This window comes from Caballeronia cordobensis (genome assembly GCF_001544575.2).
GTDB classification, from domain to species: domain Bacteria; phylum Pseudomonadota; class Gammaproteobacteria; order Burkholderiales; family Burkholderiaceae; genus Caballeronia; species Caballeronia cordobensis.
On record NZ_FCNY02000009.1, the window covers coordinates 113492 to 227864 of the forward strand.

Annotated in this window: 104 protein-coding genes (2 of these 104 cut by a window edge); 57 read left to right on the plus strand and 47 right to left on the minus strand. The window is 64.1% G+C overall.

The features are described from left to right. From bcsB to AWB70_RS18760, 6 genes are all read right to left on the minus strand, one after another. Positions 1-1578, minus strand: partial view of a cellulose biosynthesis cyclic di-GMP-binding regulatory protein BcsB gene (bcsB, locus tag AWB70_RS18735; RefSeq protein ID WP_143281658.1) — the 5' portion only. It extends 918 nt beyond the left edge of the window; 1578 of the gene's 2496 nt are visible here — the first part of the coding sequence; it begins with the start codon at positions 1576-1578; the stop codon falls past the left edge of the window. Next, positions 1578-3794, minus strand: a complete 2217-nt coding sequence (gene bcsA / locus AWB70_RS18740) for a UDP-forming cellulose synthase catalytic subunit (protein ID WP_014251079.1) — start codon at positions 3792-3794, stop codon at positions 1578-1580. The genes bcsB and bcsA overlap by 1 nt, the downstream gene beginning before the upstream one ends. Continuing rightward, entirely contained in the window at positions 3791-4576 is a 786-nt protein-coding gene (bcsQ, locus tag AWB70_RS18745; RefSeq protein WP_053569573.1) for a cellulose biosynthesis protein BcsQ, read from the minus strand. The genes bcsA and bcsQ overlap by 4 nt, the downstream gene beginning before the upstream one ends. After that, positions 4573-5343: a cellulose biosynthesis protein BcsP gene (gene bcsP, locus AWB70_RS18750; RefSeq protein ID WP_053569572.1), complete on the minus strand. Its 771-nt coding sequence runs from the start codon at positions 5341-5343 to the stop codon at positions 4573-4575. Before bcsP ends, bcsQ begins: the two co-directional genes overlap by 4 nt. Positions 5344-5463: 120 nt before the next feature. Then, on the minus strand, positions 5464-5919 hold the full coding sequence (gene bcsD, locus AWB70_RS18755) for a cellulose biosynthesis protein BcsD (protein ID WP_053569571.1): 456 nt from the start codon (positions 5917-5919) through the stop codon (positions 5464-5466). A 491-nt stretch (positions 5920-6410) separates the two neighbouring features. Further along, positions 6411-6608 (minus strand): hypothetical protein, encoded by a 198-nt coding sequence (locus tag AWB70_RS18760; protein ID WP_041731774.1) that lies wholly within the window; start codon positions 6606-6608, stop codon positions 6411-6413. Between the two features lie 441 nt (positions 6609-7049). On the opposite strand from AWB70_RS18760, the gene AWB70_RS18765 reads away from it, so the two are divergent. Then, positions 7050-7664, plus strand: a complete 615-nt coding sequence (locus tag AWB70_RS18765; protein ID WP_053569570.1) for an NAD(P)-dependent oxidoreductase — start codon at positions 7050-7052, stop codon at positions 7662-7664. A 28-nt stretch (positions 7665-7692) separates the two neighbouring features. On the opposite strand, the gene AWB70_RS18770 is transcribed toward AWB70_RS18765, so the two are convergent. The 5 genes from AWB70_RS18770 to AWB70_RS18790 all read right to left on the minus strand — a co-directional run bounded on the left by AWB70_RS18770 (position 7693) and on the right by AWB70_RS18790 (position 12897). Beyond that, positions 7693-8160, minus strand: coding sequence for a DUF3331 domain-containing protein (locus AWB70_RS18770; RefSeq protein WP_014251074.1), 468 nt, complete (start codon positions 8158-8160; stop codon positions 7693-7695). Between the two features lie 349 nt (positions 8161-8509). Beyond that, positions 8510-9349 (minus strand): ABC transporter permease, encoded by an 840-nt coding sequence (locus tag AWB70_RS18775; RefSeq protein ID WP_014251073.1) that lies wholly within the window; start codon positions 9347-9349, stop codon positions 8510-8512. Positions 9350-9355: 6 nt separating this feature from the next. Beyond that, a complete protein-coding gene (locus tag AWB70_RS18780) occupies positions 9356-10627 on the minus strand; it encodes an ABC transporter permease (RefSeq protein WP_060854121.1) in 1272 nt (423 codons plus the stop codon). Positions 10628-10691: 64 nt separating this feature from the next. Further along, a complete protein-coding gene (locus AWB70_RS18785; RefSeq protein ID WP_045454648.1) occupies positions 10692-11726 on the minus strand; it encodes an ABC transporter substrate-binding protein in 1035 nt (344 codons plus the stop codon). Positions 11727-11796: 70 nt separating this feature from the next. Further along, positions 11797-12897, minus strand: a complete 1101-nt coding sequence (locus tag AWB70_RS18790) for an ABC transporter ATP-binding protein (protein ID WP_014251070.1) — start codon at positions 12895-12897, stop codon at positions 11797-11799. A gap of 174 nt (positions 12898-13071) precedes the next feature. Between AWB70_RS18790 and pdxR the strand changes: the two genes are divergently transcribed. The 12 genes from pdxR to AWB70_RS18840 all read left to right on the plus strand — a co-directional run bounded on the left by pdxR (position 13072) and on the right by AWB70_RS18840 (position 28004). Beyond that, positions 13072-14586 carry a MocR-like pyridoxine biosynthesis transcription factor PdxR gene (pdxR, locus tag AWB70_RS18795; RefSeq protein WP_045454642.1) on the plus strand — a complete coding sequence of 505 codons (1515 nt, stop codon included), beginning with the start codon at positions 13072-13074 and terminating at the stop codon, positions 14584-14586. A gap of 373 nt (positions 14587-14959) precedes the next feature. Beyond that, complete coding sequence (locus tag AWB70_RS18800) at positions 14960-15502, plus strand: fimbrial protein (RefSeq protein WP_053569568.1); 543 nt, start codon at positions 14960-14962, stop codon at positions 15500-15502. A gap of 25 nt (positions 15503-15527) precedes the next feature. Further along, complete coding sequence (locus AWB70_RS18805; RefSeq protein ID WP_235024287.1) at positions 15528-16361, plus strand: fimbria/pilus periplasmic chaperone; 834 nt, start codon at positions 15528-15530, stop codon at positions 16359-16361. A gap of 205 nt (positions 16362-16566) precedes the next feature. Beyond that, complete coding sequence (locus tag AWB70_RS18810; protein ID WP_235024288.1) at positions 16567-19071, plus strand: fimbria/pilus outer membrane usher protein; 2505 nt, start codon at positions 16567-16569, stop codon at positions 19069-19071. Between the two features lie 24 nt (positions 19072-19095). Beyond that, the gene (locus AWB70_RS18815; RefSeq protein WP_053569566.1) at positions 19096-20181 is read left to right on the plus strand and encodes a fimbrial protein; all 1086 of its coding nucleotides are present in this window, start codon (positions 19096-19098) and stop codon (positions 20179-20181) included. Between the two features lie 62 nt (positions 20182-20243). Continuing rightward, positions 20244-20762, plus strand: coding sequence for a fimbrial protein (locus tag AWB70_RS18820; protein WP_053569565.1), 519 nt, complete (start codon positions 20244-20246; stop codon positions 20760-20762). 83 nt (positions 20763-20845) lie between these two features. Further along, positions 20846-21004, plus strand: a complete 159-nt coding sequence (locus AWB70_RS38770; RefSeq protein ID WP_159680259.1) for a hypothetical protein — start codon at positions 20846-20848, stop codon at positions 21002-21004. Positions 21005-21799: 795 nt separating this feature from the next. Continuing rightward, a complete protein-coding gene (locus tag AWB70_RS39545) occupies positions 21800-21922 on the plus strand; it encodes a hypothetical protein (protein ID WP_268760579.1) in 123 nt (40 codons plus the stop codon). Between the two features lie 516 nt (positions 21923-22438). Then, positions 22439-23284, plus strand: coding sequence for a lysophospholipid acyltransferase family protein (locus AWB70_RS18825; protein WP_235024289.1), 846 nt, complete (start codon positions 22439-22441; stop codon positions 23282-23284). A 97-nt stretch (positions 23285-23381) separates the two neighbouring features. Beyond that, positions 23382-24569, plus strand: a complete 1188-nt coding sequence (locus AWB70_RS18830) for a beta-barrel domain-containing protein (RefSeq protein WP_053569563.1) — start codon at positions 23382-23384, stop codon at positions 24567-24569. Between the two features lie 2 nt (positions 24570-24571). Then, on the plus strand, positions 24572-26689 hold the full coding sequence (locus AWB70_RS18835) for a peptidase domain-containing ABC transporter (RefSeq protein WP_053569861.1): 2118 nt from the start codon (positions 24572-24574) through the stop codon (positions 26687-26689). Further along, positions 26682-28004: a TolC family outer membrane protein gene (locus tag AWB70_RS18840; RefSeq protein ID WP_053569562.1), complete on the plus strand. Its 1323-nt coding sequence runs from the start codon at positions 26682-26684 to the stop codon at positions 28002-28004. Before AWB70_RS18835 ends, AWB70_RS18840 begins: the two co-directional genes overlap by 8 nt. A 2-nt stretch (positions 28005-28006) precedes the next feature. Here AWB70_RS18840 and AWB70_RS18845 read toward each other — a convergent pair whose 3' ends face one another. Beyond that, complete coding sequence (locus AWB70_RS18845; protein WP_053569561.1) at positions 28007-28585, minus strand: TetR/AcrR family transcriptional regulator; 579 nt, start codon at positions 28583-28585, stop codon at positions 28007-28009. 94 nt (positions 28586-28679) lie between these two features. On the opposite strand from AWB70_RS18845, the gene AWB70_RS18850 reads away from it, so the two are divergent. After that, positions 28680-29147: a nuclear transport factor 2 family protein gene (locus AWB70_RS18850; protein WP_014251060.1), complete on the plus strand. Its 468-nt coding sequence runs from the start codon at positions 28680-28682 to the stop codon at positions 29145-29147. 52 nt (positions 29148-29199) lie between these two features. On the opposite strand, the gene AWB70_RS18855 is transcribed toward AWB70_RS18850, so the two are convergent. Next, positions 29200-30222 carry a transporter gene (locus AWB70_RS18855; protein WP_045454623.1) on the minus strand — a complete coding sequence of 341 codons (1023 nt, stop codon included), beginning with the start codon at positions 30220-30222 and terminating at the stop codon, positions 29200-29202. Between the two features lie 270 nt (positions 30223-30492). Between AWB70_RS18855 and AWB70_RS18860 the strand changes: the two genes are divergently transcribed. The 3 genes from AWB70_RS18860 (at position 30493) to AWB70_RS18870 (ending at position 31925) form a co-directional block, all read left to right on the plus strand. Then, a complete protein-coding gene (locus tag AWB70_RS18860) occupies positions 30493-30846 on the plus strand; it encodes a hypothetical protein (protein ID WP_014251058.1) in 354 nt (117 codons plus the stop codon). A gap of 63 nt (positions 30847-30909) precedes the next feature. Continuing rightward, positions 30910-31341: a response regulator gene (locus tag AWB70_RS18865; RefSeq protein WP_053569560.1), complete on the plus strand. Its 432-nt coding sequence runs from the start codon at positions 30910-30912 to the stop codon at positions 31339-31341. A 308-nt stretch (positions 31342-31649) separates the two neighbouring features. After that, the gene (locus tag AWB70_RS18870; RefSeq protein ID WP_053569559.1) at positions 31650-31925 is read left to right on the plus strand and encodes a hypothetical protein; all 276 of its coding nucleotides are present in this window, start codon (positions 31650-31652) and stop codon (positions 31923-31925) included. A 107-nt stretch (positions 31926-32032) separates the two neighbouring features. Here the strand turns inward: AWB70_RS18870 and AWB70_RS18875 are convergent, their stop codons facing one another. Then, complete coding sequence (locus AWB70_RS18875) at positions 32033-32986, minus strand: chemotaxis protein (RefSeq protein WP_014251055.1); 954 nt, start codon at positions 32984-32986, stop codon at positions 32033-32035. Positions 32987-33291: 305 nt separating this feature from the next. On the opposite strand from AWB70_RS18875, the gene AWB70_RS18880 reads away from it, so the two are divergent. The 3 genes from AWB70_RS18880 to AWB70_RS18890 all read left to right on the plus strand — a co-directional run bounded on the left by AWB70_RS18880 (position 33292) and on the right by AWB70_RS18890 (position 35738). Next, a complete protein-coding gene (locus AWB70_RS18880) occupies positions 33292-33732 on the plus strand; it encodes a CBS domain-containing protein (protein WP_014251054.1) in 441 nt (146 codons plus the stop codon). 150 nt (positions 33733-33882) lie between these two features. Then, positions 33883-34896 carry a diacylglycerol/lipid kinase family protein gene (locus AWB70_RS18885; RefSeq protein WP_082378105.1) on the plus strand — a complete coding sequence of 338 codons (1014 nt, stop codon included), beginning with the start codon at positions 33883-33885 and terminating at the stop codon, positions 34894-34896. Continuing rightward, positions 34893-35738, plus strand: coding sequence for a metallophosphoesterase family protein (locus tag AWB70_RS18890; protein ID WP_053569558.1), 846 nt, complete (start codon positions 34893-34895; stop codon positions 35736-35738). The genes AWB70_RS18885 and AWB70_RS18890 overlap by 4 nt, the downstream gene beginning before the upstream one ends. Here AWB70_RS18890 and AWB70_RS18895 read toward each other — a convergent pair. Continuing rightward, entirely contained in the window at positions 35722-36117 is a 396-nt protein-coding gene (locus AWB70_RS18895) for a PPC domain-containing DNA-binding protein (protein WP_053569557.1), read from the minus strand. The two genes, AWB70_RS18890 and AWB70_RS18895, sit on opposite strands and share 17 nt — an antisense overlap. Before the next feature lie 101 nt (positions 36118-36218). On the opposite strand from AWB70_RS18895, the gene AWB70_RS18900 reads away from it, so the two are divergent. Both AWB70_RS18900 and AWB70_RS18905 read left to right on the plus strand, forming a co-directional pair. Further along, positions 36219-36608 carry an MAPEG family protein gene (locus AWB70_RS18900; protein ID WP_014251050.1) on the plus strand — a complete coding sequence of 130 codons (390 nt, stop codon included), beginning with the start codon at positions 36219-36221 and terminating at the stop codon, positions 36606-36608. Positions 36609-36624: 16 nt separating this feature from the next. Next, a complete protein-coding gene (locus AWB70_RS18905; RefSeq protein WP_014251049.1) occupies positions 36625-37299 on the plus strand; it encodes an alpha/beta hydrolase in 675 nt (224 codons plus the stop codon). Here AWB70_RS18905 and AWB70_RS18910 read toward each other — a convergent pair. From AWB70_RS18910 to cobA, 10 genes are all read right to left on the minus strand, one after another. Further along, positions 37288-38253 carry a nucleoside hydrolase gene (locus tag AWB70_RS18910; RefSeq protein ID WP_053569556.1) on the minus strand — a complete coding sequence of 322 codons (966 nt, stop codon included), beginning with the start codon at positions 38251-38253 and terminating at the stop codon, positions 37288-37290. The two genes, AWB70_RS18905 and AWB70_RS18910, sit on opposite strands and share 12 nt — an antisense overlap. Then, positions 38250-40268 carry a hybrid sensor histidine kinase/response regulator gene (locus tag AWB70_RS18915; RefSeq protein ID WP_233408728.1) on the minus strand — a complete coding sequence of 673 codons (2019 nt, stop codon included), beginning with the start codon at positions 40266-40268 and terminating at the stop codon, positions 38250-38252. Before AWB70_RS18915 ends, AWB70_RS18910 begins: the two co-directional genes overlap by 4 nt. Before the next feature lie 274 nt (positions 40269-40542). After that, on the minus strand, positions 40543-40701 hold the full coding sequence (locus AWB70_RS38775) for a hypothetical protein (RefSeq protein WP_156903134.1): 159 nt from the start codon (positions 40699-40701) through the stop codon (positions 40543-40545). Between the two features lie 136 nt (positions 40702-40837). Further along, positions 40838-43636, minus strand: coding sequence for an Hsp70 family protein (locus AWB70_RS18920; RefSeq protein WP_053569555.1), 2799 nt, complete (start codon positions 43634-43636; stop codon positions 40838-40840). After that, on the minus strand, positions 43637-45529 hold the full coding sequence (locus AWB70_RS18925; protein ID WP_200826427.1) for an Hsp70 family protein: 1893 nt from the start codon (positions 45527-45529) through the stop codon (positions 43637-43639). Then, on the minus strand, positions 45526-46137 hold the full coding sequence (locus AWB70_RS18930) for a DUF2760 domain-containing protein (RefSeq protein WP_053569554.1): 612 nt from the start codon (positions 46135-46137) through the stop codon (positions 45526-45528). Before AWB70_RS18930 ends, AWB70_RS18925 begins: the two co-directional genes overlap by 4 nt. Before the next feature lie 297 nt (positions 46138-46434). Next, on the minus strand, positions 46435-46920 hold the full coding sequence (locus tag AWB70_RS18935; protein ID WP_014251043.1) for an adenosine-specific kinase: 486 nt from the start codon (positions 46918-46920) through the stop codon (positions 46435-46437). A 45-nt stretch (positions 46921-46965) separates the two neighbouring features. Next, positions 46966-48087, minus strand: a complete 1122-nt coding sequence (locus tag AWB70_RS18940) for a CmpA/NrtA family ABC transporter substrate-binding protein (protein WP_053569553.1) — start codon at positions 48085-48087, stop codon at positions 46966-46968. A gap of 15 nt (positions 48088-48102) precedes the next feature. Continuing rightward, positions 48103-48675 (minus strand): ANTAR domain-containing response regulator, encoded by a 573-nt coding sequence (locus AWB70_RS18945; protein WP_014251040.1) that lies wholly within the window; start codon positions 48673-48675, stop codon positions 48103-48105. Between the two features lie 10 nt (positions 48676-48685). Beyond that, entirely contained in the window at positions 48686-49453 is a 768-nt protein-coding gene (gene cobA, locus AWB70_RS18950; RefSeq protein ID WP_053569857.1) for a uroporphyrinogen-III C-methyltransferase, read from the minus strand. 574 nt (positions 49454-50027) lie between these two features. Between cobA and AWB70_RS18960 the strand changes: the two genes are divergently transcribed. From AWB70_RS18960 to AWB70_RS19000, 10 genes are all read left to right on the plus strand, one after another. Then, positions 50028-51353, plus strand: a complete 1326-nt coding sequence (locus AWB70_RS18960; protein ID WP_053569551.1) for an MFS transporter — start codon at positions 50028-50030, stop codon at positions 51351-51353. 12 nt (positions 51354-51365) lie between these two features. Next, on the plus strand, positions 51366-53888 hold the full coding sequence (nirB, locus tag AWB70_RS18965; protein ID WP_053569550.1) for a nitrite reductase large subunit NirB: 2523 nt from the start codon (positions 51366-51368) through the stop codon (positions 53886-53888). A 19-nt stretch (positions 53889-53907) separates the two neighbouring features. Next, positions 53908-54252: a nitrite reductase small subunit NirD gene (gene nirD, locus AWB70_RS18970; RefSeq protein WP_053569549.1), complete on the plus strand. Its 345-nt coding sequence runs from the start codon at positions 53908-53910 to the stop codon at positions 54250-54252. Continuing rightward, on the plus strand, positions 54249-55523 hold the full coding sequence (locus AWB70_RS18975) for an NAD(P)/FAD-dependent oxidoreductase (RefSeq protein ID WP_053569548.1): 1275 nt from the start codon (positions 54249-54251) through the stop codon (positions 55521-55523). The genes nirD and AWB70_RS18975 overlap by 4 nt, the downstream gene beginning before the upstream one ends. Beyond that, positions 55514-58240 carry a nitrate reductase gene (locus AWB70_RS18980; RefSeq protein WP_053569547.1) on the plus strand — a complete coding sequence of 909 codons (2727 nt, stop codon included), beginning with the start codon at positions 55514-55516 and terminating at the stop codon, positions 58238-58240. Before AWB70_RS18975 ends, AWB70_RS18980 begins: the two co-directional genes overlap by 10 nt. 306 nt (positions 58241-58546) lie before the next feature. Next, positions 58547-58723 (plus strand): hypothetical protein, encoded by a 177-nt coding sequence (locus AWB70_RS38780; RefSeq protein WP_159680262.1) that lies wholly within the window; start codon positions 58547-58549, stop codon positions 58721-58723. 190 nt (positions 58724-58913) lie between these two features. Then, on the plus strand, positions 58914-59264 hold the full coding sequence (locus AWB70_RS18985; protein WP_014251033.1) for a hypothetical protein: 351 nt from the start codon (positions 58914-58916) through the stop codon (positions 59262-59264). 122 nt (positions 59265-59386) lie between these two features. Then, a complete protein-coding gene (locus AWB70_RS18990; protein ID WP_041732215.1) occupies positions 59387-59734 on the plus strand; it encodes a hypothetical protein in 348 nt (115 codons plus the stop codon). A gap of 144 nt (positions 59735-59878) precedes the next feature. Then, a complete protein-coding gene (locus AWB70_RS18995) occupies positions 59879-60883 on the plus strand; it encodes a hypothetical protein (protein WP_041731751.1) in 1005 nt (334 codons plus the stop codon). 153 nt (positions 60884-61036) lie between these two features. Next, the gene (locus tag AWB70_RS19000) at positions 61037-61663 is read left to right on the plus strand and encodes a hypothetical protein (protein ID WP_053569856.1); all 627 of its coding nucleotides are present in this window, start codon (positions 61037-61039) and stop codon (positions 61661-61663) included. A gap of 16 nt (positions 61664-61679) precedes the next feature. On the opposite strand, the gene AWB70_RS19005 is transcribed toward AWB70_RS19000, so the two are convergent. The 6 genes from AWB70_RS19005 to AWB70_RS19030 form a co-directional block, all read right to left on the minus strand. Then, a complete protein-coding gene (locus tag AWB70_RS19005) occupies positions 61680-63173 on the minus strand; it encodes a heavy metal sensor histidine kinase (protein WP_075644271.1) in 1494 nt (497 codons plus the stop codon). Continuing rightward, a complete protein-coding gene (locus tag AWB70_RS19010) occupies positions 63170-63883 on the minus strand; it encodes a heavy metal response regulator transcription factor (protein WP_014251028.1) in 714 nt (237 codons plus the stop codon). The genes AWB70_RS19005 and AWB70_RS19010 overlap by 4 nt, the downstream gene beginning before the upstream one ends. A gap of 96 nt (positions 63884-63979) precedes the next feature. Beyond that, complete coding sequence (locus AWB70_RS19015) at positions 63980-65428, minus strand: efflux transporter outer membrane subunit (RefSeq protein ID WP_053569546.1); 1449 nt, start codon at positions 65426-65428, stop codon at positions 63980-63982. Then, positions 65425-66648 (minus strand): efflux RND transporter periplasmic adaptor subunit, encoded by a 1224-nt coding sequence (locus AWB70_RS19020; RefSeq protein WP_053569545.1) that lies wholly within the window; start codon positions 66646-66648, stop codon positions 65425-65427. The genes AWB70_RS19015 and AWB70_RS19020 overlap by 4 nt, the downstream gene beginning before the upstream one ends. A gap of 21 nt (positions 66649-66669) precedes the next feature. Beyond that, positions 66670-69855 carry an efflux RND transporter permease subunit gene (locus tag AWB70_RS19025; RefSeq protein WP_014251025.1) on the minus strand — a complete coding sequence of 1062 codons (3186 nt, stop codon included), beginning with the start codon at positions 69853-69855 and terminating at the stop codon, positions 66670-66672. A gap of 250 nt (positions 69856-70105) precedes the next feature. Further along, entirely contained in the window at positions 70106-70375 is a 270-nt protein-coding gene (locus AWB70_RS19030) for a DUF4148 domain-containing protein (RefSeq protein WP_053569854.1), read from the minus strand. 283 nt (positions 70376-70658) lie between these two features. Here AWB70_RS19030 and AWB70_RS19035 point away from each other — a divergent pair, with 283 nt between their 5' ends. After that, entirely contained in the window at positions 70659-71990 is a 1332-nt protein-coding gene (locus tag AWB70_RS19035; protein WP_053569544.1) for an Nramp family divalent metal transporter, read from the plus strand. A 61-nt stretch (positions 71991-72051) separates the two neighbouring features. Here the strand turns inward: AWB70_RS19035 and motB are convergent, their stop codons facing one another. Both motB and motA read right to left on the minus strand, forming a co-directional pair. After that, entirely contained in the window at positions 72052-73029 is a 978-nt protein-coding gene (gene motB, locus AWB70_RS19040; protein WP_053569543.1) for a flagellar motor protein MotB, read from the minus strand. A 28-nt stretch (positions 73030-73057) separates the two neighbouring features. After that, entirely contained in the window at positions 73058-73930 is an 873-nt protein-coding gene (motA, locus tag AWB70_RS19045) for a flagellar motor stator protein MotA (RefSeq protein ID WP_014251021.1), read from the minus strand. A gap of 235 nt (positions 73931-74165) precedes the next feature. On the opposite strand from motA, the gene AWB70_RS19050 reads away from it, so the two are divergent. Both AWB70_RS19050 and AWB70_RS19055 read left to right on the plus strand, forming a co-directional pair. Then, positions 74166-74984 (plus strand): helix-turn-helix domain-containing protein, encoded by an 819-nt coding sequence (locus tag AWB70_RS19050; RefSeq protein ID WP_053569542.1) that lies wholly within the window; start codon positions 74166-74168, stop codon positions 74982-74984. A gap of 128 nt (positions 74985-75112) precedes the next feature. Next, a complete protein-coding gene (locus AWB70_RS19055) occupies positions 75113-75385 on the plus strand; it encodes a hypothetical protein (protein ID WP_041731748.1) in 273 nt (90 codons plus the stop codon). Positions 75386-75473: 88 nt separating this feature from the next. Here the strand turns inward: AWB70_RS19055 and AWB70_RS38785 are convergent, their stop codons facing one another. The 3 genes from AWB70_RS38785 to AWB70_RS19065 all read right to left on the minus strand — a co-directional run bounded on the left by AWB70_RS38785 (position 75474) and on the right by AWB70_RS19065 (position 78605). After that, the gene (locus tag AWB70_RS38785; RefSeq protein WP_156903131.1) at positions 75474-75641 is read right to left on the minus strand and encodes a hypothetical protein; all 168 of its coding nucleotides are present in this window, start codon (positions 75639-75641) and stop codon (positions 75474-75476) included. 100 nt (positions 75642-75741) lie between these two features. After that, a complete protein-coding gene (locus AWB70_RS19060) occupies positions 75742-77208 on the minus strand; it encodes an MFS transporter (protein ID WP_053569541.1) in 1467 nt (488 codons plus the stop codon). A 104-nt stretch (positions 77209-77312) separates the two neighbouring features. Next, positions 77313-78605, minus strand: coding sequence for an MFS transporter (locus AWB70_RS19065; RefSeq protein ID WP_053569540.1), 1293 nt, complete (start codon positions 78603-78605; stop codon positions 77313-77315). Between the two features lie 493 nt (positions 78606-79098). Here AWB70_RS19065 and AWB70_RS19070 point away from each other — a divergent pair, with 493 nt between their 5' ends. Then, complete coding sequence (locus AWB70_RS19070; RefSeq protein WP_041731746.1) at positions 79099-79842, plus strand: response regulator transcription factor; 744 nt, start codon at positions 79099-79101, stop codon at positions 79840-79842. A gap of 67 nt (positions 79843-79909) precedes the next feature. Here the strand turns inward: AWB70_RS19070 and AWB70_RS19075 are convergent, their stop codons facing one another. Continuing rightward, positions 79910-80815, minus strand: coding sequence for a dihydrodipicolinate synthase family protein (locus AWB70_RS19075; RefSeq protein ID WP_053569539.1), 906 nt, complete (start codon positions 80813-80815; stop codon positions 79910-79912). 206 nt (positions 80816-81021) lie between these two features. On the opposite strand from AWB70_RS19075, the gene AWB70_RS19080 reads away from it, so the two are divergent. The 5 genes from AWB70_RS19080 (at position 81022) to AWB70_RS19100 (ending at position 85520) form a co-directional block, all read left to right on the plus strand. Continuing rightward, positions 81022-81963, plus strand: coding sequence for a 4-hydroxyproline epimerase (locus AWB70_RS19080; RefSeq protein ID WP_053569853.1), 942 nt, complete (start codon positions 81022-81024; stop codon positions 81961-81963). After that, entirely contained in the window at positions 81960-83099 is a 1140-nt protein-coding gene (locus AWB70_RS19085; protein ID WP_053569538.1) for an NAD(P)/FAD-dependent oxidoreductase, read from the plus strand. The genes AWB70_RS19080 and AWB70_RS19085 overlap by 4 nt, the downstream gene beginning before the upstream one ends. Next, a complete protein-coding gene (locus tag AWB70_RS19090; RefSeq protein ID WP_045454567.1) occupies positions 83092-83340 on the plus strand; it encodes a (2Fe-2S)-binding protein in 249 nt (82 codons plus the stop codon). Before AWB70_RS19085 ends, AWB70_RS19090 begins: the two co-directional genes overlap by 8 nt. Next, entirely contained in the window at positions 83337-84617 is a 1281-nt protein-coding gene (locus AWB70_RS19095) for an FAD-dependent oxidoreductase (protein WP_053569537.1), read from the plus strand. The genes AWB70_RS19090 and AWB70_RS19095 overlap by 4 nt, the downstream gene beginning before the upstream one ends. An 87-nt stretch (positions 84618-84704) precedes the next feature. Next, a complete protein-coding gene (locus AWB70_RS19100; protein WP_233387679.1) occupies positions 84705-85520 on the plus strand; it encodes an AraC family transcriptional regulator in 816 nt (271 codons plus the stop codon). Between the two features lie 7 nt (positions 85521-85527). On the opposite strand, the gene AWB70_RS19105 is transcribed toward AWB70_RS19100, so the two are convergent. Next, positions 85528-85872, minus strand: a complete 345-nt coding sequence (locus AWB70_RS19105; RefSeq protein ID WP_053569536.1) for a hypothetical protein — start codon at positions 85870-85872, stop codon at positions 85528-85530. Between AWB70_RS19105 and AWB70_RS19110 the strand changes: the two genes are divergently transcribed. Beyond that, positions 85871-86281 (plus strand): response regulator, encoded by a 411-nt coding sequence (locus tag AWB70_RS19110; protein WP_045454560.1) that lies wholly within the window; start codon positions 85871-85873, stop codon positions 86279-86281. The genes AWB70_RS19105 and AWB70_RS19110 overlap by 2 nt on opposite strands. 48 nt (positions 86282-86329) lie before the next feature. On the opposite strand, the gene AWB70_RS39050 is transcribed toward AWB70_RS19110, so the two are convergent. From AWB70_RS39050 to AWB70_RS19125, 4 genes are all read right to left on the minus strand, one after another. Then, positions 86330-86500 (minus strand): hypothetical protein, encoded by a 171-nt coding sequence (locus tag AWB70_RS39050; RefSeq protein ID WP_008353559.1) that lies wholly within the window; start codon positions 86498-86500, stop codon positions 86330-86332. 245 nt (positions 86501-86745) lie between these two features. Then, positions 86746-88815, minus strand: coding sequence for a glycosyltransferase (locus AWB70_RS19115; RefSeq protein WP_053569535.1), 2070 nt, complete (start codon positions 88813-88815; stop codon positions 86746-86748). After that, positions 88805-90232, minus strand: coding sequence for a class I SAM-dependent methyltransferase (locus AWB70_RS19120; protein WP_053569534.1), 1428 nt, complete (start codon positions 90230-90232; stop codon positions 88805-88807). Before AWB70_RS19120 ends, AWB70_RS19115 begins: the two co-directional genes overlap by 11 nt. A 57-nt stretch (positions 90233-90289) precedes the next feature. Continuing rightward, on the minus strand, positions 90290-92017 hold the full coding sequence (locus AWB70_RS19125) for an acyltransferase family protein (protein ID WP_053569533.1): 1728 nt from the start codon (positions 92015-92017) through the stop codon (positions 90290-90292). A gap of 629 nt (positions 92018-92646) precedes the next feature. Here AWB70_RS19125 and AWB70_RS19130 point away from each other — a divergent pair. From AWB70_RS19130 to AWB70_RS19140, 3 genes are all read left to right on the plus strand, one after another. Beyond that, complete coding sequence (locus AWB70_RS19130) at positions 92647-93318, plus strand: glutathione S-transferase family protein (protein ID WP_053569532.1); 672 nt, start codon at positions 92647-92649, stop codon at positions 93316-93318. Positions 93319-93381: 63 nt separating this feature from the next. Next, the gene (locus tag AWB70_RS19135) at positions 93382-95019 is read left to right on the plus strand and encodes an ATP-binding domain-containing protein (protein ID WP_014251007.1); all 1638 of its coding nucleotides are present in this window, start codon (positions 93382-93384) and stop codon (positions 95017-95019) included. Positions 95020-95022: 3 nt separating this feature from the next. Then, positions 95023-96867, plus strand: coding sequence for an ATP-binding response regulator (locus tag AWB70_RS19140; protein ID WP_053569531.1), 1845 nt, complete (start codon positions 95023-95025; stop codon positions 96865-96867). Positions 96868-96882: 15 nt separating this feature from the next. Here AWB70_RS19140 and AWB70_RS19145 read toward each other — a convergent pair whose 3' ends face one another. Both AWB70_RS19145 and AWB70_RS19150 read right to left on the minus strand, forming a co-directional pair. Beyond that, positions 96883-97737, minus strand: a complete 855-nt coding sequence (locus AWB70_RS19145) for a helix-turn-helix domain-containing protein (RefSeq protein WP_014251005.1) — start codon at positions 97735-97737, stop codon at positions 96883-96885. Between the two features lie 214 nt (positions 97738-97951). Beyond that, on the minus strand, positions 97952-98620 hold the full coding sequence (locus AWB70_RS19150) for a TetR/AcrR family transcriptional regulator (protein ID WP_063786704.1): 669 nt from the start codon (positions 98618-98620) through the stop codon (positions 97952-97954). A gap of 183 nt (positions 98621-98803) precedes the next feature. Between AWB70_RS19150 and AWB70_RS19155 the strand changes: the two genes are divergently transcribed. Further along, on the plus strand, positions 98804-99322 hold the full coding sequence (locus AWB70_RS19155; protein WP_053569529.1) for a DUF6622 family protein: 519 nt from the start codon (positions 98804-98806) through the stop codon (positions 99320-99322). A 25-nt stretch (positions 99323-99347) separates the two neighbouring features. Here the strand turns inward: AWB70_RS19155 and AWB70_RS19160 are convergent, their stop codons facing one another. Beyond that, on the minus strand, positions 99348-99593 hold the full coding sequence (locus tag AWB70_RS19160; RefSeq protein ID WP_014251002.1) for a hypothetical protein: 246 nt from the start codon (positions 99591-99593) through the stop codon (positions 99348-99350). A 446-nt stretch (positions 99594-100039) separates the two neighbouring features. Between AWB70_RS19160 and AWB70_RS19165 the strand changes: the two genes are divergently transcribed. The 5 genes from AWB70_RS19165 (at position 100040) to lra1 (ending at position 106831) form a co-directional block, all read left to right on the plus strand. Then, positions 100040-100801: an SDR family oxidoreductase gene (locus AWB70_RS19165; protein ID WP_053569528.1), complete on the plus strand. Its 762-nt coding sequence runs from the start codon at positions 100040-100042 to the stop codon at positions 100799-100801. Between the two features lie 22 nt (positions 100802-100823). Then, entirely contained in the window at positions 100824-102143 is a 1320-nt protein-coding gene (locus AWB70_RS19170) for an MFS transporter (RefSeq protein ID WP_053569527.1), read from the plus strand. Between the two features lie 17 nt (positions 102144-102160). Next, positions 102161-103339, plus strand: coding sequence for an L-rhamnonate dehydratase (rhmD, locus tag AWB70_RS19175; protein ID WP_014250999.1), 1179 nt, complete (start codon positions 102161-102163; stop codon positions 103337-103339). A gap of 136 nt (positions 103340-103475) precedes the next feature. After that, positions 103476-105986, plus strand: coding sequence for a YXWGXW repeat-containing protein (locus tag AWB70_RS19180; RefSeq protein WP_053569526.1), 2511 nt, complete (start codon positions 103476-103478; stop codon positions 105984-105986). Positions 105987-106048: 62 nt separating this feature from the next. Next, positions 106049-106831 carry an L-rhamnose 1-dehydrogenase Lra1 gene (gene lra1, locus AWB70_RS19185; RefSeq protein ID WP_053569525.1) on the plus strand — a complete coding sequence of 261 codons (783 nt, stop codon included), beginning with the start codon at positions 106049-106051 and terminating at the stop codon, positions 106829-106831. Here lra1 and AWB70_RS19190 read toward each other — a convergent pair. Then, positions 106818-107786, minus strand: coding sequence for a LysR family transcriptional regulator (locus AWB70_RS19190; protein WP_255724427.1), 969 nt, complete (start codon positions 107784-107786; stop codon positions 106818-106820). The two genes, lra1 and AWB70_RS19190, sit on opposite strands and share 14 nt — an antisense overlap. A 162-nt stretch (positions 107787-107948) precedes the next feature. On the opposite strand from AWB70_RS19190, the gene rhaM reads away from it, so the two are divergent. Genes rhaM through rhaS form a run of 6 tightly spaced genes read left to right on the plus strand, consistent with a single transcriptional unit; the run spans position 107949 to position 113815 of the window. Then, a complete protein-coding gene (rhaM, locus tag AWB70_RS19195; protein ID WP_053569524.1) occupies positions 107949-108263 on the plus strand; it encodes an L-rhamnose mutarotase in 315 nt (104 codons plus the stop codon). Between the two features lie 30 nt (positions 108264-108293). Further along, a complete protein-coding gene (locus tag AWB70_RS19200) occupies positions 108294-109178 on the plus strand; it encodes an amidohydrolase family protein (RefSeq protein WP_053569523.1) in 885 nt (294 codons plus the stop codon). 11 nt (positions 109179-109189) lie between these two features. Beyond that, a complete protein-coding gene (locus AWB70_RS19205; RefSeq protein WP_053569522.1) occupies positions 109190-110701 on the plus strand; it encodes a sugar ABC transporter ATP-binding protein in 1512 nt (503 codons plus the stop codon). Then, positions 110701-111741: an ABC transporter permease gene (locus AWB70_RS19210; RefSeq protein WP_041732209.1), complete on the plus strand. Its 1041-nt coding sequence runs from the start codon at positions 110701-110703 to the stop codon at positions 111739-111741. Before AWB70_RS19205 ends, AWB70_RS19210 begins: the two co-directional genes overlap by 1 nt. Beyond that, on the plus strand, positions 111734-112741 hold the full coding sequence (locus AWB70_RS19215) for an ABC transporter permease (RefSeq protein ID WP_053569521.1): 1008 nt from the start codon (positions 111734-111736) through the stop codon (positions 112739-112741). The genes AWB70_RS19210 and AWB70_RS19215 overlap by 8 nt, the downstream gene beginning before the upstream one ends. A gap of 60 nt (positions 112742-112801) precedes the next feature. Further along, positions 112802-113815 carry a rhamnose ABC transporter substrate-binding protein gene (gene rhaS, locus AWB70_RS19220; RefSeq protein ID WP_053569520.1) on the plus strand — a complete coding sequence of 338 codons (1014 nt, stop codon included), beginning with the start codon at positions 112802-112804 and terminating at the stop codon, positions 113813-113815. A gap of 49 nt (positions 113816-113864) precedes the next feature. Here the strand turns inward: rhaS and AWB70_RS19225 are convergent, their stop codons facing one another. Beyond that, on the minus strand, positions 113865-114373 hold the 3' portion of the coding sequence (locus tag AWB70_RS19225) for a copper-binding protein (RefSeq protein WP_053569519.1). 97 nt of this gene lie beyond the right edge of the window; 509 of the gene's 606 nt are visible here — the last part of the coding sequence; its start codon lies beyond the right edge, outside the window — the gene reads right to left on this strand; it ends in the stop codon at positions 113865-113867.

The following is a 114373-nucleotide window of genomic DNA, read 5'->3' on the forward strand; positions in this document are numbered from 1 at the left end:
CGGCGGCAGATACACCTCGCGGCGCGCGGCGACGGTCTTGTCCGGCAGCACGCGGCTGAAGTACGTGCCGAGATCGAAGGTCGAGGTCGATACCGCCGGAATGCGCAGCGACTGCACGAAGCCGTTGTTGACGCTGATATTGAGCGACGAGCGGTCCGGCGCGGGCCGCACGGTGTAGCGATAGCCGAGATCGACCGGCACGCCTTTGGTCTGCCACATGAAGAGGTCGGGCGGCACGCGCAGGTTCACGCGCACGGCGTCGGAATCGTAGCCGTGGGCGGTCAGATCGCGCGCTTCCGCCAGTTCGCCGAAGCGCACGGGGCGGTCGGTCGGCAGCCAGTTCGGCGCGTCGTAGGGGCGGCGCGGCTGAAGGTCGTTGAACTGCGTGATCGTCGCGCTCGTGCCCGACAGCGTGTTCTGGCCGACGCCGAGCGCCTTGGCGGCGGTCTTCAGTTCGTTCTCGTCGCGGCCGAGCACGAGCAGGAGACGCCCGCGCGCGTTGGCGTCGCGCTCGACGACGGCGATGGTCGGCCCGGACACCGGCGGAATCTCGACGCCCGCGACCTTCGCATCGCCGACGGCGAACACGACGGCGTTGCCCGAGAGCGGCACGTTGTCGGTTTGCGCGGGGAACACCGCGCCACGATAGCCGGCGAGCGAGCCGAAGTAAGACGCGACCATCCCGGCCGCTTCCAGCGCGGGCAGGCTCGGCTTGCCCGCGAACACGAAGGGCAGTTCGAGGCGGCGCACGTCGCGGCGGTCGAAGAACGGCTGCGGCAGCGCGGCGAGATCGGGCTTGTTCGCAATCGACGCGTACGTCAGGTCGAGCGAGCTTGCATTGCTGACGGTCGCCCACAACGTGGAGTTCGACGGGTCTTCGCACTGCTGCGTGTAATGGCCGATCAACTGCACGTTGAGGTGATTGAACTCGGTGATGAAGCGCGGATCGATGGCCACGTCGCGCGCAACCAGCACGCCGGCCTGATCGCGCGGCACGGGCAGCGTCGCGGCCACTTCGCCGTTGATCAGCACCTTGAGCTGCGAGATCGACGGCAACAGCGACGGCGAATAGCTGTAGATCAGATGCAGGATCGCGCCGGTCACGACTTCGTCGCCGCGCACCGAGAACGCGATGCCGTTCTGGCCGTCGGTGCCGCGCAATTGCAACGGATCGAGCGCGCCGTAATCGGCGAAAGTGAGCGTCTGACGGCGGCCGCCCGGCACCAGCGTGCCGGGATCGGCGGTGGTCGGAATGCGCGACGTGAGCGGCTTGTCGGGCTTGCCCGAGAACGCGGGCACGGGCACGGCGAGCGCGGGCTGCGCGAGCGTCGCCGGGTTATAGACCACGGCCGGACTCGGCGCGGGCACGGCGCCGACGCCGGTCGCCTGCTGCGCGCCGCCCGCTGCCGCATTGGCTTCCGCCGTGGCCGCGGCCGCAACGGAAGCGAACGGCGCCGCGAAGGCGGTCTGCAACGCCATGAAGACGGCCAGCGCACGCGCAAAAGGTCTTTCGCAAAAACGCGGCGCGCGCTCGCCCGTTTCGTTTTCAACGCGCAACTTCGACATACCCATGCCCATTATTGGTCTTTGGTTTTCAGCTTCTTCACATCGACTGGGCGCTTGTTCATCCAGGTTCGAAGGTCGCTGTACAGATGCTCGAACAAACCGGCGATGCCGCGCGTGCCCACCAGCAGCACATGCGACAGGCCGCGCAACGGCGTATCGGGACGGCGTCCCTCGGACCAGCCGGTCCAGGCGTCCGCGCGCGCGAACGTGGTCTTCACGAAGTCGTATTCCTGCTCGCGCGTGAGCGTCGAGAAACGCAGCCCGACGCGGCCCGGTTCCGTATAGCCGACGGTCGCCGGGAACGCGTATTCCTCGTCGCCGCGGAACAGCGAGACGGTGACGCGCTCGTGCATCGGCACTTCGATCTTGCTCGGCAGCGCGACGCCCACGCCGCCTTCCGAGTAGTCGATCGTTTCGCAGGCGAGCGTGCGGCCGGTCGAGAACTTGAGCATCACGGGCATCTTCATCGTGACGCGATGCGTGGCGCGCACCTGCCGCCGCTCGCTCGCCGCCGCCACCGACGCGCCCAGGATCAGCATGTTGTAGACCGTCCAGCAGAGGTTGAGGATGGTCGTGTTCACTTCGCTGCGCACGTGCCAGTAGATGACGATATGCACGATGCCGGCGACGAAGCCGAGCAGGTTCAGGAGCAGCAGGAAGAGGTAAGGGCGCGAGATGTACCAGTCGAAGTAATCCTTCGCGATCTGGCCGCCCTTGGCCGTCACGTTGAACTTGCCGAGCTTCGGATTGATGACGGCAAGCAGCGTCGGCGCGGTGATGTACGACGCGAGCACCGATTCATACACTTCGGCCCAGAACGAGTGACGGAAGCTGCGCTGCATGCGCGAATTGGTGATGCTCGCGTGCATCATGTGCGGCAGCGCGAAAATCGCGATGGTGCTCGCCGCCGCTTCGATCACGTGCGCGCCGAAGAACAGGTACGAGAGCGGCGCGGTCAGGAACACGAGACGCGGCACGCCGTAGAAGAAGTGCAGCATGCCGTTGAGATAGCAGAGCCGCTGGCCGATCTTGAGGCCCTTGCCGGTGAGCGGATTGTCGATGCGGAAAATCTGCGTCATGCCGCGCGCCCAGCGGATGCGCTGCCCGATGTGGCCCGAGAGACTTTCCGTCGCCAGACCGGCCGCTTGCGGAATCGCGAGATAGGCGGTCGTGTAGCCGAGCCGATGCAGCTTGAGCGCCGTATGCGCATCTTCGGTCACGGTTTCGACCGCGATGCCGCCGATCTCCTCCACCATCGAGCGGCGCAGCACCGCGCACGAGCCGCAGAAGAAGGTCGCGTTCCAGAGATCGTTGCCGTCCTGCACGAGGCCGTAGAACAGCTCGCCTTCGTTCGGCACCTTGCGGAACGTGCCGAGATTGCGCTCGAACGGATCGGGCGAAAAGAAATGGTGCGGCGTCTGCAGCATCGACAGCAGCTTGTCGCGCAGGAACCAGCCGAGGCAGATCTGCAGGAAGGAGCGCGTCGGAATGTGGTCGCAGTCGAAGATCGCGAGGAATTCGCCCTGGGTGATCTTCAGCGCCTCGTTGATGTTGCCCGCCTTCGCGTGGCGGTTATGCGTGCGGATCGTCCAGTTGACGCCCACTTCCTCGCAGAACGCCTTGAACTCGGGACGGCGGCCGTCGTCGAGCACGTGGATGGCGAGCTTGTCCTGCGGATAGTCGAGCGCGAGCGCCGCGTAGATCGTCGGCTTCACGACCGAAAGCGGCTCGTTGTAGGTCGGGATGAAGACATCGACGGTCGGCCACTGGCTGCGGTCGGCGGGCAGCGGCAGCGGCTTGCGCTTGAGCGGCCACGCGGTCTGAAAATAGCCGAGCAGCAGCACGAGCGCCGCGTAGACTTCGGCCGCGACGAGCAACAGGCCCCAGGCGGCGTCGAGCGGACGTTCCCAGTACGTGGTTTCGGTCAGACGCCAGAACATATAGCGGCCCGACGCGACCACCGACAGCACGATCATCACGAGCGTCGCGTACTGGCCTTGCAGACGGCGAAAGCCGAGCGCGCAAGCGAAGCAGATCGTCGCGAACGCGAGTTGCTGGCCGAAGGCGAGCGGCACCGTGACGACGAAATACAGCGCGAACGCGGCGAACACCGTGAGCAGGACCACGACGATCCGGCTGCCCCAGATGCCCGCATCGACGAAACGTTCGAGCCGCGAGGTCGCGACGCTCACCTCGGTTTCCGGCGACGGAATCTTGGGCGAACTCATGCGAGCTTCCTCGAAACGGCTATCGCGTCGACGGCGGACAGGAGCCAGTCGCCGCATGCGCGCAGATCCGCGGCGGCTTGCGAAAGCGGATCGTAATGAATGAGCGTCGTGTCGCAGGCGAGCGATTCGGAAACGCCCTCGTCCTGATGGATCACGCCCGGAAACAGTTTCGTGCCGAGCATGTTGCGCAGCACCTTCAGCACGTCCTTGGTCAACTGGCGCGACTGATCGACCTGATTGACGACATAGCCCTGTCCCGCGAAATTCTGACGCGGCGCGGCGTACGCATCGACCATGCGCTCCATGCCGGGGATCGCGGCGTAGGAGGCGGCGTCCGCGAGCACCACGTTGAGCGCGAAGTTGGCCGCGGTGAGCGCGGTGCGCGTGTAGACGGAGGAGCCCGGCGGCGTATCGACGATCACGATGTCGTTGGCGTCGAGCGCGAGCGATTCGAGCGCATGCGCGAGCCACGCGGGATCGCTGTCGACGAGCGCCTCGAAGCGGCGGCGATCGTCCTCGGTCACGGCGCCGTAGGGCAGCACCGTGACGCCGTCGACGCCGTCGAACATCACCGTTTGCCACGGGTCGCGGCTGAGCGTCGCGCGCGAAATGCCGTCGATGCTGTCGAGCGGAATGCCGAAGTGCAGGCGCAGCGCGTTCTGCGGATCGAGGTCGAGCACGATCACGCGGCGGTTGCGCGCGGCGAGCACCGAGGCGAGATTGGCGGCGAGCGTCGTCTTGCCGACCCCGCCTTTCGCGGAAACTACCGTGATGACTTTCATGAGCGTGGGAGGCGGCCCGCGCGCGGGGCGTGGCCTGCGCTTGCCTGCGTGTTCGAGGGTTCGGTGGCGGGGCGCTCGGCGCGGCGCAGGCGCTCGAACATGGCGTCGAGCGAAGCGGCGGGCGCGTGCGTCGCGTGCTGTGCTTGCGGCTTGAAGAGCTTGCCGAGGATCGATTGCGGCGCGGCGGATTCCGCTGCACGCGGCGCGGGCGCGGCCGGCGGTACCTGAACGGGCGCGCGGCGCGCGAGGAAATTCGCGCCGAGCGTGGCTGACGGTCGCGTCGTATCCGGTTTGCTGGCGGCCGCTTCGTTCGCCACCGGCGTTTGAACGGCCGGCACGCTGGCCGCGGGCGCGACTGCGGAATCCGGAATCGTTCCGGTTTCGTTCGACGCCGACTCGCCCATCACCGAGAAGCGCAATGCGCTCAGCGATTCCGCCGCGGGCGGATTGACGGGCGGAATCGTGCGGCGATGCGGACGCGTGAAAAGCTGCTGCTTGCCGCGATGAATCGGCGTCGGCGTCGGGGTCGAATGCGCGTCGGCAGCCTCGCCCGATGCTTCGTTCGCACGCGGGCGCGCGGCATTCGGCTGCGCCTCGCGGGGCGGCGCGATCTCGGGAATCGCGGGCTGCGCGAAGTCGAGCGTCGCAAGCAGCGGCCAGCGGGTGCGGGCCGACCTGGCCTCGTTCTCCCGGCCGATTTCCTGATAATCGCCTGCATTGCCGCCGAAATGATCGAACAGCTTCTCGATATCGCGCGAAGTATTCATGATGCCGCTTCCTCGTCGTGCTTTTTTTTGATGCCTGGCCGGTGCCGCTCGTTTTCGATCCGCCCGTCTGGCGGTCGATGCCGCCGCATCGAGGCGGCGGTCGGGGGTGCTGAAAAGCGTTTAAGCCGCGACGCGCGCGAGCCTGAATTCGATGGCCGCGTCGTCGCCGAACTCGCTCGCCTGCCGGATCGCGAGACCTTGCGCGCCGAGCGCGGCAAGCCACGCCTGGTAAGCGCCTTCAAGAAACGCGGGCGTCCACGCGAGCGCGCTTTCGCCGAATGCGGGCAGCGGCGCGCAGTAATGCACGATGCTCAAATAGTCGCGCTCGTCCGAGAGTTCGACGAAGCCCCAGTCGGTGTCGCGCCAGAGCGCGTTGAGCGCGTCGGCGAGCGCCGCGGTCGAATCGCACGGTGGCAAGGGACGGGCCTCGGCGAAGCGGCTGCCCACGCGATGCATCAACTGGCGCAGTTCGTTGCGCCCGATCTGCGCTTCGAACTCGTCCGCGAGCGCGCCCAGCACGCCGCGCCATTGCTTGGAGATCTGACTGTCCAACAGGTAATCGAAAATAGCGGCCATGTTTTTCGTTCGGCAGGGCGTGAGCCACAGCGCGTGGTTGATCGGTCTTGTTTACGTCCTCGCCGGGAATCCCTTTAATCCGCGAGCATCGATCCGGACGTTTGTCCAGGCGCTATTACACGTCTGAACTTACTTCAATGCAGTTCTTTTCGCCAGTGGAAAGACTAGCAGTGAATTTTTTGTCGGATCGGGCAAACAGGAGATCGCAGACGGCTCTTTTCGAGCGTTCGGCGCACGCGGGCATGGACGAAATATCGACACGCTTAGTGTCAGCCCGAATGGCCGGGCGGACCGGCACTCCTCGTCGGCGGCGGCAGTGTACCATCTCGTTAATCTGCTCGGCCGGGGGGCATCCGCTCTGATTCGTACGAATTGACTTTTGGCGGAATTGCTTACTTGCTTCGAATCGCGCGTATTTGTCGTACCTGAAAACGTGCGGCGCGAAAAAAAAAGCGCTCCGAATGGAGCGCTTTGCATGGGATCTTGAACGCTTACGGATTCGCGCGAACGGCGTCGCGAACGGCGTCCATCACGATGCCGTAATCGAGCGGGATGTCCAACGAATCGGAATAGCCGGGTTCATCGGCCGATTCCTTGGGGACAGCGCGAACCGGGATCGGTTCGTAGGCGGTTTCGCCTGCCGGATTTTCGCGTCCTTCGATGGCACCCTGCAATTGCGGATTCTTCACGGTTAACTCCTTCCGGTAATGGAGCGGCGAGAAACTGCAATATAAACCAATGTCATGACATTTTGGCGACTTCGATTTGGAAACTCGCTTCGACACTGCTGCGGGCGGCGCGCCGGTAATCGCCGCTGCCGCGCGTTTCGAAAGAGTGCGGGGCCTCTAGTTTAATGGCGCCGCGCGTTTTAGAAAGCCGATTTCGGTTATGACAATGGTGTGCCGATATACCGCAGCGCACGCGCAACCGGCCCGGAAATTGCATGACCATAGACTTGCTACGTATGCTTTTAATCGTGACCGCGCGCCGGTCGATTCTCCGATTCCGTATTCATCGGAAATAAACTCGATCCGAATGGGCGATTGTGCGCGGTTTATTTCCCTTTATCATGGACCGGCCGGTCGGGCTATGCCGGCGAGAATGCCGTTAAGAAAAAGGAGCAACAAACAATGAGCAGAATCGCGATCATCGGCGCGACGGGCAATGTCGGCAGCCGTCTGTTGGCAGAAGCGTTGCGGCGCGGACACACGGTGACGGCCATCGCGCGCGATGCGTCCGCACTCGCGGAGCATGAGGGCGTCACCACGCGGAACGTCGATGTGCTCGACGCGGACGCGCTCGCCGCCGCCGTCGCCGGACACGACGCGGTATTCAGCGCGACGCGCTTCGCCGCGGTGTCCGAGCCTGCGATCGTCGAACCGGTGAAGCGCGCGGGCGTGCGGCGGCTGATGGTCGTCGGCGGCGCGGGCAGCCTTTATGTCGCGCCGGGGCTGCGCGTGCTCGATGTGCCCGATTTTCCCGAGGCGTACCGGCCCGAAGCCACGGCGGGCGCCGCGTTTCTGGATGCGCTGCGCCGCGAACGCGAACTCGACTGGACTTTCATTTCGCCTTCGGCCGAATTCGTGCCGGGCGCGCGCACGCAAAAATTCCGCCTCGGCGTGGACGAATTGCTCGTCGATAGCAGCGGCCGAAGCTGGATCTCGTTCGAAGACTACGCGATCGCCTTCCTCGACGAGTTCGCGCGCGAAGCGCACATCCGGCAGCGGATCACGGTCGGATACTGAGCGGGGGCTCAGTATCCGCGACGTGCCGTCAGCCGTGCACGTCGGCTTCCACTTCCTCGCTGTTTTGCGGCATCGCGGCGGCGAGGATCATCGCGGCGGCGTTCTGCGGCTTCGGATCGCGCTGCGACGGACGGTAGACCTGATCGCCCCGGTGAATCGGCATCCCCGAGAGCGAACACACGCCCTCGGCGGTCGCCGTGGTCGCGCGCCAGCCTTGATAGCCGTAATGGCACGTACCGGGATCGGACCAGTACACGAGCGCCGTCGCGCTGCTCGGGCGCTCGATCACGCGCACGACGGCCTGAGGAAACGGCACGCGATCATCGGCATGATGCGGATGCGTGCGATTCCAGTCGCGCGTCAGGCGTTCAACGAACGCGCTTTCGGCGCGCGCGGTTTTTTGAGAAGGGGCTACGCGGGCGATATCCTTGGGCATCGCTTCGAGCAGGTGAACCGTCTGTGACCACGGGTCCGCTCTTTTCGAAAAAGCTGTCATGGCATTGTTCCAGGCTTTGACTCGACCTAGAACGTACGTCATTAAGCATATTCCGATAAATACTGCATCAGTGAATACACTATCCCGTTGTTACGAATAATCGGTCGGTGCGTGCCGGTGTTTCGCTGCGTGGGCCCATGCACTGCCTTTGCCGGCGGGCATTTGCGGAGGTCCGGGAGGTTGACCCCGGACCGGACAATGAGCCCCGTTTCGCGCAGATCATGACATGGACGCGCGAAATCGGCCTGAATGCACACGGTTTAACGCACGCTTTGCGGCTGCCATCGAGCCTCAGGCCCCACGCGGAACCCCGCCACATAGGCGTTCCGCCCGGTCCGAATGTCGTCCCTCAGCCCGCCACCGCGCGCGCCGCCGCGCGGCCTCGCAGCCATTCCAGCGCCAGCAGCAGGCTCGTCGAAAACACGATGAGGATCGTCGCGAGCGCGGCGATCGTCGGACTGATGTTTTCGCGGATGCCGGTAAACATCTGCCGCGGCAAGGTCGTCTGATCCGCGCCCGCGAGAAAGAGCGTGACCACGACTTCATCGAACGAGGTCGCGAAGGCGAACAGCGCGCCCGAAATCACGCCCGGCGCGATGACCGGCAGCGTCACGCGAAAGAAAGTCGTAAGCGGGCTCGCGCCGAGCGACTGACTTGCGCGCACAAGATTCGTATTGAAGTTCTGCAGCGTCGCGCCCACGGTCGTCACGACGAACGGCACGCCGAGCGCCGCATGCGCGAGAATCAGCCCGAAATACGTATTGGCGATGCCGAGCGGCGCAAAAAACAGATACATGCCGACGCCGACGACGATCACCGGCACGATCATCGGCGAAATGAGAACGGCCATCAGGGCGCTTTTGCCGATGAAATTCGCCTTCGTGAGCCCGACCGCCGCGAGCGTGCCGAGGATCGTCGCGACGAGCGTGGCGGAAGGCGCAACAATGAAGCTGTTCTTTGCGGCCATGCGCCATTCCTGCGACATGACGAGGTTGTGATACCAGCGCATCGACCAGCCCGGAATCGGGTAGACGAGGAAGGTGCTCGACGAGAACGAGAGCGGCACGATGGCGAGCACCGGCAGGATCAGATACAGCAGCGTCAGCACGCAGATGATGCGCAACGCGAAATACCAGATGCGCTCGATGCCCGACGTATGCGGCGCGAAAAGCGGTTTGGCGAGTTTCATGTTCCTTTACCCCAGGCTCACGTTCGAGCGCGTAAAGCGCCCGTAGACCACGTACAGCAGCAGCGTGGCGACCAGCAGCAGTGCGCCGAGCGCGCAAGCCATGCCCCAGTTGATCGTCACGTTCGTGAAGTAGGCGATGTAATAACTGACCATCTGATCGTTGGGCCCGCCGAGCAGCGCCGGCGTGATGTAGTAACCGATCGCGAGGATGAACACGAGCAGCACGCCTGCGCCGATGCCCGGGTACGTCTGCGGCACGTACACGCGCCAGAATGCGGCGAACGGATGACTGCCGAGCGACACCGCCGCGCGCTGGTACGTGGGCGGGACGGATTTCATCACGCTGTAGAGCGGCAGGATCATGAACGGCAGCAGGATATGCGTCATCGAGATATAGACGCCCACGCGGTTGAACAGCAGCGCGAGCGGCGAACCGATCAGTCCGGCCCCGAGCAGCGCCGTGTTCACCAGCCCTTCGCTCTGCAGCAGCACGATCCAGGCGGCGACCCGCACCAGCACGGACGTCCAGAACGGAATCAGCACGAGCACCATCACGAGATTGGCGCGGCGCGAGGGGAGCGTCGAGATCCAGTAGGCGAGCGGATAGCCGAGCAGCAGCGCGAACAGCGTCACGCCCCCGCCGATCACGAAGGTGCGGGCGAAGACATTCAGATAGATGGACTGATCCGGCCCGGCATGAACGATATCGCCGAAGCCGTCCTGCTTGTGATCGAGCGACGCGAGGATGTAGAAGGGCGAGTAGCGGCCCGCGTTTTTCGCGATCGCCTGCCAGTAGGCGGGATCGTTCCAGCGCTCGTCGATTTCCAGAATCTTCGCCTTGATCTGTGCGGCGGGCAGCGGCTTGCCGTCGTCGCCGGTCATGGGCATCGCGCGGGCGGTTTTCGCGACGAGCGAACGGTAGCCCGGAATTTCCGTGTTCAGGCGGCGGGCGAGCGCGCCCATCGATTCGCCTTCCGAGATCGCGGTGAGGTCTTGCGCGAGCGCAGCATAGGCTTCATCGGATGGCGGCGTCTTGCGGTCCCATTTCGCGAGCGCGGCGCCGGTGTGCGGCAGCGCAGTCGCCACTTCGGGATTTTCGATGGCGCGCGTGAGCAGAGCGCCGATCGGCACCACGAAAATCAGAAACAGAAAAATGGCGAGCGGCGCGATGAGCGCAAGCGCCATGGCGCGTTTTTTCGCGTCGGCGAGTTTCAGTTCGCGCTTGAGCCGCGCGCTCGATTCGCCCGACTCGTCCGCCGGGATCGTCATGGTGTTCACGCTTGTGTCTCCGTCTTTGCGGTCGCGCTTGCGGCGAAGCGCGACCGTCGTCCCAGCCAGGTCCTTACTTCGACGCCCACGCGGTGAAGCGCTGCTCCAGCTCGTCGCCGTGATCGGTCCAGAACGCCATGTCCTGCAGCACCGCGTTTTTCGCGTTTTCCGGCGAGTTCGGCATGTCGGCCTTGGTCTTCGCATCGAGTGCGGAAATCGCGGCCTTGTTCACCGGGCCGTAAGCGATGTGCTGCGCATAGACTTCCTGCGGCTTCTGCGACACCGAATACGCGATGAACTGCGTCGCCACGTCCTTGTTCGGCGAGCCCTTCGGAATGGCCCAGTAGTCGAGGTCGTAGATGCTGCCGTTCCACACGACCTTGAGGTTCTTGCCTTCCTTGCGCGCGGCGTCGATGCGCCCGTTATAGGCGGTGGACATCACGACATCGCCCGCGACGAGGAATTGCGGCGGCTGAGCGCCGGCTTCCCACCACTGGATAGACGGCTTCAGTTCGTCGAGCTTCTTGAACGCGCGGTCCGCGCCGGCCTTCGTGCCCAGCACCTTGTAGACGTCTTTCGGCGCGACGCCGTCGGCCATCAGCGCGAATTCGAGGTTGTAGCGCGCGCCCTTGCGCATGCCGCGCTTGCCGGGGAATTTCTTCGTATCCCAGAAATCGACCCAGCCTGCCGGCGCGCCCTTGAGCTTGTCGGCGTTATAGGCGAGGGCGGTCGACCACACGAAGAAGCCGACGCCGCACGTCGCCGGCGATTCGGGCACGAGATCCGACTTCTTCGCGATCTTCGACCAGTCGAGCTTCTCGTAGAGACCTTCGTCGCAGCCGCGGCCGAGATCGCCCGATTCGACTTCGACCACGTCCCAGTTGACGTGCTTCGCTTCGACCATCGCCTTGACCTTGGCCTGTTCGCCGTTGTATTCGACGGCCGTGACCTTGTTCTTGGTCGATTGCTCGAAGGGCTGATTGAACGCGACTTTCTGCGCGTCGCCGTTCGCGCCGCCGAAGTTGACGACGGTGATCTCCGCCGCCATCGACGCCGCCGATGCGCATGCGAGCGCGGCCGCCACGGAACACAGTGCGAGCTTCTTCATGATGGTTTCCTCTCTTCTTTGACTTGGTTTTGTCAGTGGAACTGCTGCCGATAAAGACGAACGCGCGTTTTCAGGCGAACACGCGCAGATGCTCGGGTGCGAATTCGAGCGCGACGGGCGCGCCGGGCGTGAAGCCGTCGAGCGCCGCCGTGCCGAGCGGCACCTTCACGAAACACTCGTCCTGCTCACGCACGCCGCAACGCATGCGCACGTGATCGCCGAAATAGATGAGGCTCTTCGCTTCGCCGGTGAGCGCGTTGGCGCCGTTGCCGTTGGCGTGGCCGTTGCCTTGCGTGAGCTTCATGCGTTCCGGGCGGATACACGCGATGGCCGACGCGCCAGGTTTCGCATTCGCGACATTGAGACCGGACAGGCGCGTGCCATCCGCGAGGCGGATCGCGCAGTAATCGCCCTGTGCATCTTCGATGGTGCCGCGCAGCCGGTTGCTGTCCCCGATGAAGTTGGCGACGAACTCGTTGCAAGGCGCTTCGTAGAGGTGATCGACGGTGTCGAGCTGCTGCACGATGCCCTTGTCGAACACCGCGACGCGGTCGGACATGGTGAGGGCCTCGCCCTGATCGTGCGTCACATAGACGAAGGTGACGCCGAGCTTCTCGTGCAGCGCCTTGAGCTCGATCTGCATGTGCTCGCGCAATTGCTTGTCGAGCGCGCCGAGCGGCTCGTCCATCAGCACGAGCTTGGGCTGGAACACGAGCGCGCGGGCGAGCGCGATGCGCTGCTGCTGGCCGCCCGAAAGCTGCGCCGGATAACGCTTCGCGAAGCTTTCCATGCGCACCATCTTGAGCGCGTCGTTGACGCGGTGCGCGCGTTCTTCGGCGGACATCCTGCGCACCGTCAACGGATATTCGACGTTTTGCTGTACCGACAAATGCGGAAAGAGCGCGTAGTTCTGAAACACCATGCCGATGTCGCGCTTATGCGGCGGCACTTTGTTGAGCAGCTTGCCGTCGAGCCAGATCTCGCCGCCGGTCGGAAACTCGAAGCCCGCGAGCATCATGAGACAGGTCGTCTTGCCGGACCCGGACGGCCCGAGCAGCGTGAGGAACTCGCCCTGATAGATGTCGAGATCGAGCGACTTGACGACGAGCGTTTCACCGTCGTACGTCTTTCGCACGCCGCGAAAGCTGACGATCACCTGTTCGGATTTCATCTTCCGTGTCTCCTTCGGAAATTCTTGATACCACCGGGAGTTTCATAGGACTCTCGGCAATTTTTTCCACCGCGTGAGCTAACTATATCCCTAGAAGGTTCTAGAATGGGGAACCATTTCATAAATCAGAATGGAGCCATTTCATGAGAGTGGCTCCGTGGCCGGGAGCGCCTCGTGGACACGATCATCCTTGCGGACTGGCTGAGCGCGCGGCTCGACCGTACGGCCGCCGAGCCGGTGTACCGGCAGATGCTGGAACTGATGCAGCAGGCCATTCTGACGAGCCAGCTCGCGCCGGGCACGAAGCTGCCGAGTTCGCGCACGCTCGCGATCGATCTGGGGATTGCGCGCAACACCGTGCTGCATGTCTACGACCAGCTCACGGCCGAAGGCTACGTCGTTTCGACGACCGGCAGCGGCACCTACGTTGCCGACACCGCGCCCCGCGATCGCGCCGCCGAGCGCGCGAAGTCCGGGGAGACCAAGACGCCGTGCACGATCTCGCGCCGCGGCGAGCGCCTGATCGCGCAGGCGGGCGTGTCGCCGAAGCAGTGGGGCGCGTTCATGCCCGGCGTGCCGGACGTCGCCGAGTTTCCGGCGCGGACCTGGAGCCGCTTGCAGGCCCGGCTCTGGAAGCGCGCGAGCCCCGACCTGCTCACCTATGCGCCCGGCAGCGGTTATCGGCCGCTGCGCCGCGCGCTGTCGGACTACCTGCGCGTCGCGCGCTCGGTGAAGTGCCAGCCTGACCAGATCATCATCACGACGGGCATTCATCAGTCAATCGACCTGACCGTGCGCCTGCTCACCGATTTCGGCGACCGCGCGTGGGTCGAGGAACCGTGCTACTGGGGCGTGCGCAGCGTGCTGCAATCGTCGGGGCTGACGCTCGTGCCGGTGCCGGTCGACGAGGAAGGGCTCAACCCGGCCGCGCGCGACATGGCCGAGCCGCCGCGCATCGCGCTGGTCACACCTTCGCATCAATATCCGCTCGGCATGGTGATGAGCCTGGCGCGGCGTCGCGCGTTGCTGGAATTCGCGCGTCAGCACAAGGTCTGGATCATCGAAGACGATTACGACAGCGAATTCCGCTATGGCAGCCGGCCGCTGTCATCGCTGCAGGGGCTCGACGACGCCGGGCAGGTGATCTACGTGGGCAGTCTCGGCAAGATGCTGTATCCCGGCTTGCGCATGGGCTACATGGTGGTGCCGGAGCATCTCGTCGAGACGTTTCGCATCGGCGTGGCGGAGCTCTATCGCGAAGGGCAACTGATGCAGCAGGCGGTGTTGACCGAGTTCATTCTCGATGGGCATCTCACGTCACACGTGCGCCGCATGCGCGGGCTGTACGGCGAACGCCGGGAGTTGCTGATCAATGCGATCCGCGCGCACTTCGGCGATGCGCTCGCCGTGCGCGGCGACGAAGCGGGCTTGCACTTCGTTCTGGAGTTGCCACAGGGCACCGACGACCGCGCTATTTCGGCCGATGCGTTGAGTGCCGGTGTGGTTACGCGGCCGCTCGTCAACTATTACATGAACCAGAACGAGGCGGTGCGTGGCCTCATGCTCGGCTATGCGTGCGTGCCCAATGAGCAGATCGCGCCGAACTTTGGAAAGCTTGCTGCGGTGATCGAGCGGGGCGTGATGGCGAGTGAAGGGATTGGAATGGGGGAAGGTGCCGTATGGCGTTGATGAGCTGTTTAAGGTAGGCAATATTCCAAATTAGCAGAAAAAAGTCTCTTAATTTGCAAAATGATTTGCTGTCTGGCATTCATTTATGGCTCTCGCAACATTTGAGGCATCAATAAATAAGAATAATCAAATGATGATAATGATTAAGGAATACGTAAGATGCTGACTACGCATTTCCTTCATCAAAGGGGCGTGAGGCGCTAGCCGAATCCTATAGTCGGATGACCTCATGAGGCCGACACGGGCTCGGATGCGGTTCTCCCGTGAGGCGTATAGCTAAGATTCATTAGAGTTCTTGCTTTGGGCAGACCTCTTTGCAAACTTAACTTTTACAATACATGGGACTACTAATTTTATAATTGGAGTTGATCGAATGAATAAGTTGGTTTATGCGGCGCTGGCATCCGGTGCAATGATCTTGGCTAGCGGCAGTGCATTTGCTTCGGACGGTACCATCACGTTCAACGGAGCACTGACCGCGCAGACTTGTACGGTCAACGGAGAGGGCCAAGGCAAAGACTTCACGGTGACGCTGCCGACTGTGTCCACGGCGAAACTGGCTGCATTGGGTCAGACGGCGGGTGCGACTAAATACAGTGTTGTGCTATCGGCATGCTCGCCTGTGACCTCCAGTAGCAAGGCATCGGTCTTCTATGAGGCTGGCGCTACTGTCGACCCGAGCGACGGTCGCCTGATCGTCGCAAGCGGTGGCGCTGCCAACGTCAAGCTGCAACTGAACAACTGGGACGGCTCGCAAATCAAGGCGGGCTATTCCGCCACTATGCAGAACTCGCAGCCGGCGGACATTTCGACCGGTACCGCAACCCTCAATTACCAAGTTCAATACTACGCCACGGGCGCGACTACTGCTGGCGCTGCTAATTCGTCGATCGTTTATAGCATCAACTATCAATAAGGCGAAACTTCGATCGATCAGCTAATTGTTCGATCGACTCACCGATATGGGTGGGCGCCAGCCCACCCGTTCTTCCTCTTCCAATCTGGTCGATCAGGTCGTCATGTGCCGTATGAAGCTGGCCGAAAAAATCCTCTCTGTCGTGGCGCTGATTTGCGCAGTTTCCGTGTTTTCCCCGGAAACAAATGCATCTGTCGTGGTTTCTGGTACGCGTGTCGTTTATAACCAGTCCGAATCCGAAGTCACGGTGAAGCTCACCAACAACGGTAAGCTCCCTGGCTTGACGAAGGTTTGGCTCGACAAGGGCGACCCGGACGCAAAACCCGACACGATCGATGTTCCGTTTTCCATCTCGCCGCCGATCATGCGTATCGATTCGGGGAAGTCGCAAACCTTGCGAATCATGTTCACGGGCGAGCCCTTGCCCGCTGACAAGGAAACGGTCTTCTACTTGAATGTGCTGGAAATTCCGCCCAAGGCGACAGGGGACGAGGCGAGTGCGAATCAGTTGCAGCTCGCGTTCCGGACACGCATCAAATTCTTTTATAGGCCAAATGGACTGACGCCCGCTGAACCGGCCGAAGCGCCTGGTCAGATTGTCTGGCACTTGAAGCAGGACGCCAAGGGCGCTTCCATCGAGGCGACGAATCCGACGCCCTACCACGTCAGCTTTGACCGAATCCAGGTGGGCGAGGGCGCTAATGCGCCTGCATTCGAGCAAGGCGGAATGGTCAACCCCGGAGAGACGAAAGCATTCCCGCTGAAGGGCGCAGTATCCGGCAGCGATATGAAAGTCGTCTACACCGCTATCAACGATTATGGCGGTCCGCAGAAAGGCGATGCCAAACTTGCGCCGTGACGTCAATGTGGATCATGACACATTTCGCGTGTCAACTAACGATGGGTGGCTGATGCCAATGCACTGAGGTTCCAGCTGTGGGATCGGTGCTGGCATCAAATAAGCTTCCTTAGGATAACTAGGTAATATGCAATACCGTTCCATTCACGCATCTGGGCCTCGCCTTCGACCCATAAGTTTCGTCACGCTCCATGCGATTGCGGCCATGGGTGCCAGCGCGCATGCATGGGCTGATGCACCTCAGCAATATGCCGCTGTGGAATTCAACGAACAGTTCCTCGGTTCCGGCGGTGAAAAGGTCGATATTTCCCGCTTCAATAAGGGGCAGGTTCTTCTCCCCGGCACCTTTCGGGCTGATACATACGTTAATCAGAACTGGAAGGGAAAGCTCAATATCGAGTTGCGGGAAGAGCCCGCGGGCTCTGGAGTCGTGCGCCCTTGTTTCACTGCGGACCTGTTGGAACGCATGGGCGTGGATTTACGTAAGCTGTCGCCCGAGTCGGCCGCTAAGCTTGCTGACGGCAATGTCGTATGCGCATCTCTGTCGGAGCTCATTCCGGACGCGACCGCCACATTCGACAGCGGCGAACAGCGCCTGGACCTCAGCGTTCCGCAGTTCTCGATGCTCAGCTCCGCGCGCGGTTATGTCGACCCGAAGTATTGGGATGACGGCGTTCCCGCCGCCACGCTGCAATACAACGCCAATGTCTACCATAGTACATCGGGGGGCATCGACACGAATTCCCAGTACCTTGGCCTCATCGGCGGTATCAATGCGGGACCGTGGCGGTTCAGGTACCAGGGCAATCTGACGAACAACAACAGGGGCGGTCAGCATTATCAAAGCGTGCAGACATACGTACAGCGCGCATTCAAGGACATCAAGAGCCAGTTGACGGGCGGTGACACCTTCACCGACGGCTCGCTATTCGATAGCTTCGGTGTGCGCGGCGTCACGCTCGGCACCGACGACCGCATGTATCCCGAATCGCAGCGCGGCTACGCGCCGGTCGTGCATGGCATTGCAAATAGCAATGCGAAAGTGCAGATTCGTCAGAATGGCAACATCATCTATGAAACGACGGTTGCGCCTGGCCCGTTCGAGATCAACGATCTCTATCCCACGGGTTATGGCGGCAATCTCGACGTTATCGTGACGGAAGCGGATGGCACGCAGCATGTTTCGAGCGTGCCGTATGCGCCGGCCGTCAATGCGCTGCGTCCGGGTCATACGCGGTATTTCGCCACCGTGGGCGAATATCGTGATCCGAACATCGGAATTCATCCGTTCGTGTCGCAGTTCACGGTCCAGCATGGCGTGAGCAACCTCGTCACGCTGTATGGCGGCGTGATTGCGGCCGACATGTATTTCTCGGGTGTTGTCGGGGCGGCGCTCAATACCAAACTGGGCGCTTTTGGTCTCGATGCGACTCAGTCGAGCGCCAGCTTCAAGGGCATCGGCACGCACAACGGCATGAGCTTCCGGTTGAGCTACTCCCGCCTGATCGAGCCAACGAATACCAACCTCGCGGTCGCCGCTTATCGTTACTCGACCAACGGCTTCCTGACGTTGGCGGATGCTGTCGGCATACGCCAGACCGGTGACGATAGCAAATCGAATCCATTGGTCGAAAGGGCCAAGAATCGTATCCAGTTCGTCATCAATCAAACACTCGGGGAAGGCGGAAAGTACGGTTCGCTGTATGCCATGGGCTCGCTCACGAGCTATTGGAATCGCGGTAACCACGACACGCAATATCAGATCGGCTACAACAACAGCTGGAAGCAGATCACCTACGGCGCATCGATGGTGCGGCAGTTCGTGCTGAACACCGGCCGGTGGGATAACCGGTTCATGGTGAACGTGTCGATTCCGCTGGGCTTCGGCTCTCATGCTCCGCGATCGACGACGTACTACCAGCACGATACGGCCAATGGCAGCAACTCGGTTCAGCAGTCCATCACGGGCACGCTCGGACAGGACAACGCCTTCTCATATGGCGTGAACGGCAATTTCAACGATGGCGGGCACAACGGCAACAGCGTGGCGAGCGGAGGCGGCAACCTGAGCTACATGTCGCCGGTCGCATTGCTGACGGTGAACGGAAGCGCCGGACGGAACTTCTCGCAGGTTGGCGCCGGGGTATCGGGCGGCGTCGTTGCGTGGCGCGGCGGGGTGGCGTTCACGCCGAGCATGAGCGAAACCGTCGTGGTCGTGGATGCAAAGGACGCCGCGGGCGCCCGTGTGACGAACGGCTCAGGGTTGCGCGTCGACCCGTGGGGACATGCCGTGGTCGCCGGTTTGCAGCCGTATTCGAACAACGAGATCGAAATCAATCCCAAGGGTCTCCCTATCAACATCGCGCTCAAGTCGACTGTGCAGCGTACTGCTCCCACAGCGGGCGCCGTCGTCGAGATGAAGTTCGAAACGGAGAATACGGGCCGACCGGCCGTGATGCGAGTGACGCAGGCCGATGGCAACCCCATTCCTTTCGGCGCACAGGTGGTCGACAGCTCGGACAACGTCGTGGGCGTCATTGCGCAGGGCAGCCGAATCATCGCTACCGGTCTCAAGGCAGACTCGGGAGCACTCAGCGTCAAATGGGGTGAGGCTGTGAATCAAAAGTGCTCGGTGCGCTATCAGTTGCCGGAACTCACGAAGGGCGGCAAGCCGAATTCCATCTCGATTGCGGACGGCGTCTGCCAATAAGGTATTTGCGTATCAAGGAAAGTCATGAACCTATTGAAATACGTGTTCTCATCGACGGTGCGACGCCTTGCGTGCTGTCTGGCGGTACTGTCGTTGTTGCCAGCCAGCGCGTGGGCGGCGTGGTCGTGCAATGCGACGGGCTCACCGGTCACATTGCAGCTTCCGGCATCGGTCGCGGTGGCAAGAGATCTCCCGGTCGGTACCATGCTGACCAACTGGGTGTCTTCAATTAATAACCAGAACATATTCACCTGCACTTCCAGTTCGACCTACGTAGGGATTTCTTTTTGGTACGCGGGGATGATCACCGTAGCTCCAATCGGGATGACGGTTAAGTACAACGGTATAGACTTCCCTGTGTACTCTACTAACGTCCCTGGAGTTGGTATCGCCATGGGCGGATATGCGAAGGCGAATGGCAAGGGTAATGCGAATCCCGCTCCGTATTCCTTCTGGTCGGTGAACAACGCGAGTGGCACCAACTATGGGTTAGGGGGGCAGCTGATCGTCGCGTTGGTCAAGACGGGCGACATCACACCCGGCACAGTGTCCGGCGGAGTTGTCTCCTCGGCTCGCGTTTTCACGGGAGTTTCAACTTTTTCGTCAGGCTCACTTGTTTCAGATCCGCCGGGGGTCGATTACAGCATCACGCCAGTTGTAATAACGGTGCTGACGTGTCAAACGCCAGACGTCGAAATTCCCATGGGGATCCACGGCCCTGATCTTCCATCTGTCGGCTCGCTTTCGAACAACCCGGCCGCGTTCAACATCGGTTTGAAGAACTGTCCGGGTGGGACCGCGGTGCCCGGTACTCAGGTGGGGCTGATAAACAGCATTCAGTACAAGATAGATCCATCGAATGGGACCGTTCCCGGATTCAGCAACGTAGCCGCATTGAGCGGGAATCCGTCTGCCGGCGGCGTCGGCATTCAACTGTTCGATAGTACCGGCGCTGTATTTCCCTTGGGTGTGAATCAGACCCTCAGCGGTTTCAACAGTACTGCTGGCGGCAATTACACAATACCGCTCACGGCGCGCTACTACCGCACGGGCACCTTAACGACTGGGCCCGCCAATACGACTATGACCGTCACGATGACCTATCTTTGAAACATAGTCACTGCTATCGAGACTTGAAAACGATGTGCCAACCAATCAAGGAGAAAACAAGAATGAAACCGTCGCATGTCATTCTCGCCACATGCCTGTGCCTAGGCGTGACTTCCGCGTATGCCGCCGACGCGACACTCACGTTCACCGGGACGATCACGCTTCCGACATGTACCATCGATCCGAACTCCGTTACTAAATCCATCGATCTCAAAACGGCGAGAACGACGGATTTCACTGCGGTCGGTTCAACGTTGAACGCAACCGCCTTCAACCTCGATCTGATCAATTGTGCGAGCAATACGAACGTGGGTATGACGGTGAGCGGGACGTCGGACACCGTGACGAGTGTGCTTAAGAATACAGGCAGCGCCGCGCAGGTAGGTGTGCAGGTTCTTCACGCAGCGAAAGCTGGCGACACAACGGGAACGCCGATCGCATTGGGTTCTGCGTTGAGTTTGGGTGTAGTCGATGCATCTGGCAGTATGACTATTCCGATGGTCGCGCAATTTTACCGTCTAGGTACGATGACCGCCGGCTCAGTAACGGCATCTGCGACAGTTAACTTCACCTACAACTAATAGCGATCTATTCATAGAGCGTCACTTTGATTAAAATCTTGTGGCGATGACACGAAGTCGCTAATTTAACTAATAGGAGTACTATGAAAATCATCGATCGTGCCGAGTTGGCTCAAGCACAGGTTTCGGGTGGCCAGGCGAAGGGTTCTAGCAGCTATTCGTCTGCATCCAACACCGTCAACATCACCATCAAGAGCAGCAACAACGATCACGACGGAGGCGTCATACCGTCGCAACATTGATTGGGCTCTGACTAATGTCTCTGCGGCTGGCCAATCACAGGCCAGCCGTCGCCAAGAGTGCTGCGTTTCAGTTGACGTTAGCTTCATTTCACGGGCCATCTGTTCCGACACCCTCGCTGAGCAGTCCAGCAGGTACCACTGCTGCGTTTCTTCCGAAGAGCGCTCTGTTCTGAAGGAAACCGTTCCCTTTGCCATGCTCCCTCGTCAGGGGCCCAAGCCAATCATCTTATTGGCCCGCTGCATTCGGCTTCGGCTTGGCACTGACCTGTTTTGATCGCCGAAGAAAGACTCAATTCGCTACGCGAAATATGGCGCGAACGGCCGCGCATCGCGCTCCAGATCTTATCGGTCGGACCTCATTGCTGCATTAAAGCAATAATAAATGCGAATCCCAGATTCTAGTTGAATCTAATCGATGGATCTAGTCATCGATTTAGGAAATTTCGCGTACGATAAAAAGGGTTTGGATCGTAATATGTCCCTACTTGGATGCGCATACCAAGTAAGGCCGAGGGTCGATGAGAATTAGTCGACCGCGTCGAACGAAGTCAGGTGTGCTGACGATTATAAAATCAGACTGCGGCTCGTTCGGGCGCCAGGCCGGGTCCTCTCGGAGACACTCCGGGAGAACATTTACTTTAATCAAACCTGGAAAGAATCATGCAAAAAATCGAACGCGCTGCTCTTGTGCAAGCTAATCTCGCGGGTGGCACGAAGGGCGGCTCTTATTCGTCGTCTACTGCGACGAATACCGTGAATATCACGATCGGTAGCTAATCAGTCTAAAGGGACATCATGCAAAAAATCGAACGCGCTGAACTTGTGCAGGCCAATCTCGCCGGTGGCTGCAAGGCCAATGCTGCGAGGGCTACTGCCACGAATACGGTGGTCATCTATGTCAACAAGCCGAACCCCTAAGCTTTGAGACTCCCTTGGGCCCTACGGATTTCCCGTTATACGGTCCGCCTCGGTGCCCCGGTCGGGGTGCCGGGGATGCTTAACGCTCTTCTTTTCTCCAAAGTTAAGGTGATTATATGATCAAGATTGATCGCGCCGTTTTGGCGCAAGCGAAGGTTGCAGGTGGTACCAAGACAAGTTCCAGTTCGACGTCGAATGCCACGAATAGCGTAACTGTGACGATTTCTGGCGGCTAGTTCAACTTCAGACGCCGCCGTAACGCGTCAGTGTCTGTTTCGCCTCGATGCCCCGATGCGGGGCCATTGAGGCGTTTGACTCTTATATGAGTTCGCAAACCGCAGCGACCCAGCGTATTTCAAGGTGTATGCGTCTCGCGGCGTTTCCAACTCCTAAGCAACAGCTCTTTTCCTAAATCTCACTCCCCAAATGGCAGCAGTGTCTTCCCTGCTCAGGCGATGGCTCGCGCGGCAGCGCTTCCGCGTACGGCGCGCTGTAATCGGCCGCATTCCGGCTCGCATGCTGGAGCCCATCTCCGAAGTCAATTGGATCATCGGTGGGGTTTTCAATATCCGATCGCGCGCCAACGGGGTCACTCGCGCGGAAATCGGTCGCGACGTGCTTGGTTTGCCGCGCGCCCAAGTTCTCCGCTCCAGACGTGCACAGCAACTCGAAAAACTGATCGACCAGCGAATCTATTTCGGACGAGCAATAAGAGGCGGCGAATCCTGGCCAGACCTGGAAGCAATCGCACGAACCCTCGCCGCGCGAATCACGAATCTGCGGCGCGAGTACCCCGGCCGCCCGGTCTTCCTGTCGCCGTTTCACTTCGTATCGCAGTACGCGAACATCTATGTCGTCGAACGCGTCGGCGCGCTGCTCGGCATCGCGTCACTGGCAGTCGTATCGGGCGTGCCTCGCAATCAGTATGGCGATGACCACGCCTTGATACCGGGCATCAACGTGCTTTACACCTACGGGGATGCGAACCGGCACGGTCTGGGTGTGCGTGTAGCCCGGTCGCTCAAGCGCGATGGCGTTGCGGTCCTGTTCTCGGACGTTCCGCCGGCCAGCATGCATCGTTATCCGATGGAAACCGTCGACGTATCCATGTTCGGGAAGAACGCGCGCATCCACAACGGCGTGTTTCGCACGGGCGCCAAGTTCGACGCGTTGCTGCTACCGTTCTTTCTGCGTTTCGCTGACGGTCGCTTCGAGGCGAAGATATTGGATTGCCTTGCGCTCGGCGCTGAAGGCGCGCCGCAGCAATTGGCAGGCTACATCCAGTCCGCGCTCATCGACAACTATGAGCAATGGCTTCCCGCCGGACATCCCGCGATGTACGCGTTTGCTCCCGCGCGCTGAGGGCATCGCCCGCTTCGCAGGCATACGCAGCAATTCATGAGGCAATACTGCCGGCAGCGCAACGTGTTCCGGGGCGCTACCGGCCAAGGTCAATTTGATGGAACCGGTTGATTTTCCAGAATTTAAAGATGTACGTTGGCGATGGATCATGTACACGACATCGGCAATCGTGGTCGCGGCGATCGCATTCGGTTTCATGCATGAGATCGAGCTGAAGCAGGACGTCCCGTGCGAAATCGTCTCGCCGTCGGAAGTGAAGATCCGAGGCCTGACAGGGCTGGTATCGGCGATCTACGTGCATCCGTCGCAGCGCGTGGAAGCCGGCAGCCCGCTGTTCCGGCTTGAGCGCGACCTGTCCTTATCGGCCGATGGACGCCGTCGCGACGAATTTGATGAGCAGATGCGCGATGCCCAGATTCGCGCGATCGACGCGCAGTACGGCGAACGCCGCATCCAGCTCAACGCGCAGCGCCAGGGCGCACTCGTGACCGCCGCGAGCCGCCGCGCGGAACTGGGCGCGCTCGATGAGCAGATCGCGCAGAACCGCCTGATCACAGGAGAGAGTGAAAAGCGCTTGTCGCGGCTCGAATCGGTAACGGATTACGTTACCGCCGACAAGATCGAGCAGGCGAGGGCGGAGGTACTCCAGAGCAAGGTAAGCAGTGCGCAGGGCGTGGCGCGGCGTCAGCAACTCGAAGGCGAAGTCGGCACATCGCAAAGCACGCAGGCGGCGATCGACGCCCAGTTGCGCGAACTCGACGCGCAGCACGCGCGCGACGTGCAGGACGTGCGCACGCGCTTCGAGCAGGCGCGGCAGGCGGCAACCGTTTCAGCGCCGCAGGCGGGCGTGGTTACATTCTCGAGTCTCGTCGCGGGACGCGTATTGGACAAGAGCGAAGTGCCTCTCGTGATCGCAACCGACGACAAAGGGCCGCTGCGCGCCGCGCTGCTGATTCCATCGCGACGCAGGGGCTTCGTGCGCGAGGGCCAGACTGTGCGGCTCAAGTTCGATGCTTTCCCTTACGTGAAATTCGGCACGTACGAGGCGCGCATCGACGCGATCTCCGGCACCACAGTCAGTTCGATGAATAGCGACGACAAGGACAAGACAACCACCGACGGCGACTACATGGCCTGGGCGACGCTGCGCGGCAAAACCTTCGACTTCGAAGGCCAGCACTTCGCCATTCTGCCCGGCATGCGCGCGACGGCGAGCGTCGTCGTCGAGCGCAGAACGATCGCCCAATGGGTGCTTGCTCCCTTGTTCCGCGTGTTGAGAGGCTGATGATGCGGGTGATCTATCAAAACGAAGTCGCGGAATGCGGCTATGCATGTCTCGCGATGGTGCTGAGTCACTTCGGTCGCGCTACGGAAGTCCGTGAACTGTCCGCCTACAAGCCGATTTCGGCGAACGGGTTGTCGCTGATGGACCTGTACGACGTCGCCATCGATTTCGGCTTGTCCGTGCAGGCTTATCGTTTCGACGTTTCCGAGCTGTCGAACGTCAAGAAGGGCTCTTTGCTGCATTTCGGCGGCGCGCATTTCGTGCTCTTCGAAAAGGTGTCGCGCGGCTATGTGCGCATCATCGATCCGGCGACGGGGCGGCGGCGCGTGTCGATGGACACGTTCATGCAGGCGATTTCCGGCTTCCTGCTCGAATTCGCGCCGACGCCGGACATGCCGCGCGTCAAGGCGAAATCGCGCGTGCCGGCGGCGCTCGCGCGCGTGCGGGCGCTCAATCCGCGACTGAAGGCGCAGATCGCGAAGGTGCTGTTCGTGTCGCTCGGTTGCGAGTTCGCGATTCTCGCCATGCCGTACTTCGGCAATCTCGTGCTCGACTACGTGGTCGCGGCGGACAATCGCAATCTGCTCAACGTGCTCGTGATGACGTTCGGCAGCATTTTTCTCGTCGGCGCGACGAGTCAGTATGTGCAAACCTACCTGACGGAACTGATCTACGGCCTCGCGCAAATCAATTCGACGGAAGGGTTGATCGGTCATCTGCTGCGCAATCCGATGTCGTGGTTCGAAAAGCGCCATGTCGGCGACGTGTTTGCGCGGGTCAAGGCGCAGGACGAAGTCAGCACCTTTGCGACGCGCAGCACGATTTCGCTGTGCATCGACGTGGTCGTCGGCGCGCTCGCGCTTGTGCTGATGCTGATCCAGAGCCGCCCGCTCACGGGCGTCGCGCTACTCGTGTTCGTCGTCTATGTCGCGTTCTCGCTCAGCATGTTCGCCGCGATGCGCGACACGCATGCGCTCGTCATGGAGACATCGGCGCGCTGCGACGATGCGCTCATCGAAACGATCCGCGCGGCCTCGCTGCTCAAGCTCGCGCAGGGCGAAGTGCGGCGCACGGCCATCTACATGACGAAGTTCAAGGTCTACATGGCGGCGCTTCTGCAAAACCGCCGCCTCGGCTTCGTGCGCGATGCGATCCTCAAGCTCGTCCAGTATGGCGACACGCTTCTGATCACCTGGCTCGCGGCGCGGCTCATGCTGGGGGGCAAGATATCGGTCGGCGTCTTCTATTCATTCCTGATCTACAAGTCGCTGATGTCGGACCGCTTCGCGCGGTCGATCAATGCGATGTTCCAGTATTTCATGTTGAGCGTGCCGGTTGGGCGCCTGGACGATATTGTCGCGACTGAAAACGAGCGCTATACGCCGCTCGCCGATAGTCAACGCGCAACCGAAGTGCGCAACTTCGAGCACATCCAGGTGCGCAACGTGTCGTTCAGCTATGGCATTTCCGATCAGCCCGTTCTCCGAAACGCGAGCCTCGATATCCGCAAGGGCGACAAGATCGTCATCACGGGACCGTCCGGGAGCGGCAAGTCGACGCTTTTCAAACTGCTGTCCGCGGCCGAGCCGCTTCAGGAAGGGCATATCGCGCTGAATGGCATCGCGTGGCCGAATCTTTCCGTCGACGAGATCCGCCGTCACGCCGCGCACATGCGCCAGGGCGACATCATTCTGCACGGCTCGATTGCGGACAACGTGACCATGTTCGCCGGCCATGTCGACGAAGACCGCGTGCACCGCCTGCTTGAGCAGGTCGGCCTGCTCGACGACGTCATGCGCCTGCCCATGCGCACGCGCACCGTCATCAGCGACACGATCGCCAACATCTCCGCCGGACAGCGCCAGCGGCTGCTGCTCGCGCGCGCGCTCTATCAGCAGCGCGAAGTGCTGATGCTGGACGAGCCGACGTCGAACCTGGACCCGGCGTCGGTGCAGCATATCGCACGCCTGCTGCAGAAGATCGACCGTACGGTCGTGGTCATCTCGCACGACATGTCACTCGCATCGACATTCGATGTCCGCTATCGGCTCATCGACGGCGCGTTCGTGCGCGACGCGGAAAACGAAGCGCTCGAAACACGGGACTACGTCGATGCGTAACCGTTCTCTCACAGCATGGAGCATGGCCGGCTGCCTGCTGATCGCGACCTGCGCGCGCGCCGAAGATCTCGCGGCGGTCGTCGAGCAGACGCTCGAATACGACTCGCAAATCGCGCAGGCGCGCGCGAACTACGAGGCGTCGAAACAGGCCGTGCCGATCGCCCGGGCCGCGCTTTTGCCGCAGATTTCGGGCGGATGGGGGCGCGCCTATAACCGGATCGATGTCGAGGAATTCCCGCGGCAGACGTATTGGCAAAGCGGCTGGATGGTGAACATTTCGCAGCCCATCTTCGACTGGACCAAATGGACCGCGTACCAGCAGGCCGATTTTGTCGTGGCGCAAGGCGCCGTCGGGCTTGCTGACGCACGGCAGGCCGCGATGCTGCGCGCGATCGTCGCGTATTTCGAGGCCTTGTCCGCCGAAGACGAACTCAAGCGCACGAACGACTATCTTGCCGCCATCGACGCTCAGCTCGACGTGATCCGCCGCAAGCGCGCAGCAGGCGAGACGACCGTGATCGACGTACAGGAAGCCGGCGTCGCGCGCGAACAGGCGCAATTACAGCGGCTGAATGCCGAGCAGGATCTTGCGGCGAAGCGGCGCGCGGTGGAGCAGGTCAGCGGACGCCCTTTCTCACGGCTCGCCGCGCTGCCGCCGACTGCCCCGCTGCCCCCGCTTGCGGGCGAGGGTGTCGATGTCTGGGCGGATCAGGCGAGAAGCAGCGGTTTCACGGTGCAGGCGAAACAACTGGAGTGGGAAATCGCCAAGATGGAGTCGAAGAAGGTGCGCGCGGCGCACTATCCGGTCGTCAACGTCACGGGATCGTACACGCCGGCGGGCGCGGCATCCGGTTATGCGCGGCCCACGACCACCACCACGGGCATGCTGTCCGTCATGATTCCGCTCTTTTCGGGCGGCGAGATTCAGGCGCGCCTCAGGCAAACGCTCGCGCTCGAAGACAAGGCGCAAGAGGGCATGACGACAGCCATGCGAGACGCGGAGGCCGCCGCCCGCGACGATCACGCGCGTTATGCCCGCGAGCGCGCACGGAGCGAATCGCTCGGGCGGCTTATTCGTTCGTCGCGCGATACGCTTTCCGCGACGGAGATCGGCTACAAGGTGGGCAGCCGCACGAGTCTCGACGTGCTGCGCGCGCTCGACACGCTGTACTCGACGCAGCGCGACTTCATGCGCTCGCGCTACGACGCGATCGTCGCGCTGCTCAAGCTGAAAGCGGATGCCGCGACGCTCGGTTCCGGCGATATCGCGCAAGTGAGTTCGATGCTGTCGCAGGGCGCCGACGTTGCACGCTGATTTCAGGCTTCGGACGCGCGCTTGATGGCCCGCACCACCCGCGCGAGCGCCTTCAGCGCCTCCGCGGGCGACTCCGCGAATTGCGCCGCGACGATCGCGCCGTCCACGGCCAGCGCGAGTGCCTGCGCATCCGGCTTCGCGCTGCGCGACGCCGGCATGAGCGCGCGGATGGCCGCCGTCATGTCGCGTTTGTGACGCCGCGAGATATCGACCGCCTGCGGCAGCGTCGCGCCGACTTCCACGACCGAATTGATGAACGCGCAGCCGCGATAGTTTTCGTCGCCGAACCATTCCGCGAGCGCCGGCACGAGCGCGTTGAGCGTGCCGCCGTGGCGCTTCAGCGCCGCGCGGAACCACGTCATCCAGTTGTCGTGGCGGAAGTCGAGAAATGCGACGATCAGATCGTCCTTGCTCGGAAAATATCGATAGAACGTTTTCTTCGCGACGCCCGATTCGGCGATGACGCGATCTACGCCTGTGGCGCGAATGCCATCGCGATAAAAAAGATCGTGAGCGGTAAGGAGGATACGCGCGTCCGGCGCGAGGCCGGCGGCATCGGGAAGTGCAGTGGGTTGGATCATGCAGCCGATTGTAGACAGGTTCGTCTACCTGCGCTAGAGTGCATCGGGTAGACGGACCTGTCTACCACTCTCCTTGCTCAAAAAGAGGCCACTCATGGAATCCAAGCCGCCGTTCCCGCCATTCGATGAAGAATCCGCCAAGCTGAAAGTCCGTCTCGCCGAAGACGCCTGGAACACGCGCGAGCCCGAACGCGTCTCGCTCGCCTACAGTGTGGACACGCGCTGGCGCAATCGCGCGGAATTCGCGAACGGGCGTGAGGAAGTCGTCGCGTTCCTGCGGCGCAAGTGGGCGCGCGAACTCGACTATCGGCTCATCAAGGAGTTGTGGGCGTACGAGGGCAACCGCATCGCGGTGCGCTTCGCCTACGAATGGCACGACGATGCGAACAACTGGTATCGCAGCTTCGGCAACGAAAACTGGGAATTCAACGAAGCAGGGCTGATGACGCATCGCCACGCGTCGATCAACGATCTGCCGATCAAGGAAGCGGACCGCAAGTATCACTGGCCGCTCGGCCGCCGGCCCGACGATCATGCGAGCCTGAGCGATCTGGGGTTCTGACGCAAGGGCCTCGAACGCGGCGGGCGGCCAGGCGTGGCCGCCGCGCCCGTGCCTAGATGTCGCGACGGCGGCGGAACGCCCACCATCCGGCGAGCGCGGTGAACGTGGCGACGATCACGACGAGCAGCCAGAAACCGTGATGATTCTCCGCGAACGGAATGCCGCCCACGTTCATGCCGAAAAAGCCCGCGACAATGTTGATCGGCAGCGCGAGCACGGTCACGAGCGTCAGCGTGAACAGCGTGCGGTTGCTTTGCTCGCCGAGCCGCGTCGACACCTCTTCCTGCAGCAGCTTGATGCGTTCGACGAGTCCCGCGAGATCGTTGAGCACGAGCGAAAACTCTTCGGTCGCGTCGCGCAGATCCTGAATGTCCTGCGAATGCAGCCAGCGCGGCGGCCGCGCGAGCAGCCGGAACACCGAGCCCGGTTCGGGCGCGAGCAGACGCTGAAGCCGCACGAGCACGCGCCGCAGGCCGCCGAGGTCGGTGCGCATCGTCGCGCCGCGCATCGAAAGGAACCGGTCCTCGATGCCATCGACCTCGACGCTCGTGCGCCGCACGATATGCACGAGCAGGTCCGCCTGGTCGCGCAGCAGGTGCGCGAGCAATTCGGCGGGGGAGCGGAACACTTCGCCGCGCTTGACCGACTCGCGCAGCGAATCGACGGAACGCAGCGGCTTGAGGCGCGCCGTCACGATCAGCTTCTGATGCGTGTACACCCAGAGCGTCGCGATCTCCGAAGGCGTCAGCTCGAAGTTGAACATCACGTCGTTGATGACAGCGAAAAGCGCGCCTTCCTGATGCTCGATACGCGTCGAGTGCGAGCCTTCGTTGAGGGTGTCGAAGAACGCGTCGGGCAGACCGAGACGCCCGCGCATCCAGCGCTCGCACGAACTGTTCGCGAGATCGAAATGCAGCCACACGAATTCCTTGCTCGTGTCGTCGCGCGCGAGCCATTGACTCGCGGCTTCGGCGTCGATCGGCTCGCCGGGATGATCGACATGAAATCGATAGCCGCAGACGAGGCCGGAAAAATCAGAGCCGTAAGGCGGTCTTTGCAAGGTAGCGGGATTCATGCGGGCGTTCTGTTGGCATTCTGGTAGATCGGCATTTCTGCGCGCGGCGCAAAGGCCGATACTTCGGACATTCGCGCTGCCACGCGCTAGTGTGCCACCGGTCGCGCCCCGAATCGCGATCGTAACGCGTGTACGGGATCGAAACGATGAACCCGAACGCGCCGGCGCACGCAAATATGACTGTCATATTGTCGGCGTATCATCGCGCCACGCAAACCGGGCGCTTTCGCTGCGCTCGCAGTGCGCGGGTGCCAACATGGGGAGAAGGCAGTGGAAGACCGAGACGATCTGGACGGGGCGACGCAAACCACGGCGGGAGGCCTCATCCGGCTCGCGTCGGTGATCGCCGGGCTTGCGCGCGAGGGCGCCATCGATACGCGCTTCGGCGCCAAGCTTTTCAAGCGGCTCGACAAGGAAGCGCGGCGCGTGTCCGGCGGCGCGGTCCCGCTCGACGAGACGGAGCAGGCAGCGCTCGTGGGCGCGCTCGGCGAACTCGATCTCGCGTTGCGCCAGCGCGACGCGGCCTCGCTCGTCGAAGCGAACGCGCGTCTGCGAGAAAGTGAAAGCGAAAGCGAAGCGGCGGCGCCCAAGCGTCGCAAGAGCAAGAAAGACAGCGACGCCTGAACGGGCCGGGAAGGCAGGCGCGAAACGTGCTGCGGCGCGAGCGTGTGCTTTCGTCCCCTGCCCATGCCCGTCACTCTGCATTCCCCTCACTGCGCGCTGTGGACGAACCGTAGCGTCGACGTCAACCACGAACAGTGGCGCATGCTCGTCGTCGATGACAACGCCTCCAGCGCCGAAGCGCTTTCGGCTGCGCTCGCCTCCGACGGCTGCGACACGCGCTTCGCCCTGTCCGGCGTCGATGCGCTGCGCGCGATCGACGTCTGGGTGCCGCACGTCGTCATTCTCGACATCACCATGCCCGAGCACGATGGCTACGCGACCGCGCGCGTGCTGCGCCGGATCGGCCGCACGCGCGACGCGGTGATCATCGCGTTTACCGCGCTCGGCGAGGAAATCGTGCGCGTGGAGGGGCTGCATTCGGGATTCGACGGCTACTGCCAGAAAGGCAATCCGCCGACCGCGCTCGTCGATCTGATTCGTCGGCTGATTCACTGACCTCGTCGGCGTTTCAAACGCCTGGCACGCTCGTGCGCGAAATAATTGTTCCGCCCCCGACAAACGGCGCGCTCGCGCCGTTCAGCCTAAGATCCGCCGAAACGCCCGCGTAGCAAGCCGCACGCGAAATTCAGCACGATCGTGCCGCCAGCGATTGTTGGCCCACAACGAAAACTGAATTGAAATTAATGGAGATAAAAAAGCGATAGTAGGGGTATACACTGCGCTTCATCGACGTAGCAGACAGTTTCTCGCAAGACCGCTGCGGCGCTTTCTGATTGAACGTCAAACCGTCTTTGGAGCACACCATGAAACGCAATCTTATCGCTACCCTTCTGATCGCCGCTTCCGCCTCGCTCGCCGCACCCGCTTTCGCGAGCGGCTACGGCCCGGCGCCGTTCTACCGTCCGGCTGTCGGCGCGCCGTCGTCGCAGCAAGGCCCGAGCGCGCAGACGATCGCCGCGGAACAAAACGCAAACGCCGTGAACTCGACGGCTTTCGGTGGCTCGCGTGACAACGTCGCGCAATCGGGCAACCGCACGCAATCGGCCAACAAGGCGCAATCGGTCTTCTTCGGTCAATAACCGGTTCGGCCTGGCCCGGCTCATCCGCCGGGCGCATCGGCTGAAAGACTGCTTCGGCGTCCGGAACGCAGACTCACAAGGTCTTCGTTCCGGGCGCCGATGCCGTTTCAGGCGGCAAGCGCGCCGCGCATCACGTTCGCGAGTTCCGACGCCTCGAACTTCGACACATACGCATTCGCGCCGACCTTGCGCACATGCTGCTCGTTGGCCGATCCCGACAGCGACGAGTGAATCACCACCGGAATGTGCATCAGCCCCGTCTCCGCCTTGATGCGGCGCGTGAGCGTGAAGCCGTCCATTTCCGGCATTTCCAGATCCGTGAGCACGAGCGCGATGTGATCCGCGACTTCGGTGCCTTCCTTCTGCGCCTTGCGCAGCGCCGCTTCCAGCACGTCCCACGCTTCCTGACCGGTTTTCGTCATCACGAAGGGCACGCCCATCGCGGTGAGGCTCTGCTCGATGAGCGCCCGCGCGACGCCCGAATCGTCCGCCGCCAGCACGCGCGCGCCGGGCTTCAGTTGCAGGCGGCCGGTGTTCGCTTCGGTGATGTCGCTTTCCCGCGACGGCAGCACATCGCGCACGATGCGCTCGACATCGAGCACCTGCGCGAGCCGCGAACCATCGACATTGCCGTCCAGACGCGCGAAGCTCGTTACGGTCTTGCCGCCCGAGTGCGATTCCGCCGAAAGCACCTGATTCCATTCGAGCCGCACGATATCGTCGACTTCCTCGACCGCGAAGCCTTGCGTCGTGCGCGCGAATTCGGTGACGAGCAGAATCTTCGGACCGTTCTTCGGCCGGCAGCCGGTGATGCGCGCGAGATCGATCACCGGAATGATCTGCCCGCGGATATCCGCGACGCCGAGAATTTCTTCGTTCGATCCGGCGACCGCCGTGATCGTCGGCATGGCGAGAATCTCGCGCACCTTGAACACGTTGATGCCGTAAAGCTCCCGCTGCTCGGAGCCCGGCGCCTCGCCGAGCCTGAACAGGAGCAATTCGAACATGTTGCTGCCCGCGAGCCGCACGCGCTGCTCGATATCCTGTTGTGAACTGCTCACCTCGTTCTCCCTCTAAGCGGTGCGTCGCTCCGCGTTGCCGTCGTGTGTCTGCCTTCTGGCGGATACTTTCCGCCGGATGCCTGATTAGCGGCATTAATCGACGAAACTGAAGGCGCGCGGGAAGCGGCGGGCGCGAAGAAACGCGGCGCGCGCCGCACTTGCACGTCACCGCGTTGATCTATACTTTTTCGAATGGTCGGGTTAATGCCGATGAAGGCATGGGGCGCGAGGCTTTACGCTCGACGCTGCAGCACAATCCGTCGAAGAGGCGCAACAACGTTTCCCGCATACAACGGAGGCGCTCGATGGCAACAGTCGCACAGGTTCTGAATTCGAAACCCGACCAGACGGTCTATACGGTTGCCGCAACGGCGTCGGTCTTCGATGCAATCAAGCTGATGGCCGACAAACACATTGGCGCGGTGATCGTCACGGAAGGCGACGAGATCGTGGGCATCATGACCGAGCGCGACTATGCGCGCAAAGTCGTCCTGATGGACCGCGCGTCGAAACAGACGCCCGTGCGCGACATCATGACCTCGCAGGTGCGCTACGTGCGCCCCGATCAAACCACCGACGACTGCATGGCGCTCATGACCGACAAGCGCATGCGCCATCTGCCGGTGATCGACGACGGCAAGCTCGTCGGCATGATCTCCATCGGCGATCTGGTGAAAAACATCATTTCCGAGCAGCAGTTCACCATCCAGCAACTGGAGTACTACATTCGCGGCGAGCACACGTAAGCATCGGCGCGTGTGGCGCGTCCGGCGGGCGCTGTGGTTGTAAGCCTTTCGTTATAATCGGCAAGCGCGTGCACGCGTGGGCCCGGCCTGCGCATGCGCGGGTCCGGCCCGGCGTGTGACCGCACGCGGGCAATCGAAGGAGCGCCGCCGATGACTCCAGCCGCTACATCCGCCACATCCGCCACGTCCGCTGCATTCGCCGAACCCGCGCGCACGCTCGCCGCCGACGCGCCGTTCTTCATCGTGATGAACGCGGGCTCGGGCCGCGGCCAGTCCGACGCGACGCGCGCCGTGCTCGAACGCGAACTCGGCGCGGTGGGCCGGCGTTTCGCGCTGCGTATCGTGGACGATCCACGCCGCCTCGCGAGTGTCGCGCGCGAAGCGGCGGCGGAGGCATGCGCGCAAAACGGCGTGCTCGTCGGCGCGGGCGGCGACGGCACGCTGTGCGCCGTCGCCCATGCCGCGCATGAGGCGGGCTGTCCGTTCGCGGTCCTGCCGCGCGGCACCTTCAACTATTTCAGCCGCGATCACGGCATTCCCGCCGACCCCGAAGAATCGACGAAACTCCTGATCAACGCGCGCGCCTGGGCCGTGCAGGTGGGCTTCGTCAACGAGCGCATGTTTCTCGTCAACGCAAGCCTCGGCCTTTATCCGCGGCTGCTCGAAGACCGCGAAATCTACAAGCGGCAATTCGGCCGCAGCCGGCTCGTCGCGCTGTGGTCGGCGCTCTCGACGCTGCTCAAGCCGCACCGGCACCTGCGCCTGCATATCGATCACGACGGCCGCACGACCGAGATCCGCTCGTCCACGCTCTTTGTCGGCAACAACCGGCTGCAGATGGAGCAGATCGGCATGCCGGACGAGGCGCACGCGCTGGAACAGGGTTTGCTCGTGGCCATTGCGCCGCGTCCGGTGGGACGCCTCATGCATCTGTGGCTTTCGCTGCATGGCGCGGCGGGACGGCTGTCCGATTCGGATCACGTCGTGAGCTTCACGTTCGGGCGCATCACGGTGATGCATCCGTCGAAGAAGCGGAAAAGGATCAAGATCGCGACGGATGGCGAGATTGCGAGGCTGCCGATGCCGCTAGAATTCCGCGTTTCCGACAAGCCGCTATGGCTGCTCAAGCCCGAGCCGGAGGCGGCGCAAGCAAATCGCTCATGACCGTGCTGCTGCAGATTTCCGATACCCATTTCGGCACCGAACGGCCGCTCGTCGTCGCGGCGCTGCTGCGTCTCGCCGATGCGCTCGCGCCCGATCTCGTCGTGCTGTCGGGCGATATCACGCAGCGCGCGCGCAGGTCGCAGTTCGCGGCGGCACGCGCGTTCGTCGATGCGCTCGGCGCGACGCCGACGCTCGTCGTCCCCGGCAATCACGACATTCCGCTCTTCAACCCGCTTGCGCGGCTGTGCTATCCGTACGCGAATCATCAACGCGTGTTCGGCGCGGAGCTGGAACCCGCGTTCGAGTCGCCGGACCTGCTCGTGCTCGGCGTGAACACGACGCGGGCGTACCGCCACAAGAACGGCGAAGTGTCGATGCAGCAGATCAGGCGTGTCGCCGCGCGTCTCGATGCGGCGAGCGCGGCGCAATTGCGCGTGGTCGTCACGCACCAGCCGGTGGCCGTCACGCGCGCGCAGGACGAGAAAAATCTGCTGCATAACCGCGAGCGCGCGGTGCAGCGCTGGGCGCGCGCGGGCGCGGACCTGATTCTCGGCGGGCACATTCATCTTCCTTACGTACTGCCGCTGCACGATACCTTCGCGGGCCTCGCGCGCCGCATGTGGGCGGTGCAGGCGGGCACGGCGCTGTCGTCGCGCACGCGCGGGACCATCGACAATTCGGTCAACGTGATCCGCCATGACGCGTCCGCGGGCGGCGCGCGGCAAACCCTGGTCGAGCGCTGGGATTACTCGGAGACGAGCGGGGCGTTCGAACAGATCGCGCGGCACGAACTGGCGCTGGACGGCGCCACGCCGCCGCTCGCCGTCACGTTGCCCGGATGACGAGCTCGGCGAAACCCGTGGCGGCGTCGTGCTCCCGCGTGTAGCGCTCGCCGGGCAGATTCGCGACGACGATCTCCGCCGTCGTGCGCACGATGCAGCCCGGCGCGACATGGCCGCCGCGCACGCGGCCATCGGCATCGGCAATGCTCATGTGCAGATGCGGCCCCTGCGCGGAGAGCGTGCCCGCGAGCGTCAGGATTTCGAGGTCGCCGCGCCATTCGGATGCGTCGTCGCGGCCCGCGTAGCGAATCCGCGCGACGCTCAGGCTGCCGATGCCTTGCAGCACATACGCGGCGGTGAGCGCGCGTTCGCGGAAAGCGAGATCGAGCGCGGCGCGCAGATCGTCGCCGGGCGAGAGACGGAGCGTGATCGCGAGCATGGAATAAGGGGAAGAGACGGATTGTTTCAAGACTACACGCTCACGGCCCGTGATGGCATCATGGGCGCGACCCGACGCGTGCACAGGCCGATGGAGGCGCCATGAGTTTCGAACTGAAGATGCTGGCGTGGACGCTCGTGCTCGCGCTGGTGCAAGTGTTGCTCCCTGCCGTGGTGCGCAACCGCGAAGTCGGCCTCAAATATCAGGCCGGCCCGCGCGACGCCGCGACGCCGCCGCCCGGCCGGCTTTCCGGCCGGCTGATGCGCGCGCAGGCCAACCTGTTCGAGACGCTGCCGATTTTCGCCGTCGCGGTGCTGATCGTGCATGTGACCGGGCGCGAGAATCCGATGACCCATTACGGCGCGCTCACGTATTTCGTCGCGCGCCTCGTGTACGTGCCGCTCTACGCGGCGGGCGTGCCGTTCGTGCGCTCGCTCGTGTGGCTGTTGTCGATCGTCGGCATCGTGCAGATTCTCGTTCCCATCATCTGAAAAGGAGTGACGGGCAATGACCGATCAACCTTCGACCATCGAGATCGAAACCGCGCCGGACCCCGAGTTCGCCGTGATCCTGATGCACGGCCTCGGCGCCGACGCCAACGACTTCGTGCCGCTCGTGCCCGAACTGCGTCTCGCCGATGCGCCCGCCATCCGCTTCGTGTTTCCGAACGCGCCGGAAATCGCCGTCACGGCGAACAACGGCTACGTGATGCGCGCGTGGTACGACATCCTCTCCTTCGAGGGCATCAATCGCCGCGTGGACGAGGCGGGCATCGTGGCTTCGGTGGCCCGCGTGCGCGCGCTCATCCAGGAGCAGAACGCGCGCGGCATTCCGAGCGAACGCATATTCGTCGCCGGCTTCTCGCAGGGCGGCGCGATGACCTATCACGCGGGCCTCACGCATCCCGAGAAGCTCGCGGGGCTGATCGTGCTGTCGGGCTACATTCCGTCCGAAGGCCTCGTCGATGAATCGCTCAGCGAAGCCAACCGCTCGATCCCGATCTTCGCCGCCCACGGCACCTTCGACGACGTGCTGAACGTGAGTCTCGGCGAGCAGGCGGTGGAATTCGCGCGCCAGCAGGGCTGCGATGTCGAATGGCACGCGTATCCAATGCCGCATTCGGTTTGCATGGAGGAAGTCGAGGCGCTGCGCGCGTGGCTCGGCGCGCGCCTAGCTCGATAGCGTTTTCGCGAAGAGTTCGAGCACCGCGTCCGCATCCACGCCGATGCACGCGTCGCACGCCGGGCGCGTGTCCCAGCCGGGCGCGGGCGAATCCGTGCGCATCGAGGCGGGCTTTTGTATCGTGAGGCCCGCGGCGATGCCATCGGTCAGCACGCGCACCGGGCCGCGCCGCGTCGTGTAAAGCGCGCGCGCGACGATGAACGCCGCCGCCGAATAATCGTGCGCGTAGATGCCCCGGCTCATGCCGTCGGCGGCATGAAAGCGTTCGTAGAAGCGCGACACGTCCCACACGAAACGGCCCGCGTCGCCCGCGCGGTCGCGCAGCGCGGCCAGAAACGCGGTCGTCATGACGGTTTCGTGCGTGACGTCCAGACCCACGATCGACACGTTCCACGGCGCGCCGAACACGATATCGGCGGCGTCCGGGTCGGCGTGCATGTTCGCTTCGGCGGCGGGCGTCGCGTTGCCGAGCGTGCCGTGGATGCCGAACGCGCCGCCCATCACGACGACTTCGCGCACGCGCTGTGCGATCTCCGGCGCGTCCTGCAAGGCGAGCGCGAGATTGGTCATCGGCCCGACCGCGAGCAGCGTGATTTCGCCCGGATACGCCCGCACCGCGTCGATGATGAAGCGATGCGCCGCGCGGCCGTCTTCGGGCTTGTCCACATGCCCGATGCGCTCGATGTCGCCGAGCGCGTCGTTGCCGTGGATGTGCGAGATCGGCACCGGCGGCAGGCCTTTCAGCGGCGCCGCCGCGCCGCGCGCGACCGGCACGCGCGGCGCGAAACGCGAGGCGAGATAGCGCGCATTGCGGGTCGTGGTGTCGATATCGGCGTTGCCAAACACGCTCGTGATGCCGACGAACTCGATGTCCGGATGCCGCGCCAGAAACACGAGCGCGATGGCGTCGTCGATGCCGGGATCGGTGTCGTAGATGATCCGGTGCTTCGTCATGCCGCAGTCACCGCGCACTCTCCGGCGATCAGCGTCACCATTTCGCGGCGCAGTTCGGCGGGGCTCACGGGCTTCGACAGCACGTCGTGGTCGCACGCGAGCGGCACGATCGTCGCGGCCGGCTCGCCCGTCACGACGAGGCAGGGGCAGGGCCGCCCGAGCTTGCGCGCGCTCAGCATCGCGACTTCGCGCGCCGTCTTGAAGTCACGCAGCCGGTAGTCGGTGATGATGAGATCGGGGAAGCGCTCGATCGTCGCGAGAATCTCCTCGTATTCCTCGAAGGTCGCGGCGGAGTCGTAGAGCACGCCCCATTGCGACAGCAGCGCTTCGGTGGACGCGCGCACGAGGCCGTCGTCTTCCACGAGCAGCACGTAGCGGCCGCTGAGCTGCGCGGCCTCGGCGGCTTCGGAACGCGCCGGCGCGCGTGCCGACGGCGTGTCGAGCGACGGCCCGCACAGCGGCATTTCCAGCGAGAAACGCGAGCCGCGCCCTTCGGTGGACTTGAGCTCGATGCGGTGCTGATCCAGCATCGACACGACCGCATTGACGATCGACAGCCCCAGGCCGAGCCCCTTGTCGCGGTCCTGCTCGGGATTGTCGACCTGAAAGAACGGCTGGAAGATCGCGTCGAAATAATCGGCGGGAATGCCGATGCCGTTGTCCAGCACGTCGATGCGCGCGCGCGTGGCCGAACGCACCACGCCGATGATGACCGTCGGCTTCGACGTCTTGCTCGTATCCGCGTACTTGATGCCGTTCGACACGAGATTGGCGACCGCGCGCCCGAGCCAGTGCGCGTCGCTCCTCACGCAGACGACGTCTTCCTTCGGCAGCCGCAGCCGCAATTCGACGCCCCGGCTCGTCGCGAACGGGCGCAACTGCTCGGCGGCTTCCTCGACGATGCTGCGCACGTCGAATACGTGATAGCGCGGCACGACGCGGCCCGATTCCAGCCGCGACAGATCGAGCACGGCGTTCAAGAGGCGCGCGAGGATCACGGACGAGCGTCCGCATTCGTTGATGAGCCGCTCGGCCTGATCGAACTCGCCGTTGCGGATGGCTTCGGCGGCCGCCTGCAGGAACAGGTTCAGCGCGTGCATCGGCTGGCGCAGATCGTGGGTCGCGGCGGCGAGGAAGTTGGACTTCTCGCGGCTCGCGGTCTGCGCGGCGATCATCTGCTGCTCGCGCAGGGCGAGCAGCGCGTTGGTCTTGTTCTCCTGATCCTTCTTCGACACTTCCAGCTCGCGGTTCTTGCGGCCGAGCGAGACGTTCGCCGCGCGCAATTCGTCGTTGAGCGACGCGAGCGCGCGCTCCGAGCTATAGCGTTCGCGCGACACGCGCTCGGCGTGCGTGCAGACGCCGTGCCCCACGACCACGACGTTGAACATATAGAAGACGCCGGCGAGGAAGTCTTCCGTGTTGAGCAGATGGATGGCGACCTGCAGCAGCACGATCGACGCCAGCGTGATCACCCCCGCGGTCAGCGCGACGCGCGAGCGCAGGTAGAAGAAGCTGAACTGGAAGAACAGCGCGAGACACAGGCCGATGAAATGCTGCGTGTAGTTATAAGGCGCGGGCGTGATCGCGACCATCGCGAGGATCAGGCACAAGAGCCCGTAGATGCCCGTGAGAATGATGCGCTGCGAGCTCGCGTGCGAGCGGAACGACGGCCGGAGCACCAGCACGCCGACGAAAAACAGCAGCGCGATGCCCGCGAAGCGCAGCGCGAGGATGGCCGGCAGGCGCGAGTCGAGCGCCTGGTTGCCGCGCGCGAAGCTCAGGTCCCACCAGAGAAAGCATGTCCATATGGCGAGCGCGAGCAGCGTCGATGCGCGCCGGAACGCGCAAAAGCGCTGACTGTGGTCTTCGAGGAACTGCGCCTCCAGCGCGGCGTCGGAGAACGGCGCCGGAATGGACAGATTGCGCACCAGGCTCGCGCCGGCCTCACGGGCGGCCGCGAACAGAATCCCTGGGGTGCGCACGTCGGCGGCGCGTTGCGGTACGGCCATCTTCATGCTCGCTCACGGAATCGGGATATCTACTTTAGGCCAATGCGGTCATACCAATACGCCTTTTTTTAGCCATCCGCGGTTATAACCGGAAATTATTGCGTCTATATGGCGGGTTTTGGCGGCAGGCGCCGAGGCGGGAGGGGGAAGGGAGGAAAAAAGCGGCCCGAACGATGCCGGGAGCCGAACGGCGAGCGTCTCGTTTCCGCTCGCCGATTCGAAGGACAGCCAACTCGAATGCCCCCCGCACGAGGACGAGGGCGCGTCTTGCGGATACCGCTCAGGCTTTCGGCTTGGCCTTGGTGGTGCGTTTCGTGACCTGCATTTCCTTCGTGCCTGCGGCCTTCGCGGGCGATGCCTTGCTGCCGGCCGTTTTCTTGCGGCTCGACATTTCCGTTTCGGCGGGTTGGCTCGCTTGAGCCTTGCGTGGGGATGGCATGCTGACCTCCTTCAGTGCGTGTCCATATCGACACACTGATAACCATAGGATGCGGCCCGCCCGTATTCAAGACACACGCGGCCTGGCCGCAACGCATCGGCGAAAAAACTTCTGAGAGCGAAGCATTTCGATGCGTTCAGCGGATCAGCTTGAGCCCCGCCGGCAGCGTTTCGCCGAACACGCGCCCCTCGTCGGCGCGATCGAGCTCGACGGTCTCGCGCACCATCGCGATCCACGCCGCCGGTGCGCCCATCGTTTCAAGGCGCTGGACGACGGCCAGGCGCACATCGTCGGGGAGATCGCGCGAGCGGTCGCCGGTCATGCGCGCGATCTGCACGGCGGCGAACGCGGCGGGATCGACCTTCTTCCAGTCGAGCGCGAGGATCGCATCGAGCCACGCGACGGCGATATCCGGCGGCACGACGCCGTGCGCGCTGCCGTAAAAGGGCGCGCGCGCGCCGATGCGCCCGAGCGCCCACCAGCTCTGCACGTTCTCCGAAGGTTTCCTGAGGCGCGTGAGCAGCCACTCGCCGACTTCGATCTTGCGTTCGACCGGCACGCGTTCCAGCGACGCCGCGAGCCGCACCATGTCCTCGTAACCCGCGCGCGCCGCGCCCGCTGCCTTGCGATAGCGGCTCGTGCCGGGCGGCTGGAGCACGAACGCCATGTCGTCCAGAAGCCGCAACTGCGCGGCTTCGGGCAGGCCGCCCGCCGCGCGGCGCCAGAGCGTCCACCATTCGGACCAGATCTGGCTCTCGTTGCTGTACTGGATGCCCTGATCGAAGAGCGTCCATAACTGCTCGACGCGCCATTCGTCGAGCGGATGGCCGAAACCCGGCCGCATGCAGTAGCCCGCGAGATTGAGCCACAGGCGCTCGTGATCGGCGCTGCGGCGGCGTTTCTTCGCGCGCTCGAACAGCGCGCCGAAGAGTTCGCGCAAGAGCGCGATGTCCCAGCCGTCGCGCGCGCCGAGCGCCTGTTCGAGTTGCGCCCGCAGGCGCTTGACCTCCTTCGGGCCGACATCCTGCGACTTCGCGCCGAACGTGCGGTCGATCAGTTCGATGGCTTTCGGCAACGCCGGATGCGCTTCGCTCGCGGTCTCGTCGCTGTCCTGCCCGTCGCGGCGCAACTGAAACTCCAGCAGCCAGCGCCTCGCGGGATCGTCGACGGCGATGCAGTGCATCTCCAGCGTGCCGACTTCGGTGAGCGACGTGGTGAGTTGCACCGCCGTTTCGCTCGCCTTGCCCTGGCCCGCGGCGCGCGGATCGACGACCGTCGCGATCGGCGGCAGGCGCACGAAATCGCCCGATGCGGCCGCGAGGTCCGCCAGCTCGCCCGCCTTGAACCCGGCCTCCGCCACCGATGACGCCAGGTGAAAGCGCACCGGCGCACCGAGCGTGAGCGCGAACGTGCGGTCGGCGAGATGGATCGGCTGGCCTTCCTCGGTGCCGCGCGGCAGCACGCAGACGCCGCGCGCCGCGCTGGCATCGTCTTCGAGCAGGAGGAAGAAGCTGCGCGCCGAGCCGCCGCCGATTCTGGGCGCATGGCCCGCGCGCGCGAGCGCATAGGCGACCGCGCCGCGCGCGACGGCGACATCGGGATGGCCGTTCGCGAGCACGTTGACGGCTTCGCCGCGCCATGCCGAGAGCGTATCGGCGATACGGCGCGCGAGCGGATCGGCGCGAAACACGCCGCCGTTCAAGAGCAAGGTGTCCGGAATGGCGGGCGTTTCGGCTGGCACGTCGAGCGCCTTGCGCGCCTCGCCCGCGTGCTGGCCGAGAAACGCCGCGACATGCCGCGTGATGGCCGCGTCGCTCGCATAGGGCAGCCCGAACTCGACGATGCCGCCACGCGCGCGCGTCGGCCGGTCGCTCGCGGACACCATCGGAAAGAAGCCGTCGACGATGATCCGTTCGAGTTCGTCGCGCGTCACATCGGCCGAACGGGCGCCGCCGATGAGCTTCGAACCCGCGCCGAGCAGCGTGATCGACGCGGACGCGGGCGCACCGTCTCCCGTTGCGCCCAGCAGTTGCTCCTTCGTGGCGCGGCAGCGCTCGACCAGTTCCGACAGGCGCGCCGCCGAAAGCCGCGTGTCGCCGCCCGTGAGCCGCTTTTCGACGAGATGCGCGAGCGCGAGATCCATGTTGTCGCCGCCGAGCATCAGATGGTTGCCCACGCCGATGCGTGTCAGTTCGGGCTCGCCGTCCTTCATGGCGACCTGGATCAGCGTGAGGTCGGTCGTGCCGCCGCCGACATCGACGATCAGCACGAGACGCGTCGCGGCGAGTTCGTCCGCCAGCGTCGCGCGATGATGAAACAGCCAGTCGTAGAACGCGGCCTGCGGTTCTTCGAGCAGCCGCAGCGTGTCGAGGCCCGCCATGCGCGCCGCTTCGAGCGTCAGCGCCCGCGCGCCTTCATCGAAGGAAGCGGGCACGGTCAGCACCACGTCCTGCTGGTCGAGCGGCGCATCGGCAAAGCGCTCGTTCCACGCCGCGTGCACGTGCGCCAGATAGCTCGCGCTCGCGATCACGGGCGAGATTTTCTCGACGTCGTCGCCCGCGCCCCACGGCAAGATCGGCGCGAGGCGATCGACCGCCGCATGCGACAGCCAGCTTTTCGCGCTCGACACGAGGCGGCCAGGCACCTGCGCGCCGAGCGCGCGGGCAAACCGGCCGATGACCGCGGGCGCTTCCATCTCGCCCCACGGCAATTGCAGATCCTCGGATTTGAGCTCGCCCGGCGCGTAGTGATAGCGCAGCGAAGGCAGAAGCGGCTGGGCCGCGACTTCGCCCGCGCCCACGAGCTGCTCGATCTCGAACACGCGGATATCGTGCGAGCCCGTTTCTGCATAAGCGACGACGGTATTGCTCGTTCCCAGGTCGATGCCGACGCTGTAGCGCGCACGCGCCGCCGCTTTTTTCTTTCGCGTGGACACTTACAGGCCCATGCCCTGATCCACGCCCGAGTTCGCGCCGCCGCGCACGTCGAACTCGACTTTCCAGCGCTCGGACGAGCCGCGCGGAACCGCTTCGAGTTCGAGCGTGCCCGCTTCGGTCACGCGCGCATGCAGCTTGACGGGCACGACTTCGCCCGGCGTGCGGCCTTCGGGCGGCAGCGATGCCTCGATCTCTTCGAGCTCCTGCAATTCGTCCGGCTGCCAGTAGTCGAGCAGCGTGCCGACCGTGTCCTGACGCCGCACCGACGAGCCGAAGAAGCGGAAATGCACCGGCTCGCCGACCACCAGCCCGAATTCCTGCGCGGGCAGGGCGGCGTCGGTGCCTTCCTCCATGCCGAACGGCGCGACGCACAGCGCCTGCACGGGCGGCTCCAGGCCGGGCACGGCGGGCATCGCCGATTCGACCGCGACGTAGTACGCGCGCGCCGTGCCGCCGCGAATGCGCACGCCCTTGCCGCGCCGCACGTAGCCGTAGTAAGCCGCGCCGCGCGCCACCGCCAGATCGAGATCCGCGCCTTCGAGCAGCCGCGCGGGCGGCGCGTTCTCGGCGGCGAGCCATGCGTTGAGCGTCGTCATCACGCGCTCGACGAGCAGCGGCGACTTGAACACGCCGCCGTTGAAGAGCACGGCGGTCGGGTGCAGCAGCGTCGCGCCCTGCGGTGCTTCATGCTGCAAGCCTTCGACTTCCGCAAGCGCATTCACCTGACGGCCGAGGAACGCGGCGAGATGGCGCGTGACGGCGGCGTCCTGCGCATACGGCAGACCGAGTTGCGTCAGACCGACGCGCGCGCGCGAAACCGGCCGCGCGGCGGCATCGACTTGCGGGAAAAAGCCTTCGAGCAGGATTTGCGTGAGCTCGGCGCGCGTCAGTTCGGTGCGCAGCGACCCGCCGATCAGCTTCGAGCCGCGGCTCGGCACGACGAGCGGCACGGCGTCGGTCGATGGATAGGACAGCAGCGTTTCCTTCGCCGAGCGGCACGCGTAGGTGAGCGCGCGCAACTGCCACGGATCGGCCTGCGTCCCCGCCGCCGCCAGCTTGCGCGCGACGGTGTGCGCGAGCGCCAGGTCCATGTTGTCGCCGCCGAGCAGGATATGTTCGCCGACAGCCACGCGATGCAGCTCCAGATTTCCTTCGCGCTCGACGACCGCGATCAGCGAAAGGTCGGTCGTGCCGCCGCCGACATCGACGACGAGAATGACATCGCCCACTTTGACCTGCTTGCGCCAGCCGCCCGCCGACTTCTGAATCCAGCTATACAGCGCGGCCTGCGGTTCTTCGAGCAGCGTCATGCGCGTGTAGCCGGCGGCCGCCGCGGCTTCGGCCGTGAGTTCGCGCGCGGCGGGATCGAACGACGCGGGAATCGTCACGGTCACATCTTGCTGATCGAACGGCGCGTCCGGATGCGCGTGATTCCACGCCTCTCGCAGATGCGTGAGATAACGCACCGAGCTTTCCATCGGCGAGACACGCTCGACTTCCTCGGGCGCATCCGACGGCAGAATCGCCGCGCGGCGATCGACGCCCGGATGGCACAGCCAGCTTTTCGCGCTGGAGACGAGGCGGATCGGCGTGCCCGCGCCGCGCGTGCGCGCCAGTTCCCCGACGATGAATGTGCGCTCCTGCGTCCACGGCAGCGTCAGATCGCCGGGCGCGAGCTCGTTTTCATGCGGCAGATAGAGAAACGAAGGCAGCAGGTCGCGCTCTTCGGCGGCGCCGGGCGCGGTCAGTTGCGAAACAGGAAGCACGCCTTGCGCGGTCTTTTCGCCGTCGCTTGCGCTCATGTCGACATAGGAGAGCGCGCAGTGCGTCGTGCCGAGATCGACGCCGATCGAATAGCGCGCCGGGTTTTCGTTCGAGTTGATGTCGCTCACAGTTCCACCTCCGCCGGCGCGACGATGCTCGCATCATGGGACGGCGCGAGCTTCGGCAGGCGCGTGTCCTCGACCTTCCATCCACGATGGCTGATGCTGCCCGAAAAGGGCGGTTTGCCGACGACATTGCCCGTGAGGCGCACGGCGGCCGCGTCGAAGCCTTCCTGCAGCGTGATGCGGCTGCCTTCGGCTTCGCCGCGTACCGGCTTGATCGAGAAATGCTCGCGCAGCACCGCGCGGCAGCCGTCGTGCACGAGGCGGGCGGCCGCGCCGATATCGGCGTCGGTGTATTGGGCGATGTCTTCCTCGACGAAATCGATGAAACGCGCGTCGCGCTGCAAGAGACCGAGCAGTTGCAGGGCGGCGACGGGGCTGGCTTCCTTCAGCGCGGAAGGCGCGGGCTGCACGGGCGCGGCGGCCGGCTTCGGCGGCTGCGGCGCTTGTGGCTTCTCGGGCGCGGCAGGCGCGACGGGCGCGGCTTCGGGCGCGAGCGGCGCTTCGCGCAAGCGCTGTACGCGGCCCGCGAACGCCGCATTGCCCAGAATGCCGAAGAAGGCGCCGAAGGCAATGCCTATCCTGCCGAAAAAGCCTGGGTTCATATCGGTCATGTGATGCTCCTGTTGGCCGCGCGAGGACGACCTTATCCTCGGGCGGCGCGGGTGGCCGGTGTTCGATGCCGTATCGGCGGGGTTGATGCCGGGAATCTTAAGACGTGTGGGCGCGGCGGTTCAGCGGGCCGCGGCACACGAACGAAAACGCCAACGGCGTTTATACCGTATCCCGATATTGTCCATGATGCCGCGCCCCGGATCGAAAAAAGCGCCGTAACGGGTGCGCGCGGGCGTCATTCTCGTGATTTGCCCGCTCAAGTCAAGGTTCAGGCCTCAGGGTGCAGGCGTCAGGCTTCAGGCCTTGTAGCCGATCTTGCGCAGCAGATCCTTGCGCCACTGCACGTCCTCCGCCGTTTCGACGCCGAGCGGCGGCAGCCCGTCGATCACGCCGACGATCCCGCGCCCCTGATCCGTCTGCGCGACGAGCACCTGCGTCGGATTGGCGGTCGCGCAGAAGATGCGGCACACCTCCGGCACGTTCTTGACGGTATTGAGCACGTTGACGGGAAAAAAGCCGTCGCCGAGCACGATGATGAAGCTATGCCCCGCGCCGATGCGCTGCGCGTTGCCCGCGGCCATCTCGACGAGCGCGTCGTCCGTGCCCGACGTGCGCACGAGCCGCTTGCCCGACGCCTCGCAGAACGCGAGCCCGAAGCGGATGCCGGGCACCGCGCCGACGAGCGCCTCGTGCAGATCCTCGACCGTCTTGATGAAATGCGACTGGCCGAGGATGAAGTTGGTGTCCTCGGGCTTGTCGATGGCGATGGCGAGCAGTTCCATGGCGAATCTCCGGTACGCGCTGGAGATTCCATGGTAGGCGCTTTTCTACGCACGCACGCCGAAGCCCGCGACGTAAGCGGCCGCATCGCCGCCATCCCACACGCGGCCGTCGCAGAGCGTCGCCGCGCGCCGCTCGCCGGGCACCGCGATGCCCGCGGCCTGCGCCGCCTCGCGGTAAAGCGCGGTCTGATTGACGGCCCGCGCGATGGCGGCATCGTCGAGACCGGCGTCGAGCATGCCCCAGCGCCGGTATTGCGTGATGAACCACAGCCCGTCCGATATGCGCGGATAGTTGACCGCGCCGTCATCGAAGAAACGCAGCGGCAGCGCGCGCGCATCGCCGCCGTCGGGCGCGGCGAGGCGCGGCTCGATCAGCGCGCTTGGCACGCCGAGCAGCGCGGGCGACGCCAGCGCCTGCGCGATGTCCGCGCGATGCCCGGCCGTATCGAGCCAGGCGCACGCGTCGAGCAGGGTGCGCACGAGCGCGCGCGCCGTGTTCGGATTGAGCGCGACGAAATCGCGCCGGCACGCGAGCACCTTTTCCGGATGGTCCGGCCAGATCTCGCTCGTGTACGCGACCGTCCTGCCCGCGCCGCGCGCCTCGGCCACCGCGTGCCACGGCTCGCCCGCGCAGAAGCCGTCGAGCGCGCCTTCGACGAGGGCATCGGCCATGCGCGGCGGCGGAATCACGACGCTTTGCACGTCGCGCAACGGATGCACGCCGTTAGCCGCGAGCCAGTAGTACAGCCACATCGCGTGCGTGCCGGTCGGAAACGTCTGCGCGATGACAGGCTTGCGGCCGAGCGACGACAGCGCATCTTTGACGCTCGCGCCGTCGCGGATCGCGTCGGCGAGCGGGCCCGACAGCGTGATCGCCTGACCGTTGCGATTGAGGACCATCAGCACGGCCATGTCCGCTTGCGGTCCGCCGATGCCGAGCTGCACGCCGTACACGAGCCCGTAAAGCGCATGCGCCGCGTCGAGTTCGCCGGAGAGCAGCTTGTCGCGCACGGCGGCCCACGAAGGCTGACGGCATAGCTCGATGGTGATGCCGTGGCGCGCGCCGAGTTCGCGCAGCGCGGCGACGGCGAGCGGCGCGGCATCGGACAGCGCGACGAAGCCAAGCCGCAGATGCGTGCGCTCGGGCTGGGAAGAGGTGATGTTCATAAGATGTCGGTGAATCTAGAGCAGATCGGCCAGCGCGAGCAACTGGCGCGCGATTTCCGCGACCTTCACGCCCTGATCCATCGCGCGCTTGCGCAGCGCCGCGTAAGCCTCCTGCTCGGACATGCCGCGCTTGTCCATCAGAAGACGCTTCGCGCGGTCGATGACCTTGCGCTGTTCCAGTTCGTTCTCCACTTGCGCGAGGCGTTGCCGCAACTGTTCTTCGTGCGCGAAGCGTGCGAGCGCCACCTCGATGATCGGCGCGAGCCGCGCGCTCGCGAGCCCTTCGACGGAATACGCGGTCACGCCCGCGCCGACGGCCGCGCGAATGAACTGCTGATCGGCGTCGTTGCTGAACATCAGCACGGGACGCGGCGCGGCCTTGTTCATCACCGCGAGCTGTTCGAGCGTGTCGCGCGAAGGCGATTCGGTGTCGATGATGACGACATCCGGTTTCTGACTCTCGACGGCCTCGTGCAGCGCCGACGGCGCGGCGACTTCGGCGAGCATCTCATAGCCCATGCGCGCGAGTTGCTCGCGCAAGTCGCCGATGGGTTTGTCGGTGTCGGTGACGAGAAGAACGCGCAGCATGCGCGCCGCTTCACGCGGCATGAGCGAGTCCTTTTGTGTCGGCGGCACGCGCTGCGAATTCCGCCGCTTCGCCGATCGCCCCGCCGATGAGAATCACCGCCGGACTGCCGAGGCCAGCGTCGGCGGCCTCTTGCGCGAGCCGGTCGAGCGTCGTGACGAGGCGCTTTTCAATCGGCGATCCCGCGTTCTGCACGATCGCCGCCGGCGTGCTCGCGGGCAGTGCGTCGGAGAGCGCCGCCGTGAGGCTCGCGATGCGGCTCATGCCCATGTAGATCGCGAGCGTGGTGCCGGTTGCGGCGAGCGCGGCCCAGTCCGGCTGACCGTGATCCTGCATGTGCGCGGTGACGAAGGTCACGCCCTGGCAATGATCGCGATGCGTGAGCGAGATGCCGAGTCCCGCCGCCGCCGCGAAGCCCGACGACACGCCGTTGACGATCTCGACCGCGATATGCGCGTCGCGCAACGCCGCGATCTCTTCGCCCGCGCGTCCGAAAAGCAGCGCGTCGCCGCCTTTCACGCGCACCACATGCAGCCCTTTCTTCGCATAACGCTGCATGAGGCGCTGAATGAAGGCCTGCGGCGTCGATCTGCAGCCGCCGCGCTTGCCGACGCGAATCACGCGCGCATGCGGCGCGAGCGTGACGATGTCGGCGTTGGCGAGATCGTCGAGCAGCAGGATATCGGCGGCGGCGAGCGCCTTCGCGGCGCGCAAGGTGAGCAGGTCCAGATCGCCCGGGCCCGCGCTCAACAAGGTGACTTTGCCTGTGGTGGTGCTCATCGTTGCTTCCTGATTCTTTGCGTAGTGGGGCTGCATCGGCGGGGCAAACGCCGAAAGCGTCCGCTCGTGCCGCTGCACGAAGGGACGCCATTGTCCTTGCTTTTCACGTCGTCGTGCCGCGCGCGCCGTTGCTCGCGGCGCTTTCATCAATGCAATAAGCGGGCCATTGGACACTATGCGCGTCTTTCGCACTGTCGTTGTGCGTGGATCTCATGCGCGGCACCGGTTCGACGCGAACGTGCCTCGCGCAGGCGAACCGGATCGCATGAATCGAACGCACGGCATCAGTGCTGCGTCGCACCATCGCTGTGCCCGGCTGCATCGAAACATGACGTGCATCGCGGGCGCATCCGCGGTGCATGCATTGACAAGAGCCATACGCAGCAATGCTTTCCGGCCGATAGCGAGCGCATGGCATAGGCCTTGCCTTATGCCGTGTCATCGGATCAACGGCGATCCGTCCTGAATACAGCGCCCGGCAGGTTGCAGCCATGCGGGCATCGGACAACGGCGTCCCCCGCATTCGGCCAACCGGTCGCATGCGCGGGACGCCTTTCTTTTTTTGGGAAGGACGATGGACAAAGCCACCCGGATCGATCTCTTCAGCATGCGCAGCGCGCCGATGCGCGCGTTCCATCTCACGTGGATGGCGTTCTTCGTGTGCTTCTTCGCGTGGTTCGCGTGCGCGCCGCTCATGCCGCTCATCAAGCGCGAGTACGGTCTCACGGCCGATCAGATCGCCAACATCAATATCGCGGCGGTCGCCGTGACGATTCTCGTGCGTCTCGTCGTCGGCCCGATGTGCGATCGCTTCGGCCCGCGCCGCGTGTATAGCGCGCTGCTGCTCGCGGGTTCCCTGCCGGTGCTCGGCGCGGCGCTTTCGACGGGCTATGACAGCTTCCTGTGGTGCCGCCTCGCGATCGGCGCGATTGGCGCGAGCTTCGTCATCACGCAGTACCACACCTCGGTGATGTTCGCGCCGAACGTCGTCGGCACCGCGAATGCGACGACCGCCGGCTGGGGCAACGCAGGCGCGGGCGCGGCGCAGGCGATCATTCCGCTCCTCGTCGCAGCCGCGATCGCGCTCGGCGCGGGTGAAGCATCGGCATGGCGCGTCGCGCTGATCGTGCCGGGCATCGCGATGCCGGTCATGGCGTACTTCTACTGGCGCTACACGCAGGACTGCCCGCAAGGCGATTTCGCGACGCTGCGCCGCGCGGGCATCGCGATCGACGGCGGCAAGAAGGGCGGCTGGCAGAGCTTTCTCACGGCGTGCGCGAACTATCGCGTGTGGATGCTCTTCGTGACGTATGGCGCGTGCTTCGGCGTGGAAGTGTTCATCCACAACATCGCGGCCATCTACTACGTCGATCACTTCAATCTCACGCTCGGCCAGGCCGGCATGGCCGCGGGCAGCTTCGGCCTGCTCGCGCTGTTCGCCCGCGCGCTCGGCGGCTGGCTGTCCGACAAGGCGGCTGCCAAGCGCGGTCTCGACATTCGCGCGACGCTGCTCTTCGCGTTGATCGCGGGCGAAGGCATCGGCCTCTATGCGTTCGCGCATGCATCGAGCGTCGTGAGCGCCGTCGTCGCCATGCTCGCGTTCGGTCTCTTCACGCACATGGCCTGCGGCGCGACCTACGCGCTGGTGCCGTTCATCGATCGAAAGGCGCTCGGCGGCGTGGCCGGCGTGATCGGCGCGGGCGGCAATGTCGGCGCGGTCGCGGCGGGCTTCCTGATGAAAGGCCTCGGCAACGCGCAGGCGACGCTCTCGATGCTCGGCGTGATCGTCGCGGGCACGGCACTGTGTGCGCTCGCCGTGCGCTTCTCGCCGGAACACAAGGCACGCGAAGCCGCGCTGCGCGAAAGCGCGCTCGCAGCGAACAATGTCGTTGCAAACTAAAAAGGTATCCTGATGAAAATCGTCGTCATCGGCCACGGCATGGTCGGCCACAAGTTCCTCGAATGTCTCGCCGAGAGCGGCCAGCAGGCGCTCGACGTGACGGTGCTGTGCGAAGAACCTCGCGCCGCCTACGATCGCGTGCATCTCACCGGGTTCTTCACGGGCAAGTCGGCGGACGATCTTTCGCTCGTGCAGGAAGGCTTTTTCGAGCAGTCGGGCTATGTGCTGAAGCTCAACGCGCGCGCGGTCGCGATCGATCGCGCCGCGCGCACCGTGACGGCATCGAACGGCGATGTGCTGGCGTACGACAAGCTCGTGCTCGCGACCGGCTCGTATCCGTTCGTGCCGCCGGTCGAAGGCCGGGACCGCGAAGGCTGCTTCGTGTATCGCACGATCGAGGATCTCGAAGCGATGCAGGCCTTCGGCGCGCGCGCGAAGACCGGCACGGTGATCGGCGGCGGTTTGCTCGGGCTGGAAGCGGCGAAGGCGTTGCGCGACATGGGGCTCGCCACGCATGTCGTCGAATTCGCGCCGCGCCTGATGGCCGTGCAGGTCGACGACGGCGGCGGACGCGTGCTGCGCGGCAAGATCGAAGAACTCGGCGTGACGGTGCACACGGGCAAGAACACGCTCGCGATCGTCGAGGGCGAAGGCGCGGTCAATCGCATGAATTTCGCCGATGAAACGCATCTCGACACCGACATGATCGTGTTCTCGGCGGGCATTCGTCCGCGCGACGATATCGCGCGCGCGGCGGGCCTCGACATCGGCGCGCGCGGCGGCATCGTGATCGACGATGCATGCCGCACGAGCGATGCCGATATCTTCGCGATCGGCGAATGCGCGCTGTGGAAAGGGCAATTGTTCGGCCTCGTTGCGCCCGGTTACGACATGGCGCGCATCGTCGCCAAGCAGATCGCAGGCACAGAAGCCGCGTTCGCCGGCGCCGACATGAGCACGAAACTCAAGCTGATGGGCGTCGATGTGGCGAGCATCGGCGATGCGCACGGCAAGACGCCGGGCAGCCGCACGTATCAGTACAGCGACGAGCGCAAGCAGGTCTACAAGAAGCTCGTCGTGTCCGATTGCGGCAAGTTCCTGCACGGCGCGGTGATGGTCGGCGATGCGACGGAATACGGCACGCTGCTGCAAATGATGTTGAACAAGATCGAATTGCCCGAAGCGCCCGAGTTCCTGATCCTTCCTTCGAGCGATGGCAAGGCAAAGCCGGCGCTCGGCGTCGAAGCCTTGCCCGAAGCGGCGCAAATCTGCTCGTGCAACAACGTGAGCAAGGCGGAAATCTGCGCGGCGGTATGCGCAGGCGCGACGAGCATCGGCGCGATCAAGTCGTCATGCAAGGCGGGCGCGTCGTGCGGCGGCTGCGTGCCGCTCGTCACGCAGGTGATGAAGTCGGAGATGAAGCGGCAAGGCCTCGCCGTGAACAACCATATCTGCGAGCACTTTCCGTATTCGCGTCAGGAGCTGTATCACATCGCGCGCGTGGAAGGGCATCGCACATTCGGCGCGCTGCTCGCGAAGCATGGCAAAGGGCGCGGCTGCGATATCTGCAAGCCGGCTGTCGCGAACATTCTCGCGTCGTGCTGGAACGAATTCGTGCTGAAGAAGGAGCACGCGAGCCTGCAGGATTCGAACGATTACTACCTCGCCAACATTCAACGCGACGGCACGTATAGCGTCGTGCCGCGCATGCCGGGCGGCGAAGTGACGCCCGATGGTTTGATTGCGGTCGGTCAGGTCGCGAAGAAATACGGGCTTTATACGAAGATCACCGGCGGCCAGCGCGTGGATATGTTCGGCGCGCGCGTCGAGCAGTTGCCGTTCATCTGGGAAGAGCTGATCGAAGCGGGCTTCGAATCGGGCCATGCCTATGGCAAGGCGCTGCGCACAGTGAAGTCCTGCGTCGGCTCGACGTGGTGCCGCTATGGCGTCGGCGATTCGGTCGGTCTCGCGATCGAACTCGAAAACCGCTACAAGGGCCTGCGCACGCCGCACAAGATCAAGTTCGGCGTGTCGGGCTGCACGCGCGAATGCGCCGAAGCGCAAGGCAAGGACGTCGGCGTGATCGCGACGGAAAAGGGCTGGAATCTCTACGTGTGCGGCAACGGCGGCATGAAGCCGCGTCACGCCGAACTCATCGCCTCCGATCTCGATCACGACACGCTCGTGCGTTACATCGACCGCTTTCTGATGTTCTACGTGCGCACGGCGGACCGCTTGCAACGCACGAGCGTATGGCGCGACAACCTCGAAGGCGGCCTCGATTATCTGATCGACGTGGTCATCAACGACAAGCTCGAGATTGCCGCCGAACTCGAAGCGGAGATGCAGCTCGTGGTCGATACCTACGAAGACGAATGGAAGAAGGCCGTTACCGATCCGCATACGCGCAAGCGCTTCCGTCACTTCGTCAACAGCGACGCCGGCGATGCGAACGTGACGTTTGTCGAAGAGCGCGGCCAGATTCGTCCCGCGACGCTGGAAGAACGCAAGTCGAAGATCGTCGAAACCGTCTAACGCCCAGGAGAAAAACATCATGAACGACCGCATCGAACAGGACTGGACCGCCGTGTGCGAACTCGACGACATCGTGCCCGATACGGGCGTGTGCGCGCTCGTGAAGGGCACGCAGGTCGCGGTGTTTCATCTCGCGGGCGAAGACGCGGACCTCTATGCGATCGACAATTACGATCCGCATTCGCAGGCGGCGGTGCTCTCGCGCGGCATCGTCGGCAGCGTGGGCGAGCGCATCGTGGTGGCCTCGCCGATCTACAAGCAGCACTTCGATCTGCGCACCGGCGAATGCCTCGAAGCGCCGGAGCTTTCGGTGAGCGCGTATCGCGTGAAGGTCGCGGGCGGCAAGGTCTGGGTCGCCGCATGAAGACGGAATATGCGGTTGCGGGCATCGCCTCTTTGAACGGCGCGCCGGTGGCGCGGCAGCGCCTGGTCGTCGTCGGCAACGGCATGGCGGGCATGCGCACGGTCGAAGAGTTGCTGAAGATCGCGCCCGATCTGTACGACATCACCGTGTTCGGCGCGGAGCCGTACGGCAACTACAACCGCATTCTGCTGTCGCCGGTGCTCGCGGGTGAGAAGCGCGTCGACGACATCATTCTCAACACGCGCGAGTGGTACGACGCGAACGACATCACGCTGCATGCGGGCGACGCCGTGACCGAAATCGATCGCGTGCGGCGCATCGTGCGCTCGGAGAAGGGCGTCGAGGCGCGTTACGACCGGCTGCTGATCGCGACTGGTTCGAAGCCGTTCATCATTCCGGTCCCCGGTTGCGATCTCCCCGGTGTGATTGCATTCAGAGATATTCAGGATGTCGAAACGATGCTCGATGCGGCGCGCGATCATCGTCATGCGGTGATCATCGGCGGCGGCCTGCTCGGGCTCGAAGCGGCGAACGGCTTGCAGCGGCAGGGCATGTCGGTGACGGTCGTGCATGCGACCGATAGCCTGATGGATCGTCAACTCGACGCGAGCGCGGCCGCCTTGCTCAAACGCTCCCTCGAAGCAAAGGGGCTGCGCTTCGCCATGGCCACGCAGACCACCGCGATCATTGGGGAAGACCGCGTGCGCGCGGTGCGTTTCGCCGACGGCACGCAGATCGACGCCGACCTCGTCGTGATGACGGCGGGCGTGCGCCCGAATATCGCGCTGGCGCAGGCGTCGGGCCTGCATTGCGAACGCGCGATCGTCGTCGACGACACGCTGCAGACCTTCGATCCGCGCGTCTATGCGGTGGGCGAATGCGTGCAGCATCGTTCGGCGACCTTCGGTCTCGTCGCACCGATCTGGGATCAGGCGCGCGTGGCGGGCGCGCATCTCGCGGGCGCGGGGCATCGCCGCTATGTGCAGCGCGCGACCGCGACCAAGCTCAAGGTCACCGGCGTCGATCTGTATTCCGCGGGCGATTTCATCGGCGGCGACGGCAGCGAGGATCTCGTGCTGCGCGATCCGCGACGCGGCGTCTACAAGCGGCTCGTGCTGCAGGCGGGACGCCTGATCGGCGCGGTGCTGTATGGCGACGTGAAAGACGGCGGCTGGTACTTCGATCTCATTCAGGACCGCGCGGATGTCTCGCATCTGCGTGGCAGACTGTTGTTCGGCAAGGCGCTTTGCGAAAGTGAGATTTGCAATTGAGCATCCCAATCGTTCCAGTCAAAACCACGTGCCCCTATTGCGGCGTCGGCTGCGGCGTTCAGGCGTCGCCGAAGAGCGCGACGGAAGTCGTTATCGCCGGCGATGAAGCGCATCCGTCCAACTTCGGCCGCCTGTGCGTGAAAGGCTCGGCGCTCGGCGATACGGTCGGGCTCGATGGCCGTCTGCTCAATCCGAAATTGCGCGACAAGCGCAGCGGCGCGCTCACCGACGTTTCATGGGACGACGCCATCGGCACAGTGGCGGACGGCTTCGCGCGCATCGTCGAAGAGCACGGTCCGGACGCTGTCGCGCTGTATGTATCGGGCCAGTTGCTCACCGAGGATTACTACGTCGCGAACAAGCTGATGAAGGGCTACATCGGCAGCGCGAACATCGATACGAACTCGCGGCTGTGCATGTCGTCGTCGGTGGCGGGGCACAAGCGCGCGTTCGGCGAAGACCTCGTGCCGATGAGCTATGAGGATCTCGAACGCGCGGATCTCATCGTGCTCGTCGGCTCGAATACGGCATGGTGTCATCCGATTCTTTTCCAGCGCATCGTGAAGATGAAGGAGACGCGGCCCGATACGAAGATCGTCGTGATCGATCCGCGTCACACCGCGACGTGCGAGATGGCGGACCTGCATTTGCCGCTCAAGCCCGGCAGCGACGTGCGGCTCTTCAACGGCCTGCTCGCCTTTCTCGCGGAACACGGCGCGACGGATGCGGCTTTCGTCGATGCGCACACCCAGGGCTTCGACGCGGCGCTTGCGGCGGCCGGGCCTTGCGATCTCGCGCAAACCGCGAAGGACTGCAAGCTCGATCAGCACGACCTGATGACGTTCTATCGCCTGTTCGCACGCACCGAGCGCGTGGTGACGGTGTATTCGCAAGGCGTGAATCAGTCGAGCGCGGGCACGGACAAGGTCAACGGCATCATCAACTGCCATCTGCTGACGGGGCGTATCGGCAAGCCGGGCATGGGGCCGTTCTCGTTCACGGGACAGCCGAACGCGATGGGGGGACGCGAAGTCGGCGGTCTCGCCAATACGCTCGCGGCGCATCTTGAGTTCGGCGATTCGCTGCACGGCGACATCGTGCAGACGTTCTGGTCCTCGCCGAAGATCGCGCAACGTGCGGGCCTGAAGGCCGTCGACCTGTTCGATGCGATCGAAGCGGGCCGCGTGAAAGCGGTGTGGATCATGGGCACGAATCCGGTCGTCAGCCTGCCGGACGGCGATCGCGTGAAGCGCGCGCTCGAACAGTGCGAGCTCGTGGTGGCCTCGGACATCGTCGAGAAGACGGATACGAACGCCGTCGCCGATGTGCTGCTGCCCGCGCTCGGCTGGGGCGAAAAAGACGGCACGGTGACGAATTCGGAGCGGCGCATCTCGCGCCAGCGCGCCTTCGTTCCGGCGCCGGGCAACGCGCGCGCCGACTGGCGCATCGTCTGCGACGTGGCGCGGCGCATGGGTTTTGCAGGTTTCGATTTCGCGGGACCGCACGAGATTTTCGATGAGCACGCGCGTCTGTCTTCGTATCGCAACGACGCGTCCACGGGCGTCTATCGCGCATTCAACGTGGGCGGCCTGGCCGGCATGAGCCGCGCGCAATACGACGCGCTGAAGCCGGTTCAGTGGCCTTTGCTCGCAGCCGGCGAAGAGGGCGCGGCGCGTCTCTTCGAAGATGGCCGCTTCAGTCATGCGGACGGCCGCGCGCGCTTCATTGCGACGGTGCCGCGCGCGCCGGTCAACGCGCCCGATGAAGACCATCCGCTCGTGCTCAACACGGGCCGCGTGCGCGACCAATGGCACACGATGACGCGCACGGGCCGCTCCGCGAAGCTCGCGGGGCATATCGGCGAATCGTTCATCGACATGCATCCGCAGGACGCGCTTGCCTGCGGCGTGCGCGAGGGCGAACTCGCGCGCGTGGCGAGCCGTTGGGGTTCGATGGTCGCGCGCGTGCAGCACGGCGGCGGCATGCCGCGCGGCAGCGTCTTCGTGCCGATTCACTGGAACGATCAGGTCGCCTCCGATGCGCGCGTCGGCGCGGTGGTCAATCCCGTGGTCGATCCGGTATCGGGCGAACCGGAGTTCAAGCACACGCCGGTGTCGGTCGAGAAATTCCACGTCGCATGGCATGGGTTTTCGCTCTCACGCAGCACGCCCGATCTCGACCGCGTCACGCACTGGACGCGCGTGCATGGCACGCGTTTCGTGCGCTTCGAAATGGCGGGCCGCAATCGCTTCGATGCGGCGCATGGCGATCATCACGACTGGGCGCGCGCGCTCTTTCATATCGACGATCATCACGCGGACTGGATCGAATACGAGGACAAGAGCGCGGGCGTGTATCGCGCGGCGCATCTCGTGGACGACCGCATCGAGAGTTGCGTGTTCATCTCCGAGCGGCCCGATCTTCCCGCGCGCGCGTGGCTCGCGAGTCTCTTCGAGAAAGACCGTCTCGACGACGACGACCGCGCGAGCCTCCTGCTCGGCCAGCCGGCGGCCAGGGGTGAAGATACCGGACCGACCGTGTGCTCGTGCTTCGGCGTCGGACGCAATACGATCTGCAGCGCGATCCGCGAGAAGGGGCTGAAGAGCGCCGCGGAGATCACGTCGTGCCTCAAGGCCGGCGGCAATTGCGGGTCGTGCGTGCCGGAGTTGAAGAAGCTCATCGTCGAAACGGAAATGGCGCGGCTCAGCACGGTCTGATTGCCGGACTGCTGCTTGGGTCCGATGCACGAACGCGGGCGAACATCGTCCGCGTTTTTGCTTTTTACGCGCCGCATCTTCATGCGGATCCGTGGAAACCCGCGAAAACAGGGCGTTTGCGGGCTTCTGGTCTGTTCATATGAGCGCTGGCCAACCAAATTTCTCACGATTTGGTGTGACGTGAAGTTTAGTGTTGCCTGCCCCACGCTTGCCGCTTTTCATCTTCCGTACAGTCACCTCAAAACACAGGCACACAAAAAAGACCAGGTGCCTGAAACAACATAAAAGCGTGTTACGGGGATCGCGATGAAGAAGAACGCAAAGCAAATCGAAAGAGCGGAAGGCCTGCGCGCCGTGATCCGCTCGACGGGCACCATCAGCCCGTCCCAAGCCAGCCTCGACCTGACCGACTCGATGCACGAACGACGACTTCGTCCGATCGAAGTGCGCGCCGCTTCGGCTTTCGCATCGATTCCGATCTGATTCATCCGCGCCCGAAGCGCGACCCTCTTTCATACACCCGCTGAATTTTTCACACCGTTTCACCCAGGCGAAATTCAGGCAGGCGAATGAAATAGGAATACTAACGAAGTAGTTTTCACTGCCGTGCCAGCTACATACCGGCGTCGATGTAGCAGGGAATTACCGTGCGCCTTCACTTGGAGACATCACCATGCAACGCAAACTGATCGCAGCAGCCGCCGCTCTTTCGCTCGTTTCCGCCGCTGCTTTCGCAACGGGCACGAACTCCAGCTCGAGCTCGACGTCGGGCGGCACCTCCGCCGCCGCCGTGTACGGCTTCGGCTCGTTCACCGCGACCAACGCCGGCATCGCCAACGGCCACGCATCGGCCACGGCAGGACAAGGCCACGGCGTGACGGGCAACACGACCAATGCAACGACCGGCCACATCAACACGACGTCGGCGAGCGGCAAGGGCTTCGGCGGTTCGACGGCTACGGGCGTCTCGGGCGCCGACGCCGCGGCGAACGCCTGGAGCAAGCTCGGTGGCGGCTGGCGTTAAGCACCCCGTGAAGGACCGCGGACTTCGCCGCAACGGGGTTCGCTTGGTCCTACCGGTGTGAACGTGGTTCGAACAACAAAAAACGAAATCCAATCTTACCGATTCGATAAGGAATGCAAATCATGAAACGCACTCTCATCGCTGCCGCACTGCTCTCGCTGGTCTCCGTCTCCGCGATGGCCACGGGCACGAACTCCAGCTCGAGCTCGACCTCGGGCGGCTCGACCTCCGCTTCGGTCTCGGGCTTCGGCCACTTCACCGCCAGCAACTACGGCACGGCCAATGGCAACGCGCAGTCGGTCGCCGGCAACATGTTCGGCGTGACGGGCAACAAGACCAACGCCACGACCAGCCACACCAACACGTCGAACGTCGGCGGATTCGGACACGGCACGTCGTCGGCAGGCGGCACCTCGGGCGCGGACGCAGCGGCCAATGCATGGAGCAAACTCGGCGGCGGCTGGCGCTAAGCCGACCGTGAGCCACGGCAGGGGCGGCGTCATCACGAGACGCGTGCTTGCGCGACACCGCCTTTGCCGAATCTATAAAAAAACTCTAAGCCGTCCGGGGTCGTCATGTGCCGTGACGTTCCCCTTTCCTTCCGGAGAACCAAAATGAACAAGACCACTTTGCAACTGGCATGTGCGGTGCTGTTCTGCGCAGCGCAACTTGCCCACGCTGACACCACGGCCAATTCCTCGTCGGGCTCCGTCTCGGGGTCGACTTCGACCGGCATCGGTCAGGGCGGGGGATCGAGCCTGAATAACATCGGCACGTCGGCGAATTCGACGGCCAACACCAGTTCCAATTCATCGTCGGTCGGCGGCCTGGGCGTGGCGAACGCCAACGGCGGCCGTTCGTCGGCGCAAGGCGGTTCGTCGAACGTCAACATCTCGCTTTCCATGCCGGCGCTTGCAAATTCCAGCACGGGCGCGAACGGCTCGGGCTCCGCCGGCACGGGCTCCACCAGCGGCACGGACGCGACTGGCAAGGCCTCCACCGGCCCCGGCACGAGCGCGTTCGACACGCGCACGACCGTCGATTACAACCAGAGCTCGTACTCGGTGCGCACGACGCCGTCGATCGCCGCGCCCGCGCTCACGACGACGCTGTCCGACACCTGCATGGGCTCGGCGAGCTTCGGCCTGTCGATCACGGGCTTCGGCGCGACCGGCGGCACGACGCTCGTCGATCAGGCTTGCGTGCGCCGTCTCGATGCGCGTGAATTCCGCGCGATGGGCCTGACCGATGTCGCGCTCGCGCTCCTGTGCCAGAGCGATGCGAATCGCCGCGCGGTGGAAGCGACCGGCCATCTGTGCCCGGGCACGACCACGCCGCTCGCGAAGTCGGGCGCGGACGCCGTTCTTTCGGATGACGAAAAGTTTCGCGATCCGCTGATTCGCGCGCGCCTCGGCCTGCCCGTGACCGCCGCGAACAATCCGGACGTCAACCTGAAGACGCAGGACGCCGCCAAGCAGGCGCAGCCCGCGCCCGCGAAGCAGGTTGCGCAGCCGACGCCGGTCGCGGCCCGGGCGTACGATAAGGCTGACGTGTCGGATGGCGTCGAAGTGGCGAGCACGCCCATCGGCGAAAAGATCGAAGTCTCGCTGGTGCAGTGAGGAAGCGGTACATCCAGGGCTCAATTGCGCTCTGGAGCAGAAGAGGCGCGCCCGAGCGATCGGGCCGTCTCTCCCTTTGAAGGGTTGGCTCTGAAAGACTGGTCCCGGAGAGTCAACCCTCGTTTTCCCGCTTAGGTTTGCATGAGGCAGGCGATGAAAAGTCAGAAGAAAACAGCGGCCATCGCGCTCGCGGCGGCAGCGATGATCTCGATGATGCCGATGCACGCACACGCCGACGCCAGCGGCGGCCTGATCTGGGCCGCGAACCCGGCGGGGGTGCAGGCGATGCCCGACGCGCAGGCGCTCGCGCTCTTGCCTTCGAGCGGTTACGTGCCCTTGGAGACCGCGGGCGGCAAGTGCCTGCTCGTCGCGCGGCGCGGCACGAAGATCGTCGCGGTGGAGCTGTCGCCGCTTGCGATCGGCACGAAGATCATCGGATGGAAGCCGCAGGAAATCGACATGAGCACGCTCACGTCGAAGTGGGGCTACGTGCCGCCGAAATCGTCGATCGATACGAAGAGCTTCGGCAATCCCGTCACGAACACGCTCTCCGCGCAGAGCAAGACCGATACGTCGAAGGGCGGAACGTTCGCGCGCGCGAGCAGCTGGAGCAACGGCAACGTGGAAGCGCATAGCAGCGCGATCGCCTCGGCCAACGGCGAGACGGAAGCCGCCGAATCCGTGACGGTGAACGGCAAGACGTATCGCAAATACAGCCATTTCAAGCCGGCCACGGCAGACGCGCCGGTCGCGGCATCGGACGAATATTTCTGTCAGTGAAGCGCGCGGGCGCGCCTCATGTCGCGGCGGATTTCGTTTCGACGACCGGCGGAACCGGCAGCGCCACATCGTGCGTGGGCCGCGTCTCGTTGCCGAAACGCGCGACCGAGAACGAGAACGTGTTGATGCCGTTCGTGCTCGTCGCGGACACCGTGCCGCGATGCATCTCCGCCACCGCCTTGACGATGGCGAGCCCGAGGCCGTGATTCTCGCGGCTGTTCGTGCGCGAACTTTCCGCGCGATAGAAACGGTCGAAGAGATGCGCCATCACTTGCGGCTGAATCGGCTCGCCCGGATTGGCCACCGCAATGCGCACGCGCCCATGTTCGCGCGTGACCGAGACGGCGATCGTCGCACCGGGCGCGCAATGCTGAATCGCGTTCATCACGAGATTGGTCAGCGCGCGTCCGAATAGCGACGTGTTGACGAAAGCGCGGGCGTCGCCGCTTGCGGTCGCACCGACCTGCGCTTCCTCCAGCGGAATCTCGAGAAACTCCAGCGTGCGATTGACTTCCGCCGCGAGCGACACTTCGACGAGCCCCGTCGCGCGTTCGCCCTGATCGGCGCGCGCCAGAAACAGCATGTCGTTGATGATCGCGCGCACGCGTTCGAACTCTTCGAGATTCGATTGCAGCGTATGACGCAGTTCGTCGATGGAGCGATCGCGCGTCAACGCCACTTCCGTCTGACCGATGAGGATCGTGACCGGCGTGCGCAATTCGTGCGCGACATCGGCGTTGAAGGATTCGAGCCGCCCGTAGGCGTGATCGAGCCGTTCGAGCGCGCCATTGAAGGACTTCGCGAGATCTTCCAGCTCCATCGGCAGCGCGCGCGTATTGAGGCGTTGCGAGCGGTTGGTCGGGCTCAGCTTCGATGCATCGCGCGTGAGCCGCGTGAGCGGCGCGAGACCGAGGCGCGCGACGGAATAGCTGAGCAGCAGCACCGCGACGGTCGAGAGCGCCATGAACGCGGCGAGCGCAAGACCGAACGCGCGCATCGTGTGAACGTTGGGCGAACAGTCGATCGCGACGAAGAGCTGCAAGGGCGGACGGTCCGCGTTCGGCGGAATCGTCAGCGTGGTCATCAGCATGTCGTAGGCGCGGTCTTTGGGGCGAAAGCGTTCATAGCCGCCCAGCACGCGTTTGATGACGCGGCCCTCGGGCGGCGCGCCGTACTCGAAGCGCGGGTCATTGCTGGACACGGCGAAGAGCGTGGAGCCGTCGCGCGGCGTGATGTCCGCGAGCTTCTCTTTGGCGATCTTCCACTTGTCCGGGTTCGATACGTGCGTGACGATGAGCCGCGCAATCTCCGCGCGATTGTCGAGCGAGTCGCGCAAGTGCTGCTCCAGTTGCACACGCAGCACGAGAAAGAGCCCTGAGCCGACGAGCGAAAACACGAACAGCGCAACGAGCGCGAACATCACGGCGAGACGCCGCGAGATGGAGCGCTGCGTGCGCGGTTCGTTCGCGTCGCCGCGCTCGTGCGGCGACGACGTCCACTGCGTGTTCATGATGGTCTCGCGTCTTCCCTGGCGTCGCGCGTGTCGCGGACTTCGCGCACTTCGAGCACGTAGCCCATGCCGCGCACGGTATGCAGCAGTTTCGTGCGGAACGGTCCGTCGAGTTTCGCGCGCAAACGCTTGATCGCCGTTTCGACGACGTTCGTGTGGCTTTCGAAATCGACTTCCCAGACGAGTTCGGTGATCGCGGTCTTCGACAGGATATCGCCGTGACGGCGCGCGAGCACCGAGAGCAGTTGAAACTCTTTCGCGGTGAGATCGAGCCGCACGCCATCGCGCGTCGCGCGCCGGCCGATCAGATCGACATACAGATCGCCCACGGAGATGAGCGTGGATTCCTGCGCGCGCGTGCGGCGCGCGAGCGCGTGCAACCGCTCGACCAGTTCGAGGAACGAGAAGGGCTTGGTCAGATAATCGTCCGCGCCTTCGCGCAAGCCGCGCACGCGATCGTTGATGTGATCGCGCGCGGTGAGCATGATGACGGGCGTGGACTTCTGCATGCGCAGCGCCTTCAGCACCGCGAAGCCGTCGCGTCTTGGCAGCATGACGTCCAGCACGATCACGTCGTAGTCGTATTCGATGGCGAGATGCGTGCCTTCCTCGCCGTCCATCGCGACATCGACGACCCAGCCTTGCTCGGTCAGGCCCGAGCGCAGGTAGTCCACCACTTTATGTTCGTCTTCGACTATCAGGACTTTCATGCCTGGCACCTGTGCGCGTTCAGTGTGTGCTTACCGTGTTGTTCAACTGCTCACTATACGAGCCTCGCGGGCTTCGTGCTTGTTTTGCTTACGTTTCTACTGGGTCTGACGCGTCGAGTCCGCGATCTTTTCCGCGTCGTTCGCGTCCCAGCCGCCACCCAGCGCCTTCACCAGCGCCACCGACGTGGTGCGCTGCTGGCCGCGAATCTGCACATCCTGACGCTGGCTCGTGAGCAATTGCTGCTGCGCGGTGATGACGTCGAGATACGCGACGAGCCCGCCGGAATAACGGTCGTTCGCAAGCGACAGCAAGCGTTGCGCGTCGACGACGGCCGCATGCGATTGCTTCGCCGCGCCATCCAGCACCGACAATCCGACGATGCCGTCCTGCACTTGCTGAAACGCGCCGAGCACCGTCTGCCTATAGTTCGCGACCGCCGCGGCGTATCCTTCGTTGGCGAAATCGACGCCCGCCGCGCGCCGTCCGCCATCGAATACGACCTGGCTCGCCATCGTGCCGATGGTCCACAAGAGACTCGGCGCGGAAATCAGGCTTGAAAACGCGGTGCTTTCCCAGCCGATCGCGCCGTTCAGCGTGACGCTCGGAAAGAACGCTGCCTTGGCGACGCCGATTTGCGCATTGGCCGCGGCCATCGCGCGCTCGGCCGAGGCAACGTCGGGCCTGCGCTGCAGCACGTCGCTGGGCACGCCGAGCGGAATCGGCGGCAGCGCGGCGTCGTCCAGCGCGGGGGCGATCGAGAATTGCGGTGCGGGCGTGCCGACGAGCGCGGCGATCGCATGCTCGAACTGCGCGCGCTGATTCACGAGCAGTTGCGCCTGCACGCGCGTCTGGTCGAGCAGCGCCTGCTGCTGCAAGACGTCGAGGCCCGACACGGCGCCCAGATCGTGCTGCGCTTTCACATAGTCGAGCGCTTTCTTCTGCAGATCGACGGAGCGGTTCAGCACGTCGATTTCCGCATCGAGCTCGCGCATCGAAAAGTAATCGCTCGCGAGATCGGTCGTGAGCACGAGGCGCGCATTGGCGAGATCGTCGCGCGACTGATCGGCGCTCGCATGCGCGGCTTCCACTTCGCGCCGGATGCGGCCGAAGAGATCGACGTCGTAATTGACGCTCGGCGCGAGCTTCAAATCGTTCTGCACTGTGGAACTGCTCGGCGTCGCGTAGTTGGTGACGGGCCGGTTGCGCGATACGCGCGTGCGCGAGGCGTTCGCGCCGAGATCGACTTCGGGCAGCGCGAGCGCCGATGTTTGTGCGAGCGTCGCGCGGGCCTGCGCGTAATGCGCGCTCGCGGCGGCGAGCGTCTGATTCTGCGCGAGCGCCTGCGTTTCGAGGCCGCTCAGCGTGGCGTCGCTGAAAGACTGCCACCAGTCGAGCGCGAGCGGCGCATGCGAAGGCTCGCCCACGCGCCAGTACGAATCCGTTTTCCAGTCGGGCGGGGTCTCGGCGACGGGTCGGCGATAATCCGGCCCGACCGTGCAGGCCGCGAGCATCGATACCAGCGTGAGGCAAAGCGCGGCTTTCATGATGCGGCCTTGTTGCCCGCCGCGGGCTGAGCGACGACGACATGATCGCCGTCCGCGATCGAATCGCTCGGGTTGATGATGACCTTGTCGCTTGCATCGACGCCGCTTTCGATTTCGAGCGATTGCCCGAGATCCTGCGCGATCACGACCTTGTGAAGATGCACGACACCGTTCGCATCCACGACCGCGAGACGCGGGCCTTCCGCGCGAAACAGCAGCGCGTTGCCCGGCACGAGCAGGCGCGCATGCGCGGCGGCGGGCAGCGCGACCTGCACATACGCGCCGGGACGCAGGCGGCCATCGGGATTGGGCAGCGTCACTTCGATCTGCAAGGAGCGCGTGGGCACGTCGATCGCGCCGGAGACATGCGTGATCTTGCCGTGGAACTGCTCGCCCGGCAGTTCGGCCTGCGTCACGGTCACGTCCTGACCGGCGCGCGCGCTCTGCGCATACGCCTGCGGCATCTGCACGAACACGCGCAACGGATCGGACTGCGCGAGCGCGAAGAGCGCGCGGCTCGTGCCGCTGCCCGCATCGATGAGATCGCCCACATCCACGTTGCGCTGCGTGACGACGCCCGCGAACGGCGCGACGATGCGCTTGAACGATTCGAGCTGACGCAGACGCTTCACATTGGCATCGGCGGCGGCGAGATTCGCGACGTCCTGGTTGTAGGTGCTTTGACGTTCGTCGAGCTCCTGCTGCGAGACCGCGTCGCGCTCACGCAATTGCTGCCAGCGTTGCAGCGAGCTTTTCGCAAGCCCCAGGCTCGATGCGGTCTGATCGCGCTGCGCGACCGCCTGCGCGAGCTCCTGATCGATCTCGGGCGTATCGAGATCGGCGAGCAGCTGGCCTTGCTTCACGCGCGCGCCGATATCGACATACCAGTGCAGCAGATAACCCGTCGCGCGTGCGTAGATCGGCGATTCGACAAAGCCGCGCAAGGTGCCCGGCAAGGTCGTTTCACCGCCGCCGTCGGTCTGCGTGGGCGCGACGACGTTCACGTATTGCTGCGCGTTTTGCTGCGTGCGCGCGGTCATCGAGCGGTTGTGCATCATGTCGCTGACGACGGTGCGCGCGGCGCCGATCGCGAGCAGCGCGAGCACGATGACGAGCGCGATCTTCGCGCGTTTCCATTCGACATTGCGCGGCGGCAGCGCGGGCCCTTCGTTCGGGTCGCGTGCGGGAATCGCAAGCGATGCGTGGTTCTTTTCGGTCATGTTCGTCTTGATGCCGTGATGTCAGTGGTGTCCGCTGCCGTCTTCGAGTTGCGATGGATGCTTGCGATCCGCGCGGCGGGCGAGGCGCGCATGAATGCCCGCGAAGACGAGCGGCACGAAAAAGAGCGTGGAAACCGTGGCGAACAACAGGCCGCCGATCACCGCGCGGCCGAGCGGCGCGTTCTGCTCCGCGCCTTCGCCGAGACCGAGCGCCATCGGCACCATGCCGATGATCATCGCGAACGCGGTCATCAGCACGGGACGGATGCGGCTCGCGCCCGCTTCGAGCGCGGCGGTGAGCGGCGGCATGCCGGCATTCAGACGCTGGCGCGCGAACGAAACCATCAGAATGCTGTTTGCGGTGGCGACGCCCATCGTCATGATCGCGCCGGTGAGCGCGGGCACGGAGAGATGCGTGCCGGTGAGAAAGAGCATCCAGATGATGCCCGCGAGCGCGGCGGGCAACGCGCTCACGATGATGAGCGGATCGACCCACGACTGGAAGTTCACGACGATCAGGAGATACACGAGCACGATCGCCATGGCGACGCCGAGACCGAGGCCGACGAACGACGTGCGCATGGTCTCGACCTGTCCGCGCACGACGATCTGGCTGCCGCGCGGAAGCGTCTTGCGTGCTTCATCGACGAGATGGTTCACCTGCCGCGCGACGCCGCCGAGATCGCGTCCTTCCACGCTGACGAAAAGATCGATCACGGGCCGGATGTTGTAGTGCGTGACCACGGCGAACTGCGTCTGCGGCGAGAGGCGCACGAGATTGCCGAGCAGTTGCGTGGGACCGTTGAGCGAGGCGGAGACGGGCGTGCGCAGCAATTCGTCGATCGATGAAACCTGATACTGCGGCGTCTGCACCGCGAGGTTGTATTCGACGCCGTTGCGCGGATTGAACCAGAAACCCGGCGCGGTCTGCGAGCTGCCCGACAGCGAGACGAGCACGTTCTGCGCGACGTTGCTCGCGGAAAGATTCAGTTGCTGCAAGCGCGTGCGGTCCATTTGCAGATCGATCGCGGGCTCGTCGAGCTTTTGCTGAATGTGCGTATCGACATTGCCGGGAATCATGCGGATCTGCTTCATCAGCTTGCTCGCGGCTTCGAAATTCGCCTTGCCGTTCTGCCCTTGAATCTGCACGTCGATGGCGGCGGGCAAGCCGAAGTTCAGAATCTGCGTGACGATATCCGCCGGCTGAAAGAAGAACTCGACGCCGGGAAAGCGGCGCGGCAAGAGCGCACGCAATTCGTCGATGTACTTCTGCGTCGGCGCGTGATTTTCCTTGAGCGCGACCTGAATCTCGCCATCGAGCGTGCCGATCGTGCCCGCGTTGCTGTACGAGAGATTGATGCCGCTATACGGCAGTCCGAGGTTATCGAGGATCGTCGCGAGCTCGTCTTGCGGCACGATCTGGCGCACGACCTTTTCGACTTCATCGGCGAGCCGCGCGGTTTCCTCGATGCGCGTGCCGGTGGGCGCGCGCATGTGCATGCGGATATCGCCCGCATCGACGCTCGGGAAGAAGTCTTCGCCGAGCACGAACACGAGGCCCGCCGAGAGCAGGCAGAAGCCGAGAAAGAGCGTGGCGAAGCGGCGCCGGCGCACGAGCAGCGTCGAGAGAATCACGATATACGCGCCGCGCATGCGCTCGAAGCCGCGATCGAAACGGCGATGCAGGCGCATGAAGAGATTCGGCTTTGCCTTTGAATCGGGCGCGTGCGCGTGGCCCATCAGGAGCATGGCGAGCGTCGGCACGAGCGTGCGCGACAGGATGTACGACGCCAGCATCGCGAATACGACGGCTTCGGCCAGCGGCACGAACAGGAATTTGGCGACGCCGGTGAGGAAGAACATCGGCACGAATACGATGCAGATGCACAACGTCGACACCAGCGCGGGCACGGCGATTTCCCCCGCGCCTTCGAGAATCGCGTCGTGCAGATTCGTGCCCATGTGCAGATGCCGCTCGATGTTTTCGATCGTCACCGTGGCATCGTCGACGAGAATGCCGACCGCGAGCGCGAGGCCGCCCAGCGTCATGATGTTGATGGTTTGCCCGAGCGCATGCAGCACGATCAGCGACGAGAGGATCGAAAGCGGAATCGAGATCGCGATGATGCAGGTGCTGCGCCAGTTGCCGAGAAAGAGCAGGATCATCGCGGCGGTGAGCGCGGCGGCGATCAGCGCTTCACGTACGACGCCTTGCACGGCCGCCTTCACGAACACGGACTGATCGAAGAGCGCGCTGATCTTGAGATCCGGCGGCAACGATGCGCGCGCTTGCGGCAACAGATCCTGCAACGTGTTGACGATGGAAAGCGTCGACGCGGTGCCGTTCTTCAGCACGGAGATCAGCACGCCGCGCCGGCCGTCCTGCCGCACGACATTGGTCTGCGGCGAGAAGCCGTCGCGCACGTGCGCGACTTCGCGCAGGTACGTGGTCGCGCCGTTGATCGTGCGCACCGGGATATCGTTCAGGCCCGCGACGGTCGCGGGCGAGCCGTTCATGTTGATCGTGTATTCCTTCGGGCCGATCTTCGCGGTGCCCGTCGGCAAGATCAGGTTTTGCGCATTGACGGCCTGCACGACGTCGGTCGGCGTGAGGCCCTTGGCGAGCAGGGCGCGCGTATCGAGATCGACGGAAATAAGGCGCGTCTTGCCGCCATACGGATAAGGCACGGCCGCGCCGGGAATCGTGACGAGCTGCGGGCGCAGGAAGTTGAGCGCGGTGTCGTTGAGATCCTGTTCCGACTGCTTCGGACTCGACAGACCGAGCTGGATCACCGGAATGCTCGACGCCGAATAGCTGATGACGAGCGGCGGCGTCGCGCCCGGCGGCATCTGCTTCAACTGCGCCTGCTCGACCGCGACGGTCTGCGCGATCGCCGTCTGAATGTTCGCGGTGGGCTGCAAGAAGAGCTTGATGATCGCGATGCCTTGCAGCGATTGCGACTCGATGTGCTCGATGTTGTTCACCGTGGTCGTGAGGCTGCGCTCGTTGACCGACGTGATGCGATTGGCCATGTCCTGCGCGGAGAGGCCTGTGTAGTTCCAGATGATGCTGACGACGGGAATATCGATTTCGGGCAGCACGTCCACCGGAGTCGTCATCAGGACGAAGGGCGTGGCGAGCAGAATCATGATGGCCATCACGATGAACGTGTAGGGCCGTTTAAGCGCAACGTTGACTATCCACATTGAGTCGTTCGGAAGATGCTGGGGAAGGGCGCTGCGAAAGAGGCGAGCAAGGCGTGCGGTTCGCCATCGGTGTCGCTATGGTAGTGGCCGGGTGCCAACGACAATATGACGTGAATATGGCGCGTCCGTCAGATTAGGCGTTTTGAAAGAAAGCTTGCGAAAGCGCGCGGTCAGGGCCGCGCGCGTTGTTCAACTGCTTTGGGAATAGCACCGCTTCAATGCAGGTAACGTTCTGCATTGGGCAGCGCCGTTACTGCGCGTTCTGCTGCGCCGGGGCCTGGCCGGAAGCGGACGTGCCGTCCGGCGACGCGCCGTAGGCGGTCGATGACTGCAGCTTTTCTTCCGCTGCCTGGATGTTGTCCGGATAGAAAGCGTCGCGCTCGGACGGGTTATAGCCCGCCTGCTCGACGCGTTGCAGGTCCTGCTTGACCTGTGCGCGCGTGAGGCCTTCGCTTTGTGCGAGCGCGGCGAGCGGCGCGGCGGCAAGCGCGACGACGGCGATGCGAGTGATCAGTTTCATGGCGTACTCCTCATGCGATTGAAGGATGGACGCGGCGTGCGGCTGCGCGATGTGCAGCATCGGCACGGCCGCCACGGCCACCCTCGAATTCTATTTGTCGTACCGTGACGACATGCTGGCGATCACATGGCGCTTTGGTCAGATTGGAACGCGTGCTGAACGCGCTGCACAGCGAAGATAAGGGGCGTCTGTGATTGTGCGCAGCCGATGTTAGACTCGCCCGCGTGAGGCCTTCTGTAAGCCTTGTCTTGCGCGTCCCGGACACCGCATCAGGAACAACAAATTGCCGTTCAATCTGCCGACCACGGCCACCGCGCCGTTCTGCCCATCCGAAGTCAAAGGCTCCGTCGCGGTTTCGCCGCACGCGCCGCTATGGAAAAAGCTATTGCAGTTCGCAGGGCCGGGCTTGCTCATTTCCATTGGCTATATGGATCCGGGCAACTGGGCCACGGATATCGAAGCGGGCTCGCGTTACGGCTATAACCTTCTTTTCGTCGTCGTGCTGTCGAGTCTCGCGGCGATGGTGCTGCAATGTCTTTCGATGCGGCTTGGCATCGTCACCGGCAAGGACCTCGCGCAATTGTCGCGCGAGCGCTATGCCAAGCCCGTCGCGAATGCGCAATGGATGTTCGCGGAGATATCGATCATTGCGTGCGATCTCGCCGAAGTGCTCGGCGGTGCGCTCGCCTTTCATTTGCTGTTCGGCGTCTCGCTGATATGGGGCGTCGTGCTGACGGCCTTCGATACGCTCATCGTGCTCGGACTCAAGGGCAAGAACTTTCGCGATCTCGAAGCGATCATGCTCGGTCTCATCGCGACGATCGGCGTGGGGTATGTCATCGAGCTCTTTCTCGTGAAACCGCATTGGCCCTCGGTGGCGGCGGGGCTCGTGCCGTCGCTTCATGCGCTGAGCGATCGCGAACCGCTCTATCTCGCGATCGGCATTCTCGGCGCGACCGTGATGCCGCATAACCTGTATCTGCATTCGTCGATCGTGCAGACGCGCGTGGTCGATCGCGATGCGAAAAGCCTTGCATCGGCGATCACGCTCTCGCGGCTCGATACCATCGTGTCGCTCATTCTTGCCTTGCTTATCAACGCGGCCATCCTGATTCTCGCGGCATCGGCGTTTCATGCAACAGGGCATACGCAAGTCACCGAGATCGAAGATGCGTACAAGCTGCTTGCGCCGATCGTCGGCACCGGTCTCGCCGCGGTTCTGTTCGCGGTCACGCTGTTCGCTTCGGGACAAAGCTCGACCTTCACCGGAACGATCGCCGGGCAGGTCATCATGGAAGGCTTTCTGCGGCTGAAGATTCCGTGTTATCAGCGCAGATTCATCACGCGGGCGCTCGCGCTCGTGCCGGCGTTGATCGGCGTGTATCTGATGGGCAATGGCGCGGTCGGCAAGCTGCTCGTCGCGAGCCAGGTGGTGTTGAGCCTGCAACTGCCGTTCGCGCTCTATCCGCTGATTCGCATGACGAGCGATCGCACCTTGATGGGCGAGTTCGCGAACAGGACATATATGAAACTCGTCGCGTGGCTGCTGTTTAGCGTGATCAGCGCGGCGAATGCGTGGCTCGTGGTGCAGACGGTGGCGGACTGGCTTGCGTGAATGAAAAAGCGCCATGCATCTTTCGAATGCATGGCGCTTCGTCGAAGCTATCCGTGTCGCCTTACTTCATCGCCACCGATACATTCGGCTTCGCCGCGACTGCCGCCGGAATGGCGCCATCCACAGGCTTCGTCTCGTCCACCGTCGTGCGTCCGCCATCGCGGAAGAACGCTTGCTCGGCCGCCTTATTCAGCACGAGAATGCTGATCCGCCGATTGGTCGGCTCATCGACGACATCTTTATTCAGCGGCAATACATCGGCAAGACCGCGCACTTGCAGCACCTTGCTTTCCTTCATGCCGCCCGCAACCAGCGCGCGCCGTGCGGCATTCGCGCGCTCGCCCGACAGCTCCCAGTTCGAATAGCCCGCCTGACCGCCGGAATAGGGCACGGCGTCGGTATGGCCCGCGATCGACACGCGGTTATCGACATCGTTCAGCGATGCGCCGATGTTCGTCAGAATCGTCGTCACATAACTTTCGAGCCTGAAGCTGCCCGAAGCGAACATCGGCCGCTTGAGCGAATCGACGATCTCGATGCGCAAGCCTTCGCTCGTGATCGCAATGCGAATCTGGTCCTTATATGCGCGCAGCGCGGGCATTTGCTCGATGAGCGCCATGAGCTTCTGCTTGAGTTGCTGCAACTTCTGCAGATCATCCATCGCGACGGCCGCGCGCGCGATGCTTTGCGGTACAGGCTGCGTCTGGCTCTTCTTGCCTTCGCCGGGACGCGTGCTCGACAAATCCTTGCCGCCGCCCGTGATGACGCTCGTGTGCGCCGACGCGCCGCCGTCGTTGCCGAACAGCGCGGAGAGCGGCGTGTTGAAGTATTGCTCGATGCCTTCCTTGTCGTACTTCGACGTCGAGCCGAGCAGCCACATCAGCAGAAAGAACGCCATCATCGCCGTGACGAAGTCGGCATAGGCGATCTTCCATGCGCCGCCGTGATGACCGTGGCCGTGCGCCTTCTTCTTGCGCTTCACCACGACGGTGGGCGCAAGCACGGATTGCAGCGGATCGCGTGAGGGTTTCTCAGCCATGTGCGTGTTCCTCGTGGCTCATCTCGTCTTAGCTCGCCGCCTTCGGCATCTTGGTCGCGCGCACCGCGTCGTCGAGTTCCTTGAAGCTCGGGCGATCGGCGGTGAACAGCACCTTGCGGCCGAACTCGACGGCGATCGTCGGGGCGTAGCCGTTCATCGATGCAAGCAGCACGGACTTCACGCACTGGAACGGCTTGGCTTCGGCCGCGCCCTTCGCATTGAGCAGGTCCGCGAGCGGGCCGATGAAGCCGTACGCCAGCAGAATGCCGAGGAACGTGCCGACCAGTGCGCCCGCGATCATTTCGCCGAGCACGGCGGGCGCGGCGCCCACCGAGCCCATCGTGTGCACGACGCCCATCACCGCGGCGACGATGCCGAACGCGGGCAGGCCGTCGGCCATCTTCTGGATCGCGTTCGCGGCCACCGAGCTTTCGGTGTGATGCGTCTCGAGCTCTTCGTCCATCAGGTCCTGCATTTCGAGCGCGTTGACATTGCCCGCCGACATCATGCGCAAATAGTCGACGATGAAATCGAGCAGATGATGATCCGCCATCACATGCTCGTACTTCTGGAAGACCGGGCTCGATTCGGGCGCGTCGACATCGGCTTCGAGCGCCATCATTCCTTCCTTGCGCGCCTTTTGCAGCAGTTCGTAAAGCAGCGCGATCAGCGCGACGTATTTCTCTTTCGTGTAGCCGCCGCCCTTGAACGCCTTCGGAATCGACTGCAAGGTTTTCTTGAGCGTGGCCGTAGGATTCGATACGACGAACGCGCCGATTGCCGCGCCGAAAATACACAGCAGCTCGAACGGTTGCACGAGCGCGGCGAGGTGGCCGCCGACGCCGATGAAGCTTCCGATCACCGAGCCGATGACCACCACCCATCCGATGATGACAAACATGTTTTCTCCGCAGATGTCCGGGCGCCGCGGGCAGTGCGCGCTCGGGCTTGAGACGCGCACGACTCGCGACGCATTGTTCGCTTGTTGTGGGGCTTATCGGCTCGAAATGGCCGAAGTTTAAGGGTGTGGCGCGCAAGTTTTTCTGCGCAAATGTTTGCGCGGCAAATCTTACGTCCGTTCGCCTTGACGTCGCAGGTAATGGATCGTGCGCGGGGCATCGACTAACATCGGTCGCATGAACTCGACCCTCGTTGCTCCCATCGTTCAATCGACCGTCGGCACGCTGTTGCGCGAATGGCGTCAGCGCCGGCGCATGAGCCAGCTCGATCTCGCCGGCGTGGCGGACGTTTCCACGCGCCATCTGAGTTTCGTCGAATCGGGCCGCTCGCTGCCGAGCCGCGACATGCTGATGCGCCTCGCCGAGCAGCTCGAGGTGCCGCTGCGCGAGCGCAACACACTGATGGTCGCGGCCGGTTATGCGCCGCTTTATCGCGAGCGCACGCTCGCCGATCCGCAACTCGCGGCGGCGCGGCGCGCGGTCGATCTCGTGCTGAAAGGGCACGAGCCGTATCCCGCGCTCGCCGTCGATCGCCACTGGACGATGATCGCGGCCAACGCGGCGCTCGCGCCGCTCGTCGCCTCGGCGCATGCGGAACTGCTCGCGCCGCCGGTGAACGTGCTGCGCCTGTCGATGCATCCGCGAGGCCTCGCGAATGTCATCGAGAACTGGCACGAATGGCGCGCGCATCTGCTCGCGCGGCTTTCCCGGCAGGTCGAAGTTTCGGGCGATGCGACGCTCGCCGCGCTGCTCGCGGAACTCGGCGCGTATCCCGCGCCCGCGCATGCGCGGCACGCATCGCGCGGCGACGCCGATCCGGTCGTCGTGCCCTTGCGCATGCGCACGCCGCACGGCGTCCTGTCGTTCTTCAGCACGACGACCGTTTTCGGCACGCCCGTCGATATCACGTTGTCGGAACTTGCGATCGAAGCCTTCTTTCCCGCCGACGACGCCACCGCCGATATTCTGCGCGCCCTGGCCGACGCACGACGCTGAGCTTGCGCCGCGTCGCGCATGCTTACAGAATTGAACCTGGCGTCAAGGTGCGAATCTATGAGAAGACGGGCCGCTCGGAGCATGCGCGGCCTTTGTCAGCTTTTGTCCAACCAACGCGGAAGACAGCGATGATTCAAACATTCGAGCAAGTAATCGGCGGGCAAAAGATGCAGTTCTGCGCGAGTCTCGCGGAAGGCGGCGGGCCGGCGCGTGTGATCATCAGCCGGGCGGATTCGGCGGAGTCGCTCGTGATCGTCGAAGCGGACGGCATCATCGGCGCGATCAAGGCCGAAGTGGAAGCGCCCGCGTCCCTCGTCGCCGATGCCGTACGCAAGGCGCAGCAGGAAGCGCTGATCGAGCGCGCGCTGGAAACCGGCGCCGTGCAGACCACGAGCCTATAGGCGTTTTCCGGCGCAGGAAGAAAAGATGCCCGCGCGGCTCGTCGAGCCGCGCGGGCATTGCCTTATGCGCGCTTATTGCGCTGGCGGCTCACATGCGCGGCTCGCCGTTTTTCGGATCGGCGGGCACCATCGGCGTCGCCGAATCCGGGCCGTCGGGCATGTCCGGATCGTCCGGGTTCGGCGGGGCGTCCGGGTCGAGCAGCTTGTCCGGGTCCGGTTCAAGCGGCTCCTCGGGGGAGCGGGGCATCGTCGACATGGTGTTCTCCTCAGGAAGATGGCGCGCTCCGGCCCGTTCGGCTCGTTTCCGGAGCGCTTCGCCCGAGCGATGCAACGGGCGTTCCCGCCATCGCTCGCGCTCAATCCGCTTGGTCCGCGACCGGGCCGCGCGCACGCTTCGCATCGTCTGTGCGCGCCGCCGGATTGCTCACGTGGCGCGCCGTCAGCGCGGCGCAAAGCAGCAGCACGACGGACATCCCCGCCGACCAGCGCACCGCCTCGACGATCTGCGCCGCGCCCGCCGCATTGTCGCCGTGACCCGCGAGCGCGCCGAACGCCGCGACGCCGATCGCGCCCGCCGCCTGCCGCGCCGTGTTGAGCACCGCCGAGGCCGTGCCCGCGCGTTGCTGGCCGACGGTGCCGAGCAGCGCGGTCGTCATCGCGGGGACGGCGAGGCCCATGCCGGATGGAATCAGCAGGAAAGGCACGAGCAGCGCTGCGGTGGGCGTCGTCGCATCGACGAAAGCGAGCGCGGCAAAACCGGCGGCATCGAGCAACGCGCCGAAGATCATCGGGCCGCGCGAGCCGAAGCGCGCCACCACGGGACCGCTCGCGAGGTTCGAGATCAGGAAGCCGCCCGTCAGCGGCAGGAACGCGAGGCCGGTCTGCAAGGGCGTATGGCCGAGCACCCGTTGCAGATACAGGCTCAGCACGAACACCATCCCATAATAGGTGAGATTCACGCCGATGCCGAAGACCACCGCCGCGCTGAACGTGCGCTCGGCGAAGAGCGCGAGCGGCAGCATCGGCGCGCGGCTCCCGCGCTCGACGGCGATGAACGCGCCGCCCGCCGCCAGCGCCAGCACGAACCCGCCGATCACGAACGGATGCGCGGCCCCGAGCGGACGCATCTCGATCACCGCGCCGACCAGCGCCGCGAGCGCGACGATCGCGAGCGCCTGGCCGGGCAGGTCGATGCCGCGCGCATGTTCGCGATCGTTTTTCGGCGCGTCCACCCAGAGCAAGGTCGCGACGATGCCCGCCGCGCAGAGCGGCAGATTGACCCAGAAGATGCTGCGCCAGCCGAAGGCCGCGATCAGCACGCCGCCGACGATCGGGCCCGCCGCGATCGACACCGCGCCCGCCGCCGTCCACAAGCCGACCGCGCGTGCCCGGATGCGCCGGTCATGGCCGCATGCGGCGTTCAGGAGCGCGAGCGAGTTCGGCAGCATGGCCGCGGCGCCGACGCCTTGCAGCGCGCGCGCGGCGATCAGTTGCGGCGCATCGCGCGAAAAGGCGCACGCGAGCGACGCCAGCGCGAAGAGCGCGAGTCCGCCCGTGAACATGCGCCGCGCGCCGAAGCGGTCGCCGAGCGCGCCCGCGGAGAGCATCAGCGCGGCGAACGCGAGCGCGTAACTGTCGATGGTCCATTGCAGGCTCGCGACGTTCGCGCGCAGATCGTGGCCGAGGCTCGCGAGCGCGACATTGACGATCGAGACATCGAGTTGAGAGACGACGAAGCCGACGCTGGTCGCCGTGACGACGAGGATCTGTCGCACGGACAGATGCGTCGCGGAGGAGGAAAGGTTCGAGTTCATGCCGGTCATCGTACGCACGGCGCGCGTTCGATGTTTCGGCCTGCGATGAAACGTGAAAGGCAAATGAAAAATGGCGCGCCGCGTGAACGGCGCGCCATGATGTGCGACGAGACTTAACGCGTTTGCTTGATGAAAAGCGTCGTCAGCGCGCCGACCACGCACAGCGCGCCGACATAGAGCGCGGGCGCCATCGGGCTCGATTTCATCATCAGCGAAACGACGATCGGCGTGAGCCCGCCGAACACCGCATACGCGACGTTGTAAGAGAACGAGATGCCGGAGAAGCGCACGGCCGGCGGGAACGACTTCACCATCACGAACGGAATCGCGCCGATCACGCCGACGAAAAAGCCCGCGAGCGCATACCACGGCAGCAGCACGGAGGCGTCGAGCGCGACTTGCTGGAACATCAGCCAGTAGGACACGGCGAGCGCCATGCCGCCGACGAAAATCGTCTTGCCCGCGCCGATGCGGCCCGCGATTGCGCCCGCGAGCACGCAGCCGATCGTGAGACAGAGCGTCGCCGCGCAATTCGCGACGAGCACCGTCGCCGGGGCGATGTGAAACTGCTTCTGCAGGAGCGTCGGCGTCATCAGGATCACGACGACGATCGCTGCCGAGAGCATCCACGTAAGCAGCATCGAGACGACGACCGCGCGCCCGTGATCGCGCAGCACGGCCTTGAGCGGAATCTCCGCCGCGATCGCCTTGCGCTGTTGCAGCTCGGCGAAGACCGGCGTTTCATGCAGCCAGCGGCGCAGATAGACCGAGCACAGACCGAAAAGGCCGCCGAGCAGGAACGGCAGACGCCACGCGAAATCCGCGACTTCGGCGGGCGCGAAGCTCTTGTTGATCGTCGTGGCGATCAGCGAGCCGAGCAGGATGCCCGCCGTGAGGCCGGCCGTGAGCGTGCCGCACGCATAGCCGACATGCCGTCCGGGCACGTGCTCGGAGACGAAGACCCATGCGCCCGGCACTTCGCCGCCGACGGCCGCGCCCTGCATCACGCGAAACAGAAGCAGCAGCACGGGCGCCATCAGCCCGATCGACGCGTAAGTGGGCAGAAGGCCCATCAGGAGCGTCGGCACGGACATCAGCAGGACGGAGAGCGTGAACATGCGCTTGCGGCCGAGCAGGTCGCCGAAGTGCGCCATGACGATGCCGCCGAGCGGCCGCGCGAGATAGCCCGCCGCGAAGATGCCGAAGGTCTGCAACTGGCGCAGCCAGTCGGGAATGGCGGGCGGAAAGAACAGTTGGCCGATGACCGGCGCGAAGAACACGAAGATGATGAAGTCGTAGAACTCGAGCGCGCCGCCGAGCGCGGCCAGCGTGAGTGTCTTGTAATCGCCGCGCGTGAGCGCACGGCCGGCCGCGCGGGGCGCGTCGGACAGAGGTGTTGCCTGCATCGAAAAGAAAACCCGTGAGTGGAAAAGCCACGCGAGACGCGCGGTAGGACGAGGCTTTGCCCTGCGGGATCGATGAAACGCGCCGGGTGGACGCGGAGCGTGGGTCGGGCGCGGATTCGAAAGCCGCCGCCCGCCGTCCGCGCTGCGGGCTGCGACGGACAGTCGCGGCGCAGCTTGCCGCGCGACGTTTCGGTAAAACGGCGGCAGCGGGAACTTTAGAGCCGAAGGCGGCATGTTACAGGATGAAAGCCGCCGCAAAAGCGCAAAACCGTTCTTTTTTGAGATGAGTGGCGCGCATCGGACGCCACGGGCGGCGGTGAGCGCGCCGTCACATGCGTTGACAATTCGGACGAGTCCGATGGGAAAGGGGGGCACCGGTGCCCAGAATTCGCTGCATGAATCCCCCGTCTCATCCCGCGACGGGACGCCCGGCGAGCGCACGAAAGTGCGGCATCTGCCCCATGTCCCCCTCGGACTCATCAGGTTAGACACCATGCGCGTCGCCGTTTTGCAAACCGACCCAAGTTATAGAAATCTCATCAGCGACGTCGTGAAACGACTCGGCCACAGCTGCGTGACGTTCGGCGATGGCCTCGTGCTGTCGAAAGCGCTTTCCCGCTCCACCGTCGATCTGCTGATTCTCGACTGGAATTCCACGGGCCTGTGCGGTCTCGACCTGCTGAAATCGGTGCGTTCGAGCTTCGGCGAGCGCGTGCCCGTTCTGTTCGCGACGCCGGACGGCGCCGAGCACAACATCGTGTGCGCATTGACCGCGGGCGCGGACGACTACGTCGTCTATCCGATCCGTCCGGGCGAATTCGGCGCGCGAATCGAAGCGCTCCTGCGCCGCGCCTATCCCGCCACGACCAGCGCGTGCCTGGAAGTCGGTCCGTACCGCTTCGACGCCCGCCAGCAAACCGTCACCGTGCGCGGCAAGCCGGTTCAACTGAGCGGCACGCAATTCCGTCTCGCGCAACTGTTCTTCTCGAACATCGGCCGCGTGCTGTCGCGCGATCATATTTTCGCGATGGTCTGGGGCCGCGAGTTCCGTGAAACCACGCGTACTATCGACAGTCACGTGTCGCGCCTGCGACTCGCGCTCGAAATCGAGCCGGTCAACAACTTCCGCTTGCAGCCGGTCTACAAGAGCGGCTATCGCCTGCTGCATCTTTACGATGAAGGCGAGGACAGCGGCGGCGAGCACGCCGATCCCGAGCGGGCGCAGATCGCCGCTTAAGGTCTGACGCCGTATCAACGAAAAATGCCGTCGCGATGACGGCATTTTTCATTTGCGCCGAGGGTTTTCAGAAGCTCGGCAGCGCCGGGCGCGTTTCGATGCCGTGCCGGATCAGCGCTTCGACTTCCTTGCGCTCCTCGCCCGCGAGCGGCAGGCGCGGCGGGCGCACCGGCTCGGTGCCAAGACCGACGATCGCCTCGGCCAGCTTGATGTTCTGCACGAGCTTGTGCGACACATCGAGCGCGAGCAGCGGCGCAAACCACCGGTAGATCGCGCGCGCTTCCTCGACGCGCCCCGCGCGGATCAGCTTGTAGATCGCAACCGTCTCACGCGGGAACGCGCAGACGAGACCGGCCACCCAGCCTTGCGCGCCCATCAGGATCGCTTCCATGGCCAGATTGTCCACGCCGCAGAAGAGCGCGTACCGGTCGCCCGTCTCGTTGATGAGATCGGTGATACGCCGCACGTCGCCGCTCGATTCCTTGATGGCGGCGAATTTGCGGTCTTCGGCCAGCTCGGCGAACATCTTCGGCGTGACATCGACGCCATAGGCAAGCGGATTGTTGTAGACCATCAGCGGCAGCGGGCTCGCATCCGCGACCATGCGGAAGTGATTGAGCGTCTCGCGCCGGTCCGAGAGATAGCGCAGGCCGGGCAACACCATATAGCCCGCCGCGCCGTGGCGCGCGGCGCGTTCGGCCTGGCGGCAGCCGTCGAGCGTGCTGTTCTCCGCAATCGTCAGCAGCACCGGCACGCGGCCGCGCGCGGCGTCCACGGCGATGTCGAGCACGTCGAGCTTCTCGTCGAGCGAGAGCGTCGAGGCTTCGCCGAGCGATCCGCACACGATGATGCCATCGACGCCGGCTTCGATCTGCGCGTCGATATTCTTCGCGGTCCATGCGCGATCTATGCTGAAATCGGCGTTGAACTTGGTGGTCACGGCGGGCATCACGCCTTCCCAGATATGCGTCACGGCGAGTCTCCGAAATGATTGGAACGGTACGCAGTGTAAGTACCGTAAATTCGGGCGTCTTGCGCGTTTCGCGCGCGCCGCGTGCCGATTTCGGCATAGCCTCCGCACACCGGTTCCCGGCCGCCCGAACGCGCGCCGCGACTATGCCGATTTCGTCATCGAAACGGCGAAGCCGCTTCAAGACGCTCGCCGCGCGCGTTTCTACGATAGGCGGCATGAAAACCATCGACATCATCGACTCGCACACGGGCGGCGAACCGACGCGCCTCGTGACCGCGGGCGGCCCGGATCTGGGCGCAGGCACGCTCGCGCAGCGTCTCGACACGTTTCGCACGCGTTTCGACGACTGGCGGCGCGCCATCGTGACCGAGCCGCGCGGCTCCGACGTGATGGTCGGCGCGCTGCTGTGCGAGCCCGACGATCCCGGCGCGGCGGCGGGCGTCATCTTCTTCAACAACGTCGGCTATCTCGGCATGTGCGGGCACGGCACGATCGGGCTTGTGGCGTCGCTGGCGCATGCGGGGCGGATCGCGCCGGGGCGGCATCGGATCGACACGCCCGTCGGCCCGGTCGACGCCACGCTCAACGCGAACGGCAGCGTCAGCGTGCGCAACGTGCCCGCGTACCGGCACGCGCGCGCCGTGACGATCGACGTGCCGGGGCAAGGCCCGCTCACCGGCGACGTCGCGTGGGGCGGCAACTGGTTTTTTCTCGTCGCGGATCACGGGCGCGAACTCGTGCCCGCGCGCATCGCGGAATTGACCGCGTTCACCGAGGCGATCCGCGATGCGCTGCACGCGCAAGGCATCGCCGGCGCGGATGGCGCTTACATCGACCATATCGAGTTGTTCGCGGATTCGCCGGTTGAGGGCGTGGACAGCCGCAACTTCGTGCTGTGTCCTGGCAGCGCCTACGACCGCTCGCCGTGCGGCACCGGCACGAGCGCGAAGCTCGCGTGCCTCGCCGCGGACGATCTGCTCGCGCCGGGCGCGGTGTGGCGGCAGGAGAGCATCATCGGCAGCGTGTTCGAGGGCAGTTACGTGATGGACAGCGAACTGCTCGTACCGACCATCACGGGCCACGCGCACATCATGGGCGAAGGCCGGCTCGTGTTCGACGAGCGCGATCCGTTCATGAAAGGCCTATGACGGCGGACGTGATCGTCGTCGGCGGCGGCATCGTCGGGGCAGCGTGCGCGGCGGAACTCGCGGCGCGCGGCCTGACGGTCGAGGTGCTGGAGGCGCGCGGCATCGGCGGCGGCGCGACGGCGGCGGGCATGGGCCACATCGTCGTGATGAACGACTCGCCCGCCGAATTCGCGCTGGCGCGCGCTTCGCGCGAACTGTGGCATGCGCTCGGCCCGCAGTTGCGCGAGCGCGATGCGTTCACGCGCTGCGGCACGGTCTGGGTCGCCGAGGACGAGGAAGAGCTCGACGCCGCCCGCGCGATGCGCGACGCCTTCGCCGCGGCGGGCGTGCGCGCCCACCTGCTCGACCGCGCCGCGCTGCGCGAAGCCGAACCGGCGGTGAGCCACGCGATGCATGGCGGCCTCCTGATCGACGACGACGCCATCGTGTACGCGCCCTGCGCGGCGCAGTTTCTGCTGACGAGTTCGCCACGCATCCGCGTCTCGACCGGCTGCGCCGTGCGCGCCGTCGATGCCGGCGGCGCGCACGCCAGCGTCACGCTCGCGAACGGCGAGCAGCGCATGGCCGCGCATGTGGTTGTCGCGAACGGGCTCGCGGCGCCGGAGCTGATCGCGGGCGTGCCGATCGAAGCGAAGAAAGGACATTTGCTCATCACCGATCGTTATCCGGGCATGCTTCGTCATCAGGTGCTGGAGCTCGGCTACATCAAGAGCGCGCATCACGCGCGCGGCACATCGGTGGCGTTCAACGCGCAGGCGCGCCCGACGGGACAACTGCTGATCGGCTCGTCGCGGCAGTTCGGCACGCTCGATCCCGCCGTCGAAATCGACGTGCTCGGCGCGATGCTCTCGCGCGCGTCGCACTATCTGCCGGGCATCGGCGCGCTCGATGCGATCCGCGCGTGGACGGGCTTTCGTGCCGCGACGCCCGACGGTCTGCCGCTGATCGGCCCGGCGCGCTTTCCCGGAGACCGGCTGTGGCTCGCCACGGGCCACGAAGGGCTCGGCGTGACGACATCGCTCGGCACGGCGCAACTCATCGCCGCTCAGATGCTCGGCGAGCCTGTGCCTTTCGACATGCCCGACATCCACGCTTTCTCTGCGCAACGGTTCGCGAAGGAGCACGCCGATGGCTGAACTCGTTCGCGTGACCATCGACGGCGAAGCGCTCGCCGTGCCCGCTTTCACGACAGTTGCCGCCGCAATCGCGATGCGCGGCATCGGCGCGACGCGGCGTTCCGTCACCGGCGAGCCGCGCGCCGCGCTGTGCGGCATGGGCGTGTGTCACGAATGCCGCGTGAGCGTCGACGGCCGCGCGCACGTGCTCGGCTGTCAGACGGTGTGTCGCGACGGCCTGTCCATCGAGACGATGCGATGAAGGTCGAAACCTGTGATATCGCGATCGTCGGCGCGGGACCGGCGGGGCTGAACGCGGCGCGGGTGGCGGCGCGAGCGGGCGTGCGCGTCGTGCTCGTCGACGACAATCCGCGCCCGGGCGGACAGATCTGGCGGCAAGGCCCGACGCTCGCACCCGCCACGCCGTTGCGCGAATGGCTCGATGACGCCCGCACGCACGCGAACCTTGTCGCGATGAACGCGACGAAAGTCGCCGCCGCGCCCGGCGGCAAGCGCCTCATGCTGGAACGCGACGGCGCGCCGGTCGCGCTCGCGTATTCGAAGCTGATCCTCGCCACCGGCGCGCGCGAGCGGCTCTTGCCGTTCGACGGCTGGACGCTGCCTGGCGTCACGGGCGCGGGCGGCTTGCAGGCGCTCGTCAAGGGCGGGATGCCGGTGCGCGGCGAGCGCATCGTCGTCGCGGGAAGCGGGCCGCTGTTGCTCGCGGCCGCCGATACCGCCCGCCGCCACGGCGCGCACGTCGTCGCGGTGATCGAGCAGGCGCCGCTTGCGCGCGTCGCGCGCTTCGTCGCGTCGCTGGCGCTGACGCCGGGCAAGCTGGCGCAGGCCGCCGCGCTCGGCACGGTGCGGTATCGGACGGGCAGCGTGGTCGTGAAAGCGCATGGCGATGCGCGCGTCGAAGCGGTCACGATCCGCGCGAAGGGACGTGAAACGACGCTCGCCGCGGACCGCGTCGCGTGCGGTTACGGACTCGTGCCGAACGCGACGCTCGCGCTCGCGCTCGGCTGCGCCACCGACGAAAACGAAGGCGCGATCACGGTCGACGACACCCAGCGCACGTCGCAAGCCGATATCTTCGCGGCGGGCGAATGCACGGGCATCGGCGGCATGGAGCTGGCGAGCGTCGAAGGGGCGCTGGCGGCGCACGCGGCGCTCGGCGCGGCCGCCGATGCGCAGATCGCGCGTCTCGTGCGCGAGCGCGATCGCTGGCGTGCGTTCGCGCGGCGCGTGGCGCGGGCGTTCGAGCTGGGCGACGAGGCGCGCGCGATGCCGTCGCCGGACACCTTGCTGTGCCGCTGCGAAGACGTGCCGGTCGGCGCGGTCGCCGCGCATACCGACTGGCGCGACGCCAAACTGCACACGCGCTGCGGCATGGGACGATGCCAGGGGCGCGTGTGCGGCGAGGCGGCGTCGGTGTATTTCGGCTGGCCGCGTGCGGCGGCGCGCCCGCCGTTCGCGCCCGCGCGCATCGACACGCTGATCGCCGCGCGCGATCACGCCGAACCGATCGTTCGATAGTGGGGCGAGCGCCAATTTCGACCGCGCGTGCGCGCTCCTATAATCGCTTGCTTCCCATTCCATCGAGCGCAATCCGACTCTTCACGCATGACGGCTCTCATGACCAGCACGGCGTCGGTCGCGCAAACCGCATCGACGTTCTCCGAGATGCTCGCGCATTTCGCGCTGCTCGCGCCGGTATTCGACGCGATGCCCGATATCGTGTTCTTCGTGAAGGACCGCGACGCGCGCTATGCGATGGTCAATCGCACGCTCGCGCGACGCTGCGGCCACAAGGACGACAAATCGGCGCTCCTCGGCAAAACCGCGGAAGATGTGTTCCCGCGGCGCTTCGGACGCATCTACACGGCGCAGGATCAGGCGATCATCGCGCAGGGGCATCAGCTCATCGATCAGCTCGAACTGCATCTCTATCCGGGGCGCGAGCCCGGCTGGTGCATGACCTGCAAGCAGCCGCTGCATGACAGGCACGGGGACATCGTCGGGCTCGCGGGCATTTCGCGCGACTTGCAGGCGGCCGAGGGCACGCATCCGGCCTACAGCCGGCTCGCGGCGGTGGTGCAGCACATTCAGGAAAATTACGTGCAGCCGCTCAACATGCGGCAGCTCGCGCACATGGCGAACATGTCGATCGCGCAACTGGAGCGTTATTTTCACAAGGTCTTTCATCTGACGCCGCGTCAGGTTCTGCTGAAGACGCGGCTCGACGCGGCCACGGCGCTGCTCGTTTCGCAGGAGAAAGTCACCGACGTCGCCGCGCTGTGCGGCTACACCGACCACAGCGCCTTCACGCGCCAGTTCAAGGCGACGGTGGGCATCACGCCGAGCGAATATCGCGCGCTTTTGCAGGCGGGGACGGCCGCCGCGTCGCGCCCCGATTCCGCGCGGGAAGCAAACGTCTGACGGGAAATCAGGGCGCGGCTGGTGCCGGAATTACACGGTCGTGCGCCCGTTTCGTCGATTCGACGGGCGCGCGCAGGCGGGAACGCCCGCCGGACATGGCGCTCGCGGGAAATGCATGCAAGCCGGTCCGGATTTTGCTCTTTGAGGCACGCAGCGAACGGACGACATTGCGCCCCGCCGCTGCCGATACCGCGAGGCGTTCCGCACCGGCGCACACGCGGCGTAAATAGCGGTGCGTTCGGAATTCCCGCCGCGTTTTCGTGTCAATCAATTGCGCGCGATGTGCGCGCGGCGGCGACAAGCTGGAGACCTCCGCGAGAATTCCGTTTTTGGCAGTTGAAAAGAACATCATGAGCGAAGTAGCAAGACTGGGGCATATGCGGATCGTGCTGATCGAAGACGATCCGGAGAGCAGGGCGTCCCTGCAGATGTTGCTGCAGGAAGAAGGCGCTGAAGTCATCGCCGTAGCCGACGCCGAAGACGGCGCGCAAGCGGCGATCGAGCATCTTCCCGATGCGGTGATCTGCGATCTCGATTTACCCGAGATGGACGGTTTTTATCTCATCCAACGTTTGCGCGATCACGAAATACGCGGAAATCTGCCGCCGTCCGTGGCGATCGCGCTGACCGGGCATGACGGCGACGAATACCGTCTGCGCAGCATCGGCGAGGGTTTCCAGCATTTCATGACCAAGCCCGTGCATCCCGACGAACTCGTCACGCTGATACAGGACGCGGCCGGCGCTCGCGTCGTGATGTGATGTGATGCGTCGTGCGCCGCCCGTCAAGGCGGCGCGTTTGAACGCGTGTCAGGACCGGTCGCGGTTGCGCGCCCGCGTCGCGCCCGTGATCACGGCGATGCCGAGCATGATGACGGCGACGATCATGATCGTGTGCTGCGACACGTGCATCGCGACCAGCGCCCACGATACGCCGCCTATGAAAATCAGCCAGCCTACGAGATAGATGATTAGCGTCATCGACTTCTCCTTTTTTCGTTGTGTGCGGAAATCGTAGTGCGGCCAGCATGAAAGGGTCTTATCCTTGAACGCCGGGCGCGCATCGGTTCGCTACATGCAAGTGGCGTACCGCGGTGTAGGCGTCGCGATGAACGAGAACTGAAAAATGCTGACCGTGCATCAGGAAACCAAAAGTCTGTGCATCACTTGATGAGCGCTCGATTCCGCTAGTTGTCTCCCGAAAGGTGGAGGATTCGCGATGGTGCCTAGCCGGCGATCTGTCGTGTAATTTGCCGCGCGTTGATGTGGTGACGGAACAGGCGTCGATAGGCGTCGGTCCGAATGCTCCAGTCCCAGCGTTTGATGAATTGCAAATTCTCGGTAGATAGCTCTTGACGTTTCTGTTCCGACTTTGCCAAAACTTCAAGTGCGTTTGCAAGCGCGACGGGACTGCGTTCTCGAAGAATGAACTGCTTCTGCTTCGGCCCAAAAGCTTCGGGGACGATGCCGACGTCCGTCGTTACTACAGGCACGCCACAAGCCATAGCCTCAAGGACCGGGTTTGGCGTTCCTTCCGCTTCCGAACAGCAGACCAATACATCTACCGAGTTGTAATACTGCGGCATCCTATCGTGAGAAATATGCCGGATCTGGCGATCCGCGAAGAATTCTTCGAACGCGACTCCCCGGTCTACGAGGATCTGCAAGGCTGGTCTGAGAATGGTGTGGAAGCCTTTCGGATCCCGCACGCGACCTTCTTCCGTGTGTGCGCCCCAAGCGCTATTTCCTGACCAGCCAATTCGCAGCGGCCGGTCTGGACCTCCGGAGAAACGCTCAAGATTTGCTGGCTTGAATCTAAGAAGGTCAACGCCGTCGGGCGTTTCAATATCAGGAAAAGGATAACCCGGAAGCTTCTGATAGATCTCTTTCAGTCTCTTGGAACTGACCGAATAGCCGTTGGCCAACTCAACGAACATGGGAGTTCGGTGGTGAACCTCGCCAGGAGTGAGAAAGAGGTGGTCGAAGACTGTCAACGTCACGGGTCGTGGCGAGATGACTTCCGTAACGAAGTTGTTCCAGTTTCCGTAAATCCGGTCTATCCGTGCGCGCTCCCAAGGCTCGTTCACGAGTGACAGAGGTTCGCGCCACAGGTAGTGGACAAGGTCATGGTCTTTCGTCATCTCGAGAAGGAGCGTTGGCTGTGCCACGTCTTGAAACGTAAGAACGTCGAATTCGAACTCGTCGGAGACGTGCTTGACGATCTCATTGGCGATATTCGCCAACGCCCAACTGTTAGTGTCGACAATCAATGCGACGCGAGGTTTCGAGGTGGTTCCATTTCTCGGCTTCGACGCCGAAGCGTTCTTGCGGTGAACATCCAGCCCGAGTTCGAGCTCTCGCTGCCGGATCCAGTCATCGACACCGTCCGTCCAGACCTTGTACCCGTGCTTCTTCTCAAAGTACTCGGCTGCGGCTTCGAGGCGCCGGCGAGCAAATCTGGCTCGCTCGTAGTCAATATCATCGGAAGTTGTCGGCTTCAAGTGATCGTGAACGAGTGCGCGAACGTCGCTTGCTCCCACCTTCAGGCCGGCTCGAAACAGCCGGACTGAGAATTCGAAGTCTTCGAAACCAACGAACATCCCTTCGTCAAAACCACCCTGCGCGACAAAGGTGTCTTTCTTAAAAACAGAAGCGCAGCCCGACATGAACGTCGCCAGGTATCCTGGGCCGTCCTGACCCGTGTAACTCGGGCGGTGCGCGCTTCCTCCTCCGACGATGAAGTCGTCCATGTCGAAGTTCAGATACAAGTGGCCGCCGCGAATGAAGTTAGTCTTGGCGTCTTCGTTGAGGACTGCCATCGTCATGAAGTGACAGCCCAGGAGAGCGATGTCGGTTTGCAACTGGGCAAGCGGATTCTTGATGAGGTAGACATCGTTATCCAGACTCATCACCCATTCCGTACGGACGTGAGGCATCGTCCGGTTCCGTCCGCCGGCGACGCCGAAGTTGTCGCCGAGTTCTTCTATCCGCCAGCGATACGGCATGCCATGCAGATACCGGCGCAAGGTCTCGCGCTCTTCTTCCGTCGATCCATTATCGATGACGAGAAGCTCTCCCGCGAAATCGGGTATGTGCTCAGCAATAGATCTGCAGAGTTTGATCGATAGCTTGCTGCGGTTCAACGAAAGAAAGGTAATGGTGAGATGTTCACCATTCAGGCCGATATTTGGTCCTTCGCGCCTTCCGGAGTCCGCGTTCAGAAACTCATGGTGCCTGTGTGTGATGTACGGCCTCGCTTCGAGGCCCATCTCCAATGTATCGGTATTATCGAGCATGGCTACGTCGCATAGAGTTCAAGACAAGTCCAACGAATCGAAGGACAAAATCTGGGACAAACTTCCTAATCATCCACCACGCTCTGACGATATTCCAAGGAACACCCGCCAAGTGAGCGTTCGCAGCGTTCACGGAACTTATCAGACGCCGAATCTCTTGGTGGCTGCTATCTAACTGCTCAGAAAGCTCCTGAACTTCACCGTTGAAACGAGTAGTGGTTGCGTCACGCTCTCGCTCGCACTTCTCCAAAGCTCGCCATACTGATGCGACTTCGGCCTGTGCTGCTCGCCGGGACATACCAAGCCGCTCATTTTCCTTCTTCGCAAAATGCAGTTCTTCCTGCGCGGCATGAAGACCGGCTTCGGCTTGTTGCAATTTGAGAGCTAGCCTCTGCGATTCAGTCGTCTCTCGCAATATGTCCGTCTGCGCGGCATGAAGACCGTCTTCGGTCTGTTGCAATTTGAGAGCTAGCCTCTGCGATTCAGTCGTCTCTCGCAGTACGTCCGTCTGCGCGGCATGAAGATCGGCTTCGGTCTGTTGCAATTTGAGAGCTAGCCTCTGCAATTCAGTCGTCTCTCGCAGTACGTCCGTCGCGTCAGGCTTGATTGCCCAAATGCCATCCCTCGGAAACAGCGCTTGCCGTCCAAGGTTCATCGATACGGGATAGCCCGCAAACATCGTCCTCGGGATTGCTCGTTTTCCCCAGACGCCGACATAGAAGGCCGCTTCGGGAGGAAGCACGTCGCTCTCGATCTGAGATGGCACGAACACTGCCGAGTCGATGTCTTTGAACTCAAGCATCAGATCTTGGCCGGTGCCGGCGTTACCGCTAGGTACTCCGCCATTCTCAGCAGCGATGGAGAAGCCAATTCCAAGGGTTCCCAACTGCCATGATTGAGCTTTGCCAAGGACCTTTTCGGTCAAAGCCTTGAACTCTTCCAGAGTGAACTTTCGTTTGTGAAACTCATTGAAACCACCTCGATCGTAGTACCAGTAGTCGTTAGGGGCTGAGATAACGATCGTCGCGTTGTCGCTGGCCAAGCTCTTGATATTTTCAAGGAAAAGTTCGGGGTCGTCGACATGTTCGATCGTCTCCATCGACACGATCAAATCGAATTGCTGAGGTCCCGCAAGTTCGGCGAGCTTCTCGCCCGAGCCGCATTCGAAAGTGAGACCGTCGGCTTTGAAGCGTTTCTTTGCGTTTGCGACCGCTTTTTCCGAGATGTCGACGCCGAGCACGGACTTCGCGCCCCACTTGCTGATTAGCCAGGATCCGTAACCCTCGCCGCAAGCGACATCAAGCACTTTGCGGCCACTGCATAGATCCTTGACAGTGAGGTATCTTGCGATGTGAATAGCTGCTTCGATCGCAATGTAGCGAGAGCGAGAATCCCCGCCAAACTCTAGACGTTCCATATGTGCTTTCGTTTATGAATCTTTTGTTGATTGATTTCTGTAGCGTTTTGCTTCCGGCTATGAGCTTGCGATGATCTTGCTCTCGCCCCTTTCCACTTCGTTCACTGGGTAGGGCGCGTCGGACAGTACGACGGAGGGCGTGGTGTAGCGGAACTTGAAAGCGAAGAACGGCCGCTCGATCATGGCGTAAGTGATGCTCGACAACAGAAGAACCGCTGGGACTGCGAAAAGTATGCCGGCAAGGAATACATTGAAGTTCCAATCGTAAGAGAATGGAACGACGCCGATATAGCGTTGCAACTGCGGTATAGCAACGTATTGCATCACATAGATGGAAAAGCTTATTGCGCCGAACTTGGCTAACAGGTTGTCCAATACGCTCGGGAGGCTTACCGGCCAGCAAAGATAAGAGAGCGCGAGCACACCCCAGACAGCAGCTTCGATCGCGGGCCAAACAATCCACAAAGCAGATTGGTTCGTTCCCGGATAGCCGCCGAAGTACAGGTTGAACACCGTCAACGTCGCCATCACCAACACGACGGCGCATGGAAATAGGAGGTGGTTCGACAAGCACCGAGGGCGTCGCTTATAGATGATTGCAGCGAGCATTCCTATAACGAACTGATCCATTCGGCCAAGAATCGTCCAATAGCCGAAGTCTCGCGCATCGCCGTAGAGATTGAAGTAGCACGCCTTCAGAAAGATGAAGAGAGCAAGTAATCCGATCAGATAACGCGGGCCTCGGGTGTTCGTAAATTTATTGAGGAACGGGAAAACCGCGTAGAACTGAAACTCTACCCCGATGGTCCAGAGCTGTCCGAAGTACGGGACCGCTAATACAGAATAGAAATTCACCATTGGAAATGCGAAGAGTGCCATATCCATTGGTTTGAAGTCCCACCGCTTGGTGCTGAACGCGACAACTAGAGCAAAGACATAGAGCGGATAGATCCGAACGACCCGCGACAAAAGGAAATTCTTGTAGTTGATTTCCTTTCCAAGGCCGATGTGTGCGAAGATAAATCCACTCAACACCATGAAAAGCGCGACACCCGTATGGCCGTCAGCGATTATGGCGGCGAACGGGAAATGCGATCGATAACCCGCACTAACATAGTCGTGAAAGAAGTGGTACAGGAGAACGATTGCGGCGGCACCGAATCGCAAATGATCCAGCCGTTGAAGATACGCGGTATTCAGGAGCGGACCGTGCGCGTTACTTGGCGTGGTAGCAGGAGGTAGAAGCAACTTGAGGCCGACGACCGAGATGGCCAATGTCAGCGCAAAGATGCACAGCCCTAGCGCTGCTTTCGACAGAGAGATGATGCTTTTTGCAGGGGCTAGAGAGACAAGCTTGATGTAAAAGGTCTTGCCGAACGGATCGTAGAGATCGAGATGGGTGCGCTTGCCGTTCACGGTGACATCGACCGTACCACCATTTGGAGTCGAGATGAGCGCGAGCATATCGCTGGAGGAGATTTCGCCACTCCATTGCATGCTCGAAGACGGCTGATTGTTTACGGACTGAGTCGAAAAGGTGTCATTGTCCCGCTTCCAGTCGGAAGCGACAGACGAGGCAATGCGGCTCGGCAACGTCACGGCGACATTGTTGCCCGTTGACAACGTATTTTTATCGGTAGCCGCGGCGATAGCTATCTGCGCGTCCGTACGGGAAGACGTCATCAAATAGCCGAAACAGGCGATTAGCGCGAGCGAGACTGCAATGCACCATCGCAAAGCTTGATCACTCGTCAGGCGTGATCGCCCGAGCAATTCTTTTTTCATAAGGCCTTCAATTTACATACAAGCTACGTAATTTCCGCAGAGCGTTGCTGCGAATGAAATTGAAGTCTTCGTCGATTCGCTCAATAATCAACACGAAGGGCTGAATCTCCCTCCGCGGCAGCATGCCGTGATCCGGTCAGATACCCGCAGAAATGAAACGTAGTCGCAAATCCCGCCGGTTTTGCGAATTTAATTTTTGTGACAGAGGAAGCCGATTTACAAACAACGGCCAGTAAAGTCGGAGACAAGAAACTTCAAGTGACAATCTACGCATATCCGGTGATAGGAGCGCGCGGATTATTAAGGCGCGACCGACTATACGCGCTGCATGAGATATTACGGGTATGTAATTGTGTGAATGTCAAATTTGGTATTTATTTGGTCAATTTTCATCAGATAATTGTGGAATCCGAAAAAAATACCGACTTGAGTCCACTTAGCGGAGGGGCGGGCGGGTTTCCACCGCAACATTGCAGTGGTGATGCTGTATAGCGAACAGTATGCATAGAGGCGCACGACGGCGCGCAGAATGTTAGGAATGACCTTCTGAGAAGACTAGGAACGGGCGTTTCCAGTCGCGTTACACTCCCGCAAAACAAGGCCTCCGGCTCGAAACGCACGAATTCACCATGCTGACCGTCCACCACCTCAACAACTCCCGCTCCCAGCGCGTGCTCTGGATGCTCGAAGAGCTCGGCGTCGAATACGAGCTGAAGCGCTATCAGCGCGATCCGCGCACCATGCTCGCGCCGCCCGAACTGCGCGCGGTGCATCCGCTGGGCAAATCGCCGGTCGTCACCGACGGCGATCTCACGCTCGCGGAGTCCGGCGCGATCATCGACTATCTGGTCGAGCGTTATGGCGATGGGCGCTTTTCGCCGCCGCCGGGCACATCGGCCGAACGCGTGCGCTACAACTACTGGATGCACTACGCGGAAGGCTCGGCCATGCCGCCGCTTTTGCTCAAGCTCGTCGCGCGCCGGCTGGAAAGCGCAAAGATGCCGTTCTTCGCCAGGCCAATCGCGCGGCGCATCGCGCAGACGATGCAAAGCAGTTTCATCGATCCGCAATTGCGGCTGCACTTCGGCTATATCGAAGCGGCGCTTGCGAAATCGACGTGGTTCGCGGGCGAAACCTTCAGCGCCGCCGACGTCCAGATGAGCTTTCCGCTCGAAACCGGCGGCCAGCGCGCCGGCGCGAAATCGATGCCGCATATCCGCGCGTTTCTTGAACGCATTCACGCGCGGCCCGCGTACCAGCGTGCGCTCGAGCGCGGCGGGCGCTACGACTTCGCCACCTGATCGATACCTCGGGCGCGTTGCGTACAATGACTCGCACGCAACCACTCAGCCCAAAGGCGACGCATGGCCCGAATCGTTCCCGACGACTGGAAGAATCTCGACGCGACCGGCGCGGCGGCGCGCGAGCTCGAAACGCTCGCGCTCCTCGAAAAGCTGCCCGAGGACTACACGGTCTATCACGGCGTGCACTGGACGCGCATCAACGAAGGGTTTTCCGTCTTCGGCGAAGCGGACTTCGTGGTGGTCGCGCCGTCGGGCCGCGTGCTGATGATCGAGATGAAGGCGGGATTCCTGCGCGAAACCGGCGCCGGTCTCGTGAAGGTGTATCTGCAGAAGGAGCGAAACGTCGCGATCCAGCTTGCGCGCACGCTGGAAAATCTGCATCGGCGCTTCACGGCGGCGTTCGGCGCGGGCACGTACCGGATCGAGGAATTGCTGTATTGCCCCGATTACACCGTGAAGAACGCCGCGATTGCGGGCGTCGCGCCGGCGCGCATCGTCGATGCGAGCCGCAAGTCGCAGCTGCCGCGCGTGGTGCTGGAGATTCTGCCGCCGGACGAACCGCGCTTCGAAGCGGCGGCGCGCATCCATCATTTTCTCGCCGATGAACTCTCGCTCACGCCCGACACCAACGCGCTCGTCGGGGCCGCGAACACGCTCGTCACGCGCCTGTCGGGCGGGCTTGCAACCTGGGCGCGCCGGCTCGAATTCGAACCGTTTCGCCTGCGCGTGATCGCCACCGCCGGCGCGGGCAAGACGCAGCTTGCCGTGCGCGTGATGCGCGAGTCGCTCGCGCAAGGCAAGAGCGTGCTTTACGTGTGCTTCAACCGGCCGCTCGCCGACCATATCCGCGCCATCGCGCCGAAGGAGGCGAAGGTTGCGAATTACCATCAACTGAGCGCGGCGGTGGCGCGCGATGCGGGCAGCCCGCCCGATTTCAGCCAGCCCAATGTCTTCGCGACGCTCGAAGAGCGTTTCGCCGCCGTGCCGGTGCCCGAGCACTGGAAGACCGACGTGCTGATTGTTGACGAAGGTCAGGATTTTCAGGCGGCGTGGGTCGAGGCGCTCGAACGCCTGCTGAACCCGGACGGCGCGTGGTGGTGGCTCGAAGATCCGATGCAGAACCTTTATTTGCGCGAGCCGGTGCCGCTGCCGGGCTGGACCATCCTGCGCGAGACCACGAACTACCGCAGCCCGCGCGATCTGCTCGGCTTCATCCGCAAGATCGTCGGGCCCGAGGTGCGGCTCGATGCGGGCAGCCCGTTCGACGGCTCGGACGTCACGATATCGACCTACGAGGACGGTCATCCCGAAGAGATCGTCGAGGCGACCAAGCGTGCGATCACGCAGGCGCTGTCGCTCGGTTTTCGCAAGCAGGACATCGCCGTGCTGTCGTTCCGGGGCCGCGAGGGCTCGGCGCTCACGGCCGTCGATCACCTCGGCCCGCACCGGCTGCGGGCGTTCACCGGCACGTACGATCTGTTCGGCAATCCGGAATATCGCGAAGGCGACGTGCTGCTCGAATCGATCTATCGCTTCAAGGGGCAATCGGCGCCGTGCGTGATCCTCACGGAAGTCGATTTCGATGCGCTCGACGAGCAGGCCGCGCGCAAGATTTTCGTCGGCGCGACGCGGGCGACGATGAAGCTGATCGTGGTCGCATCCGGGCGCGCGGCCCGGGCCATCGAAGCGTTGCAGTAGCGCATGGCCGTCGCGAGCACCGAGCCTTCACTGCGTGCCCACGAGGCGCGCCCCTGGTTCCGCCGTCTCTGGTACGCGACGCTGATCGCGCTCGCGGTCGCCCCGCCCATAGGCGCGGTCGGCTACATGCTGTATTCGGGCCTCGTCGCGCGCGAGACGCACCGGCTCGTCGTGCCCTACGACGTCTATTGGGACGCGGCGCAGTTGCAGGTCGCCTTCGAGCGTTTCGAGAATCACGTGCTGCTTTATCGCAACGGCATCGACGAGGACGCCAATGCCGTGCGCGTGAGTTATCGCCTGTTGCGGGCGCGGCTTTCGCAGGTGGCGGCGTCGGCGGTGTCGTCGGACGGTCAGGAAGCGCTGCTGAACCGGCAGCGCGAAATCCTGCGGCAGTTGCAGACGGCGCTCGATTCGATCGAGACCGATGTCGCCGGGCTTCATAACGACGAGCGCCAGCACACCTTGCGCGTGATCGGCGTGCTGCGCCAGAACGCGCCCGTCGTCGCGGAACTCGCGGGCGGGCGGCGTCTCATCGATATCGCCGAGCGCGAGGCGATCGTGCGCGATTTCGAGGCAAAGCGCCGCTATCTGATCTACGGCGGCATCGTGCTCGGGCTGCTGTCGGCGGCGGCGACCGTGCTGTTGCTGCTGAACGGCTATCGGCGCACGCGGCTCATCGAGCAGCAGCGGGCGGCGCTCGCGGCGGAGCATCAGGCGACGCGCGCGGCGCGCGAGGCCGGCGTCGCGAAGGACACGTTCCTTGGCATGATCAGCCACGAATTGCGCACGCCGCTGCACGCGATCGTCTCGTCGGTGGAACTGCTCGGCCTGAACGCGCGCGGCGAGCCGGATCGCAAGATCATGCAGCGCCTCGAAGCGGGCGCGCGGCATCTCGAAGCGCAGATGCGAGATCTCACCGATTACGCGCGTCTCGGCGCGGGCAAGCTGGAACTGCGCATGGCCGTGTTCGATCCGGTGGACCTGCTCGAATCCATCGTCGATGCGAACACGCCCGCCGCGGGCGCGAAGGGGCTGGCGCTGCGCGGCGACTACGCGGGCGAGCGCGGGCCGATCGAATCGGACCCGCATCGCGTGCGGCAGATCGTGACCAATCTCGTCACCAACGCGATCAAGTACACCGAGGCCGGTTCCATCGACGTGCATTTCGCGCGCACCGACAAGCAGCTTCATATTTCCGTGATCGACACGGGGCCGGGTATCGCGCGCGAGCAGTTACCGCTGATCTTCCAGGAATTCACGCAGCTCGATTCGTCCAGCACGCGGCGCTTCGACGGCGCGGGCATGGGGCTCGCGGTCGTGCGCGGGCTCGTCGATCTGCTCGGCGGCAAGATCGAGGTGTCGAGCGAAGTGGGACAGGGCGCCGCGTTTCGCGTGAGCCTGCCGGCGGCCTCGGCCGCGCATCTGCCCGAGCGCGGCGAGCAGGACGCGCTTGCGCCCGAGTTGCGCAGATCGCGCGTGCTCGTGATCGACGACCACGAGTCGATTCGCGATTCGCTGAGCGAGATGCTCACGCATCTGGGTTATTCGGCCGTCGCGATGCCGGATGTCGACAGCGCGCTCGCGTGGCTGCGCGCCAACGACGCCGACGTCATCCTCGCCGACCTGCACATGCCCGGCAAGGACGGCTACTCGTTCGCGAACGAATACCGCGCGCGCAGTGCGCCGGGCGCGAGCGTGCCGATCATCGCGGTGAGCGCGTACGCACCCGAACTCGTGGACCCGAGCGCGGTGGTGCTGTTCTTCGACTATTTGCTGAAGCCGGTGCGCTACGAAGTGCTGAAGGACGCCGTGCACCGCGCGGTGACGGTGCGCCGGCGCGCCGCGTGAGGTGTTGCCCGGACCCTAACTGCGCATCAGCCGCTTGGAAAGATCCGCGACCAGAATGCCGAGCCGCGCGGGCTTCTCGAAGCAGGCCACGTTGTAATCGCGGATGACCTGGCTGATCTCCGATTCGCTCGCCTTGCCGGTGGTGAGCTCGCCCGTCAGCACGAAAACCGGCGCATCCGGATTGTCCGACTCGCGCACCGCGCGGATCGCGTCCGCCGAGGTATGCACGCCGAACAGCCAGTCGATCACGACGGCGTCGAACACCTGCGTCTGCAGCGCCTCGCGAAAGGCGTCGAGGCCGTAGAAGGCCATCGCCGCGAAGCCGGTGGCTTCGAGATAATCGTGCAGATTGTCGGCGGAGGCGTGATCGTCGTCGACCACGGCGATCACGGGTTTGTCGGTGTCGGGGCGGCGCGGCTGGATTTCGATCTTGTGGACGTCGCTGGCCGCGTGCAGCAGCACGCCTTCGTGCTTCGTGACGATCCAGCGGCCGTTCAGTTTCTGCGCGATGAAGTCCGGGCGGCTGCCCGCTTCGAGCGCGTTGCCGACCCACGCCATGCACGGAATTTCGAGCGAACCGAGCTTGAGCACGGCGTCGTGCGCGGTGCCTTCGGTTTCGTCGGGGCGCGTGTTGATCGAATCGAACAGCTTGAGCGCGGGTTCGTCGAAGGCGTCGGCGACGCGGCGGATCTGCGCGAGCGTCCACGGACTGTTGCCGCGCAATTTGCGATGGCCCTGCGAAAAACTCAGGTCGAGGATGCGGCACAACTCGGCGGTCTGCTGCCGCTTTCCGATGCCATGACGGGCCATGAGTTCGCGCACGCGTTCGGCGACGGCGAGCGATTCCGAGGAAGACGTTTCAGTGACCATACTGCCAGTCGGATGCGTGAAAGTGAGACCGCTAGGGCGAGGTTCGGCGCGTGGCGCGCGACGTTGAGCGCAGTCGATCCGACATTGTAAACGGCGCGGGCGGCCGCGCTCAAAAAGGCCTTGGCGGAACGTGCGCAACACCTTGATCTTACTGACGAAACGGGCCGGCGCGCCGTTCGCTGGCGCGCAGTTCGCAAGCCTGCGGCGCGCGCTTTCACATCGCGTCGATGACCGCGTCGACGAGTTCGCGCGGCGTGCTGAAGGCGCCCGGCGCGGCGGCGAGCGCGGCAAGCCGGTTGTCGATCAGCAGCGATGCGAGCCCGTGCACGTGCGCCCACGCCGACGCCATCGCGACCGCCTGATCCGGACTCATCGCGCCGAATGCGCTCTGGCTGCCCGGCGCGATATCGGGCGCGGAATCGAATACATCGGCGAGACCGGCCGCCGACATGCGCCGCGCTTCGACGAGCGAGGGCCGGTCCGTATCGAGCAATTCGTTGCGCGACATCAGCCGGAACAGGTCGGGATTCGCGACGGCGAAATCGATATAGCCATGCGCGGTCGCGCGGCCGCGTTCGGCACCGGGTTCGACGCCCGCCGCGCGCGCGCGCATCGATTGCGCGAGCCGCCGATGCCCGCTCGCCGCAAGCTCGGCGAGCACGCCGGACGTATCGCCGAAATGATGCTGGGGCGCGGTGTGCGACACGCCCGCCTCGCGCGCGATGGCGCGCAGCGTGAGTCCGCGCAAGCCGTCGCGGCGCAGGACGGTTTCCGCCGCGTTCAGCAGCGCGTCCGGCAGCGAGCCGTGATGGTAGGGATGCGGCGCGTTCTCCGCCGCCTTCGCGGGGCGGCCGCGTTTTCTTGCGGGCGTGGGGTTCTGCATAGGAATGAAAACTCGCTGGTCGATCAATCTTTACAATGGAAATTTATATTGACGGATGTGGGCGCGAAAGTCAAAATCTTTCCAACGTAAAGATTAACGGCGACAGGCGCTTCGATGCGAAAGCCAGGCGCGAACGCCGCAAAACTTCCGATCAATCGCATTACGGTTTACAGGAGAACGATCATGTCCTTTCAAGATATTTTGGTGGGTACGCCTACTTGGGTTTGGGTGCTGCTCGTGGTGCTGGTTTCGCGCGGCATGAAGGCGATGAAGGGCGGCACCGCGCCGCTGTCGAAGCTGGGCATCGTGCCGGCGATCTTTGCAGCCTGGGGCTTGCTGCACCTTCTGTCCGACCACGCGACGGGCTGGGACACGGCGCTGATGTGGGTGGCGGGCGGCGCGCTGGGCGTGGGCATCGGCGCGGCGATCGCAAAGCGAAGCGGCCTGACCGTGGACCGGACGCTGCGCACGGTCACGCTGCCCGGCTCGGCGGTGCCGCTCGTGCTGATCCTGCTGACTTTCGCGATGAAATTCTGGATCGGCTTCGAGCTCGCGACGTCGGCGCATCTTGGCGTGGATTCGACCTTCGTCGTGCTCAACGGCCTCGTGTCCGGCGTGGTGGCGGGGATTTTCGCGGGGCGCTTCCTGATCTACTGGCTGGCGCTGCGCCCCGAAGCGACGCCCATGCTGGAACGGCTTTAAGCGGGTCGCCGCGCGGTGGTTCGCATCACGCCATCGCGGGCACGGCGGGAATGTCGTCGAGGAGCGTCGAGAGTTCGCTCCTCGCATCGCGTCCACTGAATTCGCGCAGTGTCGCGAGCAGCGTGCGCCACGGCGCGGGCCAGCGGGTTTCGCGCACGCAGCGCCCGTTGGCGTCGGTGATGCGCAGTACGGTGGTGTCGGGAAAGTAGGTGAGGGTGACGGGCATGCCGTCGAGTACGCAGGTGGCGGTGCAGGCTTTCGGTGTGAACATGCTTTATTGGATGAGTTTTTGTCGTATGAGGCGCAAGCCTTGAGCAATGCGCGTGCCAGCTGCCGCGCGCGCTAGCCCCGACGCCGTTCCATCGGCGCGATCCGAAGCAAAGTTCGTCAATGTTGAAAGGAGTATTGTCCGAAATCACGACAATTGACGCGTTTTAGCCGGCTACACTGCGAGCATCACTGACAGGAGGCTGCCGTGCTCGTCGCTGTTCTTTTTGTTTGCCCGATAGGCGTCGCCGCACTTTTTGGCTTCGCGATCGTCGCCGACAGACACTTCAGAGATTCAAATCCAGCCAAACGGACGATGTAGCGTCTCAAGCGATCCGCTTTTGCTATCGAACGATCGCCCTTTCGAATTGTTGCGCTATTGCTGCCGGTCTATAGTGCCTCTCACGGCATAGAACCCGAAGCAGACGAACAACGAAAGGAGACGAATCCATGAACCGTATCGACCTCAGCGGCCGCGTCGCGATCATCACAGGCGGCGCGCGCGGCATCGGCCTCGCGACCGCGGAACGCGCGCTCGAATCCGGCGCCGAGGTCTCCCTCTGGGACGTCGACAGCGAGCGCCTCGCGCGCACGCGCGCCGAACTCTCGGCGAAGCACGGCGAGCGCACGATCAGCGAGGCCGTCGTCGAACTGACCGACGAATCGTCCGTGGACGCCGCCGTGAAAAAGACGCTCGCCGCGCACGGCAAGATCGACGTGCTCGTCAACAACGCGGGCATCACCGGCGGCAACGGCACGACCTGGGAACTTGCGCCCGACGTATGGCGGCGCGTCATCGACGTCAATCTGATCGGGCCTTATCTGACCTGCCGCGCGGTCGTGCCGCACATGCTGAAGGCGGGCTACGGGCGCATCGTGAATATCGCGTCGATCGCGGGCAAGGAAGGCAATCCGAACGCGTCGCATTACAGCGCCTCGAAGGCCGGATTGATCGGCCTCACGAAATCGCTCGGCAAGGAGCTTGCGGGAAAGAACATCCTCGTGAACGCCGTCACGCCCGCCGCCGCGAAAACCGAAATCTTCGATTCGATGTCGCAGCAGCACATCGACTACATGCTCTCCAAAATCCCGATGAACCGCTTCCTGATGCCGCAGGAGGCCGCTTCCCTCATTCTCTGGCTCTCGTCCGAAGACTGCGCGTTCAGCACCGGCGCCGTGTTCGATCTGTCCGGCGGACGCGCGACGTACTGACGCCCTCATCGGGAGAAAGCACATGAACCATTCCGCACCGCCGGAAGGGGCGGTCACGTCGCGCGTCATGCGCCGTCTGCTGCCTTTTCTGCTGCTCATGTACGTGCTGGCGTTTCTGGACCGCGCGAACATCGGTTTCGCGCAGAAAGCGTTGCAACAGGACACCGGCCTCAGCAATACCGCGTTCGCTTTCGGCGCGGGCGTGTTCTTCGTCGGCTACGCCCTCTTCGAAGTGCCGAGCAATTTGCTGTTGCACCGCGTCGGCGCGAAGCTGTGGATGTGCCGCATCATGGTGACGTGGGGCCTCGTCTCGGCAGCGATGGCCTTCGCGCATTCGGCCACGACGTTCTATGCACTGCGCTTTTTGCTCGGTGTCGCCGAAGCCGGATTCTTTCCGGGCATCGTCTATTACCTGATGCGCTGGTTTCCGCAATCGTCGCGGGCTCGGGCGCTGGGCGTCTTTTACTTCGGCGCGCCGCTCGCGTTCATCTTCGGCGCGCCGTTGTCCGGTCTGCTGCTCGACCTGCATGGCGCGTTCGGCCTGAAAGGCTGGCAATGGCTCTTTCTCGTCGAAGGCCTGCTGGCGTCGATCGTCGGCGTGTGGGCGTTCTGGTATCTCGACGACGATCCCGCGAAAGCGCGCTGGCTCTCGCATGAACAGCGCGCGTTGCTCGTCGCCCGCCTGGCCGACGATGCGCGCGCCGCGTCGTCGCACGGGCCGCGCAGCGTGCTCGCGGCGCTCGTCGACGCGCGCGTGCTCGTGCTGTGCTGCGTGTACTTCCTGATCCAGGCGGCGGTGTACGGCGTCGTGTTTTATCTGCCGCAACAGGTGTCCGCGCTGCTCGGCACGAAAGTGGGCTTTCGCGTCGGGCTCGTGACCGCGCTGCCGTGGATCGCGGCGGTGATCGTCACGTGGATCGTGCCGCGCCACGCCGATCGCACGGGCCGGCATCGCCTGTACGCGGCGGCGCTGCTCACGATCTCGGGCGCCGCGATCGCGGTCTCCGGTCTGTCCGGCGTCCCGGCGGTCTCGCTCATCGCGCTGTGCTGCGCGGCGAGCGGCTTCATCGCGGCACAGCCGCTTTTCTGGACCTTCCCGACGCGCTATCTGACGGGCGCGGCGGCCGCGGCCGGCATTGCGCTCATCAATTCGCTCGGCGGGCTCGGCGGTTTCTTTGCGCCGATGGCCCGCACCGCCGCCGAAGCCGCGTTCCATTCGACGAGCGCGGGCCTCATGGTGCTCGCCGGCGCGAGCGTGCTCGCGGCGATCGTCATCGTCTTCGTGGTGCGCACGCCGCAACGTCATTCGATTCCGGGCCGCGAGGCCGCCAACGCATCCTGATCCGAAGGAGAACCAACATGTCCATGCCGACCATCAAGCAGGTGCGCGCCTTCACGGTCCGAGGCGGCGGCGCCGATTACCACGACCAGGGCGCAGATCACTGGATCGACGATCACGTCGCCACGCCGATGGCACGCTATCCCGAATACCGCAAGAGCCGCCAGTCGTTCGGGCTGAACGTGCTCGGCTCGCTCGTCGTCGAGATCGAGGCGAGCGACGGCACGGTCGGCTTCGCGGTGACGACGGGCGGCGAGATCGGCGCGTTCATCGTCGAGAAGCATCTCGCGCGCTTTCTCGAAGGGCAGCGCGTGACCGACATCGAAAAGATGTGGGATCAGATGTACAACGCGACGCTCTATTACGGGCGCAAGGGCATTGTGCTCAACGCGATTTCAGGCGTCGATCTCGCGCTGTGGGACCTGCTCGCGAAGGTGCGCAAGGAGCCGGTGTTTCATCTGCTCGGCGGACCCGTGCGCGACGAACTCCAGTTCTACGCCACCGGCGCGCGCCCGGACCTCGCGAAGGACATGGGCTTCATCGGCGGCAAGATGCCCTTGCAGCACGGCCCGGCGGAAGGCGAGGAAGGGCTCGCGAAAAACATCGCGAAACTCGCCGATATGCGCGCGAAGGTCGGCGGCGATTTCTGGCTCATGTTCGATTGCTGGATGAGCCTCGATCTCAACTACGCGAAGCGCCTTGCGAACGCGGCGCGCGAGCATGGGCTGAAGTGGATCGAGGAAGCGCTGCCGCCCGACGACTACTGGGGCTACGCGGAACTGCGCCGTTCGGTGCCGGCCGGCATGATGGTGACGACCGGCGAGCACGAAGCGACGCGCTGGGGCTTTCGCATGCTGTTCGAGATGGGTTGCGCGGATCTTGTGCAGCCGGATGTCGGCTGGTGCGGCGGCATCACGGAGCTCATCAAGATTTCGGCGCTCGCGGACGCGCACAACGTGCTCGTCGTGCCGCACGGATCGTCGGTGTACAGCTATCACTTCGTCGTGACGCGCCACAACTCGCCGTTCGCCGAATTTCTGATGATGGCGCCCCAAGCCGATCAGGTCGTGCCGATGTTCACGCCGCTCCTGCTGGACGAACCCGTGCCGGTGAACGGCCGCATGAAAGTGCCGGAGACGCCCGGCTTCGGCGTCCGGCTGAATCCGGAATGCGCGCTGACACGGCCTTACACGCACTGACGCCCATCGGGTGAGGTCCTGAAACTGTGACAGTTTGAGACAGATATGGCGGTCCGAAGCCAATCGTAAGACTTATGATTTCCGGGCAGTCGATTGGATGTTCGAAGTAAATCTGTCTCAAAAGGAAATCACTCGAATGGCAGCGTTATCCCACAAATGGTCGGCGCTCGTAACCGCGACCTGCCTCGCTTTCGGTCTGTCGTCGGCGTATGCGGCCAATCCGCCCGCGGCGGCTGCGGCGCAGCTTCAATGGCCGCGCGAACTCGACACGTCCACGCAGCGCATCGAAATGTATCAGCCTCAGATCGAGCAATGGAACGGCAATCGCATCGCGGGGCGCGCGGCGGTGGCCGTGGGCGCGGCGAGCGGCACGGCCTCGCCGACCTACGGCGTCGCGCAATTCACCGCCGACGCCGATATCGACAAGTCATCGGGTCTCGTGCACTTGAGCAACATCACGATCGGCGAGGTCAGCGTGCCGACCGATCCGGGCGTTGCGAACAGCGTGAAGAGCGCGATCGTCGCGCATCTGCCGGCGCACGGCATGACCGTGTCGCTCGACGAGTTGCAGACGAGCTACGCGGTATCGAAGCAGGCCGGCGGCGCGGAGAAGATCGCGGTGCAGAATCCGGTACCGAACATCGTGTTCGCGTCCGCGCCGACGATGCTCGTGATGATCGACGGCAATCCGGCCTGGCGCGATGTCGGCGGGACGGGGTATCAGCGCGCCCTCAATAGCCGCGCGATGCTACTGAAAGACGGCGGCGGCCATGTCTACGTGAGCGCGGGCGGCTACTGGTACGCGGCGCAATCGGTGAACGGTCCGTGGGCCGTGCTCGGCGAGACGCCGCAGGCGCTCACCGACGCGGCGAAAAAGGCCGACGCCGCGCAGAAGGCCGACGCGATGCTGCCGCAAAACGGCAAGCGCGCGACGCAGCCGCCCGCCGTGCTGGTCGCCACGCAGCCAACGGAGCTTGTCGTCACCGATGGCCCGGCCAAGCTCGAACCGGTCGCGGGCACGGGCTTGCTGACCGTGACGAACACGGACCATGCGGTGTTCGTCGAGCCGCAGACCAATCACTACTATGTGCTGGTGTCGGGACGCTGGTTCGCGGGATCGTCCGACAAGGGGCCGTGGCAGTACGTCGCGGGCCAGGACTTGCCGAAGGATTTCGCGAAGATTTCGCCGCGGGACCCGAAGGGCAACGTGCTCGTGTCGGTGCCGGGCACGCCGCAGGCGAAGGAAGCGGCGATTGCCGCGACCATTCCGCAGACCGCGACCGTCTCGCGTGCGAAGGCGCATCTGAGCGTCGCGTATGACGGCTCGCCGCACTTCCAGTCGATCGAAGGCACGCCGCTGCAATACGCGGTGAATACGGCGACGCCGGTCATCGAAGTGAATCGCTCGCAGTACTACGCGGTGCAGAACGGCGTGTGGTTCGCCGCCGCCGCGCCGGGCGGCCCGTGGGCGGTCGCCGCCGAAGTCCCCAGCGTCATCTACACGATTCCGGTTCAGTCGCCGCTGCATTACGTGACCTACGTGCGTGTCTATTCCGCGACGCCGGAGGCGGTGGTCGTCGGCTACACGCCGGGGTACATGGGCGTCGTCGTGGACAACAGCGGCACCGTGGTCTACGGAACGGGCTATGCATATCAGCCGTATGTCGGCGAGACGGTCTACTACGGCGCGCCGCCGACCTACGGCTACAACGCGGGCTTCGCGATGGACGCGGCCGTGGGCTTCGCGTTCGGTTTCGCCGCCGGTGCGATCTGGGGCTCGTGCGCGCCATACTGGGGCCCGTATTGGGGCGGCTACTATGGCGGCGGCGGCTGGGGCAACGTCAATATCAACCAGGCGAACTTCTATGGCCGCTGGGGCAATGGAACCGTCACGCACGCAACGGGCTACAACCCGTGGACCGGCACCGAGTGGCGCGGCACGGCGGGCGCGGGCTGGAATCCGGCGACAGGTGCGCACTGGCAAGGCAGCCGGGGCGCGGCGTTCAATCCGTATTCGGGCAACTTCGCGGCGGGGCGTCAGGGCTCGTTCGCGAATCCGCTGACGGGCCGCGAAGGGGCGGGCCGGGCGGGCGTCGTCGGCAATACGCACACCGGCAACTATGCGGCCGGGCGCGAAGGCGTGGTGGCGAACCCGGTCACGGGTCGCGCGGCGGCAGGACGCGCGGGCATTGTGGGCAACGCCTACAACGGCAACTACGCGGCGGGCCGGCAGGTCGCTGGATACAACGCGCAGACGGGCCGCGCGGGCGTCGCGGAGCGGGGCGTGACCGGCAACGCGCAGAATGGGACCGCGCAGGCCGTGAACCGGGGCATCGTCACGAACAAGTCGCGCGGCAATGCGGTTGCCTGGAATAACGGCGATGTCTACGCCGCGCACGACGGCAACGTCTATCAGCACTCGCAGGACAACGGCTGGCAGCAGCATACGTCCAATGGCTGGCAGCCGGTCGATCACAACAACGCGGCGCTGAACAGCAATCTCGATCAGATGCGCCAGTCGCGCGACGGCGGCGAGCAGCGCTTCAACAATCGCTTCGGCGGCGGTGGCGGCGGCTTCAACGGCGGTGGCGGCGGTGGCTTCCACGGCGGCGGAGGCGGCGGTTTTCACGGAGGCTTCCGCCGCTAGGCGCGCATAGGCCAACGCGGATGCCGGCGCGCGCCGGCATCCGCCCGACAAGGAGGAGACACATGCTTCTGGACAACAAGGTGGTCGTGGTGACGGGCGGTTCGCGCGGTATCGGCCGGGCGATTGCGCTCGCGAGCGCGCGCGAAGGCGCGGATGTCGCGATCAACTACTGGCGCGATAACGATAGCGCGTACGGGAAGGCCTCGGCGGTGGAATCGATCGTCGGCGAGATCGAGGCGCTCGGACGCCGCGCCATCGCGGTCGAAGGCAACGTCGCCGAGCGCGAGACGGGCATCGAGCTGATCGCGCGCACCGTCGAGGCGTTCGGCCGCGTCGACGTGCTGTCGAGCAACGCGGGCATCTGTCCGTTTCACGCGTTTCTCGACATGCCGGCTTCGGTGTACGAAACCACCGTCGCGGTGAACCTGAACGGCGCGTTCTACGTCGCGCAGGCCGCGGCGAACCAGATGAAGGCGCAGGGCACGGGCGGCGCGATCGTCGCCACCAGTTCGATCAGCGCGCTGGTCGGCGGCGGCATGCAGACGCACTACACGCCGACGAAAGCGGGCGTCCATTCGCTGATGCAATCCTGCGCGATCGCACTGGGGCCGTACGGCATCCGCTGCAATTCGGTGATGCCCGGCACCATCGCGACCGACCTCAACGCGGACGATCTCGCCGATCCCGGCAAGCGCGCGTACATGGAAAAGCGCATTCCGCTGGGCCGCCTGGGCGCGCCGGACGACGTCGCGCAATGCGTCGTGTTTCTCGCCTCGGACCGCGCGCGCTATGTGACGGGCGCGTCGCTGCTCGTCGATGGCGGTCTGTTCGTCAATCTGCAATAGCGGGAAGCGACGCCGCCGAGTATTTCCGCAGCAGCGCGATGAAGTACTCCGCCGGCTCGCTTAACGTCTCGAACTTGCGCCGCAGCAGCCCGAAACCCGACAGACGCTTGCCGATTTCAATCGGCAATTCGACCAGCAACTGCGCGCGCAGATAATCGCGCACGACGGATTCGGGCAGCATCGCGACGGCCTCGCTGTTCTGCAGCAGTTGCAGCGTCGCGAAGATCGATGCGCACTCGACGATATCGGCGGGCGTCGTCAATCCGGCGCGCGCGAGTTCGTCTTCGAAGAGGCCGCGCGCGGGGCTCGTGATCGGCTGCAGAATCCATGGCCAGCTCACGAGCGTGTCGAGCGCGAGCGCCGCCTTGTCCGCGAGCGGATGCCCCGCGCGCACGACGAGCCGCATCGCCTCGCGGGCGAGCGGTTCGAAGTCGAAATCGTTGTGCTGCAAGGGCGTGGTCAGGCGGCCGAGCGCGAGATCGACTTCGCGGCGATGCAGCAATTGCACGACCTGATCGCTCGTCTCGCCCAGTATGCGCACGTTCAGGAGCGGCCGCTCCGACTTCAGTTCGGCAACCGCCATCGCCAGCACGTCGGGCGCGGCGCCCATGATCGCGCCGACGGTCAGTTGCCCGTGGCCGCCGCGGCGCTTGGCATCGAGATCGTCGGCGAAGCGCGTGAGATCGGCGAGCGAACGGCGCGCGTAGGCGAGCGCGGCGGTGCCGAGCGGCGTCGGCTGCATGCCGCGCGCATTGCGCTCGAAGAGCAGAAAGCCGAACGCCTCCTCGATATCCGCGAGCATGCGGCTCGCGCTCGGCTGCGCGACGTTGATCGTCTCGGCGGCCTGATGCAGATTGCGCGCGTCGTCCAGCGCGACCAGCAGCGCCAGATGCTTGAACTTCAGGCGGTTGACCAGCGCATTCGGCGACACACTTTGGGACACGTTTTGATTCATTCGACAGTCCGTGCGAAACCGCGCGAAGATACGGCGCAGCGATACGTTTTTGCGATCGGCCAATCCTGCATTCGGATTGTCGTGTTATCGGTCGGCGAATTATAGTCGCAGCACAACGAGTCCCGGACAGAGGACTCACTCAACAAAACAAGGCGGGCCGCCATGGAGACAGTGGCATTTCGCATGACCCTGAAGCCGGGCATGCGCGAGGAATACGAGCAGCGTCACCGCGAAATCTGGCCGGAACTGGCCGATGCGCTGCGCGCCGCGGGCATCCGCGATTACTGGATCTTTCTCGACGAATCGACCGGACATCTCTTCGCCAGCTACAAGCGCACCGAAACGCATACGACGGATTCGCTTGCCGCGCTGCCCGTCATGCGCAAGTGGTGGGACCACATGGCCGAACTGATGGAAACGCATGCGGACAACGCGCCCATTGCGACGCCGCTCGCGCCGGTCTTTCATCTTCCCTGAAACGTTCGCCTCTTTCGCGAGGAACGCCACATGCAGGTCGTCGATCCGCATATCCACTTGTGGGATCTGTCCACGCACCATTACCCCTGGCTTGCGAATCCGCAGACGTCGTTCGTCGGCGATGCGCGCGACTTGCAGCACGATTATCTGCTCGCCGATCTGCTGCGCGACGCAGAGGATGTCGAAATTTTGAAGCTCGTGCACGTGGATGCGAATCACGATCCCGCCGATCCGGTCGAGGAAACGCGCTGGCTGCAAGGCATCGCCGATCGGGAGGGCATGCCGAACGGCATCGTCGCGGGCGCGGATCTGTCGGCGGACAACGCCCAGCACGTACTCGAAGCGCACGCGGCGTTCGCCAATACGCGCGGCATCCGCCAGATTCTCAACGTGCACGACGACAAGCTTTACGACTACGTCGGACGCCACTACATGCGCGAGCCGCAATGGCGCAAAAACTTCGGGCTTTTGAAGCGCTACGGCCTGTCGTTCGACCTGCAGCTTTATCCCGCGCAAATGGAAGAGGCCGCGCTTCTCGCCCGCGAACATGCCGACACGCAGTTCATCGTCAATCATGCGGGCATGTTCGTCGATCGTGATTCCACGTCTGGATTCAGGGCGTGGCGGGACGGCATGCGCCTGCTTGCCGCCTGCCCGAACGTCGCGGTGAAGCTGAGCGGCTTCGCGATGTTCGATCACGACTGGACCATCGAGAGCCTGCGCCCTTACGTGCACGAAACCATCGACACGTTCGGCAGCGAGCGCGCGATGTTCGCATCGAATTTTCCGGTCGATCGCCTGTTCGGCACGTACCCGGCGTTGTGGAACGCGTATGCGCGTATCGTCGGCGGCGCGAGCGACAGCGAGATAGAGGCGCTCTTCGTGCGCAATGCGGAGCGGATTTACCGCATCTAGGGAGACAAGGAATGACGCCAAGACTCGAACTCAGGCGCGCCAGCAAATCGTTCGGCCGTGTGCGCGCGCTCGGCGACGCCAGCCTGAAACTCTTTCCGGGTGAAGTGCACGCGCTGCTCGGCGAGAACGGCGCGGGTAAATCTACGCTCGTCAAACTGCTCGCGGGCGTGTATCAGCCCGACGCGGGCGAACTGCTCGTCGAAGGCGTGGCGCGGCGTTTCGCGAGTCCCGCCGAGGCGCGCGATGCGGGCATCGCCGTGATTTATCAGGAGCCGACGCTGTTCGCGGATCTCTCCATCGCGGAGAACATTTGCATGGGCCGGCAGCCGCGCGACCGCTTCGGGCGCATTCGCTACGACGCGATGCATCGCGAGGTGGATGCGCTCCTGTCTTCGCTCGGCGTGAATCTGCGCGCGCAGCGGCTCGTGCGCGGGCTGTCGATCGCGGATCAGCAAGTGGTCGAGATCGCCAAGGCGCTGTCGCTCGACGCCAACGTGCTCATCATGGACGAGCCGACCGCCGCGTTGTCCTTGCCGGAGGTCGAGCGCCTGTTCGCGATCGTGCGCGCCCTGAAGGAGCGCGACGTGGCGATTCTCTTCATCACGCATCGGCTCGACGAAGTGTTCGCCCTCACGCAGCGCATGACGATCATGCGCGACGGCATGAAGGTCGATGACGCGCTCACGCAGGACATGACGATCGACGCGATCGTGAGCAAGATGGTCGGCCGCGATCTCGACACCTTCTATCCGAAAGCCGACGTGACACCCGGCGACGTGCGCCTTTCGGTGCGCAATCTCACGCGCGAAGGCGTGTTCAAGAACGTGTCCTTCGATGTGCGCGCGGGCGAGATCGTCGCGCTGGCGGGACTCGTCGGCGCGGGGCGCAGCGAAGTCGCGCGCGCGATCTTCGGCATCGATCCCGTCGATGGCGGCGACGTGAAGATCGCGGGCAAGACGCTTGCGCTCGGACGTCCCGCCGCCGCCGTGCGCGCCGGCCTCGCGCTCGTGCCGGAAGATCGCCGCGCGCAAGGACTCGCGCTCGAACTGAGCATCGCGCGCAATGCGTCGCTGACCGTGCTCGGACGCCTGATGCGCCACGGCTTCATCACCGCGAAAAGCGAATCGGCGCTCGCGTCGGACTGGGGCGCGCGCCTGCGCCTGAAAGCGGGCGATCTCGATGCGCCCGTCGGCACGCTCTCGGGCGGCAATCAGCAGAAAGTCGTGCTCGGCAAGTGGCTCGCGACGAACCCGAAGGTGCTCATCATCGACGAGCCGACGCGCGGCATCGATGTCGGTGCGAAAGCGGAGGTGTATCGCACGCTCGCGGAACTCGTGAAGGAGGGCATGGCCGTGCTGATGATTTCGAGCGAACTGCCCGAAGTCCTCGGCATGGCGGACCGCGTGCTCGTGATGCACGAAGGCCGTATCAGCGCGGATATCGCCCGCGCGGAGGCGAACGAGGAACGCGTGATGAGCGCCGCACTGGGCGCAACACCTAACGCACTGGGGCGCGCGGCATGATGACACGACATTCCCCGACACTGCCCGCGATGCCCGCCGCCGACACGAAACGCGAAAGCCTCGCGGTTTCGATCGCGAAGAGCCGCGAACTGACGCTCTTCATCGTGCTGCTCGTGCTGATCGGCGCGACGGCCGCCGTGAAGCCCGACTTCCTCAATCTGCAGAATCTGCGCGACGTGCTGCTCAACGTATCGATCATCGGCCTGCTGACGGCTGGCATGACGATCGTGATGCTGATGCGGCATATCGATCTCTCCGTGGCGTCGGTGGTCGGCGTGAGCGCGTACGCGGTCGGCAGCCTTTTCGTGATGTTCCCGCACATGCCGGTGTTCGTCGCGATGCTCGCGGGCATGGGCATCGGGCTTGCGATCGGCGCGCTGAACGGTGCGCTCGTCACGTTCGGGCGGGTGCCTTCGCTCGTCGCGACGCTCTCGACGCTCTATATCGTGCGCGGCGCGGACTATGCCTGGGTCCACGGCGGCCAGATCAACGCGACGAGCCTGCCCGATGCGTTCGCTTCCATCGCGACGGGCTCGCTCCTGGGCGTGCCGAATCTCGTGCTGATCGCGCTCGTGGTGCTGGTCGCGCTGTCGGTGTATCTGAAGCAGTATCGCGGCGGGCGCGAGCATTACGCGATCGGCTCGAACCCGGAAGCCGCGCGGCTCGCGGGCATCCGGGTGGACCGGCGCGTGATGATCGGCTTCCTGCTGTCCGGCGCGATCGCGGGCCTGGCCGGCGTGCTCTGGCTCGCGCGCTTCGGCACCGTCGATGCCAGCACGGCGAAGGGCATCGAATTGCAGGTGGTCGCGGCGGCGGTGGTCGGCAGCGTGGCGATCACGGGCGGCGTCGGCACCATCGCGGGCGCGACGCTCGGCGCGCTCGTGCTCGGCGTCATCAACATCGCGCTGGTGGTGCTGCGCGTGTCGCCGTTCTGGCAGCAGGCGATTCAAGGCGCGCTGATCGTCGCGGCGATCGCGCTCGATACCTTGCTCGCGCGGTCCGTCGCGCGCCGCATGATGAGGAAACGCGATCATGGCTAAACCGGACTCCGCTTTGTCTGTGGCGAAGCGCCGCCATCTGCAATGGGAAGCGATGCTCGCCATCGTGCTTGCCGTGTCGCTGATCGGCGGGCGCGTGTTGTCGCCGATGTTTCTTTCGTCGGCGAATATCTCCAACATGCTCGCCGACTTCACCGAGATCGCGCTGATCGCGCTGCCGATGACGCTCATCATCGTCGCGGCGGAGATCGATCTGTCGGTGGCGTCGGTGCTCGGCGCATCGAGCGCGCTGATGGGCGTGCTGTGGCACATGGGCCTGCCCATGCCGCTCGTGATCGTCCTCGTGCTTCTGTTCGGGGCGCTCGCGGGCTTCCTGAACGGGCTCGTGATCGTGCGCTTCAACCTGCCGTCGCTCGCGGTGACGATCGGCACGCTCGCGCTGTTTCGCGGTCTCGCGTACGTGCTGCTCGGCGATCAGGCCATCGCGGATTTTCCGGCGTCGTACACGGCGTTCGGCATCGATACGATCGCTGGTTCGTTTCTGCCGATGCCCTTCGTGCTCGTCATCGCGGGCGCGATCGTCTTCACGGTCCTGCTGCAGGCGACGCCGTTCGGCCGCAGCCTTTACGCGATCGGCGCGAATCCGACGGCCGCGCAGTTTTCGGGCATCGATGTGGCGAAGACCAAGCTGAAGCTCTTCATGATGTCCGGCGCGCTGGCCGCGCTGGCCGGCATCGTCTACACGCTGCGCTTCACGAGCGCGCGCGGCGACAACGGCGAGGGCTTCGAGCTTTCCGTGATCGCGGCGGTGCTGTTCGGCGGCGTGAGCATCTTCGGCGGACGCGGCTCGATGATCGGCGTGCTGCTGTCGCTCGTCATCATCGGCGTGTTGCGCAATGCGCTGACGCTCGCGGACGTATCGAGCGAAACGCTCACGATCGTGACGGGCGCGCTGCTGCTGTCGTCGGTGCTGATTCCGAATCTCGTCGCGCGCTGGCGGGCGGCGCGCGAGAAGCGTCTGATGCTGGCGCAGACGCCGTAGTTCAGATGTTGTCCGTGGATAACCAGCGCACTCATGCGCAATGACAGGAGACTTTTCGACATGAAAAACCCCATTCGATGCGTGCGCGGCCCGGCGCTGGCGGCGGCCTTTCTCGCCGCGACCGTCGCGCTGACGGCGAGCGCCGCGGATATCAAGAGCGGCCTGAAGATCGCCTTCTTGCCGAAGCAGATCAACAACCCGTACGAAGTCATCGCCGATGACGGCGGCATGGCCGCGATCAAGGAATTCAAGGGCGACGGCAAGGTCGTGGGGCCGTCGGATGCGGGCGCGTCGTCGCAGGTGAGCTATATCAACACGCTCATCACACAGCGGCAAAACGCGATCGTGATCGCGGCGAACGATGCGAACGCGGTCGTGCCGTATCTGAAGAAGGCGATGTCGCAGGGCATCAAGGTCGTGACCTTCGATTCCGACACTGCGGCCGATGGCCGGCAGATCTTCGTGAACCAGGCCGATTCGGAGGCGATCGGACGCGGGCAGATTCAGTTGCTGTCGAAGCTGATCGGCGGCGAGGGCGAATTCGCGATTCTCTCCGCGACGCCGAACGCGACGAATCAGAATACGTGGATCAAATGGATGCAGGAGGAGTTGAAGAAGCCCGAATATTCGAAGATGAAGCTCGTGAAGATCGCCTATGGCAACGACGACGATCAGAAGTCGTTCGTCGAGACGCAGGGCTTGCTGCAGGCGTACCCGAACCTGAAGGGCATCGTCGCGCCGACATCGGTCGGGATCGCGGCGGCGGCGCGGTATATCTCGAGCTCGCCGTCGAAGGGCAAGGTCGTGGTGACGGGACTCGGCACGCCGAACCAGATGCGCGCGTTCGTGAAGAACGGCACCGTGAAGGCGTTCCAGTTGTGGGACCCGGGCCAGTTGGGCTATCTCGCGGCCTTCGCGGCGGCGAATCTCGCATCGGGAACGATCACCGGCAAGGAAGGCGATTCGTTCGATGCGGGCAAGCTCGGCAAGCGCACGGTGGGCAAGAGCGGAGAAGTGATCCTCGGACCGCCGACGACGTTCGATGCGGCGAATATCGATCAGTTTAATTTCTGAGCAAGCGCGCCTGTTCGCCCCGCCTTGCGCGGGGCTTTTTTGCGCTCGATCACTTCACCGTCTGCCCGCTCCTCAACACCTGCACGGCCGTCGCCGACTCGAACTTCGCGTGCACGGCATCGCCCGCCTTCAGCCCGGCGAGCGACACATCCGGCGCGACGTCGAGCGTCACCGTGCGGCTCGGTCCGCGCAAGGTCACGCTCCGCTTTTTCGCGTCGATGCGCTCGATCGTCCCGATCACCTCGACCACGCGCGCCTGCGCCATCACACCGCCGGATGCCGGAATCGCCGCTTCGGTGTCGATGCGCTGGCGGATGCCGTCCGACTTCACCTTCGAGACGCGCACGAGCAGCGCGGCGCGATAGTCGATGTTGACGATATCGCCGAGCTTCAGCTTCTTGACATCGCCGATCTCCGGATTGACCGCCACCTCGGCGACACGTCCCTGAGGGCCTTGCAGCGACACGCTGTTGGTCACGGGATCGATGCCGACCACGCGCGCCTGCACCTGCACGACGGCCGCCGCGCCGCGCGCATCGGGACCCGATGCCGCGTCCT

What these genes read in the sequence shown, in the direction of transcription:
- bcsA (WP_014251079.1), bottom strand. Translation starts at nt 3,794, where the DNA reads ATGAGTTCGCCCAAGATTCCGTCGCCGGAAACCGAGGTGAGCGTCGCG.
- bcsQ (WP_053569573.1), bottom strand. Translation starts at nt 4,576, where the DNA reads ATGAAAGTCATCACGGTAGTTTCCGCGAAAGGCGGGGTCGGCAAGACG.
- bcsP (WP_053569572.1), bottom strand. Translation starts at nt 5,343, where the DNA reads ATGAATACTTCGCGCGATATCGAGAAGCTGTTCGATCATTTCGGCGGC.
- bcsD (WP_053569571.1), bottom strand. Translation starts at nt 5,919, where the DNA reads ATGGCCGCTATTTTCGATTACCTGTTGGACAGTCAGATCTCCAAGCAA.
- AWB70_RS18765 (WP_053569570.1), top strand. Translation starts at nt 7,050, where the DNA reads ATGAGCAGAATCGCGATCATCGGCGCGACGGGCAATGTCGGCAGCCGT.
- AWB70_RS18770 (WP_014251074.1), bottom strand. Translation starts at nt 8,160, where the DNA reads ATGACAGCTTTTTCGAAAAGAGCGGACCCGTGGTCACAGACGGTTCAC.
- AWB70_RS18775 (WP_014251073.1), bottom strand. Translation starts at nt 9,349, where the DNA reads ATGAAACTCGCCAAACCGCTTTTCGCGCCGCATACGTCGGGCATCGAG.
- AWB70_RS18785 (WP_045454648.1), bottom strand. Translation starts at nt 11,726, where the DNA reads ATGAAGAAGCTCGCACTGTGTTCCGTGGCGGCCGCGCTCGCATGCGCA.
- AWB70_RS18790 (WP_014251070.1), bottom strand. Translation starts at nt 12,897, where the DNA reads ATGAAATCCGAACAGGTGATCGTCAGCTTTCGCGGCGTGCGAAAGACG.
- AWB70_RS18800 (WP_053569568.1), top strand. Translation starts at nt 14,960, where the DNA reads ATGAATAAGTTGGTTTATGCGGCGCTGGCATCCGGTGCAATGATCTTG.
- AWB70_RS18810 (WP_235024288.1), top strand. Translation starts at nt 16,567, where the DNA reads ATGGGTGCCAGCGCGCATGCATGGGCTGATGCACCTCAGCAATATGCC.
- AWB70_RS18815 (WP_053569566.1), top strand. Translation starts at nt 19,096, where the DNA reads ATGAACCTATTGAAATACGTGTTCTCATCGACGGTGCGACGCCTTGCG.
- AWB70_RS18820 (WP_053569565.1), top strand. Translation starts at nt 20,244, where the DNA reads ATGAAACCGTCGCATGTCATTCTCGCCACATGCCTGTGCCTAGGCGTG.
- AWB70_RS38770 (WP_159680259.1), top strand. Translation starts at nt 20,846, where the DNA reads ATGAAAATCATCGATCGTGCCGAGTTGGCTCAAGCACAGGTTTCGGGT.
- AWB70_RS39545 (WP_268760579.1), top strand. Translation starts at nt 21,800, where the DNA reads ATGCAAAAAATCGAACGCGCTGAACTTGTGCAGGCCAATCTCGCCGGT.
- AWB70_RS18825 (WP_235024289.1), top strand. Translation starts at nt 22,439, where the DNA reads ATGCTGGAGCCCATCTCCGAAGTCAATTGGATCATCGGTGGGGTTTTC.
- AWB70_RS18830 (WP_053569563.1), top strand. Translation starts at nt 23,382, where the DNA reads ATGGAACCGGTTGATTTTCCAGAATTTAAAGATGTACGTTGGCGATGG.
- AWB70_RS18835 (WP_053569861.1), top strand. Translation starts at nt 24,572, where the DNA reads ATGCGGGTGATCTATCAAAACGAAGTCGCGGAATGCGGCTATGCATGT.
- AWB70_RS18840 (WP_053569562.1), top strand. Translation starts at nt 26,682, where the DNA reads ATGCGTAACCGTTCTCTCACAGCATGGAGCATGGCCGGCTGCCTGCTG.
- AWB70_RS18845 (WP_053569561.1), bottom strand. Translation starts at nt 28,585, where the DNA reads ATGATCCAACCCACTGCACTTCCCGATGCCGCCGGCCTCGCGCCGGAC.
- AWB70_RS18850 (WP_014251060.1), top strand. Translation starts at nt 28,680, where the DNA reads ATGGAATCCAAGCCGCCGTTCCCGCCATTCGATGAAGAATCCGCCAAG.
- AWB70_RS18855 (WP_045454623.1), bottom strand. Translation starts at nt 30,222, where the DNA reads ATGAATCCCGCTACCTTGCAAAGACCGCCTTACGGCTCTGATTTTTCC.
- AWB70_RS18865 (WP_053569560.1), top strand. Translation starts at nt 30,910, where the DNA reads ATGCCCGTCACTCTGCATTCCCCTCACTGCGCGCTGTGGACGAACCGT.
- AWB70_RS18870 (WP_053569559.1), top strand. Translation starts at nt 31,650, where the DNA reads ATGAAACGCAATCTTATCGCTACCCTTCTGATCGCCGCTTCCGCCTCG.
- AWB70_RS18880 (WP_014251054.1), top strand. Translation starts at nt 33,292, where the DNA reads ATGGCAACAGTCGCACAGGTTCTGAATTCGAAACCCGACCAGACGGTC.
- AWB70_RS18885 (WP_082378105.1), top strand. Translation starts at nt 33,883, where the DNA reads ATGACTCCAGCCGCTACATCCGCCACATCCGCCACGTCCGCTGCATTC.
- AWB70_RS18890 (WP_053569558.1), top strand. Translation starts at nt 34,893, where the DNA reads ATGACCGTGCTGCTGCAGATTTCCGATACCCATTTCGGCACCGAACGG.
- AWB70_RS18895 (WP_053569557.1), bottom strand. Translation starts at nt 36,117, where the DNA reads ATGCTCGCGATCACGCTCCGTCTCTCGCCCGGCGACGATCTGCGCGCC.
- AWB70_RS18900 (WP_014251050.1), top strand. Translation starts at nt 36,219, where the DNA reads ATGAGTTTCGAACTGAAGATGCTGGCGTGGACGCTCGTGCTCGCGCTG.
- AWB70_RS18905 (WP_014251049.1), top strand. Translation starts at nt 36,625, where the DNA reads ATGACCGATCAACCTTCGACCATCGAGATCGAAACCGCGCCGGACCCC.
- AWB70_RS18910 (WP_053569556.1), bottom strand. Translation starts at nt 38,253, where the DNA reads ATGACGAAGCACCGGATCATCTACGACACCGATCCCGGCATCGACGAC.
- AWB70_RS18915 (WP_233408728.1), bottom strand. Translation starts at nt 40,268, where the DNA reads ATGAAGATGGCCGTACCGCAACGCGCCGCCGACGTGCGCACCCCAGGG.
- AWB70_RS38775 (WP_156903134.1), bottom strand. Translation starts at nt 40,701, where the DNA reads ATGCCATCCCCACGCAAGGCTCAAGCGAGCCAACCCGCCGAAACGGAA.
- AWB70_RS18930 (WP_053569554.1), bottom strand. Translation starts at nt 46,137, where the DNA reads ATGACCGATATGAACCCAGGCTTTTTCGGCAGGATAGGCATTGCCTTC.
- AWB70_RS18935 (WP_014251043.1), bottom strand. Translation starts at nt 46,920, where the DNA reads ATGGAACTGCTCGCCATCGCCATCGACAAGCCCGAGGACACCAACTTC.
- AWB70_RS18940 (WP_053569553.1), bottom strand. Translation starts at nt 48,087, where the DNA reads ATGAACATCACCTCTTCCCAGCCCGAGCGCACGCATCTGCGGCTTGGC.
- AWB70_RS18945 (WP_014251040.1), bottom strand. Translation starts at nt 48,675, where the DNA reads ATGCTGCGCGTTCTTCTCGTCACCGACACCGACAAACCCATCGGCGAC.
- cobA (WP_053569857.1), bottom strand. Translation starts at nt 49,453, where the DNA reads ATGAGCACCACCACAGGCAAAGTCACCTTGTTGAGCGCGGGCCCGGGC.
- AWB70_RS18960 (WP_053569551.1), top strand. Translation starts at nt 50,028, where the DNA reads ATGGACAAAGCCACCCGGATCGATCTCTTCAGCATGCGCAGCGCGCCG.
- nirB (WP_053569550.1), top strand. Translation starts at nt 51,366, where the DNA reads ATGAAAATCGTCGTCATCGGCCACGGCATGGTCGGCCACAAGTTCCTC.
- nirD (WP_053569549.1), top strand. Translation starts at nt 53,908, where the DNA reads ATGAACGACCGCATCGAACAGGACTGGACCGCCGTGTGCGAACTCGAC.
- AWB70_RS18975 (WP_053569548.1), top strand. Translation starts at nt 54,249, where the DNA reads ATGAAGACGGAATATGCGGTTGCGGGCATCGCCTCTTTGAACGGCGCG.
- AWB70_RS38780 (WP_159680262.1), top strand. Translation starts at nt 58,547, where the DNA reads ATGAAGAAGAACGCAAAGCAAATCGAAAGAGCGGAAGGCCTGCGCGCC.
- AWB70_RS18985 (WP_014251033.1), top strand. Translation starts at nt 58,914, where the DNA reads ATGCAACGCAAACTGATCGCAGCAGCCGCCGCTCTTTCGCTCGTTTCC.
- AWB70_RS18990 (WP_041732215.1), top strand. Translation starts at nt 59,387, where the DNA reads ATGAAACGCACTCTCATCGCTGCCGCACTGCTCTCGCTGGTCTCCGTC.
- AWB70_RS18995 (WP_041731751.1), top strand. Translation starts at nt 59,879, where the DNA reads ATGAACAAGACCACTTTGCAACTGGCATGTGCGGTGCTGTTCTGCGCA.
- AWB70_RS19000 (WP_053569856.1), top strand. Translation starts at nt 61,037, where the DNA reads ATGAAAAGTCAGAAGAAAACAGCGGCCATCGCGCTCGCGGCGGCAGCG.
- AWB70_RS19005 (WP_075644271.1), bottom strand. Translation starts at nt 63,173, where the DNA reads ATGAACACGCAGTGGACGTCGTCGCCGCACGAGCGCGGCGACGCGAAC.
- AWB70_RS19010 (WP_014251028.1), bottom strand. Translation starts at nt 63,883, where the DNA reads ATGAAAGTCCTGATAGTCGAAGACGAACATAAAGTGGTGGACTACCTG.
- AWB70_RS19015 (WP_053569546.1), bottom strand. Translation starts at nt 65,428, where the DNA reads ATGAAAGCCGCGCTTTGCCTCACGCTGGTATCGATGCTCGCGGCCTGC.
- AWB70_RS19020 (WP_053569545.1), bottom strand. Translation starts at nt 66,648, where the DNA reads ATGACCGAAAAGAACCACGCATCGCTTGCGATTCCCGCACGCGACCCG.
- AWB70_RS19025 (WP_014251025.1), bottom strand. Translation starts at nt 69,855, where the DNA reads ATGTGGATAGTCAACGTTGCGCTTAAACGGCCCTACACGTTCATCGTG.
- AWB70_RS19030 (WP_053569854.1), bottom strand. Translation starts at nt 70,375, where the DNA reads ATGAAACTGATCACTCGCATCGCCGTCGTCGCGCTTGCCGCCGCGCCG.
- motB (WP_053569543.1), bottom strand. Translation starts at nt 73,029, where the DNA reads ATGGCTGAGAAACCCTCACGCGATCCGCTGCAATCCGTGCTTGCGCCC.
- motA (WP_014251021.1), bottom strand. Translation starts at nt 73,930, where the DNA reads ATGTTTGTCATCATCGGATGGGTGGTGGTCATCGGCTCGGTGATCGGA.
- AWB70_RS19050 (WP_053569542.1), top strand. Translation starts at nt 74,166, where the DNA reads ATGAACTCGACCCTCGTTGCTCCCATCGTTCAATCGACCGTCGGCACG.
- AWB70_RS19055 (WP_041731748.1), top strand. Translation starts at nt 75,113, where the DNA reads ATGATTCAAACATTCGAGCAAGTAATCGGCGGGCAAAAGATGCAGTTC.
- AWB70_RS38785 (WP_156903131.1), bottom strand. Translation starts at nt 75,641, where the DNA reads ATGTCGACGATGCCCCGCTCCCCCGAGGAGCCGCTTGAACCGGACCCG.
- AWB70_RS19060 (WP_053569541.1), bottom strand. Translation starts at nt 77,208, where the DNA reads ATGACCGGCATGAACTCGAACCTTTCCTCCTCCGCGACGCATCTGTCC.
- AWB70_RS19065 (WP_053569540.1), bottom strand. Translation starts at nt 78,605, where the DNA reads ATGCAGGCAACACCTCTGTCCGACGCGCCCCGCGCGGCCGGCCGTGCG.
- AWB70_RS19070 (WP_041731746.1), top strand. Translation starts at nt 79,099, where the DNA reads ATGCGCGTCGCCGTTTTGCAAACCGACCCAAGTTATAGAAATCTCATC.
- AWB70_RS19085 (WP_053569538.1), top strand. Translation starts at nt 81,960, where the DNA reads ATGACGGCGGACGTGATCGTCGTCGGCGGCGGCATCGTCGGGGCAGCG.
- AWB70_RS19090 (WP_045454567.1), top strand. Translation starts at nt 83,092, where the DNA reads ATGGCTGAACTCGTTCGCGTGACCATCGACGGCGAAGCGCTCGCCGTG.
- AWB70_RS19095 (WP_053569537.1), top strand. Translation starts at nt 83,337, where the DNA reads ATGAAGGTCGAAACCTGTGATATCGCGATCGTCGGCGCGGGACCGGCG.
- AWB70_RS19100 (WP_233387679.1), top strand. Translation starts at nt 84,705, where the DNA reads ATGACGGCTCTCATGACCAGCACGGCGTCGGTCGCGCAAACCGCATCG.
- AWB70_RS19110 (WP_045454560.1), top strand. Translation starts at nt 85,871, where the DNA reads ATGAGCGAAGTAGCAAGACTGGGGCATATGCGGATCGTGCTGATCGAA.
- AWB70_RS19105 (WP_053569536.1), bottom strand. Translation starts at nt 85,872, where the DNA reads ATGATGTTCTTTTCAACTGCCAAAAACGGAATTCTCGCGGAGGTCTCC.
- AWB70_RS39050 (WP_008353559.1), bottom strand. Translation starts at nt 86,500, where the DNA reads ATGACGCTAATCATCTATCTCGTAGGCTGGCTGATTTTCATAGGCGGC.
- AWB70_RS19115 (WP_053569535.1), bottom strand. Translation starts at nt 88,815, where the DNA reads ATGCTCGATAATACCGATACATTGGAGATGGGCCTCGAAGCGAGGCCG.
- AWB70_RS19120 (WP_053569534.1), bottom strand. Translation starts at nt 90,232, where the DNA reads ATGGAACGTCTAGAGTTTGGCGGGGATTCTCGCTCTCGCTACATTGCG.
- AWB70_RS19125 (WP_053569533.1), bottom strand. Translation starts at nt 92,017, where the DNA reads ATGAAAAAAGAATTGCTCGGGCGATCACGCCTGACGAGTGATCAAGCT.
- AWB70_RS19130 (WP_053569532.1), top strand. Translation starts at nt 92,647, where the DNA reads ATGCTGACCGTCCACCACCTCAACAACTCCCGCTCCCAGCGCGTGCTC.
- AWB70_RS19135 (WP_014251007.1), top strand. Translation starts at nt 93,382, where the DNA reads ATGGCCCGAATCGTTCCCGACGACTGGAAGAATCTCGACGCGACCGGC.
- AWB70_RS19140 (WP_053569531.1), top strand. Translation starts at nt 95,023, where the DNA reads ATGGCCGTCGCGAGCACCGAGCCTTCACTGCGTGCCCACGAGGCGCGC.
- AWB70_RS19145 (WP_014251005.1), bottom strand. Translation starts at nt 97,737, where the DNA reads ATGGTCACTGAAACGTCTTCCTCGGAATCGCTCGCCGTCGCCGAACGC.
- AWB70_RS19150 (WP_063786704.1), bottom strand. Translation starts at nt 98,620, where the DNA reads ATGCAGAACCCCACGCCCGCAAGAAAACGCGGCCGCCCCGCGAAGGCG.
- AWB70_RS19155 (WP_053569529.1), top strand. Translation starts at nt 98,804, where the DNA reads ATGTCCTTTCAAGATATTTTGGTGGGTACGCCTACTTGGGTTTGGGTG.
- AWB70_RS19160 (WP_014251002.1), bottom strand. Translation starts at nt 99,593, where the DNA reads ATGTTCACACCGAAAGCCTGCACCGCCACCTGCGTACTCGACGGCATG.
- AWB70_RS19165 (WP_053569528.1), top strand. Translation starts at nt 100,040, where the DNA reads ATGAACCGTATCGACCTCAGCGGCCGCGTCGCGATCATCACAGGCGGC.
- AWB70_RS19170 (WP_053569527.1), top strand. Translation starts at nt 100,824, where the DNA reads ATGAACCATTCCGCACCGCCGGAAGGGGCGGTCACGTCGCGCGTCATG.
- rhmD (WP_014250999.1), top strand. Translation starts at nt 102,161, where the DNA reads ATGTCCATGCCGACCATCAAGCAGGTGCGCGCCTTCACGGTCCGAGGC.
- AWB70_RS19180 (WP_053569526.1), top strand. Translation starts at nt 103,476, where the DNA reads ATGGCAGCGTTATCCCACAAATGGTCGGCGCTCGTAACCGCGACCTGC.
- lra1 (WP_053569525.1), top strand. Translation starts at nt 106,049, where the DNA reads ATGCTTCTGGACAACAAGGTGGTCGTGGTGACGGGCGGTTCGCGCGGT.
- AWB70_RS19190 (WP_255724427.1), bottom strand. Translation starts at nt 107,786, where the DNA reads ATGAATCAAAACGTGTCCCAAAGTGTGTCGCCGAATGCGCTGGTCAAC.
- rhaM (WP_053569524.1), top strand. Translation starts at nt 107,949, where the DNA reads ATGGAGACAGTGGCATTTCGCATGACCCTGAAGCCGGGCATGCGCGAG.
- AWB70_RS19200 (WP_053569523.1), top strand. Translation starts at nt 108,294, where the DNA reads ATGCAGGTCGTCGATCCGCATATCCACTTGTGGGATCTGTCCACGCAC.
- AWB70_RS19205 (WP_053569522.1), top strand. Translation starts at nt 109,190, where the DNA reads ATGACGCCAAGACTCGAACTCAGGCGCGCCAGCAAATCGTTCGGCCGT.
- AWB70_RS19210 (WP_041732209.1), top strand. Translation starts at nt 110,701, where the DNA reads ATGACACGACATTCCCCGACACTGCCCGCGATGCCCGCCGCCGACACG.
- AWB70_RS19215 (WP_053569521.1), top strand. Translation starts at nt 111,734, where the DNA reads ATGGCTAAACCGGACTCCGCTTTGTCTGTGGCGAAGCGCCGCCATCTG.
- rhaS (WP_053569520.1), top strand. Translation starts at nt 112,802, where the DNA reads ATGAAAAACCCCATTCGATGCGTGCGCGGCCCGGCGCTGGCGGCGGCC.